The organism is Luminiphilus syltensis NOR5-1B (assembly GCF_000158175.1).
Classification (GTDB): domain Bacteria; phylum Pseudomonadota; class Gammaproteobacteria; order Pseudomonadales; family Halieaceae; genus Luminiphilus; species Luminiphilus syltensis.
Genome location: NZ_DS999411.1, coordinates 1,003,086 through 1,118,428, shown reverse-complemented (window position 1 = coordinate 1,118,428; position 115,343 = coordinate 1,003,086). Strand labels below are relative to the sequence as shown.

The 115,343-nt window shown below is 57.3% G+C and carries 108 protein-coding genes, 1 tRNA gene and 1 pseudogene (2 of these 110 cut by a window edge); 55 read left to right on the top strand and 55 right to left on the bottom strand.

The genetic code is table 11. The features are described 5' to 3' along the window. Nucleotides 1-438, top strand: the 3' portion of a protein-coding gene (locus tag NOR51B_RS05025) for a GNAT family N-acetyltransferase (RefSeq protein ID WP_040481800.1). Its footprint begins 21 nt before the window's first position; the window shows 438 of its 459 coding nt (coding positions 22-459); the start codon falls outside the window, past its left edge; its stop codon occupies nucleotides 436-438. On the opposite strand, the gene typA is transcribed toward NOR51B_RS05025, so the two are convergent. Further along, the gene (gene typA, locus NOR51B_RS05020) at nucleotides 439-2,253 is read right to left on the bottom strand and encodes a translational GTPase TypA (protein ID WP_009020601.1); all 1,815 of its coding nucleotides are present in this window, start codon (nucleotides 2,251-2,253) and stop codon (nucleotides 439-441) included. A gap of 194 nt (nucleotides 2,254-2,447) precedes the next feature. On the opposite strand from typA, the gene NOR51B_RS05015 reads away from it, so the two are divergent. Genes NOR51B_RS05015 through secB form a run of 3 tightly spaced genes read left to right on the top strand, consistent with a single transcriptional unit; the run spans nucleotide 2,448 to nucleotide 3,694 of the window. Next, a complete protein-coding gene (locus NOR51B_RS05015; RefSeq protein WP_230198405.1) occupies nucleotides 2,448-2,912 on the top strand; it encodes a rhodanese-like domain-containing protein in 465 nt (154 codons plus the stop codon). After that, nucleotides 2,909-3,178 carry a glutaredoxin 3 gene (gene grxC / locus NOR51B_RS05010; RefSeq protein WP_009019921.1) on the top strand — a complete coding sequence of 90 codons (270 nt, stop codon included), beginning with the start codon at nucleotides 2,909-2,911 and terminating at the stop codon, nucleotides 3,176-3,178. The genes NOR51B_RS05015 and grxC overlap by 4 nt, the downstream gene beginning before the upstream one ends. 27 nt (nucleotides 3,179-3,205) lie before the next feature. Then, the gene (gene secB, locus NOR51B_RS05005; RefSeq protein ID WP_009019683.1) at nucleotides 3,206-3,694 is read left to right on the top strand and encodes a protein-export chaperone SecB; all 489 of its coding nucleotides are present in this window, start codon (nucleotides 3,206-3,208) and stop codon (nucleotides 3,692-3,694) included. Between the two features lie 8 nt (nucleotides 3,695-3,702). On the opposite strand, the gene ntrC is transcribed toward secB, so the two are convergent. From ntrC to glnA, 4 genes are all read right to left on the bottom strand, one after another. After that, nucleotides 3,703-5,136, bottom strand: a complete 1,434-nt coding sequence (gene ntrC, locus NOR51B_RS05000) for a nitrogen regulation protein NR(I) (RefSeq protein ID WP_009018824.1) — start codon at nucleotides 5,134-5,136, stop codon at nucleotides 3,703-3,705. Between the two features lie 3 nt (nucleotides 5,137-5,139). Beyond that, nucleotides 5,140-6,234, bottom strand: a complete 1,095-nt coding sequence (gene glnL / locus NOR51B_RS04995) for a nitrogen regulation protein NR(II) (RefSeq protein WP_009019668.1) — start codon at nucleotides 6,232-6,234, stop codon at nucleotides 5,140-5,142. Continuing rightward, entirely contained in the window at nucleotides 6,234-6,761 is a 528-nt protein-coding gene (locus tag NOR51B_RS04990; protein ID WP_009021081.1) for a DUF4124 domain-containing protein, read from the bottom strand. Before NOR51B_RS04990 ends, glnL begins: the two co-directional genes overlap by 1 nt. Before the next feature lie 137 nt (nucleotides 6,762-6,898). Further along, nucleotides 6,899-8,305: a glutamate--ammonia ligase gene (gene glnA, locus NOR51B_RS04985; RefSeq protein WP_009019428.1), complete on the bottom strand. Its 1,407-nt coding sequence runs from the start codon at nucleotides 8,303-8,305 to the stop codon at nucleotides 6,899-6,901. A gap of 411 nt (nucleotides 8,306-8,716) precedes the next feature. Here glnA and gpmI point away from each other — a divergent pair, with 411 nt between their 5' ends. The 4 genes from gpmI (at nucleotide 8,717) to NOR51B_RS04965 (ending at nucleotide 13,623) form a co-directional block, all read left to right on the top strand. After that, a complete protein-coding gene (gene gpmI / locus NOR51B_RS04980; RefSeq protein ID WP_009020259.1) occupies nucleotides 8,717-10,258 on the top strand; it encodes a 2,3-bisphosphoglycerate-independent phosphoglycerate mutase in 1,542 nt (513 codons plus the stop codon). A gap of 21 nt (nucleotides 10,259-10,279) precedes the next feature. Next, on the top strand, nucleotides 10,280-11,446 hold the full coding sequence (locus NOR51B_RS04975; RefSeq protein WP_040481798.1) for a murein hydrolase activator EnvC family protein: 1,167 nt from the start codon (nucleotides 10,280-10,282) through the stop codon (nucleotides 11,444-11,446). Between the two features lie 63 nt (nucleotides 11,447-11,509). Then, entirely contained in the window at nucleotides 11,510-12,868 is a 1,359-nt protein-coding gene (locus NOR51B_RS04970; RefSeq protein ID WP_009019821.1) for a S41 family peptidase, read from the top strand. Continuing rightward, nucleotides 12,865-13,623, top strand: coding sequence for a divergent polysaccharide deacetylase family protein (locus tag NOR51B_RS04965; protein WP_009019973.1), 759 nt, complete (start codon nucleotides 12,865-12,867; stop codon nucleotides 13,621-13,623). Before NOR51B_RS04970 ends, NOR51B_RS04965 begins: the two co-directional genes overlap by 4 nt. On the opposite strand, the gene hisF is transcribed toward NOR51B_RS04965, so the two are convergent. Genes hisF through hisB form a run of 4 tightly spaced genes read right to left on the bottom strand, consistent with a single transcriptional unit; the run spans nucleotide 13,599 to nucleotide 16,372 of the window. After that, nucleotides 13,599-14,372 (bottom strand): imidazole glycerol phosphate synthase subunit HisF, encoded by a 774-nt coding sequence (gene hisF, locus NOR51B_RS04960; RefSeq protein ID WP_009019666.1) that lies wholly within the window; start codon nucleotides 14,370-14,372, stop codon nucleotides 13,599-13,601. The genes NOR51B_RS04965 and hisF overlap by 25 nt on opposite strands. Further along, entirely contained in the window at nucleotides 14,372-15,115 is a 744-nt protein-coding gene (hisA, locus tag NOR51B_RS04955) for a 1-(5-phosphoribosyl)-5-[(5-phosphoribosylamino)methylideneamino]imidazole-4-carboxamide isomerase (protein ID WP_040481797.1), read from the bottom strand. Before hisA ends, hisF begins: the two co-directional genes overlap by 1 nt. Then, nucleotides 15,109-15,759: an imidazole glycerol phosphate synthase subunit HisH gene (hisH, locus tag NOR51B_RS04950; RefSeq protein WP_009020483.1), complete on the bottom strand. Its 651-nt coding sequence runs from the start codon at nucleotides 15,757-15,759 to the stop codon at nucleotides 15,109-15,111. Before hisH ends, hisA begins: the two co-directional genes overlap by 7 nt. Before the next feature lie 4 nt (nucleotides 15,760-15,763). Then, a complete protein-coding gene (hisB, locus tag NOR51B_RS04945) occupies nucleotides 15,764-16,372 on the bottom strand; it encodes an imidazoleglycerol-phosphate dehydratase HisB (RefSeq protein WP_009019284.1) in 609 nt (202 codons plus the stop codon). 105 nt (nucleotides 16,373-16,477) lie between these two features. Between hisB and mutY the strand changes: the two genes are divergently transcribed. The 6 genes from mutY to NOR51B_RS04915 all read left to right on the top strand — a co-directional run bounded on the left by mutY (nucleotide 16,478) and on the right by NOR51B_RS04915 (nucleotide 22,756). Next, complete coding sequence (gene mutY, locus NOR51B_RS04940; RefSeq protein WP_009020494.1) at nucleotides 16,478-17,569, top strand: A/G-specific adenine glycosylase; 1,092 nt, start codon at nucleotides 16,478-16,480, stop codon at nucleotides 17,567-17,569. After that, complete coding sequence (locus NOR51B_RS04935) at nucleotides 17,566-17,838, top strand: oxidative damage protection protein (RefSeq protein WP_009020522.1); 273 nt, start codon at nucleotides 17,566-17,568, stop codon at nucleotides 17,836-17,838. The genes mutY and NOR51B_RS04935 overlap by 4 nt, the downstream gene beginning before the upstream one ends. 50 nt (nucleotides 17,839-17,888) lie before the next feature. Continuing rightward, nucleotides 17,889-18,980, top strand: coding sequence for an efflux RND transporter periplasmic adaptor subunit (locus tag NOR51B_RS04930; RefSeq protein WP_009019792.1), 1,092 nt, complete (start codon nucleotides 17,889-17,891; stop codon nucleotides 18,978-18,980). Beyond that, nucleotides 18,977-22,096 carry an efflux RND transporter permease subunit gene (locus NOR51B_RS04925; RefSeq protein ID WP_009020866.1) on the top strand — a complete coding sequence of 1,040 codons (3,120 nt, stop codon included), beginning with the start codon at nucleotides 18,977-18,979 and terminating at the stop codon, nucleotides 22,094-22,096. The genes NOR51B_RS04930 and NOR51B_RS04925 overlap by 4 nt, the downstream gene beginning before the upstream one ends. 43 nt (nucleotides 22,097-22,139) lie before the next feature. Continuing rightward, nucleotides 22,140-22,215 (top strand) — tRNA-Phe (locus NOR51B_RS04920). Nucleotides 22,216-22,324: 109 nt separating this feature from the next. Continuing rightward, nucleotides 22,325-22,756 (top strand): potassium channel family protein, encoded by a 432-nt coding sequence (locus NOR51B_RS04915; RefSeq protein ID WP_009019826.1) that lies wholly within the window; start codon nucleotides 22,325-22,327, stop codon nucleotides 22,754-22,756. A gap of 255 nt (nucleotides 22,757-23,011) precedes the next feature. On the opposite strand, the gene NOR51B_RS04910 is transcribed toward NOR51B_RS04915, so the two are convergent. After that, entirely contained in the window at nucleotides 23,012-23,239 is a 228-nt protein-coding gene (locus NOR51B_RS04910) for a DUF1653 domain-containing protein (RefSeq protein WP_009019415.1), read from the bottom strand. Then, nucleotides 23,236-24,138, bottom strand: a complete 903-nt coding sequence (locus NOR51B_RS04905) for a recombination-associated protein RdgC (protein WP_040481796.1) — start codon at nucleotides 24,136-24,138, stop codon at nucleotides 23,236-23,238. The genes NOR51B_RS04910 and NOR51B_RS04905 overlap by 4 nt, the downstream gene beginning before the upstream one ends. Before the next feature lie 102 nt (nucleotides 24,139-24,240). Here NOR51B_RS04905 and NOR51B_RS04900 point away from each other — a divergent pair, with 102 nt between their 5' ends. Beyond that, the gene (locus tag NOR51B_RS04900; RefSeq protein ID WP_040481793.1) at nucleotides 24,241-24,681 is read left to right on the top strand and encodes a VOC family protein; all 441 of its coding nucleotides are present in this window, start codon (nucleotides 24,241-24,243) and stop codon (nucleotides 24,679-24,681) included. On the opposite strand, the gene NOR51B_RS04895 is transcribed toward NOR51B_RS04900, so the two are convergent. Beyond that, nucleotides 24,682-25,383 (bottom strand): GMP synthase, encoded by a 702-nt coding sequence (locus NOR51B_RS04895; protein WP_009020673.1) that lies wholly within the window; start codon nucleotides 25,381-25,383, stop codon nucleotides 24,682-24,684. A 162-nt stretch (nucleotides 25,384-25,545) separates the two neighbouring features. On the opposite strand from NOR51B_RS04895, the gene NOR51B_RS04890 reads away from it, so the two are divergent. After that, nucleotides 25,546-27,798, top strand: a complete 2,253-nt coding sequence (locus NOR51B_RS04890) for a tetratricopeptide repeat protein (RefSeq protein ID WP_009019432.1) — start codon at nucleotides 25,546-25,548, stop codon at nucleotides 27,796-27,798. Here NOR51B_RS04890 and NOR51B_RS04885 read toward each other — a convergent pair whose 3' ends face one another. From NOR51B_RS04885 to NOR51B_RS04870, 4 genes are all read right to left on the bottom strand, one after another. After that, nucleotides 27,799-28,371: a YceI family protein gene (locus NOR51B_RS04885; RefSeq protein WP_040481791.1), complete on the bottom strand. Its 573-nt coding sequence runs from the start codon at nucleotides 28,369-28,371 to the stop codon at nucleotides 27,799-27,801. Between the two features lie 118 nt (nucleotides 28,372-28,489). Continuing rightward, nucleotides 28,490-30,379, bottom strand: coding sequence for a DNA topoisomerase IV subunit B (gene parE, locus NOR51B_RS04880; protein WP_009021509.1), 1,890 nt, complete (start codon nucleotides 30,377-30,379; stop codon nucleotides 28,490-28,492). Between the two features lie 72 nt (nucleotides 30,380-30,451). Continuing rightward, nucleotides 30,452-31,285 carry a 3',5'-cyclic-AMP phosphodiesterase gene (gene cpdA, locus NOR51B_RS04875; protein ID WP_009020783.1) on the bottom strand — a complete coding sequence of 278 codons (834 nt, stop codon included), beginning with the start codon at nucleotides 31,283-31,285 and terminating at the stop codon, nucleotides 30,452-30,454. Beyond that, on the bottom strand, nucleotides 31,282-31,740 hold the full coding sequence (locus NOR51B_RS04870) for a DUF1249 domain-containing protein (protein ID WP_009019548.1): 459 nt from the start codon (nucleotides 31,738-31,740) through the stop codon (nucleotides 31,282-31,284). The genes cpdA and NOR51B_RS04870 overlap by 4 nt, the downstream gene beginning before the upstream one ends. 141 nt (nucleotides 31,741-31,881) lie before the next feature. Between NOR51B_RS04870 and NOR51B_RS04865 the strand changes: the two genes are divergently transcribed. Further along, complete coding sequence (locus NOR51B_RS04865) at nucleotides 31,882-33,318, top strand: TolC family outer membrane protein (protein WP_009019975.1); 1,437 nt, start codon at nucleotides 31,882-31,884, stop codon at nucleotides 33,316-33,318. On the opposite strand, the gene waaA is transcribed toward NOR51B_RS04865, so the two are convergent. After that, nucleotides 33,306-34,583, bottom strand: coding sequence for a lipid IV(A) 3-deoxy-D-manno-octulosonic acid transferase (waaA, locus tag NOR51B_RS04860; protein WP_009020741.1), 1,278 nt, complete (start codon nucleotides 34,581-34,583; stop codon nucleotides 33,306-33,308). The genes NOR51B_RS04865 and waaA overlap by 13 nt on opposite strands. Before the next feature lie 56 nt (nucleotides 34,584-34,639). Here waaA and NOR51B_RS04855 point away from each other — a divergent pair, with 56 nt between their 5' ends. Continuing rightward, the gene (locus NOR51B_RS04855; protein ID WP_009019555.1) at nucleotides 34,640-35,245 is read left to right on the top strand and encodes a class I SAM-dependent methyltransferase; all 606 of its coding nucleotides are present in this window, start codon (nucleotides 34,640-34,642) and stop codon (nucleotides 35,243-35,245) included. Here NOR51B_RS04855 and NOR51B_RS04850 read toward each other — a convergent pair. From NOR51B_RS04850 to NOR51B_RS04840, 3 genes are read right to left on the bottom strand one after another with little or no spacing between them, the layout of a single operon-like run. Beyond that, nucleotides 35,242-36,321 carry a hypothetical protein gene (locus NOR51B_RS04850; protein WP_009019517.1) on the bottom strand — a complete coding sequence of 360 codons (1,080 nt, stop codon included), beginning with the start codon at nucleotides 36,319-36,321 and terminating at the stop codon, nucleotides 35,242-35,244. The two genes, NOR51B_RS04855 and NOR51B_RS04850, sit on opposite strands and share 4 nt — an antisense overlap. After that, a complete protein-coding gene (locus NOR51B_RS04845) occupies nucleotides 36,318-37,058 on the bottom strand; it encodes a class I SAM-dependent methyltransferase (protein ID WP_040481790.1) in 741 nt (246 codons plus the stop codon). The genes NOR51B_RS04850 and NOR51B_RS04845 overlap by 4 nt, the downstream gene beginning before the upstream one ends. Continuing rightward, a complete protein-coding gene (locus NOR51B_RS04840; RefSeq protein WP_009021726.1) occupies nucleotides 37,052-38,299 on the bottom strand; it encodes a glycosyltransferase family 4 protein in 1,248 nt (415 codons plus the stop codon). Before NOR51B_RS04840 ends, NOR51B_RS04845 begins: the two co-directional genes overlap by 7 nt. A 171-nt stretch (nucleotides 38,300-38,470) precedes the next feature. On the opposite strand from NOR51B_RS04840, the gene rfbA reads away from it, so the two are divergent. Continuing rightward, complete coding sequence (rfbA, locus tag NOR51B_RS04835; RefSeq protein WP_009020754.1) at nucleotides 38,471-39,379, top strand: glucose-1-phosphate thymidylyltransferase RfbA; 909 nt, start codon at nucleotides 38,471-38,473, stop codon at nucleotides 39,377-39,379. Next, nucleotides 39,369-39,920, top strand: a complete 552-nt coding sequence (gene rfbC, locus NOR51B_RS04830) for a dTDP-4-dehydrorhamnose 3,5-epimerase (RefSeq protein WP_009019214.1) — start codon at nucleotides 39,369-39,371, stop codon at nucleotides 39,918-39,920. The genes rfbA and rfbC overlap by 11 nt, the downstream gene beginning before the upstream one ends. 20 nt (nucleotides 39,921-39,940) lie before the next feature. Here rfbC and rfbB read toward each other — a convergent pair whose 3' ends face one another. Genes rfbB through NOR51B_RS04800 form a run of 6 tightly spaced genes read right to left on the bottom strand, consistent with a single transcriptional unit; the run spans nucleotide 39,941 to nucleotide 48,338 of the window. Beyond that, a complete protein-coding gene (gene rfbB / locus NOR51B_RS04825; RefSeq protein WP_040481789.1) occupies nucleotides 39,941-41,008 on the bottom strand; it encodes a dTDP-glucose 4,6-dehydratase in 1,068 nt (355 codons plus the stop codon). Further along, nucleotides 41,001-41,906 (bottom strand): dTDP-4-dehydrorhamnose reductase, encoded by a 906-nt coding sequence (gene rfbD, locus NOR51B_RS04820; protein WP_009021396.1) that lies wholly within the window; start codon nucleotides 41,904-41,906, stop codon nucleotides 41,001-41,003. The genes rfbB and rfbD overlap by 8 nt, the downstream gene beginning before the upstream one ends. Beyond that, nucleotides 41,903-42,721, bottom strand: a complete 819-nt coding sequence (locus NOR51B_RS04815) for an alpha/beta hydrolase (protein WP_040482355.1) — start codon at nucleotides 42,719-42,721, stop codon at nucleotides 41,903-41,905. Before NOR51B_RS04815 ends, rfbD begins: the two co-directional genes overlap by 4 nt. A gap of 5 nt (nucleotides 42,722-42,726) precedes the next feature. After that, entirely contained in the window at nucleotides 42,727-43,656 is a 930-nt protein-coding gene (locus tag NOR51B_RS04810) for a branched-chain amino acid transaminase (protein WP_009019814.1), read from the bottom strand. A 38-nt stretch (nucleotides 43,657-43,694) separates the two neighbouring features. Continuing rightward, nucleotides 43,695-46,565, bottom strand: coding sequence for a bifunctional [glutamate--ammonia ligase]-adenylyl-L-tyrosine phosphorylase/[glutamate--ammonia-ligase] adenylyltransferase (gene glnE / locus NOR51B_RS04805; RefSeq protein WP_009021270.1), 2,871 nt, complete (start codon nucleotides 46,563-46,565; stop codon nucleotides 43,695-43,697). Between the two features lie 3 nt (nucleotides 46,566-46,568). Beyond that, on the bottom strand, nucleotides 46,569-48,338 hold the full coding sequence (locus tag NOR51B_RS04800; protein ID WP_009021711.1) for a GspE/PulE family protein: 1,770 nt from the start codon (nucleotides 48,336-48,338) through the stop codon (nucleotides 46,569-46,571). A gap of 165 nt (nucleotides 48,339-48,503) precedes the next feature. On the opposite strand from NOR51B_RS04800, the gene NOR51B_RS04795 reads away from it, so the two are divergent. The 3 genes from NOR51B_RS04795 to argA all read left to right on the top strand — a co-directional run bounded on the left by NOR51B_RS04795 (nucleotide 48,504) and on the right by argA (nucleotide 52,344). Then, complete coding sequence (locus NOR51B_RS04795) at nucleotides 48,504-49,772, top strand: inorganic phosphate transporter (RefSeq protein WP_009020226.1); 1,269 nt, start codon at nucleotides 48,504-48,506, stop codon at nucleotides 49,770-49,772. Between the two features lie 28 nt (nucleotides 49,773-49,800). Then, nucleotides 49,801-50,961, top strand: a complete 1,161-nt coding sequence (argE, locus tag NOR51B_RS04790) for an acetylornithine deacetylase (protein WP_009018863.1) — start codon at nucleotides 49,801-49,803, stop codon at nucleotides 50,959-50,961. Between the two features lie 78 nt (nucleotides 50,962-51,039). After that, the gene (gene argA / locus NOR51B_RS04785) at nucleotides 51,040-52,344 is read left to right on the top strand and encodes an amino-acid N-acetyltransferase (protein ID WP_009020396.1); all 1,305 of its coding nucleotides are present in this window, start codon (nucleotides 51,040-51,042) and stop codon (nucleotides 52,342-52,344) included. A gap of 27 nt (nucleotides 52,345-52,371) precedes the next feature. Here argA and NOR51B_RS04780 read toward each other — a convergent pair whose 3' ends face one another. The 3 genes from NOR51B_RS04780 to leuA form a co-directional block, all read right to left on the bottom strand. Beyond that, nucleotides 52,372-53,172, bottom strand: a complete 801-nt coding sequence (locus tag NOR51B_RS04780) for a DUF6279 family lipoprotein (RefSeq protein ID WP_009019798.1) — start codon at nucleotides 53,170-53,172, stop codon at nucleotides 52,372-52,374. A gap of 34 nt (nucleotides 53,173-53,206) precedes the next feature. After that, on the bottom strand, nucleotides 53,207-54,343 hold the full coding sequence (locus NOR51B_RS14840) for a GGDEF domain-containing protein (RefSeq protein WP_009019988.1): 1,137 nt from the start codon (nucleotides 54,341-54,343) through the stop codon (nucleotides 53,207-53,209). Nucleotides 54,344-54,423: 80 nt separating this feature from the next. Further along, on the bottom strand, nucleotides 54,424-56,103 hold the full coding sequence (gene leuA / locus NOR51B_RS04770; RefSeq protein WP_009020729.1) for a 2-isopropylmalate synthase: 1,680 nt from the start codon (nucleotides 56,101-56,103) through the stop codon (nucleotides 54,424-54,426). Nucleotides 56,104-56,244: 141 nt separating this feature from the next. On the opposite strand from leuA, the gene NOR51B_RS04765 reads away from it, so the two are divergent. Continuing rightward, complete coding sequence (locus NOR51B_RS04765) at nucleotides 56,245-56,718, top strand: Lrp/AsnC family transcriptional regulator (RefSeq protein ID WP_009021299.1); 474 nt, start codon at nucleotides 56,245-56,247, stop codon at nucleotides 56,716-56,718. A 144-nt stretch (nucleotides 56,719-56,862) separates the two neighbouring features. On the opposite strand, the gene NOR51B_RS04760 is transcribed toward NOR51B_RS04765, so the two are convergent. The 3 genes from NOR51B_RS04760 to NOR51B_RS04750 are packed head-to-tail and all read right to left on the bottom strand — an operon-like array spanning nucleotide 56,863 to nucleotide 58,532. Further along, a complete protein-coding gene (locus tag NOR51B_RS04760; RefSeq protein WP_009020642.1) occupies nucleotides 56,863-57,504 on the bottom strand; it encodes a thiol:disulfide interchange protein DsbA/DsbL in 642 nt (213 codons plus the stop codon). Between the two features lie 31 nt (nucleotides 57,505-57,535). Then, entirely contained in the window at nucleotides 57,536-58,183 is a 648-nt protein-coding gene (locus tag NOR51B_RS04755) for a c-type cytochrome (protein ID WP_009019457.1), read from the bottom strand. Between the two features lie 25 nt (nucleotides 58,184-58,208). Next, nucleotides 58,209-58,532, bottom strand: a complete 324-nt coding sequence (locus NOR51B_RS04750) for a c-type cytochrome (protein ID WP_009019278.1) — start codon at nucleotides 58,530-58,532, stop codon at nucleotides 58,209-58,211. 113 nt (nucleotides 58,533-58,645) lie between these two features. Here NOR51B_RS04750 and yihA point away from each other — a divergent pair, with 113 nt between their 5' ends. Then, nucleotides 58,646-59,335, top strand: a complete 690-nt coding sequence (gene yihA, locus NOR51B_RS04745) for a ribosome biogenesis GTP-binding protein YihA/YsxC (RefSeq protein WP_009019515.1) — start codon at nucleotides 58,646-58,648, stop codon at nucleotides 59,333-59,335. A gap of 24 nt (nucleotides 59,336-59,359) precedes the next feature. Here the strand turns inward: yihA and polA are convergent, their stop codons facing one another. The 5 genes from polA to NOR51B_RS04720 are packed head-to-tail and all read right to left on the bottom strand — an operon-like array spanning nucleotide 59,360 to nucleotide 65,116. Further along, the gene (gene polA, locus NOR51B_RS04740) at nucleotides 59,360-62,095 is read right to left on the bottom strand and encodes a DNA polymerase I (protein ID WP_009019231.1); all 2,736 of its coding nucleotides are present in this window, start codon (nucleotides 62,093-62,095) and stop codon (nucleotides 59,360-59,362) included. Nucleotides 62,096-62,099: 4 nt separating this feature from the next. Further along, the gene (locus NOR51B_RS04735) at nucleotides 62,100-62,750 is read right to left on the bottom strand and encodes an SCO family protein (protein WP_009021210.1); all 651 of its coding nucleotides are present in this window, start codon (nucleotides 62,748-62,750) and stop codon (nucleotides 62,100-62,102) included. After that, on the bottom strand, nucleotides 62,747-63,655 hold the full coding sequence (cyoE, locus tag NOR51B_RS04730) for a heme o synthase (RefSeq protein ID WP_009021215.1): 909 nt from the start codon (nucleotides 63,653-63,655) through the stop codon (nucleotides 62,747-62,749). The genes NOR51B_RS04735 and cyoE overlap by 4 nt, the downstream gene beginning before the upstream one ends. 4 nt (nucleotides 63,656-63,659) lie before the next feature. Next, nucleotides 63,660-64,331, bottom strand: coding sequence for a hypothetical protein (locus tag NOR51B_RS04725; protein ID WP_040481785.1), 672 nt, complete (start codon nucleotides 64,329-64,331; stop codon nucleotides 63,660-63,662). Between the two features lie 8 nt (nucleotides 64,332-64,339). After that, complete coding sequence (locus tag NOR51B_RS04720) at nucleotides 64,340-65,116, bottom strand: SURF1 family protein (protein WP_230198404.1); 777 nt, start codon at nucleotides 65,114-65,116, stop codon at nucleotides 64,340-64,342. A 14-nt stretch (nucleotides 65,117-65,130) separates the two neighbouring features. On the opposite strand from NOR51B_RS04720, the gene NOR51B_RS04715 reads away from it, so the two are divergent. After that, nucleotides 65,131-65,385, top strand: a complete 255-nt coding sequence (locus NOR51B_RS04715) for a DUF2909 domain-containing protein (RefSeq protein WP_230198498.1) — start codon at nucleotides 65,131-65,133, stop codon at nucleotides 65,383-65,385. 73 nt (nucleotides 65,386-65,458) lie between these two features. Here the strand turns inward: NOR51B_RS04715 and NOR51B_RS04710 are convergent, their stop codons facing one another. From NOR51B_RS04710 to NOR51B_RS04690, 5 genes are all read right to left on the bottom strand, one after another. Continuing rightward, the gene (locus tag NOR51B_RS04710) at nucleotides 65,459-66,436 is read right to left on the bottom strand and encodes a cytochrome c oxidase subunit 3 (protein ID WP_009021227.1); all 978 of its coding nucleotides are present in this window, start codon (nucleotides 66,434-66,436) and stop codon (nucleotides 65,459-65,461) included. 41 nt (nucleotides 66,437-66,477) lie between these two features. Beyond that, on the bottom strand, nucleotides 66,478-67,038 hold the full coding sequence (locus tag NOR51B_RS04705; RefSeq protein WP_009019751.1) for a cytochrome c oxidase assembly protein: 561 nt from the start codon (nucleotides 67,036-67,038) through the stop codon (nucleotides 66,478-66,480). An 11-nt stretch (nucleotides 67,039-67,049) separates the two neighbouring features. Further along, entirely contained in the window at nucleotides 67,050-68,630 is a 1,581-nt protein-coding gene (gene ctaD / locus NOR51B_RS04700; protein ID WP_009019067.1) for a cytochrome c oxidase subunit I, read from the bottom strand. 15 nt (nucleotides 68,631-68,645) lie between these two features. Further along, complete coding sequence (coxB, locus tag NOR51B_RS04695) at nucleotides 68,646-69,776, bottom strand: cytochrome c oxidase subunit II (RefSeq protein ID WP_009020842.1); 1,131 nt, start codon at nucleotides 69,774-69,776, stop codon at nucleotides 68,646-68,648. 311 nt (nucleotides 69,777-70,087) lie between these two features. Further along, nucleotides 70,088-70,363 carry a YheV family putative metal-binding protein gene (locus tag NOR51B_RS04690; protein WP_009021593.1) on the bottom strand — a complete coding sequence of 92 codons (276 nt, stop codon included), beginning with the start codon at nucleotides 70,361-70,363 and terminating at the stop codon, nucleotides 70,088-70,090. Nucleotides 70,364-70,432: 69 nt separating this feature from the next. Here NOR51B_RS04690 and NOR51B_RS04685 point away from each other — a divergent pair, with 69 nt between their 5' ends. Then, nucleotides 70,433-70,999 carry a gamma carbonic anhydrase family protein gene (locus NOR51B_RS04685; protein WP_009019187.1) on the top strand — a complete coding sequence of 189 codons (567 nt, stop codon included), beginning with the start codon at nucleotides 70,433-70,435 and terminating at the stop codon, nucleotides 70,997-70,999. Here NOR51B_RS04685 and aroE read toward each other — a convergent pair. From aroE to NOR51B_RS04660, 5 genes are all read right to left on the bottom strand, one after another. Further along, nucleotides 70,990-71,847, bottom strand: coding sequence for a shikimate dehydrogenase (gene aroE / locus NOR51B_RS04680; RefSeq protein WP_154647602.1), 858 nt, complete (start codon nucleotides 71,845-71,847; stop codon nucleotides 70,990-70,992). The two genes, NOR51B_RS04685 and aroE, sit on opposite strands and share 10 nt — an antisense overlap. Before the next feature lie 30 nt (nucleotides 71,848-71,877). Beyond that, nucleotides 71,878-72,795 carry an oxygen-dependent coproporphyrinogen oxidase gene (gene hemF, locus NOR51B_RS04675; RefSeq protein ID WP_009018929.1) on the bottom strand — a complete coding sequence of 306 codons (918 nt, stop codon included), beginning with the start codon at nucleotides 72,793-72,795 and terminating at the stop codon, nucleotides 71,878-71,880. A gap of 30 nt (nucleotides 72,796-72,825) precedes the next feature. Further along, on the bottom strand, nucleotides 72,826-73,383 hold the full coding sequence (locus tag NOR51B_RS04670) for an L-threonylcarbamoyladenylate synthase (protein WP_009020390.1): 558 nt from the start codon (nucleotides 73,381-73,383) through the stop codon (nucleotides 72,826-72,828). Between the two features lie 125 nt (nucleotides 73,384-73,508). Next, a complete protein-coding gene (gene dprA / locus NOR51B_RS04665) occupies nucleotides 73,509-74,633 on the bottom strand; it encodes a DNA-processing protein DprA (protein ID WP_009020916.1) in 1,125 nt (374 codons plus the stop codon). 72 nt (nucleotides 74,634-74,705) lie between these two features. Further along, complete coding sequence (locus NOR51B_RS04660; protein ID WP_230198402.1) at nucleotides 74,706-75,809, bottom strand: LysM peptidoglycan-binding domain-containing protein; 1,104 nt, start codon at nucleotides 75,807-75,809, stop codon at nucleotides 74,706-74,708. 150 nt (nucleotides 75,810-75,959) lie between these two features. On the opposite strand from NOR51B_RS04660, the gene def reads away from it, so the two are divergent. The 5 genes from def (at nucleotide 75,960) to NOR51B_RS04635 (ending at nucleotide 81,642) form a co-directional block, all read left to right on the top strand. Next, entirely contained in the window at nucleotides 75,960-76,466 is a 507-nt protein-coding gene (gene def, locus NOR51B_RS04655; RefSeq protein WP_009019687.1) for a peptide deformylase, read from the top strand. 4 nt (nucleotides 76,467-76,470) lie between these two features. After that, complete coding sequence (fmt, locus tag NOR51B_RS04650) at nucleotides 76,471-77,427, top strand: methionyl-tRNA formyltransferase (RefSeq protein ID WP_009019986.1); 957 nt, start codon at nucleotides 76,471-76,473, stop codon at nucleotides 77,425-77,427. Beyond that, nucleotides 77,424-78,722, top strand: coding sequence for a 16S rRNA (cytosine(967)-C(5))-methyltransferase RsmB (gene rsmB, locus NOR51B_RS04645; RefSeq protein ID WP_040481783.1), 1,299 nt, complete (start codon nucleotides 77,424-77,426; stop codon nucleotides 78,720-78,722). The genes fmt and rsmB overlap by 4 nt, the downstream gene beginning before the upstream one ends. Before the next feature lie 98 nt (nucleotides 78,723-78,820). Further along, nucleotides 78,821-80,194 carry a Trk system potassium transporter TrkA gene (trkA, locus tag NOR51B_RS04640; protein WP_009019038.1) on the top strand — a complete coding sequence of 458 codons (1,374 nt, stop codon included), beginning with the start codon at nucleotides 78,821-78,823 and terminating at the stop codon, nucleotides 80,192-80,194. Then, nucleotides 80,194-81,642, top strand: a complete 1,449-nt coding sequence (locus NOR51B_RS04635; protein WP_009020508.1) for a TrkH family potassium uptake protein — start codon at nucleotides 80,194-80,196, stop codon at nucleotides 81,640-81,642. The genes trkA and NOR51B_RS04635 overlap by 1 nt, the downstream gene beginning before the upstream one ends. A gap of 5 nt (nucleotides 81,643-81,647) precedes the next feature. On the opposite strand, the gene djlA is transcribed toward NOR51B_RS04635, so the two are convergent. Next, nucleotides 81,648-82,448 (bottom strand): co-chaperone DjlA, encoded by an 801-nt coding sequence (gene djlA / locus NOR51B_RS04630; RefSeq protein ID WP_009021554.1) that lies wholly within the window; start codon nucleotides 82,446-82,448, stop codon nucleotides 81,648-81,650. A 21-nt stretch (nucleotides 82,449-82,469) separates the two neighbouring features. After that, nucleotides 82,470-83,426, bottom strand: a complete 957-nt coding sequence (locus NOR51B_RS04625; protein WP_009021525.1) for a lysophospholipid acyltransferase family protein — start codon at nucleotides 83,424-83,426, stop codon at nucleotides 82,470-82,472. A gap of 94 nt (nucleotides 83,427-83,520) precedes the next feature. Between NOR51B_RS04625 and glyQ the strand changes: the two genes are divergently transcribed. The 3 genes and pseudogenes from glyQ (at nucleotide 83,521) to NOR51B_RS04610 (ending at nucleotide 87,893) form a co-directional block, all read left to right on the top strand. Further along, nucleotides 83,521-84,444, top strand: a complete 924-nt coding sequence (gene glyQ / locus NOR51B_RS04620; protein ID WP_009021606.1) for a glycine--tRNA ligase subunit alpha — start codon at nucleotides 83,521-83,523, stop codon at nucleotides 84,442-84,444. Next, a pseudogene (gene glyS / locus NOR51B_RS04615) lies at nucleotides 84,441-86,504 on the top strand (glycine--tRNA ligase subunit beta). Before glyQ ends, glyS begins: the two are co-directional and overlap by 4 nt. 147 nt (nucleotides 86,505-86,651) lie before the next feature. Further along, on the top strand, nucleotides 86,652-87,893 hold the full coding sequence (locus tag NOR51B_RS04610) for a DNA recombination protein RmuC (RefSeq protein ID WP_154647601.1): 1,242 nt from the start codon (nucleotides 86,652-86,654) through the stop codon (nucleotides 87,891-87,893). Nucleotides 87,894-88,202: 309 nt separating this feature from the next. On the opposite strand, the gene NOR51B_RS04605 is transcribed toward NOR51B_RS04610, so the two are convergent. The 6 genes from NOR51B_RS04605 to NOR51B_RS04580 all read right to left on the bottom strand — a co-directional run bounded on the left by NOR51B_RS04605 (nucleotide 88,203) and on the right by NOR51B_RS04580 (nucleotide 97,408). Next, a complete protein-coding gene (locus NOR51B_RS04605) occupies nucleotides 88,203-89,981 on the bottom strand; it encodes a putative Ig domain-containing protein (RefSeq protein WP_009020952.1) in 1,779 nt (592 codons plus the stop codon). Between the two features lie 699 nt (nucleotides 89,982-90,680). Continuing rightward, nucleotides 90,681-93,113 (bottom strand): DNA topoisomerase (ATP-hydrolyzing) subunit B, encoded by a 2,433-nt coding sequence (gyrB, locus tag NOR51B_RS04600; protein ID WP_009020938.1) that lies wholly within the window; start codon nucleotides 93,111-93,113, stop codon nucleotides 90,681-90,683. 44 nt (nucleotides 93,114-93,157) lie between these two features. Beyond that, entirely contained in the window at nucleotides 93,158-94,231 is a 1,074-nt protein-coding gene (recF, locus tag NOR51B_RS04595) for a DNA replication/repair protein RecF (protein WP_009020075.1), read from the bottom strand. A 66-nt stretch (nucleotides 94,232-94,297) separates the two neighbouring features. Beyond that, nucleotides 94,298-95,395, bottom strand: a complete 1,098-nt coding sequence (gene dnaN / locus NOR51B_RS04590) for a DNA polymerase III subunit beta (protein ID WP_009019959.1) — start codon at nucleotides 95,393-95,395, stop codon at nucleotides 94,298-94,300. Between the two features lie 52 nt (nucleotides 95,396-95,447). Beyond that, nucleotides 95,448-96,926 (bottom strand): chromosomal replication initiator protein DnaA, encoded by a 1,479-nt coding sequence (gene dnaA / locus NOR51B_RS04585; RefSeq protein WP_040481780.1) that lies wholly within the window; start codon nucleotides 96,924-96,926, stop codon nucleotides 95,448-95,450. A 227-nt stretch (nucleotides 96,927-97,153) separates the two neighbouring features. After that, entirely contained in the window at nucleotides 97,154-97,408 is a 255-nt protein-coding gene (locus tag NOR51B_RS04580; protein WP_009019388.1) for a hypothetical protein, read from the bottom strand. Nucleotides 97,409-97,456: 48 nt separating this feature from the next. Here NOR51B_RS04580 and rpmH point away from each other — a divergent pair, with 48 nt between their 5' ends. The 20 genes from rpmH to glmS all read left to right on the top strand — a co-directional run. Then, on the top strand, nucleotides 97,457-97,591 hold the full coding sequence (rpmH, locus tag NOR51B_RS15150) for a 50S ribosomal protein L34 (protein WP_081443891.1): 135 nt from the start codon (nucleotides 97,457-97,459) through the stop codon (nucleotides 97,589-97,591). A 39-nt stretch (nucleotides 97,592-97,630) separates the two neighbouring features. Continuing rightward, complete coding sequence (gene rnpA, locus NOR51B_RS04575; RefSeq protein ID WP_040481778.1) at nucleotides 97,631-97,990, top strand: ribonuclease P protein component; 360 nt, start codon at nucleotides 97,631-97,633, stop codon at nucleotides 97,988-97,990. Next, complete coding sequence (gene yidD, locus NOR51B_RS15145; protein WP_407635206.1) at nucleotides 97,987-98,283, top strand: membrane protein insertion efficiency factor YidD; 297 nt, start codon at nucleotides 97,987-97,989, stop codon at nucleotides 98,281-98,283. Before rnpA ends, yidD begins: the two co-directional genes overlap by 4 nt. Before the next feature lie 3 nt (nucleotides 98,284-98,286). Beyond that, a complete protein-coding gene (yidC, locus tag NOR51B_RS04570) occupies nucleotides 98,287-100,005 on the top strand; it encodes a membrane protein insertase YidC (RefSeq protein ID WP_009019401.1) in 1,719 nt (572 codons plus the stop codon). Between the two features lie 3 nt (nucleotides 100,006-100,008). Next, entirely contained in the window at nucleotides 100,009-101,361 is a 1,353-nt protein-coding gene (gene mnmE / locus NOR51B_RS04565; RefSeq protein ID WP_009019702.1) for a tRNA uridine-5-carboxymethylaminomethyl(34) synthesis GTPase MnmE, read from the top strand. Between the two features lie 526 nt (nucleotides 101,362-101,887). Continuing rightward, nucleotides 101,888-103,786: a tRNA uridine-5-carboxymethylaminomethyl(34) synthesis enzyme MnmG gene (gene mnmG, locus NOR51B_RS04560; protein ID WP_009019549.1), complete on the top strand. Its 1,899-nt coding sequence runs from the start codon at nucleotides 101,888-101,890 to the stop codon at nucleotides 103,784-103,786. Continuing rightward, nucleotides 103,779-104,426, top strand: a complete 648-nt coding sequence (rsmG, locus tag NOR51B_RS04555; RefSeq protein ID WP_009019474.1) for a 16S rRNA (guanine(527)-N(7))-methyltransferase RsmG — start codon at nucleotides 103,779-103,781, stop codon at nucleotides 104,424-104,426. Before mnmG ends, rsmG begins: the two co-directional genes overlap by 8 nt. Further along, on the top strand, nucleotides 104,423-105,208 hold the full coding sequence (locus NOR51B_RS04550) for a ParA family protein (protein ID WP_009018913.1): 786 nt from the start codon (nucleotides 104,423-104,425) through the stop codon (nucleotides 105,206-105,208). Before rsmG ends, NOR51B_RS04550 begins: the two co-directional genes overlap by 4 nt. Further along, nucleotides 105,208-106,104 (top strand): ParB/RepB/Spo0J family partition protein, encoded by an 897-nt coding sequence (locus NOR51B_RS04545; protein WP_009021152.1) that lies wholly within the window; start codon nucleotides 105,208-105,210, stop codon nucleotides 106,102-106,104. The genes NOR51B_RS04550 and NOR51B_RS04545 overlap by 1 nt, the downstream gene beginning before the upstream one ends. A 115-nt stretch (nucleotides 106,105-106,219) precedes the next feature. Beyond that, a complete protein-coding gene (locus tag NOR51B_RS04540) occupies nucleotides 106,220-106,585 on the top strand; it encodes a hypothetical protein (protein ID WP_154647600.1) in 366 nt (121 codons plus the stop codon). An 8-nt stretch (nucleotides 106,586-106,593) separates the two neighbouring features. Further along, the gene (gene atpB / locus NOR51B_RS04535) at nucleotides 106,594-107,478 is read left to right on the top strand and encodes a F0F1 ATP synthase subunit A (RefSeq protein ID WP_009021008.1); all 885 of its coding nucleotides are present in this window, start codon (nucleotides 106,594-106,596) and stop codon (nucleotides 107,476-107,478) included. 34 nt (nucleotides 107,479-107,512) lie between these two features. Continuing rightward, a complete protein-coding gene (atpE, locus tag NOR51B_RS04530) occupies nucleotides 107,513-107,740 on the top strand; it encodes a F0F1 ATP synthase subunit C (RefSeq protein WP_009020576.1) in 228 nt (75 codons plus the stop codon). A 66-nt stretch (nucleotides 107,741-107,806) separates the two neighbouring features. After that, nucleotides 107,807-108,277 (top strand): F0F1 ATP synthase subunit B, encoded by a 471-nt coding sequence (locus tag NOR51B_RS04525; protein ID WP_009019788.1) that lies wholly within the window; start codon nucleotides 107,807-107,809, stop codon nucleotides 108,275-108,277. Nucleotides 108,278-108,280: 3 nt separating this feature from the next. After that, on the top strand, nucleotides 108,281-108,817 hold the full coding sequence (locus tag NOR51B_RS04520) for a F0F1 ATP synthase subunit delta (protein ID WP_009019011.1): 537 nt from the start codon (nucleotides 108,281-108,283) through the stop codon (nucleotides 108,815-108,817). Between the two features lie 14 nt (nucleotides 108,818-108,831). After that, nucleotides 108,832-110,376 carry a F0F1 ATP synthase subunit alpha gene (gene atpA, locus NOR51B_RS04515; protein ID WP_009021219.1) on the top strand — a complete coding sequence of 515 codons (1,545 nt, stop codon included), beginning with the start codon at nucleotides 108,832-108,834 and terminating at the stop codon, nucleotides 110,374-110,376. A gap of 13 nt (nucleotides 110,377-110,389) precedes the next feature. Then, nucleotides 110,390-111,253 carry a F0F1 ATP synthase subunit gamma gene (gene atpG / locus NOR51B_RS04510; RefSeq protein WP_009020965.1) on the top strand — a complete coding sequence of 288 codons (864 nt, stop codon included), beginning with the start codon at nucleotides 110,390-110,392 and terminating at the stop codon, nucleotides 111,251-111,253. Between the two features lie 68 nt (nucleotides 111,254-111,321). Then, the gene (gene atpD / locus NOR51B_RS04505) at nucleotides 111,322-112,722 is read left to right on the top strand and encodes a F0F1 ATP synthase subunit beta (protein ID WP_040481772.1); all 1,401 of its coding nucleotides are present in this window, start codon (nucleotides 111,322-111,324) and stop codon (nucleotides 112,720-112,722) included. Between the two features lie 24 nt (nucleotides 112,723-112,746). Next, complete coding sequence (locus NOR51B_RS04500; protein ID WP_009019863.1) at nucleotides 112,747-113,175, top strand: F0F1 ATP synthase subunit epsilon; 429 nt, start codon at nucleotides 112,747-112,749, stop codon at nucleotides 113,173-113,175. 172 nt (nucleotides 113,176-113,347) lie between these two features. Next, nucleotides 113,348-114,715 (top strand): bifunctional UDP-N-acetylglucosamine diphosphorylase/glucosamine-1-phosphate N-acetyltransferase GlmU, encoded by a 1,368-nt coding sequence (glmU, locus tag NOR51B_RS04495; protein ID WP_009021310.1) that lies wholly within the window; start codon nucleotides 113,348-113,350, stop codon nucleotides 114,713-114,715. A gap of 6 nt (nucleotides 114,716-114,721) precedes the next feature. Further along, nucleotides 114,722-115,343: the 5' end (the start) of a glutamine--fructose-6-phosphate transaminase (isomerizing) gene (glmS, locus tag NOR51B_RS04490; RefSeq protein WP_009020801.1), read on the top strand. The gene runs 1,199 nt beyond the window's last position; 622 of the gene's 1,821 nt are visible here — the first part of the coding sequence; the start codon lies at nucleotides 114,722-114,724; its stop codon lies beyond the right edge, outside the window.

Sequence of the window (115,343 nt, the reverse complement as noted above, 5' to 3'; positions counted from 1 at the left end):
AACTGGCACTGGCGGCATTTTGATACCTTCACCGCCCGGGAGTGGCACGAGGTTTTAAGACTCCGCGCCGAGGTATTCGTAGTCGAGCAGGACTGCCCCTACGTCGATCCGGACCACAAAGATGGTTCAAGCTGGCATTTGTGCGGCCACGCTGACGGTAAACTGATCGCCACACTTCGCGTGGTGGCTCCCGGGGTGAGTTATGTGGAACCGTCGATAGGCCGGGTGGTCACCGATATTAACTGGCGCGGTGAGGGATTAGGCCACATCCTCATGCAGCACGGCCTGGCTTTTTGTCGCGCAGAGTTTGGAGGCGGTGTCAGAATCAGCGCCCAGGCCCACCTGGAGGGCCTTTACCAATCACATGGCTTTCGCACGGTGCGCGGTCCCTACGATGAGGACGGTATACCCCACCTCGAGATGCTACTCACCTTCTGATCAGGCGCTGCGCGATGCGCGCTTGCGCTCATATTCGAGCAGGAGTTTTTTGCGCAGACGGATACTGTCGGGAGTAACCTCGACCAGTTCATCATCATCGATAAACTCGAGCGCCTGCTCCAGCGAGTGCGCCACCGCGGGCGTGAGAGTCAAAGCCTCGTCGGTCCCCGATGCCCTGACATTGGTCAGCTGCTTCGCCTTGGTCGGATTGACAACCAGATCATTCCCACGGGTATGCAGACCAATAATCTGTCCCTCATAAACATCAATATTGGGACCGATAAACAAGCGCCCGCGATCCTGAAGATTGAAAAGCGCATAAGCGAGGGTCTTGCCGCTGACCATGGAAACCAGCACGCCGTTGTTACGCGCTGCCAGTTCCGCCTTGGAAACCGGCCCGTAATGATCGAACACGTGGGTCAGGATGCCGCTGCCCGAAGTCAGCGTCATAAACAGGGACCGGAAACCGATCAAACCGCGTGCCGGGACAATAAATTCGAGACGTACGCGCCCGGTTCCGTCAGGTATCAGGTTGCGCAGATCCGCCCGCCGATGACCAAGCTCTTCCATAACGCTACCCTGGTGCGCGTCTTCGCAATCAACAACCAGGTTTTCGTAGGGTTCGCAAAGCTGTCCATCAATCTCTTTCTGAATGACTTCCGGACGGGAAACGCCCAGCTCAAAGCCCTCGCGACGCATACCCTCGATCAGTACTGACAAATGAAGCTCACCGCGCCCGGACACCTTGAATTTGTCGGGGCTATCGCCCTGCTCTACCCGAAGTGCCACATTGTGAATCAGCTCGCGATCGAGACGCTCGCGCAGATTACGCGAGGTGACGTACTTGCCCTCCTTCCCCGCGAACGGCGAGTCGTTGACCTGAAACGTCATACTCACCGTCGGCTCATCGACACTCAGCGGCGGCAATACTTCGACCGCGCCCGGCGTGCACAGCGTATCGGAAATATTGAGCGCCTCTATACCAGTGACGCAAACAATATCGCCGGCCTCAGCGTGATCAACGGCAACCCGCTCCAGGCCGTGATAACCCATAACCTGAAGTACACGGCCGTTGCGCTCGGCACCCTCGACATCAACAACCACGACGTTCGTGTTGGGCGCAATTACACCCCGGGTAATACGTCCAACGCCGATAACACCGACGTAACTGTTGTAATCCAGGGCGCTGATCTGCAGCTGCAGTGGCCCGTCCGCATTCACCCTGGGCGGATCGACATGCTCAATGACCGCTTCGAACAAGGGGGTCATATCATCAGCCATTGCTTCGTGGTCGTCACCGGAAACCCCGTTGATGGCGGAGGCGTAAATCACAGGAAAATCGAGCTGTTCCTCTGTAGCACCGAGTGTGTCGAACAAATCGAACACCTGATCGACAACCCAGTCCGGCCGGGCACCCGGGCGATCGACCTTGTTAACCACAACAATGGGTCGCAGGCCGCGCTCAAAAGCTTTTGAAGTGACGAAACGGGTCTGGGGCATCGGGCCATCAACGGCATCAACCAGCAGTAGTACCGAGTCAACCATGGACAGTACCCGCTCGACTTCGCCGCCGAAATCGGCGTGCCCCGGAGTATCGACGATATTGATCCGATAATCCCGCCAGCGAATCGCCGTATTCTTCGCCAGAATGGTAATTCCGCGCTCACGCTCCTGATCGTTGGAGTCCATGATGCGCTCGGCATCAGCGTTTTTGCGGTCAAGCGTACCCGATTGCTGCAACAGGCAGTCGACGAGTGTCGTTTTTCCATGGTCGACGTGCGCGATAATGGCGATGTTTCTGAGTTGGCTGATCACGGTTGGGCTCTCTCGGGAGGGGACTGGCTCGAATTGCGGCGCGGAGTGTAGCAGAGTACCGGCTGGCTATCTTGGGACTTAGTGCCATCACTGATCGCGAGTGACCATGCCGATCCTTGGCTCATGGCCCAGGCGCTGGCAGTAATACGCTGGAGCGGGACGATGGAAACCTTTATACTCGGCGCCGTTTTCGAGTGCGAGCATCCAATCGCGCCCCACCGATCGAGATATTCCCTGTGCAGTTCGACCTGTTAATACAGTTTATTACCCAAGAATGGCTGTTGGTGCTTGCGCTTGCCGCGACGCTGACGATGCTTTTTCTTCATGAAAAGCGCAAAGCCGGTCCGGCAGTAAGCTGTCAACAGGCCATTAATATGGTCAACAGCGAAGAGGGGGTGTTTCTCGATATCCGTGATGGCGCCGAATTCAAGAAGAGCCATATTGTCGATGCAGTGCACGTGCCGCTCACCAAATTGGCTGGAAGGGTTGGAGAACTGGAGAAATATCAGGAAAAGCCGGTGATCGTGGTCTGCAAGCTGGGCCAAAGTGCCGGTAGCGCTACCAAAACCCTGCGCGGCCTGGGCTTTACCCGAGCGCACAAGATGTCGGGAGGAATGATGGAGTGGCAGGCACAAAAGTTGCCGGTGGTGTCCGAATGAGTATTCAGGCCCCGGTGGTGATTTACACCACACGCTTCTGTCCATTCTGCATCCGTGCGAAACAGTTGCTGGACAAAAAAGACGTGGTCTATGAGGAGATCCCCGTGGACAACGACAATGCGCGACGCCACGAAATGACCCAGCGGGCGGGCCGCTCTACCGTGCCCCAGATCTGGGTGGGTGATACCCATATCGGTGGCTGCGACCAGCTTTATGCATCAGAACGGGACGGTATGCTCGATCAGCTTCTCAGCTCAACCGCCTGAATTTTTTACCCAAAGGAGAACTATGTAATGGCAGAAGAACAAGCCGCCGCGCAAGATCAACAAGGGCAACAACAGTTTAACCTTCAGCGAATCTACACCAAAGACGTCTCGTTTGAGTCCCCGTCGACGCCCAATATCTTTCGAACCCAGTACCAGCCTTCGGTCAATGTTGACCTCAATACCAAGAGCTCAACGGTCGACGAAGAAGGCAATCACGAGGTTGTTCTGACGCTCACAGTGACCGCCAAGATGGAAGAAGACACGGCTTTTCTGGTCGAAGTGCAGCAGGCGGGAATATTTAATGTACAAGGCATTGAAGGTGAGTCGCTACGACAGGTGCTTGCCACCGTTGCCCCCAACATCCTGTTTCCCTACGCGCGCGAGAATATAGATGCACTAGTGGTCAAGGGAGGTTTTCCGGCCCTGATGCTGGCCCCCGTCAACTTTGACGCACTTTACCGTCAGGCTGTCGCCCAGCAACAAGCCGCGCAGCAGGATCCCAGCGCCGTAAACTGAGTCTCCTGCTAGCCGGAGCTGTTATCCAACCCGTCTCCGGCTTCCAGCTCCTTCAGTTTCCGGGTCAAGGTGTTTCTGCCCCAGCCCAGTAATTCGGCGGCCTCGGCACGACGCCCCCCGGTGTACTGGAGCGCGCATTCGATCATGATCTGCTCGAAAGCAGGCAGGGCAGTTCTCAGTACCTTGGACTCCCCGGCAGACAGACGCCCGGTCACCCAGGCGGTCAAAGCCTGCCGCCAGTCATCGCCCTGAAGCGTGGGTTTTTCTTCGCTGGGACTCAGCAATTCAGGTGGTAAATCACTGAGCAGTATCTCGCTGCCCGCGGCCATTACCGTGAGCCAGCGGCAGGTATTTTCCAACTGACGGACATTGCCAGGCCATGGCAATGCGGCCAGGAACTGCTCTGCATCGCGGGACAAAATCTTACTCTCCACGTCGAGCTCGGCCGCCGCACGGCCGAGAAAGTATTTCGCCAGTTGGGGTATGTCTTCTCGTCGCTCAGCAAGGGTCGGCAAATGAATCCGTATGACGTTGAGCCGATGATAAAGGTCTTCCCTGAAGTCACCACGGGCCACCAGTGATTCGAGATTCTGGTGAGTCGCCGCAATGATTCGAACGTCGGCTCGCACCGAGGTCATACCACCGACACGATAAAACTCGCCATCCGCCAGCACCCGCAACAGACGGGTTTGAGTATCCGCCGGCATATCGCCGATCTCGTCGAGGAAAAGCGTACCGCCATCGGCCTGTTCAAAGCGCCCCTCGCGGCGGCTGGTAGCACCGGTAAAGGCACCTTTTTCATGCCCAAAGAGCTCTGATTCCATCAGCTCTTTGGGAATGGCCGCCATGTTCAGCGCGATAAACGGTGAACGCCTGCGGGGGCTGTGATCGTGCAGTGCGCGTGCAACCAACTCCTTTCCGGTGCCTGATTCGCCATTGATGAGAACGGTAATATGGCTTTGTGCCAGTCTACCAATAGCGCGGAATACCTCCTGCATCTTGGGCGCGCTACCAATGATTCCAGTGTCATCATCCTCGGCCCGCGGCTCTTCAACCGGTCGCTTTCGCTCCAGCGAGTGGACGCGAGCCCGCTCCACGGTGGCTACCATTTCATCAACATCAAACGGTTTCGGTAGGTATTCGAAGGCGCCACCCTCGTAAGACGTCACCGTACTGTCGAGGTCAGAGTGCGCAGTCGTGATAATGACGGGAAGATTGGGATGCTGCTGTTTGAGCACCGCCAGCAATTCAAATCCATCGGTACCGGGCATTCGAATATCACTGATAACCACATCGGGGCGCTCGGTGGCCATGGCGGAGAGCAGGCGATCGGCATCGCTGAAGCTGCGACAATCCAGCCCGGCCTGCGTAAGCGCGCGCTCTACAACCCAGCGAATCGAGCGATCATCGTCCACCACCCAAATCGAATTACCCGCGGTCATTGGTCATACCTCCATTGGCAGGAGTAGCGTGAAACGTGTGTCGCCCGGCTGGCTCTCGCATTGAACGAGACCACCGTGTCGGTTTGCTATCGTCTGCGCGATCGCCAGACCAATACCACTGCCGTCTGCTCGGCCGGTCACCATGGGTAGGAACAGGCGGTTGAGCATATCCGGTTCGATCCCGGTGCCGCTGTCCTGAACTTCCACCATACACACCAACTTGTGCCGCTTGCCGCCCATGGTGTACTGCCGCTGGGCACGGGTGCGGAAGGTCAGGATGCCACCGTCAGGCATTGCCTCCACCGCGTTCTTGGCGATATTCAACACCGCCTGGGTCAACTGGCCCTGGTCGGCCTCGAATTCAGGGAGGCTGGGGTCGTAGTCCCGGACCAGCCTGATGCGTCCCCCTGCTTCCGCCGTAATCAAACGACGGACGCGCTCGAGAATCTCATGAATATTCATCGGCGCCGGCGTCAGCTGCTCGCGGGGACCCAGCAAGCGGTCGACCAGGGCCTTCAACCGATCCACTTCCGACATAATCACAGTGGTGTATTCCAGCAATGCAGGATCGGGTAACTCGCGACTCAGTAGTTGCGCCGCACCACGAATGCCGCCCAAAGGGTTCTTGACCTCGTGAGCCAGGCCCCGGACCACCTCGCGCAAACTCATTTGCGCCTCCCAGAGTCCCGCACCCTCATTGATGCGATGCATGCGATCGACAGGGGTGAACTCCAGTATCAGACTGATTTCCACACCCCGCTCAATGGGCGATATGGTCAGGTCGACGGTATGCGCCTTACCACCGCGAAGGCGAAATTCTATGCCTCGACGCACTACCGGCACGATATCGTTTCGTGCCTGCATCAAGGGATCTTCCCAACCGGCGTCCCGCTCGAGTACTTCATCAAGACGCGCATTGAGTGCCCGACTCGCCGATATCTCCAACAAGGTCTCCGCGGCCTGATTAATATCGACCACCCGCCAGTCCCCATCCACCAGCACAACAGCCGTGGCCAGCAGGTCGACCGACACGCCTCCCCACCCTGCTCCGAAAGTAATCGAGTCGGCCGCTACAACCTTGAGTGATGAATCGCTCATTAGCGTATCGAGGGCCTAAGCACATAAACGGTGACCGGCTCCGAACGATCCAGCTCGCCCCCGGAAGTCAGCAGGCGTTTTACGACCAATTTATGCTCGCCGCGAAATACATTACTGAGTTGCCATGAACTACCCCGCTGGGGCTTGCCTACAGGCGCACCGTCAATCAATAGCTGAAGCCGCTCACCACTGGCAAGTGCCGGATTGGCCTGCGCCGCGACCGCAAAGTTTCCAGGACCCATGGGAATGGTGGACCCATCACTGGGCGCCGTAATGACCGTGTCGTACTCGGGGCGTGCCACCGGCGCCTTTGCCACTGGCTTGGCAATATCGGGTGGTGGTGCCGATCGGTTGGCAGGATTTAATTCCACAGGCTCGGCACTGTCGCCAGGAGCCGGTGGCTTATCACTGAACTCGACGTTGCCCTGCTCATCGACGTACTTATAAACCCGCTGATCTGCACTCACGCCAAACGCGGGAGCAGCCATAACGACCACAATTGCAAAAAGAGACAACAACTTCTGCATAACGCTTAACCTCACGATAACCAGACACCACCATGCACCATAATGGTGCAAAGCGCCAGCAGGCCTCGCCGTTACGTAGCGACCCGATGACAAAAAAGCCCGCAACCGCGGGCTTTTTTGTGGCTTATCTCAGTGGGTCAGACCGAGTAGTACATATCGAACTCAACCGGGTGAGTAGTCATGTCCAGACGCTCGACTTCTTCCGACTTCAGCGCGATGTAACCGTCGATCATATCGTCGGTGAATACGCCACCGCGGGTAAGGAATTCACGATCCGCATCGAGAGCTTCAAGCGCCATGGTCAGGCTGCTGGCTACCGTGGGAATCGCTTTACCTTCCTCTGGGGGCAAGTCGTAGAGATCCTTGTCCGCTGCTTCACCGGGGTGGATCTTGTTCTGGATACCATCAATGCCCGCCATCAGCATGGCAGCGAAGGCAAGATAGGGGTTCGCGGTTGGATCTGGGAATCGCACCTCGACACGCTTGCCTTTGGGCGAGGGCTCGTAGGGAATACGAATCGACGCCGAGCGGTTGCGCGCGGAGTAGGCGAGCATTACGGGGGCTTCGAAACCCGGAACCAGGCGCTTGTAGCTGTTGGTAGATGCATTGGTAAATGCATTCAATGCGCGGGCGTGCTTGATAATGCCGCCAATGTAGTAAAGTGCGGTCTCCGAGAGCCCCGCGTAACCTTCGCCGGCGAAGGTATTGTCACCACCGTTGGCAATGGACTGGTGGACGTGCATACCCGACCCATTATCGCCAACCAGCGGCTTGGGCATAAACGTGGCCGTCTTGCCGTAAGCGTGTGCGACGTTGTGCACGCAGTACTTCATGATCTGTACTTCGTCGGCCTTGGCCACCAGGGTGTTAAACCTGACGCCGATTTCACACTGACCAGCAGTGCCTACCTCGTGGTGATGTACCTCGATGGAAAGACCCATTTGCTCCATGGCACCACACATGGCGGCGCGGATGTCATGCAGTGAATCGACCGGTGGAACCGGGAAATAACCGCCTTTAACGCCGGGGCGGTGCCCGGTGTTACCGTCATCATAATGGTGGTTGGAAGACCAGGCCGCTTCATCAGAGGCAATAGCGTAGCCAGCACCGCTCATATCCGAGTGCCACTTGACGTCGTCAAAGACGAAGAACTCGGGCTCGGGGCCAAAGTACGCTGTATCACCGATACCGGTCGATGCCAGGTACTCTTCAGCGCGCTTGGCGACACTGCGCGGATCGCGCTCGTAGCCCTGCATGGTGGTGGGCTCAACGACATCGCACCGCACAATGATAGTAGCGTCGTCAGTAAACGGATCGAGTACCGAAGAGGTGTCGTCGGGCATGAGAATCATGTCGGACTCGTTGATACCCTTCCAGCCCGAAATTGACGACCCGTCAAACATCTTACCGTCTTCAAAGAATCCGTCGTCGACTTCGCTGGAGGGGATGCTGACGTGCTGTTCCTTACCACGTGTATCAGTAAATCGCAGGTCGACCCAGCGAACATCGTTATCTTTGATCAGAGTGAGCGTGCGCTCAGACATGGTTTCCTCCAGGGAATATCAGTGGCCGGTGAACGACCGTTGCTAGTTGCGAACGCCACACCTGGGCATTCAATTTGCACTCACAGCATAGAGCAAAGCACATGCCAAGTTGATCGTTTTTGGTGCTTTCTCACAAATGCTTGATTTATTTAATATTTTTCCAATACTTTTCTATTTAAATCCCCTATTGGTGCATTTTTTCGCACCGATACAGGTCGCTGCGCACCTTATAGGTGCACAGCGACCGCGACTAGACGGTAGGATGCCGCCGGATTTGCCGCCGTCATGATTCCGGACTTGTCGCGCAAACCGTAAAGCAGCGGCGTTCTCGATGGCATTACCGATTTCACGCTCCGACGGCACCGCGGTACACTCTGCAACCTTTCCCGAAAACCGCCCGCGAAAACACCCATGACTAACGCCGATATCAGCAAAAAGACCACCGTACTTATGATTCTCGATGGTTTTGGTCATCGCACTTCGGAAGATCACAATGCGGTCCGCGCTGCCAATACTCCCGTTCTTGATCGCCTTTGGCAGGAGGCACCACACAGCCTCGTGTCCGGCTCAGGTCTTGATGTGGGATTGCCGGAGGGGCAGATGGGAAACTCGGAAGTCGGACACATGAGTCTGGGGTCGGGTCGAATTATTTATCAATCGATTACCCGGATTGACAAAGCATTGAAAGACGGTTCTTTCGAGACCAATTCAGCTTACACCGACGCCATTGACAGCGCCGTGTCCGGGAACAAAGCGGTACATATTCTGGGGCTGCTCTCCCCAGGTGGGGTTCACAGCCATGAGAACCACCTGTTTGCAGCCCTGCGCCTGGCCGCCAGCAGGGGCGCGCGCGAGGTTTATCTGCACGCCTTCCTCGATGGCCGGGACACACCACCGCGTAGCGCCAGGGCCTCCCTGCAAGCCGCCGAGGCGGTTTTCGACGAGTTGGGCACGGGTCGAATCGCGACTATTCATGGGCGGTACTGGGCCATGGACCGCGATAACCGCTGGGATAGAATCGAGCGCAGTTATCGATTGCTCACCAGTGGCGATTCGGAAGCCAGCGCCACCGATGCACTCAGCGGGCTTGATCAGGCTTATGAGCGGGGTGAAAACGACGAATTCGTAACACCCACCGCCATCGGTGAATCCGCCGTTATTAATGATGGCGATGCCGTTTTATTTATGAATTTCCGGGCTGATCGCGCCCGCCAACTCAGCGAGGTTTTTCTCAGCGCCGACTTTTCCGGTTTCCAGCGGACTCACTGGCCTAAGTGCCATTTCGTAACCACAACCGAGTACGCGTCCTCCCTCCCGTGTCCCGTGGCCTTTCCCCCGGATAACGTCATCGACAGCCTCGGCGAAATAATTGCAAAGGAGGGTAAGACCCAATTACGTATAGCAGAGACCGAAAAGTATGCCCATGTCACCTTCTTCTTCAGCGGCGGCAGGGAGTCCGAGTTCGACGGTGAGACCCGAAAGCTCATCCCCTCCCCCGATGTTGCCACCTACGATCTGCAACCTGAAATGAGCGCCCGCGAGGTAACCGATCAGCTTGTCGAGGCGATCGAATCCCGTAGCTACGATTTTATCGTGGTTAACTTCGCCAACGGCGATATGGTCGGGCATACCGGTGTTTACCCCGCGGCCATCAAAGCGGTCGAAGTACTCGACGAGTGTATCGGGCGCGTAGAGAAAGCATTGCTGGCGACCGGTGGAGAAGGACTGGTTACCGCAGACCACGGCAATTGTGAGCAAATGCTCGATTACGACAACCAACAACCACACACCCAGCACACAACCGAGCGCGTGCCCTTTATCTATATCGGTGCGCGCGCCGCTGAACTTTCGGCGAAGCCCGGTATTCTTGCCGATATTGCTCCCACGGTGCTTGAACTTATGGGGCTACCACAACCGCTGGCAATGACGGGCGAAAGCCTGCTGCATCGCTGACAACAGCACAACGCACTCCCTGTGAAAGCCTCCCCGCCAAGCCGCTCCCTGTTTTCTTGCCTTCTCCTCGCGCTGGTGCTTGGCATCGCCCTGTCCGAGATGGTGCTGGCCGATGATGAGCAGGCCACAGCGGATCAACTCGAGCAGCTAAAGTCCGAAATCAAAAAAATCCAGCAACGAATGCAGGCACAGGAAGATCAGCGTGATGCCCTGCAGGTCAGTCTCCGGGAGACGGAGCTTGATATCAATCGCCTCGACAAACAGTTGGCGAGGGTGGCCAAATCGATCGATGCAGAGACCAGCAAACTTGAGCGTCTGGAGTCAGAACGTATACAACTGGAAGACGAAGTCACCGCCGAAAAAGAGGCGCTTAACAGCGATTTACGCAATCTCTGGTCGCTACAACAGGGCGGCGGTCTTCGTATCCTGTTCGGTGATCAGGAGCCCCAGCGCGTTGCGAGAAATCTCGCTTATTACGAACTACTGCTCGACTCCCGGGGCGAACAAATCGCGCGTCTGCGCGGACTGGCGGAAAAGCTGGCGGCCAATGCGAGTGCTATCAGGGTGACGCGGGACGCCCTCGACTCCGACCGGCGTCAACTGGCCTCCCAGCGCGACAGGTCTCAGGCACTGAGAAAGAAGCGCGAGCAAACGGTAGCTGAAATCGAGCGCCAGATCGGTCGCGATGGCGATCGCATGGCCAAACTCGAGGGAGATCGCAAGCGGCTGACCAACCTGCTCAGCCAACTGAAGAGCGCGGTCCCGGTGATGAAGGCACCGGGAGATTATCCTCCGTTCGTAAAATCCCGCAGCGCTATCAAGCGTCCCGTCGACGGTAAGCCACGTAATCGCTTCGGCGAACAGCGCAATGCCGGCAATATGCGCTGGCGCGGATGGATAATTCCCGCCCGAGGCGGCGCTGACGTCAAGGCCATTTACTTCGGACGGGTCGTTTATGCCGACTGGCTGCGGGGCCATGGCTTGCTGCTGATCATCGATCATGGGGACGGCTGGCTCAGCCTCTATGGTCAGAACCGAACATTGCAAAAGCAGGTGGGAGATTGGGTAAGTCCCGACGACACCATCGCCACGGTGGGCGCCAGCGGTGGGGCTATTTTTCCGGCGCTCTATTTTGAGATCCGCAAGGACGGCGATCCGGTTGATCCCGGGAAGTGGGTTCCGGGCTAGCAGGAACTATCGCCACAATCGGGTAACATAACGCTTCGCCTGTTCCGGGAGATAACCGTTTCAATGCAAAATCTGCGAAAAACATTCGCGTTTCTTTCTGCAGCTGCCTTTTTGGGCGGCAACGCGATACACGTCCAGGCTCAGGACGGTGACGAAATGCCGTCACCAGAGATCCGTGAACACAGCACAATGCCGCCAGAATCGGCGCTGCCGCTTCAGGAGCTGCAGATGTTTGCCGATGTGTTCAATCAGATTCGTCAGGGCTATGTCGAAGACATCGATGACAGCACGCTGTTCGAGTACGCGGTCCAGGGAATGCTCACAGGTCTTGATCCGCATTCGGTGTACCTGAATAAAGCCGACTACGACGATTTACAGACCACCACCGAGGGCGAATTTTCGGGGCTGGGCATCGAGATCGGTAAAGAAGGTGCCTATATTAAAATCGTATCGCCGATTGACGGCTCCCCCGCCGAAGAAGCCGGGCTGCAGGCCGGCGATATCATTCTCAAACTCGACGGCACCCCCGTTAAAGGCCTGACGTTAAACGAGGCCGTCGACATCATGCGCGGCCCGACCGGCAGTGACCTGACCCTTGAAATTGGTCGCCCCGGGGAACCACAGCCCTTCGACGTTACCGTTACCCGGGATGTTATCAAGGTGGCGAGCGTGCGCAGTCGGCTGCTCGCTCCGGGCTATGGCTATCTGCGTATCGCTCAATTCCAGCGCAATACGGGTGAAGATGTCGCCAACGCGCTCGCCAGGCTGCAGAGCGATTCGGCACTCGAGGGCCTGGTTCTGGATTTACGCAACAACCCCGGCGGCGTATTGGGCGCAAGTGTCGATGTCGCCGGCGCATTCCTTGACGGGGGGCTTGTGGTGTACACCGAGGGCCGCCATCGCTCTGCCAAGGAAAGGTTTGAGGCCAATTCGGGGGACGCGTTGGGAGGTGCTCCGATTGTGGTCCTGATCAATGGGGGCTCCGCCAGCGCCTCTGAAATCGTTGCTGGCGCGCTTCAGGACCGCGCCCGTGGCATTGTTATGGGTACACGCAGTTTTGGTAAAGGGTCGGTACAAACCGTGCTTCCGGTCTCGGAAAACCGGGCGGTTAAACTCACCACCGCACTCTATTACACCCCCGAGGGTCGCTCGATTCAGGCAGAGGGAATCGTGCCCGATATCGTCGTTGAGCGGGCCAAGGTGACCAGCATTGAGAGCACGCGGCGCATTAAGGAATCAGACCTGGCGGGCCGTCTCGATGGTGGCAGCGACGTTCTCGACACCGAGAGCGAATCCATCGCCGCACTCCAGGAAACCGACAATCAGCTCTACGAGGCGCTGACCATGCTGCGCGGCGTCAACCTCCTCGCTGGGCGCCAAAAGCCCGCGGAAACGCTGGCAGCGGAAGCCATTGACGAGTGAAGTACCGTGTCCTCGGGCTCGCGCTGGCGCTGTTTGCACCGATAGCTACCGCGTGTAACGAGGTCAGTCACCCGAGGCTTGCCATTATTATCGATGACCTCGGCTACTCCCTGAATCGCGGCCTCGATGCCGCTAATTTACCCGCTCCATTGACGCTATCGATTATCCCCCATACCCCGCACGCTCACTCAATCGCCACGGTCGGCGTGGAACAGGGCAAGGAAATCATGGTGCATATGCCCATGGAATCGACCAAGGTGCCACCTTCGGATCCGGTTGTCCTCACCACCGCGCTGGCCGATGACGATTTTGAGGCCACTATCGACGCCGCCCTGCTATCCGTACCCGGCGCCACCGGCGTTAACAACCATATGGGAAGCAAACTGACGACCAATCGCCCGTTAATGGAGCGATTCATGGCTCGCGTACTGGATAACTCGATGTTTTTTATCGACTCACGCACCACCGCCGAGTCAGTGGCCGCGGACGTGGCAACAGCCATGGCCGTACCCAATACGGAGCGCTCGGTTTTCCTCGATAACACCCGCGATCCGGTGCAGATAGAAAATCAACTGCTGGAGGCTGTCAGCATCGCCCTACATGCGGGTGACGCCGTCGCCATTGGTCATCCTTATCCCGAGACTCTCAAGGTGTTGGCGCAGGCATTGCCGCGCTTACCCAGTGCGGTACAACTCGTGCCCGCCTCGGCCTTGACCGGGTGCCGCCTTCCTCAGCGCCTGACTTCGATTCCCTGATTCGCCATAAAGTCCTTGGCTTCGGGAATCGTGTGATCGCCAAAGTGAAAAATGCTGGCTGCGAGTACCGCGTCAGCACCCCCTTCGGTGATCCCATCGGCGAGGTGCTGCAGCGTGCCCACGCCTCCGGAGGCAATAATAGGGATATCCACCGCGTCACTGATCATGCGGGTTATGGTCAGCTCAAACCCATCGCGGGTGCCATCGCGATCCATACTGGTTAGCAGTATCTCTCCGGCGCCCAACTCAGCCATCCTGCGCGCCCAGGACACGGCTTCAAGACCGGTCGGGTTGCGCCCACCATGGGTGAACAGCTCGTATCGGGGAGTGCCGTCAGCCTGATTGACGCGCTTCACGTCCATGGCGACCACGATACACTGGGAACCAAAGCGCGCAGCAGCGTCAGCCACCAGGGTGGGCTCGTGGATCGCCGCCGTATTGATGCTGACCTTGTCCGCCCCCGCATTAAGCATGGTACGGATATCATCGACACTTCGAATACCGCCGCCCACCGTCAGGGGAATAAACACCTCATGGGCCATTTGTTCCACCGTATGCACGGTGGTATCCCGGCCTTCATGGCTGGCGGTGATATCGAGAAAGGTCACCTCATCGGCGCCCTGCTCGTTATACCGTTTCGCGATTTCTACCGGGTCACCGGCGTCCCTGATCCCGACAAAGTTGACGCCTTTGACAACCCGTCCGCAGTCGACGTCGAGACAGGGGATGATTCGTTTTGCGAGTCCCATTATTCCGGGTCGATCATACGGTCGGCGAGAGCCTGCGCCTCGGCAAGGTCGAGGGTTCCCTCGTAAATCGCGCGACCCGTGATCGCGCCCGATATACCTTCCCGGGCATGGTTGGCGAGGGCGCGAATGTCATCGATATGGGTAATGCCACCCGAGGCGATAATCGGGATTGAAGTGGATCGCGCCAACGCCACCGTTTCCTCGACATTGACACCCTGCATCATGCCGTCTCGAGCGATATCCGTGTAGATAATGCCGCTGACACCGTGGGTCTCAAAGCGCTTCGCCAGCTCGCTTGCGCGAACATCGCTGACCTCCGCCCACCCGTCGGTCGCCACCATACCCTGCTTGGCATCGATACCGACGATAATGCGGCCTGGAAACTCGCGGCAGGCGACGCGAACAAAGGCCGGCTGCTTGACTGCCAGCGTGCCAATAATCACCGAGCTGACGCCGGCGGCGAGATACCGTTCGATCACTGCCAGATCCCGTATGCCACCACCGATCTGGATAGGAAGCTCGGGTAGCTCGGCGGCAATCGCTTCAACCGCTGCAGCATTAACCGGCTCACCCTCAAAAGCCCCGTTCAAATCCACCAGATGCAGACGCCGTGCGCCCTCAGCGGCCCAACGTCTGGCAGTGGCGACCGGGTCCTCGGAAAAAACCGTGGAATCCTCCATAAGCCCCTGTCGCAGACGCACACAGTGGCCGTCTTTCAGGTCAATCGCTGGTATTACTAGCATGATCCATCCCACGCCAAGAAGTTGGAGAGCAGTCGCAAACCGGGAGTGTGGCTTTTCTCGGGATGAAACTGAACGGCAAACAAGTTATCACGGGCCAGCGCTGCACAAGCATTTACGCCGTAGTCGAACCGGCCGCATACAACAGCGTCATCGTCCGGATCCACGTAATAGCTGTGCACAAAATAGAACCGGGTTTGATCCTCGATACCGTCCCACAGCGCATGCGGTACAACCTGGGTAACCTGGTTCCACCCCATATGGGGCACCTTGAGGCGCTCGCCATCGGCAGTTTGATGGTGGGCGCCAAAATAGCGCACCTGCCCCGGAATCAGATTCAGGGTATCGACCCCGTTATTTTCTTCGGAGTGGGTCATCAGCGCCTGCATACCGACACAGATCGCCAGCACGCGCTTGTCAGGGTCATCCAACGCGCTCTTCAGGAGCTGGTCGCAGCCCAGTCGGCGAATTTCATGCATGCAGTCGCGGATGGCACCCACACCCGGGAACACCACGTGATCCGCCGCGGCGATAGCTTTGGGATCATTGCTGACCACCACCTCATCGGCGCCAGCACAGGTCAATGCACTCGCCACCGAGTGCAGGTTCCCCATGCCGTAATCGATTACCGCCACCCGGGTCGTCACCGGCTCACAGTACTCCCTTGGTAGACGGGGTTACCCCAGCCATCCTCGGATCTTCCGCGAGCGCCATTCGCAAGGCGCGGCCAAAGGCCTTGAAGACCGTCTCGGCCTGATGGTGCGAGTTGTGTCCGCGAAGGTTGTCGATATGCAGCGTCACACCGGCGTGATTGACAAAGCCCTGGAAGAACTCCACAAACAGATCGACATCAAAAGTGCCAATCATCGCCCGCGTAAAAGGAACGTGGTAGGTCAGCCCCGGTCGGCCTGAAAAATCGATAACCACCCGTGACAACGCCTCATCGAGAGGCACATAAGCGTACCCGTAGCGAACCAGCCCCTTTTTGTCACCGACCGCCTCGGCAAAGGCCTGGCCAAGGGTGATGCCTATATCCTCGACGGTGTGGTGGGCATCAATGTGCAAATCGCCCTGGGCATTGACGGTCAGGTCCATCATGCCGTGGCGCGCAATCTGGTCGAGCATATGCTCGAGAAACGGAACCCCCGTGTCGAACTGCACCGCGCCCGTGCCGTCGAGGGTGAGATCGACCTGAATTTGGGTCTCGAGGGTATCCCGCCTGATACTCGCGCTACGTTTTGAAGATGGGTTTTCGGTCATGATTCGCTCCCAGGCGATGAAGGCACACCCATCGCGTTACACTAGGCGGCGAATTGTATAGAAAGTCGTGTCCCGAATCATCGCGAATGCGACCGGGCTTATCACGTGAATACTTTACATCCTACCGACCGTACCCTGGCGAGTCGCCTGCTCAATTGGTTTGACGACCACGGGCGAAAAGATCTGCCCTGGCAGACCGACACCACGCCCTATCGAGTCTGGATCTCGGAAATCATGCTGCAACAAACCCAGGTTGCGACCGTGATTCCCTATTACGAGCGCTTCATGGGTGAATTTCCCACCGTGGAGGCACTGAGCGCGGCGCCCGAGGACGATGTGCTCAAGCTATGGAGCGGGCTGGGCTATTACGCCCGGGCTCGGAACCTGCACCGCGGCGCGAAGATGGTCACCGGGGATCTGGGGGGCGAATTTCCCGACACCGTCGATGGATTGTGTACGCTCCCGGGGATTGGCCGGTCCACGGCGGGGGCCATTATCAGTATCGCCATGGGCGGGCGCGCACCCATTCTCGATGGGAATGTGAAGCGGGTATTGGCCCGTCATCACGCAGTGGACGGCTGGCCCGGCAAAAGCGGGGTCGCCGCAGAGCTCTGGGGCCACGCCGAGGCGCACACGCCCAACACCCGCGTTGCCGATTACACCCAGGCGATCATGGATCTTGGCGCCACACTGTGCACGCGCCGGCGGCCACAATGCCTGGTATGCCCCCTGGTTGACACCTGCCATGCGGGCAGGGCCGGTGATCCCGAGCAATATCCGGGCAAGAAGCCAAAACGTACAACGCCGACCCGGTCTGCATTTTTTGCACTGGTGGTCGACCACACCGGAGCGGTACTTTTACAAAAAAGACCACCAAGCGGGATATGGGGCGGCCTGTGGTCGCTGCCCCAGAGCCCGGACCGCGGGGAACTCGAAAACCTGGCGCAGCGGTTTGGTGTGGTGGACCCGGAGGTCGAGCAATTACCCATGATTGAGCATACCTTCAGCCATTTCCGGCTAGCGATTACACCGCTGCGAATCCGGCTCAGCACCGCCCATACATCCGTTTCCGAGCCCACCGAGTATAAATGGCACCAATTTACCCAATCACTGCCTGGGGGGATCCCCGCGCCGGTCGCCAAACTGCTGGCCGAACAGGGGCACTTGCCCAACACCTCGCAGGGAGATAAAGCGTGAGCAGAACAGTTTTTTGTCGGCGATATCAGGCGGAGCTCGAGGGTCTTGAACGGGCGCCCCTGCCCGGCCCCAAAGGCCAGGAGATCTTTGATTCGATATCGAAAAAGGCCTGGCAGGAATGGCAGGCGCATCAGACCATGCTGATCAATGAAAAGCACCTGAGCCTCATGGACCCGGAGGCCCGCCAGTATTTACAGCGGGAAATGGACAAGTTCTTCGCGGGCGAGGAATACGATAAAGCAGAGGGCTATGTGCCGCCTGCACAGTAGCGACATCACGCCATGACACCCAAGCATCAACACCTTTTTAGAGACACACAATGCGAATTCTAGCCTGGCTTATCACCCTATCCGTCTGTGTGGTCGTTACGATCGCCCTTGGCGGCATCAAGTATTTGCAGATTTCGTCGGCGATGGCTGCCGCTGCGGCGTTCCCACCCCCCTATGAGACGGTAACCGTGGCCCAGGTGGAAGAGACCGACTGGACACCCGTCAGGCGACTCACCGGCACGGTCCGAGCACCCCAGTTTGTCAATCTGGTCGCCGATGAGACCGGGCGCATCATTGAGCTGCCGCATCCTGCAGGCAGTGTGGTCGAAGCCGGCGACGTCTTGCTCAAATTGTTTGATGAAGATCTGACAGCGCAGCGTGAGGCTGTAGCCGCAGAACAAAAATTGGTCAGCACCCAGCTCAAGCGCATCGAGCAGCTGAAAAGTCAGTCACTGGCATCCCAGGATCAATTTGACACGCTAATGGCGCGATCCCAGTCACTGCAGGCGCAGGGGGCAGCCCTTGAAGCCCGGATGCGTCGCCTTGTGATAAGAGCGTCCTTCGCGGGCAGGTTGGGCATTTATACCCAGTCGGTTGGTGACATCATGCAGGACGGTGAGTTCCTGACGACACTCACGGGCTTGGAGGACGAGCGCTGGATCGATTTCAAGGTGCCGCAGGGCGTTGCCATGGTCCGCGAGGGGGATACGGTACGCATCTTCGATATCGATGATCAACTGGTTGGCGAGGCAACCGTGATGGCGGTAGCCGATGCATTGACCGCTGGTATTCGCGCCTTTGATGTTCGAGCGAAGATTACCGGGCCGGCGCTTCGCCATGGGGAGCTGGTATACGTCGAAGTTCGCAGTGGTCGGAACAGGAATGCCTTCCGCGTACCCAATAACTCGGTCCGGTGGAACATGGACGGGCCACATGTCTTCGAAATCATCGATGCCGAGCCCGACTCCTTCCAGGACCACACGGCGGTGTTAAGGAAAGTCTCTGTTCTCGGCGAGCAAAACGGTGAGATATTTCTGGTAGGCGATATTGAGGGTGGCGACAGGATCGCTGTTCAAGGTGCGTTTAAACTGTATGAAGGCGCACTGGTCGCCGTTGCAAGCCCAGCGAGGTCGGGAAAATGAGTACTAACGAAGAATTGATTGCGCCGGAAAACAAGCCGCGCTGGACCGATATATTTGTTAACCGCCCCGTGGTTGCCGTGGTGCTTTCTTTCGGGCTATTACTCGCAGGCATCAAGTCCGCCATCGATCTCCCGGTCATCGAATTTCCCGTCATTGAGAGTACTTCGCTGGAAATTCGCACCGCCTATCCCGGTGCCAGTGCGGAAACCGTTCGCGGCTTTGTCAGTGAGCCCATTGAGCGGGTTGCCGGCAGTATCCCCGGTGTTGACTATGTCGAGTCGCTCACGACCAGTGGCTCGAGTCTGGTAACCGTCTGGTTGGAACTCAATGAGAGCAGTACTGATGCCCTTGCGGAACTTTCCACCCGACTCAGCCAAATTCGATTTGAACTCCCCGATGGCACCGAAGACCCGGCGATCGAGGTAGTTCGCGCGGACAGCCCCTACGCCAGCTACTATTTGGCCATCGCCATACCCGAAAATCGTACGCCTGCAGAGGTTACCGATCTCATGCAGCGAGACGTCTTGCCGCGTCTTACCGCGGTGGAGAACGTCCAGCGAGCCCTCAATACGGGCATACCGGCCGCGATGCGAATCTGGCTCGACCCGCTACGGATGGCGGCTTTGGATGTCGACGCTTCTGACGTCCAAAATACCCTGCGACGCAATAATGTGATCGGCACCGTGGGTCGAACCAAAAACAGCGACCAGCAGATTGATTTACAGATCAATACCACTGCCCGTAATGCCGAAGACTTTGCCCGAATGCTGGTGAAGCGCGAAAACGGTGTCGAGGTGCGACTCGGCGACGTCGCACGTATCGAACCTGGATCCATGGAGATTTCACTTCTCGGGCGGTTTACTCACGACAAGGTGATCTGGGTAGGCATTTATCCGGTGCCCGGCAGTTCTGAGATCGAAGTCGCCGACGGCATTTACGAGGCGGTCGAAGATATCAATAAAACACTTCCCGATGACCTTGAAATTTTCATCGGATACGACGTTACCGACTATATGCGTAATGCCCTGAGCGAAATTGCTATCACCCTTGGTGAGACCATTATTTTGGTCGGCTTGGTCGTTGTAGCGCTGATGGGCTCGTTCAGAACCGCCCTAGTACCCTTGTTGACCATTCCCATATCCCTGTTGGGTGCCACAGCCGCCATGATGTTGCTGGGCTTTTCCCTTAATCTTTTGACCATTCTCGCTATCGTGTTGTCGGTGGGGCTGGTGGTTGATGACGCTATCGTCGTGGTCGAGAACGTGGCGCGCAACCTGCGCGAAGGTATGAGTAGAAAAGAAGCGGCAATGGCTTCATCGAGACGGCTGCTTTCACCGATTATCGCGATGACACTCACCCTTGCCGTGGTCTACGCGCCCATTGGATTCCTCTCAGGCCTGACCGGCGTGTTGTTCCGCGAGTTTGCATTCACCCTGGCAGTCGCTGTACTGATCTCCGGATTCGTCGCGATAACGCTCTCTCCCATTATGAGCGCCTGGGTCTGTCCCGATAGCGGCCACGAGTCGGCGTCGACCCGCTTCGTCAACAATCGCTTCGACAAAACCGCTGAACTCTACAGCCGGGTGGTCGACTGGGCACTACGCTACCGCAAGCAATTGATTACAGCCGGCGTATTTTTTAGTTTGCTCTGCCTGCCTCTCTATATGTTCTCGCTCAAGGAACTCGCACCCATTGAAGACCAGGACGGGTTTACCATCGTGGTCGATGCAGCACCTGAGTCAGCGATCGACAATTCACTGTTAGGGTTTGAGAGTGTGGTCGACATGATGTCGGACTACCCCGAAGCGACGAGCACATGGCAAATCATACTCCCGTCCGGCGGGTTTGGTGGTCAGGATTTTGTTCCATTTGAAGACCGCGACCGCTCCATCCAGGAGTTAATTCCGGAAATATATTCGGATATGAAATCCCTGCCGCGGGTGAATGCGTTCCCGGCGGCCGACAGCAGTCTGCCTACCGCCGGTCAGTTTGATGTTGAGATCGCCATTACCTCATCGGATAGCGCCGAAGAAATGCTTCCCCATGCCCAGGCCATGGTTAACGCCGCAAGAGAGTCCGGCATGTTTATGTTTGCTGACACTGACTTGCGAGTAGACCTCGTTCAGGGCCAGTACATTATCGACAAGCAGCGGGTGTCCGATCTTGGGATGGATCTTTCTGAAGTTGCCGGTCAACTGGGGTTGATGGCCTCTGAGGGTTACGTCACCCGTTACGATGATCGCGGACGCGCCTACCGTGTTATCCCGATGCTGGCGGAAAATCAGCGATCATCACCGGAAACGTTGCTGGATATGCCTATCCGAATTCCATCGGGTGATTTAGTGCCTTTGGGAACACTGGTCACTTTGGAACGCGCCACCGGGCCACGGGCGCTGATTCGCTTCCAGCAAAAAAACGCGTTCAAGGTTTACGGTGGGGTCATACCGGGCATCACCAAAGAACAGGCGCTCGCGCATCTCGAGAAAAAAGCCGAGGAGTTGTTGCCGCCCGGCTACATGGTCGACTACACCGGTGAATCCCGTGAAATTCGTAGCGAAGGCAACACCATGCTGAGCGTTTTAATGATCTCGACGGTGCTGGTGTTCTTTGTTCTGGCCATTCAGTTCAACAACTTTCGGGATCCGCTCATCATTTTGCTTGGCTCGGTGCCACTGGCGCTGTTCGCGGCGCTGGTCATCACCTTTGTCGGCCTGAGTACCATCAATATTTATTCGCAGGTCGGCCTGATTACCCTGGTGGGGCTGGTCGCGAAAAATGCCATTCTCATTGTTGAATTCGCCAACCAGGCGCAAATCTCGGGCCTTAATAAGTTCGACGCCATCCGCGCCGCTGCAGAAGCTCGCTTAAGGCCGGTGTTGATGACCACAGGAGCTACCGTACTCGGTCACTTCCCGCTCGTGCTGGTAACAGGCGCCGGGGCCGAAGCGCGCAACAGCATCGGCTTCATCCTGGTCGTGGGCATGTTGATCGGAACCCTGTTCACTCTCGTGATGCTACCCGCGATTTATGCCACCTTCAGTGCTGATCATGCTCCTGAGACCGCAAAAAGCGACGCCACGTGGACAGCGGGGGACGAGGTGCCCAGCGCGACTTGACGGCAGCGGCCGCCACAGGTTTAATACGCGGCCTTCAGACCTTGCCCGGGTAGCTCAGTTGGTAGAGCAGTGGATTGAAAATCCTCGTGTCGGTGGTTCGATTCCGCCCCCGGGCACCATCTTTTTTGTACCGATATCGCCCACAGTGGTTTGCTCGGTGCGCAGCGGCAAAGTCTTCTGCGTACTGCAGTCGAACCCCACTTTTCTGCCAAGAGTGCTATCCGGCCGATGACACATCTGCTTCTTGGATTGTTACTGAATGTGGTGACGGTGGTCACCACAATCGGATTGCATTACGAGGTGCTGAGTCGTCTATACCGTGGCTTACCCAGACTTCCGCTCTCAGCCCGCAGTAGAATTATTGCGGGGGTCGCCGGCGCCGTTATGGCGCATACCATCGAGGTGTTTATTTTTGCGGTTGCCTTTTCTCTATCCGCAAAATGGGGGTTTGGCGGACTGAGCGGCGCCTTCGAAGGGACCGCAAGCGATTACGTGTACTTTTCCTTCTCTGCATTTACCACGGTAGGTTTTGGCGATATCAGCCCCCACGGCCAAATCCGGTGGCTCGCCGGCGTGGAGTCACTCACCGGCTTTGTGCTGATCACCTGGACCGCATCGTTTCTCTATCTGGAAATGTCCCGCAACTGGGAACCCCGCTAGCCTGAAAATTGCACCCGTTGCCTGATAGCTCGCGCAGGGCTCGTGCGCCCTGGGCGTGCTCGGGACCGGAGGCGTAGCCGTAGCTACGCTGCAGGGAGTATGCGCGTCCAGGGCGTGCGGGAACCAGCGAGATACAGGCAAGCGGCGGCATTGGTAGCAAAGCAGTGGTTTGACGGTCACCCTGTTACAAAAGCCTGCGCTAACAATGGGCCCGCATGCTGGTGCAGTATGCGGGCTAGAACGGCGCATCCTGCTTCAGTCTGCGGGACCGATGTACGCAAAGCGAGGACGATCGACACCGTCTACCTGGACGGTTTCCATAAACATCGCCAACGGTCTTACCCACAGCGAATAATCGCCGTAGTCCAGCCGGTAGACCACGAGCTGCTCGCCGGTCTCCGAGTGAGTCGCAGTATCCAGCACAATATAGTCCTTGCCCTTGTAATGGCGATAGCGCCCCGGGCGAGGGATGGCGTCACTCATTCCGAAAGGCCGCCAAAGCTCTTGACCAGCAGCGTCTGTAACTCGCTGATGGTTTCACTCATCAGCAGAAAATCTGCATCACGGCGCACCAGTTCGTCTTCCTCGATATCGTCGTTGGCGGAGACCAGCTGTTCATCAAACTTGAGCCGTCGAATAGTGAGATCCTTATCGAGCACAAAACTGACCCGCTCATCCCACTCCAGCGCGAGGCGCTGCACCAGTTTGCCCGACTCGAGGTGAGACCGAATTTCATCGCAATCAAGGAGCATGCTGCGCGCACGAACCTCGCCGCCGCCTTCCTGGGGATCGGCGAGATCGGCATCGGCACCGAGTTGCAGCCCGGCCGGCAGGTTTCCCTGCAACAGCCATTGGCTCATGGTCTGCGCGGGGGAGTGTCGGGTATCCGGTAACTCCGCCGGCAAACTGCCCAGGGCGTCACGCAAGGCACCCAGCAGGTCTTCCGCCCTAGGCGCACTGGCGTGATTGACCCACAGCCAGCCATTGCGCTCATCCATCAAGGCCTCGATGGACTTGCGCTGGGAAAAGGCCCGCGGCATCAGGTCCATGGTGACCTCGTCTGTCAGCGTCATTTTTTCCTTGCGAAATACCTTACGTCCTTCGGCGGCCTGGATCTGGGCAATTCGGTCACCAACCTCCTCGCGTACCACCGCGGCGGGCAATAGTTTTTCCTCCCGCTGCAACCGCACCAGCCAGAATGGCCCCGCCGCGTGAACCAGTGCCGTCGCACTATCGGCCAGCGCTCCCACCCAACCCACGCTGTGGGGTTGGGTCGGCCGACAGGGAGCAAAGGGCTTGCTGGACAGCCGTTGCTCAAGTGCCTCGGTACTCAATCCAAGGCGGCTGGGAAGGCGGTAGGGGCGAAGGTTTCTGAACCACATAAAGCTACTATAGGAACCATTGATCGAAAGGGCCGCGGAGTGTAACCCACTCGTCGCCCAGGTTCTTTACCATAGGGCATCAAATTTATTGGAGGGACAGTAATGCAATACCTGCACACCATGATCAGGGCATCGGACCTCGATGCGACGCTCGATTTTTTCTGCGGCAAGCTGGGCCTGATTGAAATCAGCCGCTACGACAGCGAACAAGGCCGATTCACGCTGGTATTCCTGGCGGCACCTGACGATGAGGCGCTGGCTCGCGAGCGCAAGGGGCCTATGGTTGAAATCACCCACAACTGGGATCCGGAGGACTACGACGGAGGACGCAACTTTGGCCATCTCGCTTATCGCGTCGACAATATTTATGAGCTATGCCAGCAGCTGATGGAGAGGGGAGTGACGATCAACCGCCCCCCGAGGGATGGCCACATGGCCTTTATACGCTCGCCGGACGGAATATCGGTCGAACTGCTTCAGGCGGGCGACTCGCTGCCGCCCCAGGAGCCCTGGGCCTCCATGGAGAATACCGGCAGCTGGTAATCAGCCTCGGAAAAAGTCCAGTAGCCATCGCGCGACGCGATCACCCTGATGGCTCATCTGCTGGAGGCTGTCGCGACCTTCGGCAACCCTATCCGCGCCAATCTGATCATAGCGGTAGGACATAATTTCCTCGGAATATCCTGGGACGAATTCCGGATGTGCCTGGAATGTCATGACCTTGTCGCCCAGCTTCAGACCCGCCATCGGGCAAAAATCACTGCGCACCGTCACCGTAGCGCCCTCCGGCGCTGCCATGACCTGATCCTGGTGCGATACCAGTAACTGCAGCTGTTTGCCCTGATCATCGGTCAGTTCAGGGTCGGTGATATCGTAACGATGGCATCCTACACCCCAGCCCTTCTCCGATTTTTGTACCCGGCCGCCCAATGCCTGCGCAATCAGCTGGTGACCAAAACAGATACCGGCAACCTTGCGTTCCTCGGTGAGTAGATCTCGAACCAGCTGCTCAAGCCTGCGAATCCAGTCCTTATCCTCGTAAACACTGCTTTTACTGCCGGTAATCAAGTAGACATCGGCCTCGTCGGGCCCCTCGGGAAATTCGCCGGCCTCAACGTCCCAGACACGAAACTCCAGGGAGGGATCCTCCGCGCTCAGAAGCCGCTGAAACATATCGGGATATTCACCGAATTCGGGTACCCACTCGGGACGCACGGCATCGGTTTTCAAAATACCTATTTTCACGTAACACTCTCTCCATCGACTCGGGAAATTGTAACGCGGCGGCGGGTAATTCGGTTCATCGCCACTATCGCTTATCGCGGGTGGTGATGCACAATCGGTCGATGGGTAGGTTTAGAGCAATCGCGCTACCCTTTGATGCCTCCGTCCTTTAAGCGAAACAACATGACCGTTCGCCGAATACTCAATCGCTGCTGCCCATTACTGTCTCTGTTAAGCGCCTTGTTGCTGGCAGTAGACGTTTCCGCCAATGAATCCACAGGCTTCCTCGGCAACGCAGCCTGCGCGGGCTGTCACGACGACATTATCGAGCGCTGGACAGGATCACACCATGATCTGGCGATGCAAGAGGCAACAAGCGAAACCGTACTCGGGGATTTTGATAACGCACAGTTCACCCATGGGGAGGTAACGACAACCTTCAGCCGCGACGGTAATCGCTTTCTGGTGCGCACCGATGATGCCCGCGGTGAGATGCAGACCTACGAAGTAGCCTATGTATTCGGCGTCGAACCATTGCAGCAGCTGTTATTACCCCTTCCCGGTGGGCGTCTTCAGGCCTTGAGCATCGCCTGGGATTCACGACCGAAGGCCGGGGGTGGACAGCGCTGGTACCACATTTATGAGCGGGAAAACGAGACTATCCCAGCGGGTGACCCTCTCCACTGGACCGGCATTTACCACAACTGGAATGCACGATGCGCGGAATGCCACAGCACCAATGTGGTAAAAGGCTACGATGCCGTAAAGGATGAGTACACCACCCGGTATGATCAAATCGATGTCGGCTGCGAGGCCTGCCACGGGCCCGGGAAGACCCACGTCAGTCTCGCCCATAAGCAGGCGCTGGAGTCTGCGGAGCACGCCGGATTCGCACTATCACTGGCAGCCAGGGGTCAGTGGGTACACACTTCCAAAGAGGCTATCGCCAGTCGCAGCGAACCGCTGAACAGCAACACCCAAATCGACAACTGCGGGCGCTGTCATGCCCGGCGCGGCACCCTCGGGGATTATCACTACGGTGCTGATCTCCTGGACACCCACCGCCTCGCGACCCTCGATCAGCCCTTGTACTGGCCCGACGGCCAGATCCGCGACGAGGTTTACGTCTACGGCTCCTTCGTCCAGAGCAAGATGCACCAGGCCGGCGTGGTCTGCAGCAACTGTCATGAGCCCCATACCGCAAAGCTGCGCGCCGAAGGCAACGCCATTTGCAGTCAATGCCACAAGGCGTCGGTATACGACAACGAAAACCACCATCGGCACCCGGTCGCCAGTGCAGGGGCCCAGTGCACCAATTGCCACATGGCGCCACAGGTTTACATGGGGGTCGACTGGCGGCGGGATCACAGTATGCGCATCCCGCGGCCCGACGTGTCACTGAAAACCGGCAGCCCGAACGCCTGCACCCAATGCCATGACGATCAAACCGACTCGTGGGCCCTCGATAGTCTTCGGGGCTGGGGCGTAGAAACACAACCTGCCGCGATCAACCCGGGGCCTGCGTTTCATCAGGCGGATACCGGCGATGTGCGTGCGTTGCCAACCCTGAAAGCCCTGGTCGATGGCGAGGCAGTCCCCGACATCATCAAAGCATCAGCGGTTTCTCGCCTCACCGGTTTAGGCGCGCCGGACGCCGGCCAGACCATCGCCATGCTGTTGGGCTCGAGCTCGCCACTGATTCGGATGAATGCCGCGCAGACACTGTCATCATTGCCACCCCGACAGCGCTATCTCGCCCTGCGCACACTGGTGAACGATCCGATTCTCAGCGTGCGAATGACGGTGGCATCCTTGTTGGCCGCCACACCGGTTACCGAATTGCGGGACAAGGATCTCGCGCCATTAAAGGCGCTGTTCAGTGAATATGAGCAGGTCCAAAACCAACACCTGGATATGCCTACGGTGCGCTTGCAGTTGTCGAACTACTGGCGCGACCGCGGCGATAACTCCCTGGCCGAGCAGCAGCTGCGCAAAGCGCTGGAAATCAATCCCCATCTACAGGCCGCCAGCCTCAATCTGGCCGAATTACTGCGCCAGACGGGGCGCGCCGATGAGGCGCAGAAACTGCTCGAGGGACAGCTGGACGAATCGGCACCGGCGCCATTTCATCATGCCCTCGGCCTCATGGCAGTAAGGCAGGGCCGAACCAGCGAAGCACTGGAACATCTCGAAACCGCCGCGCGTCTTGATAGCGACGACGTTAACTATCGCTATGTCTACGCCATAGCGCTGAACGATACGGGAGAACCAGACAAGGCAATCGCCGAGCTCGAATCACTCAACCGGGATTTTCCGGGGAACCCTCAGGTGCTGTTTGCACTGATTAATTACGCGCAGCAGTCAGGGGACTACCAGCGCGAAGGGCGCTATCGGGCCCAGTGGGGGGCTATTGCCGCCGAGGCGGGTGTTAACTGATCAGTCCGACGTCAGCATAAGATCGACGGTGACAGGAATGGCGCGACTGATGCCCTGAAGACCGGCAAGCTCCTGCAGCATCGCGACGCCACCCCCGAGCCCAAAATCATCGGCGTTCAGAATAACCGGCTCCACCGTACTGACACGCACGCCGGCCTCTGCCGGCATCGCGCGCAGCGTTGCATTAACCACTGTCTGAGAGCCGTGCAGGGAAACACTCAGCGCCAGTTCACGCTCTACCATGACACCGGCATCGAGGTGCGCGATGTCCGCGGGCTCCAGTTGTGCCGTAATCACAGCCTCGGGCCAACTCGCGATCTCGAAGAACTTATCGCGCATGCGCTCATTGCGGATCGGGACACCGGTCTGCACCGATCCCAGGTCCACATTGATGCGGATCTGCCCCTCGCCATCGATGCCGCCGGTGACCGTGCTAAATCGGTTATTTTCGGCGATGGCATTATTTTTCACGGAGACATAACCAACGGTTGAACCGGGCTGCACCGACCACTCGGCGAGCGCCGACATACTGAAAGCCAGAAGTGCAGCTGCGATGAAGATAGCCTGTTGCATGGTGAATTCCTCGGTGGTGTCTGTTCGTCTCAGTGTAGTACAACTGGAGAGCCGGGCAATGGCACACCGTGGTTTGGCGATGCTTACCGGCGCCAGATCACGAATTCAGTAGCGCCGCTCAGGCGACGATTTCGGCGAGATCGCCCTTGGATTCGAGCCAGCTTTTTCGATCACCGGCACGCTTTTTCGCAAGCAGCATGTCGAAGGTGCTGTTGGTGTCGTCGTCAGACTCCAGTACCAGCTGTACCAGACGACGAGTGTCGGGATCCATAGTGGTCTCGCGAAGCTGGGGTGGATTCATCTCACCCAGGCCCTTAAAGCGTTGTACATTGGGCTTGGCCCGGGATTTCTCGGCCTGGAGCCGCTCGAGGACACCATTTTTTTCGGATTCATCGAGGGCGTAGTGAACCTCCTTACCCACATCAATCCGGTAAAGCGGTGGCATGGCAACGAACACGTGGCCTGCGCGAACCAACGGTCGAAAATGGCGCAGAAACAAGGCACAAATCAGCGTTGCAATGTGTAGTCCGTCGGAATCCGCATCCGCGAGAATACAAATCTTGTGGTAGCGAAGCCCGTCCAGATCATCACTGCCCGGATCGATTCCCAGCGCAACAGAAATATTGTGCACCTCCTGTGATGCGAGTATTTCCTGCGAATCGATCTCCCAGGTATTGAGGATCTTACCCCTCAGCGGAAGAATGGCCTGAAACTCGCGGTCTCTCGCCTGCTTGGCTGAACCCCCTGCGGAGTCACCCTCCACCAGAAACAATTCACCCCGGGCGGGGTCCTCAGTGGTGCAATCGGCGAGCTTTCCCGGTAACGCGGGGCCCGATGTAACCTTTTTTCGAACCACCTTTTTCGCGGAACGGAGGCGGGCCTGAGCCCGGTTAATACACAGCTCAGCGAGCAGTTCGGCGTCACCGGTATGCTGATTGAGCCAGAGGCTGAACGCGTCTTTCGCCACACCCGAGACGAAACCCGCCGCCTCACGGGAAGATAATCGTTCTTTGGTCTGACCGGAAAATTGGGGATCAGCGAGCTTCGAGGACAACAAATAGGCGCAACGGTCCCAAATATCTTCTGGTGTCAGTTTGACACCACGGGGCAGCAGGTTGCGCAGTTCGCAGAATTCGCGCATTGCCTCCAGTAAACCCGATCGCAGTCCATTGACGTGGGTCCCCCCCTGCGCGGTGGGGATCAGGTTGACGTAAGACTCGGCAAGCACCTCCCCGCCCTCGGGCAACCATTGGATCGCCCAGTCCACGGCGTCGGTGGGCCCGCTGAAACTCCCGGTAAACGGTTTTTCTGGGATTACCGGATAATCAATCGTGGCATCGGCCAGGTAATCGGCGATGCCGTCTTCGTAATACCACTCGGCCTTCTCGTTTTTCTTCTCATCAAACAGCGTTACGCGAAGGCCCGGACACAATACGGCCTTGGCACGAAGTACGTGATTCAGGCGCGGCAATGAAAAATGGGCAGAATCAAAGTAGCTGGGGTCGGGAAGAAAACGTAAGCCCGTTCCCGTATTGCGCTTACCACAGGTATCAATCGGCGCGAGGTCACCGGTCTTATCACCCCCCTCAAAGCGCATGCGGTGGATCTGGCCATCGCGCCGGATGGTCACCTCAAGGTAGGTCGACAAGGCATTGACTACCGAAACACCAACCCCGTGCAACCCTCCGCTGAACTGGTAGTTGGTATCCGAAAACTTACCCCCGGCATGTAGGGTCGACAGTATGACCTCGACTCCCGGCAATCCCAGCTCAGGATGCTGATCTACCGGCATACCCCGGCCGTTATCGACAACGGTAATGCTCCCGTCAGCGTGCAGGGTGACATCGATTTGATCGGCGTGGCCCGCCAACGCCTCATCAACGCTATTATCGATGACTTCCTGCGCGAGGTGATTGGGTCGGGTGGTGTCGGTATACATACCCGGGCGCTTGCGCACCGGCTCGAGCCCTGTGAGTACTTCAATGGCATCTGCGTTGTACTGGCTCATAAACGGATTACCGACCTCCTATTGCTGTAGCTCGGGAGAATACAATGCTTTGCCGAATAGCTGACGGATAATTTACAGGTAGCCATCCGAATCGAGGTCCACCGGGAAGCTCACTTCGGTGACACGCTCCACGCCGGTTGAGACAAAGCCATCCGCCTGTAAATCAAGCCAGCGATATCCCGGACCGGAGTCATCCACCTTGAAATCAGGCGAATATTTCGCGAACTGTATACAGGTCGATGGTGTGGTGAGGTAGCGAGCGCCTCGATGGATCGCGTCGCTCTCCTGATGAACATGCCCCGAGATCACCACGACTTTATTCTCTGCCATTTCAAGGCAAGCTGCGACGTCATCAGCGTTCGCGACACGCTGTGAATCCAGCCAATCACAACCCAGGGGCCACAGCGGATGATGCAATGCCACCAACAAATGCCGCCCGCTTGCATTGGATTCGCTGACCGCCGTAACCAGTGCGTCAAGTTCGGCTTGCGCCAGTATACCGCCGACTTCACCTCTGACCTGTGAATCGAGCATTAATACCTGCCAGTGAGGGAAGATGACCTGACGTTTGAAGTGCCAGCTCAACTCATCGGCGCAGGCGTGACCATCGTCATGATTACCCGGCAACCAGAAGCTCGGCGCTTGCAAAGGCGACAACGCCTCCTCGAGCCGGTAGTAGGCGTCACCAGCGCCGGCACCGGCGATGTCCCCGGTAATCAGCAGTGCATCCGCGGGTAGGGACTGAGACGCCAGTGCCACGACTGCCGATAACGATGCATCGGTATCGACATTGAGCAGACGACCTCCCCGCTGCTGCATCAGGTGGGTGTCGGTGATTTGAAGGAGCTTTAGCGTGGCGCCGGACTGCCTCGCCTCTACCCCCTGGAGTAAACCGACTCCCGTCACTCGAGTCCCTCAGGTAGCGCCACCTCTGCCGTACGTCCTTCAGCCAGACAAAACGACAGCATCTCGGCAACAAACCGATTTTGTTGCGCCTGCTCGTCCCGGCTATACATATAATCGTTCGGATACTGATAACGACCCCGCACCAATCGATGACGCTGGAAACCGATGACTTCCGCCATACGGGCATCGTGGTAAGCTCGGAGGTCCACGGTGACGGCGCCAAAGGGTGCCGCCAAGGGTCCGAGTTTCAACAGTCTGAACGTGGTGGTGTAGCGGCTACGTTCGGTGACGTCGATGCGAACTTTCGCGTCACCCGCGATGAACCCGCGCTCGTTGCTCGCCTCATAATCTGGAAATACCCTCAGCAGACGCACATAATTGGTCTCACACAGGCTATGCAGGTCGACCAGATCGACTGCATATCGGCGTTTTCGCTGTGTCGGCACCGGGGGCATTACTGTTTTCCTGACGCTTGTCCTGGGGATAGTTTAGCAACACCCGAGCGGGCTGCGCACAGGTGACATTAATCACGATCTATTGTACAGATCTAGTGATAGAATCCGGCCACCACAGCGCAAGGAGAAAGGGAGTTCCCAATGACGCGTTATTTTCGACCCGATTCATTTCGGAGACTAAGCCCGGCACTGTTGCTGGTTTGTGCTCAGCTCACGTCCGCCGAATCGTTGCTCGATATCTATGAACGGGCCCTTAACAACGATGCCCAACTGCGCTCGCAGGCCGCTCAGTATCGGGCCAATATCGAGCAGGAAAACCTGACTCTGGCACCATTATTACCCCAGGTAACCGCGGGCTACGAATTCAGTAACAATGACACCGATAGCACCCGACAATCGTTCATCGGCGATGGCAACGGCGGAATCGTTCTAGGGGAAATCAGTCAGCAGGTCGATGTCGATACCGATGGCTACGACGTGCGGCTGTCGCAAACGCTGTTCGACCTTTCGGCCTGGTATAACTACCAGGCGGGCAAGGAATTTACCCTTCAGGCCGAGGCCACTTTTGCTGCCAATACGCAGAATCTGATTGTTCGAGTGGTCGAAGCCTATGTCGGCGTCCTGCGCGCGCAGGACAATCTCGCTGCCGCCGAGTCACAGGAACGGGCCTTTCAGCGTCAGCTGGAACAGACTCAGCAGCGTTTTGACGTGGGCCTCATCGCCATCACCGATGTCTATGAAGCCGAGGCCGCCCGGGACCTTTCCGAGGTTACACGCATCGTCGAAGAAAATAATGTGGCCGTCGCCAAAGAGCGGTTATCGGTGCTGACCGGCGAGTATCATGAACGACTCAACGTACTGACACCCGATTTTACGGCACGAACCCCCGAGCCCGCTGATCGGGCAAGCTGGGTTGATTTTGCGCTGGAAAACAATTTTGAACTGGCCGCGGCGCGATTTGCCGAAGAGTCCGCACGCCAGACGGCGAAAGCCAACAAAATGGAACACGCGCCAAAGGTGACGGCGGGTTACACCTATGCCGATAACGAAACCGAAGGATCACTGGCCACGGATCCACCCGCGCTGGTACCGCAACCGCAACAGGAGCAAACCGCCAAAACATGGCAGGTTCGGGTCGACATGCCGTTGTTCACCGGCGGCTCAATCTCCGCCAACCGTCGTCGCGCGGCTGAACAGTTCAATGCCGCACGGGAGGATCGAATCAATCTCACGCGCACCACGGTGACCGAGGCGCGATCATTGCACATGACCGTGATGTCAGACGTCGCCAGGGTCAAAGCCCGCAAACAGTCCATAAAATCGGCCCAGAGTGCCCTCGACGCCACGGAGGCGGGCTATGAAGTCGGGACGCGCAATATCGTCGATGTGCTCAATGCGCAAAATATTCTGTTCGAAGCCCGACGCGATTACGCCAATACCCGCTACGACTACATCATCAACTCGCTACGGCTAAAGGAAACGGCAGGCACGCTCGCGCGGCAGGACCTCGAGCGTCTCGACAGCTTTCTGGTTGAACCCGCAGCACCCACCGCTAGCGGCAGCACTCAGTCAGAGTAGTAGCTCTGAATCAGAGCGCACTGAAGATCCAGTGCGCCACGTTTCTCCGCTACCCATCGCTGCCCCGCCACGCCCATTGATTGCAGGCGCTCCTCATCTGCCGCAAGCCTCACTAAACAGGTCCCAAGGTTCTCCTTTGGCTGCAGAACAAGAGCGCCACCGGTGCGCGTCAAATCCCGATAAATCGTCGCAAAGTTGTCGACCGATGCGCCACTGATAACGGGCACACCCCAGGCGGCGGCCTCCAGAGGGTTGTGTCCGCCGCGGGACACCAGACTGCCGCCAATAAAGGCAAGTCTGGCCGTACCCTGAGCCAACGCCAATTCACCGAGGGTATCCAGAAGCAAAACGTCGTCGTAGCTAGCCACCGGTCTGGACTCGGTTCGTCGCATCAAGCGGAGGCCTGCGCTCTGCACTAATTTTGCCACTGCGTTGGAACGCTCCGGGTGCCGTGGAGCGAGCACCAACAGTGCGTCGGGGCGTTGTTCTTTCAAGTCTTTGAAGGCGTTCACAACGATCTCTTCCTCACCCGGGTGGGTGCTGGCCGCTACCAGGATCCAACGCCGGTTACCCGGACTGATGATAGCCATCAACGCATCACGGCCGTCCTTAAGCTGCGCTATATCGATATCGTATTTAATGCTGCCCACCACCGAAATCTGCTCCGATGCACCACCCAGCATTTTAAAACGGCGCGCGTCGGCCCGGCTCTGGCAGGCGATATGGCGCAGCCCGCCTATCGCCTCCCGTGACAAATCGCCGAGCCTGGCGTAGCCCCGCGCCGAGCGCGCGGACAATCGTGCGTTCACCAAAAGCACCGGGCAATCGCGCAAACCACAGCCGTGAATCAGATTGGGCCAGATCTCAGTTTCCACCAGCACCACAACACCGGGTTGCCAGTGATCGAGGTGTCGACGGACGGCACCGGGGGTGTCGATGGGAAACCAGGTGCGCAATACCCGATCGCCAAATAAGCGTTGTACCTGCGCCGCACCGGTAGGGGTCGTCGAGGTAACCAGCAATCGCCGCTCACCGAGACTGCTCAACAATGACTCTATGAGTGGCGCCACCGCCAGTGTTTCACCGACGGATACGGCGTGAATCCATACCATGGGTCCCGAGCTACCGGTAACGGGAAGATCAAAACCCAGCCGCTGGCGGAGTTGCGCGCGGTAACCGGGATTTCGCCGCGAACGCCACAACAAGCGCGCCAGCACTATCGGCACACTCAGACGCATCAAAATAGAATACAAAAACCGTGTCATCGCTCGCGCCGCCAGGCTGGGGCTTATACTCTCGCCGTCGTTGATCGGAGATTATCATGGCCACCCCACCGAACGATCTCGTGCGTGGATTTATGGACAATGTCGAAGGCGCCGCGCTGCACGACGCCGCGCTCGAAGCAACCCGAATCGGGCCGGCGCTGGAAATCGGCAGCTATTGCGGCCGGTCTACACTGTGGCTGGCGCAGGCGGCGCAGCGCAATAACACCGTCGTTTTTGCCGTGGATCACCACAGAGGTTCTGAAGAGCATCAGCCGGGAGAGTTTTTCCACGACCCCGCGCTGACCGACGCGGACGGGGATCTCGACTCCTTCCCGGAATTTCGCCGTAATCTCAAAAAAAGCGGACTTGAGGCCTTTGTTATTCCGGTCGTGGCGGACTCAGCGGTTCTGGGGAGACACTGGCACAGCCCCCTCGGTATGGTTTTTATCGACGGCGGCCACAGTCTTGATTCCGCGCTCTCGGACTACCGCACTTGGGCTCCCCGTATTGTTCAGGGCGGTTGTTTGGCGATTCACGATGTGTTCCCCGATCCGGCGCTCGGTGGCCAGGCTCCCTTCGCAATCTGGCAACTGGCTCAACAATCGGGACTCTTTCAAAGCAACGGCCAAACGGGCAGTCTGCGCCTGCTGAGAAAGCTTTAGGGCTGTGCCGACGTTCTCGCCAAATGCCCTGCAGGTGCCGCCCCGAAGGGAACCACATCCAGAAACAAGCGGGAGGCACCCGAAAAGCCAGTCAACGCATCCGCGGCGAGCAGTACGGCTCCTGCCGTCCAGGTTGGTTTTTCATCGGGCCAGAGGACCTTGTCGGCAAATTGGTAGCCCGTCCACCAGGCGCCGTCATCCGCTCGCCATTGCAGTAACCAACTAAACACCAGAGCCGCGCGCCGTTGATCACCGACGGCCATTAGCGCCAGCACCAGCTCGCAGGACTCCGCCACGGTTACCCAGGGCTCCTGCACTTCGCAACGACAACCCAGGCCCGGCTGCACAAATTCGTGCCAGCGGTCATTGATTCGTGCAACCGCTGCATCACCCTCGATCACTCCTGTGAGCACCGGATAAAACCAATCCATGGCGTAGCGGGATTTACTGGCCCAGGTACGATCGAAACGGTCGGGGCGAGCGCGCAGTGCGTCACCCAGCAGCGCCCGTCCTGCCTGCCAGTGCGGGCGCGGTGTATCGAGTACCGCAGCTATGTGGAGAGCACATTCCATGCTCTTGTAAATCGAGCTGCAGCCGGTGACCAGCGCATCCCCTTTGGGAGATCCATCGGCATCGACCGCCCAATCAATATCACCGTGTTCGCTCTGCAGCGAGAGCACAAAGGCCATCGCCCGATCGATGGTGGGAAACAGCTCCTGAAGGAATTCGCGATCCGCCGTGAGTAAATAGTAGTGCCAGACACCGGTAGCCATATAGGCGACGTAATTGCTCTCGCGCCGATCAGGCTCGTGGGGTTTACCTTCGCGGTAACAGCGCCACCAGCTTCCATCTTCCAGCTGGGTGTTCGCCAACCAACGATACGCGCGTCTGGCGGCGCTGAGCTCCCCCGCCAGCGCCAGGCCCATAGCGGCCTCGGTATGATCCCAGGGATCAGAATGACCACCCTCAAACCAGGGTATTTCCCCCTCTTGGGTTTGCGATAACAGCAGGAATTCCACGGTGGGTCGGAGAAACTCCTGAGGAAAATTCCCGGGGGTCAGGAAGATGCTGTTCATTGCGCGACATCCATTTTCTCGCCAGACGAAGTACCCACCTTTTTAAAATACATCACCACGCTTTTGCCCATAAACGGATTCAGAAACCTATCAATCCAGCGCATGAAACGCGGCCCCGTTGTCAGCTCCCAGACCAACAGGCGGTGATACTGATTTACCAGCCAGTGCTCGGCGCCCTGCCGCCAAAAAAGACATCGCAGCCACCAATAAGGTACGTGTAACGCATGGGCTCCATGACCATGGTAGTAACGAAAACCCTGTCGCTCTACCTCGCGGCACAAGTCTGATCGACGAAAGATACGAATATGCCCCCCGGGGGTCGTTCGATACTCCCGGCTCAACCACCAGCAAATCTGCTCCGGCCACGCCCTGGGAACACTGATACACAGTCGCCCACCGGGTTTCAGCAGACGGTCAATCTCCTCGATAACCGACAAGTAGTTGGGAATATGCTCGAGGACTTCGCTGCAAATAATGCGATCGAAACTGGCGTCTGGAAACGGGAGTCTGAGCGCATCGGCGCGGAAAAAAACGACCTGGCCTTGAGGATGGTACCCGGCCATGTCGCCAATGCGGGATCGTGCCGTCAGCAAGTCGGCCGAAGCGAGATCAACCCCGACCATATCCACATCCGCCCTCAGGTATCCCGCCAGAGTATGACGCCCCTCTCCACAACCCAGATCGAGGCAGCGTTGACCACCCCCGAGCGCCAACCAGCCAAAATCCACGGTCAACACGACGCAATGACCCGTCGATAATGGTCAACCATTTTGGCGGCACACACGTTCCAGCAGAAACGCTGCTCGGCTCGGGCACGCGCTCTTTTTGCCAGTTGCTGGCGCTTTTCCGGGTTGCTCAGTAAACCGGCCACGGCCCCAGCCAGGGCGCCGGCATTGCCGGCGGGCACCAGAACCCCGCCGTCGCCGACAACTTCTGCAAGCGCGCCGCCATCGGAGGACACCAGCGGCACCCCACAGGCCATGGCCTCTACCGCCGGTAGACCAAAGCCCTCGTACAGCGATGGCACCACCGCCAGCGTCGATTCGGCGTAGTGGCGCACCAGCTCCTCATCGCTGATATCACTGACAAAGCGCACGCGCGCGCTGAGATCCAGAGCGTCAATGAGCCGCTCAGTCTCGCCGCCCGGTCGGGGCTTCGCGACCAGCAGCAGCTGCAGGTCGGGAAAGTGCGCTAACAGCTCGCTCGCAGCACGGAGCAACACCGACAAACCCTTCATGGGGACGTCAGCCGAGGCGATCGCCATGATCTGGCAGTGATGACGACGAACACCCGGTAGTGGCCTGTACAAGGCCGTATCCACCCCATTGGGCAGCACACTCAAGCGCGATGAATCGACGCCAAAGTCCGAGACGATATCGTCTCTGGACGGCGTCGAAACCGTTACCAGATGATTGAGCTTTCGCGCAACGCGAGACTGCATACGCAGAAACAAGTGCCAGCGCCTGAGAAATAAACGCCGATGGAGTTGCGGCTCCTGCTGCAATGCATGACGTAAATCCCGAGAGATGGGGTGATGGATGGTCGTAATCAGCGGTATACCCGCCTTTTGGATATCGAAAATGCCATCCGCAAGGGTCTGGTTATCGTGCACCACGTCGAACTGATCGCGGTGGGCAAGCAACCACTCCCGGGCACGCTCACCGAACGTCCAGGGCTCAGCAAAACCGCCGCTTAATTTACTCAACCATTCGATGATGGCAAGGCGATCACTCAGGTGGTGGGTACGCAGGGAACGTAAACCATTTTGATAGAGATCCAGGCTCGGTAGTTTTACCAGCGCGACACCCTCATCGAGCTCGGGATAGGGCGGCCCGGAGATGACAGAAACTTCATGCCCCAGGTGTTTCAGCCCGCGACTCAGGTACTTCAGGTAAACGCCCTGCCCTCCCGAATAGGGTGATGAGCGATAACCCAGCAGTGCTATTCGCAGCGGTATTCCTGTCGCTACTGGCGGCAATGCACGGGCGCCGGCGGGCCGGGAGGGATGTGTGATCGGGGCGTTAATGGGAAGACTCTCGGTGTGGCTAGTCGGAATCAGTGTAACACCCGACCACTCGCAATCGCAGGGGACAAGCGGGTTACGGCAACGGTAAACTGGGGCGTTGCAGAAACTGTTTGGAGCGACCCTTTGGCACATTCCTCACCCTACAAGGGCATCATTCTCGCCGGTGGATCAGGCACCCGATTGCATCCGCTGACGACGACCGTGAGCAAGCAGCTGATGCCCGTGTATGACAAGCCAATGATCTACTACCCGCTGGCGACGCTGATGCTGGCAGGTATTCGCGACATCCTGATCATCACGACACCCCGGGACCAACAGGCGTTCAGTGATCTTTTGGGAGACGGCGAACAGTGGGGTCTCACACTGAGCTATACGGTGCAGGACAGCCCCGACGGCCTGGCGCAGGCGTTCCTGCTCGGTGAATCCTTTATCGGCAGCTCTCCGGTGGCACTGGTTCTGGGGGATAACATTTTTTATGGGGGCGGGTTCACCGCCAAGCTGCGCAGCGCTGCCAACCGCGAGGCGGGCGCATCGGTATTTGCCTACTATGTGCAGGATCCAGAGCGCTATGGGGTCGTTGACTTCGATGCTGCGGGCAAGGCCATCGCTATCGAGGAAAAGCCCGTCAAACCGCGATCGCACTACGCAGTGACGGGGCTTTATTTTTATGACAACCAGGTCATCGATTTTGCCAAGAAGATCACACCCTCACACCGGGGGGAACTCGAAATTACCGATATCAACAGCCTTTATCTGGAACGTGGCGAACTGCAGGTCGAAGTCATGTCCCGCGGCACTGCGTGGCTGGATACGGGAACACACAACTCGCTACTGGATGCGGGAAGCTTCATCCGGGTAGTCGAAGAACGACAGGGACTGAAAATTGCCTGTCCTGAAGAGATTGCCTATCGGATGGGCTATATCTCCGCTGAGCAACTGCTGGCGCTGGCCGCGCCTCTGGTAAAAAGCGGTTACGGTGAGTACCTGCAGGCGCTCGTTGAAGAGCAGGGGGTTTACTTCGATGGAATGTGAAACCACACCGCTTTCAGGGGTCATGTTGCTCAAACCCAGGGTGTTCGGAGACGAGCGCGGGTTTTTTCTGGAGGCCTGGAACCAGCGTACCTACGCTGACGCCGGTATCGATGTTCACTTTGTCCAGGATAACCACAGTCGCTCGCGACAGGGCATTCTTCGGGGGCTCCACTTCCAGACCGAGCAAACCCAGGGCAAGCTTGTCCGGGTGACCAGCGGGTCCGTGTTTGACGTGGTGGTCGATTTGCGGGCCGATTCACCCACCTGTGGCCAGTGGTACGGGGCGACGCTATCGGCAAGCAACCATGAGCAACTGTGGATTCCACCCGGGTTCGCACACGGTTTCTATGTGCTCAGTGAGAGCGCGGACTTTCTCTACAAATGCAGCGACTACTACCATCCCGAGAGCGAGCTGACCCTCGCCTGGAATGATCCGTCCGTAGGCATAGAGTGGCCGCTGGTGAACGATCAACCACCACAATTATCGGCCAAAGACGCAACAGGACTGCCCATCGATCAAGTCCCTCTGTTCCGCTTTTAATCGCGCATTGCCCGGGGCTGCTAGCGGCGAATCAGCAGCGGTCGCCACCAGGGTTCGTTTTCGACGTACCAGTGCAGGGTCTTTTTAAGTCCGGTTGCAAAGGTTTCTTCGGGGACGAATCCCAGCTCGCGACCGATCTTTCCCGCATCAATCGCATAGCGCCAGTCATGGCCCGCCCGATCCTCAACAAAAGTAATCAACGACGCAGCGGACTCTCCCCGGCTACAGGGTGAATGGGGAAACCGTCGCGCAAGCTCCGGACGTTCGCTAAACAACTGATCCATTTGTTCGCAGAGCAGTTCAACAATATCGATATTGCGCCATTCATTGATCCCACCGATGTTATAGGTCTCACCCACCTCGCCACTCGATAGCACAGCGTCGACTCCCCGCGCATGATCGACCACGTAGAGCCAGTCCCTGATATTGCTGCCATCGCCATAAACGGGCAGCGGTTTGCCATCCAGGATATTGGTCAGACACAGGGGTATCAGCTTTTCGGGAAAGTGGTAGGGCCCGTAATTATTGGAACAATTGCTGGTGGTGACCTCCAATCCATAGGTGTGGTGGTAAGCGCGTACCAGGTGGTCACTGCCGGCCTTGGAGGCTGAATAGGGTGAATTCGGCTCATATCGCAGGTCTTCGCGGAAAGCAGGTGCTTCGGCTGTCAGTGAACCAAAGACTTCATCGGTGGATACGTGGTGAAAGCGGTGGGGCAGGCCCGACCCGCTTAACCAGAACTCCCGGGCCGCTGCGAGCAGGGTATGGGTACCGACAAGATTGGTGCGAATAAAAGCGTCCGGGCCGGTGATGGAGCGGTCGACGTGGCTCTCGGCGGCAAAATGCACGAGGGTATCAACCGAATGGTCGCGCAGGGTTTGCGAAACACAGTCGGGGTCACAAATATCACCCTGCACGAATACCAGTTTACCGGCGTCCTCCAGTTCGGTCAGACTGTTACGGTTGCCGGCATAGGTCAGCGCGTCATAGGCAATCAAGGTATCGCCGGGGTACTTCTCTGCCCAGTAATGAACAAAGTTGGCGCCGATGAACCCCGCGGCCCCAGTTACCATCAATGCCTTAGCCATGACCGGACTCCTGACCGTTACTACTGTGAGGCACTTCGAGCAGCATTGACCGCAATGCCTCGCGCCAATGAACGCCCGGGTAATTCAAACGCTCGCGGGTGCCGGTTTTGTCAAGAACACTGTAGGCAGGACGCCGCGCCGGCGTGGGGTAGTCGCTGCTGGGTATTGGAACGATGGCGGGGGCGCGATCCAGGAGGCCGATGCGGCTCGCCTCGTCGGCAATGGCCACCGCAAAATCGTACCAACTGCAGGCCCCGGCATCGCTCCAGTGGTAACAGCCATATGCCCCGGGGTCAGCCAGCAGTGTCCAGCAAACGTTTGCCAGCCCCCTCGCCCAGGTCGGAGTGCCCACCTGGTCCTCTACCACAGACAATCGGTCGCGCTCGGCCATGAGTCGCAGCATGGTACGAACAAAATTACTGCCCTGGGCGGAATACACCCATCCGGTCCGAACCACCAGCGCGTCGGCTCCACTACCCAGTACCGCTCGCTCGCCTGCCAACTTGGTAACGCCGTAGTGACCCAGTGGATTGGGGGTGTCATCAATCCGATACGGTGACCCTTTCATGCCATCGAAAATAAAATCGGTAGAAATGTGAAGCAGGCGCACCCCGTGTGCTGCACAAAGATCCGCCAATCGGGCCGGCCCTTTGGTATTCACCGCGTGCGCTGCTTCACGCTCCGTCTCTGCGGCATCCACCGCGGTATAGGCGGACGCGTTGATAACACTCTGAAATCGATAACGGGTGAAAGCCCGCTGCAAGGCATCGGTATCGGCAATATCCAGATCCGTGCGCGCGCAGGCAATCAGCTCAGTATCACCGGGTTTTGTGAACTGCAGCTCGCTGCCGAGCTGGCCGTTTGCACCCAGTAAAAGGACCGTGGGTACCGTACTCACAATCGTGCCATTACCCAGTCGATATACTGATCGATGACCGATGGTCCCTCGGGTTCATTGAAGATCTCATGGTAAAGACCGGGAAGAATGTCGAGGGTCTTGTCTGCGGAAGACAGGCGATCAAAAAAGTCCCTGGACCCGCCGGGCGTGGCCAGGGTATCCGCACCACCATGCATAATCAGCGTGGGTAACGTCAGATCCGCAGCGCCGGCCATGACACGATCCATGGCGTCAAACAATGCCACACCCAGACCTGCGGTGATTTTGCCATGATGAACCAGTGGATCTGCCTCATAAGCGGCCACCACGTCAGGATCGCGGCTAACCCCAGAGGCATCGAGCGCCATCAATCCAGTGCCCGGGAACACTTTCGCCAGTGACCGAGCGATTCCCATCAGCAGTGGCGACGGTGGCTCGGCGGCGGCGAACGCAGGACCGGAATACATCACGCCCTGATAGTCACTCTGGTCTTCGAGCAGTAAGCGCGCTGCCATCAACCCACCCATGCTATGCCCCAGCAAAAAACAGGGCAGTTCGGGGTACTGATTATTGATGACGCGACGCAGCGCCCGCGCATCCGGGAGGTAGTCATCAAAATGACGCACATTAACCCTGGGGCCTGGCGACTGACCGTGACCCCGATGGTCCAGTGCAAAAACGGCGATGCCACGCTGCGCGAACCGCTCGCCCAGCGCTTGATAGCGACCGGAATGCTCACCCAGCCCGTGAAGCAGCAGCAGGGTTGCCACGGGCGTGTGAGCGGGAAGCCACTGCCGATAAACCGCGCCGCTGTCGAGTCTTGGGAGCGCTGCCACCACGATCAGCCGCTTACCGGCGCCAGCCAGTTGGCGTAATCAGGCTGGCCACCGCGGACCGACTCGAAGTAAATGCCTTGTAATTGCTCGGTAATCGGACCTCGAGAGCCGCTGCCGATCGTACGCCCATCAAGCTCCCGAATCGGCACGACCTCGGCGGCGGTGCCGGTGAAGAAAGCTTCATCGGCGACATAAAATTCGTCGCGGGTGATGCGCCGCTCTCGAATGGTATAGCCCTCGCGGGCCGCAATCTGGAAGATACTGTCGCGGGTAATACCCTCGAGGCAGGAGGTCAGCTCAGGCGTATAAATGGTTCCGTTTCTGACCATAAAGACATTTTCACCACTGCCTTCTGCAACGTAACCCTCGTTATCGAGTAGCAGGGCCTCTTCGCAGCCGGAGTCAATCGCTTCGCGCAGGGCGAGAATGGAATTGATGTAATTTCCATTGGCCTTCGCCTTGCACATGGTGATATTGACGTGATGGCGGGTATAGCTCGATGTTCGTACTTTGATACCCCGGTTGCGAGCCTCGGGATCCATGTACGAGGGCCAGGGCCACGCCGCGATCATCACATGCGTCTTGAGATTATCCGCGCGCAGGCCCATACCTTCAGAACCCAGAAAACACATCGGGCGCAGGTAGCCTTCGGTCAGACCGTTGACTCTCACGACTTCACGCTGGGCCGCATTGAGCGTGTCCTGGTCCCAGGGCATGTCCATCTGCAGGATTTTGGCGGACCGAAAAAGACGCTCGGTATGCTCCTTGAGGCGGAATATGCAAGGACCAAGATCCGGCGTATCGTACGCGCGCACACCCTCAAAACAGCCTAGACCGTAGTGAAAGGTATGCGTCAGCACGTGCACGCGCGCCTCTTCCCAGGGTACCAGCTCTCCATCGAGCCAAATTTTCCCACTCAGTTTGGAAAGATCCATTACCGTTCCTCTGTAATCGTTAATTCGTACGCTGCGGGTCAATCAAGCCGCAGGTCCGCCAATTGGGGCAAATACTGGTCGCGCACACGAGCAACCCCCTGCAAATGACCCTGGCAGGCGCTGATCTGGCCGATCGAAGGCCGTCCCACCAGTGCCGCATGGTGCATCTCGGAACGATAGGCCAAATACGCCGCGCGGAGTGTGGCTGCGTCGTCACCACTTAGCAATCCCTCGGCTTCCAGCGTCTCAAGCAAGCGGACAACATCAGACCACTGGGTCACCGACGGGTATTGGCAGGCATGGATCAGCGTCAGGTATTGCACCACAAATTCGATATCCACAATACCGCCGATATCATGCTTTAAATCGAATTCTCCCACCGCGGTGCGCACCCTGCCAGAACCGGACACCAGCATTTTACGTCGCATCTCTGCCACTTCCTCCGCCATCGCCTGGGGATCCCGCGGTTGCTGCAACACTTCGCAACGCAGGTCTTCGAGCTTGGCGATGAGTTCAGGTGTTCCCGCGACTGCCCGCGCCCGGACCAGTGCCTGATGCTCCCAGGTCCATGCCGATTCGAGCTGATATCGGCGCAATGCCTCATCGGAGACAACCAGCAAGCCCGAGTCACCGTTGGGCCGTAGGCGAAGATCGATTTCATACAAACGACCCGCCGTCAGTTGGGTGGAAAGCACGTGAACAACCCGCTGCGCGAGTCGTGTATAAAACCGTATGTTGTCGATTACCTTGGGACCCGCGGTCTCGCCGTGGCCACCGCTGTAAACAAAAACAATATCGAGATCCGAGCCATAACTGAGTTCAATTCCACCCAGTTTTCCGTAGCCCAATACCGCAAATCCCGTATTCTCACCGCCGGGCTCTCCATGCCGACTCACCAGCTCCGCTCTCGCCACATTGATCGCCTGGGACAGCATCTCCTCAGCCAAAAAAGTCAGGTAATCGCTGACCTTCATCACCGGCAGCTGACCCGAAAGCTCGCTCGCCGCAACGCGCAACACCACGCCGTCCTTGATTCGGCTCAGGGTATACATCTGCTGCTCAAGGTCATCCTCGGGGACTCGCAGCAGCTGTTGTCGAACCAGCGATTGCAGATCCTCGCGGGTTGGCGCGTGATAAAGCCGTTCTGGTGAGAGCAATTCATCGAGGAGTTCGGGTCGATCGGTGAGTTTGGCGGCGATCCAGGGACTCGCACTGGTCAGGTAGGCCAGCGACGCCAGGACGTCGGGGTTTTCCTCGAGTAAAACCAGATAAGCACTACGGCGACACACCGAGGCGGTAAAGGCCAGCAAACGGTCGAGGGTGCCCGCGGGATCGTTGGTGACACCCGCGGCCTGGCACAGCCGCGGCAGGAAGCGCTCCACCCGGTCCTTCCCGGCGGCCTGCAGATAACGGATCCTGGATTGATTCAGGAACCCGGCAATCGCATCCCAGGCGGCCTTGCCGTCGGCAAATCCCAGCGCCTGCATCATATCGGGGTTGAGCTCGGATAACTTCAGGGCTCCCTCATCGCTGCGCTCCTCGTCCTCCGGGGGCGCGATCAGAATCTCGAATTGCCGGGCAACGACGCTGCGCGCCTGATCGACCGCCGAGATCAAAGAGGGCCAATCCTGTAATCCCATGATGAGCGCAAGTTGGCTTCGAGCCGGTTCATCGGCGGGCAGGGTTTGAGTCTGCTTGTCTGCCATGCCCTGCAGGCCATGCTCGCAAATCCGCAGAAAGTCGTAAGCACCCAGCAATTCCTGCACCGCCTGCAGGGGGAGAAGGTCGAATTCGCCCAATAATTTCAGCGCCTCACGGGTACTACGAACCTGCAATTCGACCTGCTTGCCACCATGGATAAGTTGCAGGCATTGCGCGATGAATTCGATTTCGCGAATACCACCGCGCCCTTTCTTGATGTTATTCTGCAGGTTATTGCGCAGCGCCTCGGCGGCAATCATGTCTTTCATCTGGCGCAGCGATTCAAGCACACCAAAATCCGTGTAACGTCGGTACACAAAGGACCGGATCATGGTCTCCAGTGGCTCAAGCGCTTCAGGGGTGCCCGTGACGGCGCGCGCCTTCATAAGAGCGTATCGCTCCCACTCGCGCCCCTGCTCCTGATAATAGGTCTCGAGGGCATCGTAGCTACCCACCAGCGCTCCGCTTTCACCGTAAGGACGCAGCCGCATATCGACGCGAAAAACGAAGCCATCGACGGTCGGAGCGTCGAGGTATCGGATCACCGCCTGCCCGACCTTGATGAAAAACTCCTGATTACTCAGTTCATCGCGACCACCGCTCGTACTGCCGGAATCAGGGTAGGCAAAAATCAGATCAATATCGGAGGAAAGATTAAGCTCACCGCCGCCCTGCTTCCCCATCGCGAGGACAATCAGCTGCTGTTCCTCACCGGTACGCCGAGAAATGGGGGTGCCGTAGCGCTTTTGAACATGGCGAGTGGCCTGGTTCACGGCGCAGCGGACACAGGCATCCCCCAGGCCTGTGATATCAGCGAGACTATCGTCCAACGTGGCCCGCCGGCTAAAATCCCGCCAGACGATACGAAGCATCTCCCGCTGGCGAAAGCGACGCAAACCGGCCATAAACCCGGCCTCGGTTGACGCCTCACCGACAAATTCATCCAGTGCGGCATCCCATTGGCTTTCGCTCCGCGGTCTGGAGGAAAGCAATGACCCCGAAGCAAGTTCACCCAGAACCCAGTCCAGTTGTCTCGCCACCTGCTCGGTGAAAAAAGTACTACTGACAAGAAGGTGCTCAAATTCCGGGAGAATATCCCTCTCTTCAAGCAATGCGCGCAGTGTATCGAGCTGCTCGTCGTGACAAAAATGACCCAGCCGGTCCCATGCGGTATCCAGAATCTGCTGTAACCCCGCCGACAGAGCCATGAATCAGAACTCCACTGCGGGAGCCACGCGGAGTACCTCCTCCACGGTGGTTTCTCCACGCAACACTTTCTGAGCACCTGCCAGCCGGAGCGGCACCATGCCTCCCTTTATTGCCGCATGGCGAATCTCAGCGGTCGAGTGTCCCTCAGTGATTCGGCTCTGCAGTTCATCATCGGAGACCAGGACCTCGTAAATGCCCTCGCGGCCAAAGTAACCCGTATCGCGGCAGCGCTTGCAGCCCGTGGGACGAAAAAGACGCTCGGGAGCCGGAAGCGCGTCAGCCACCAGCTCTTTCCATCCTTCAATCTCGACAGGCTGCTCCTGTTTGCAGTGCGCGCACAACTTTCTGACTAGGCGCTGGGACATGACTCCGCGCACCGTCGCCCGCAGGAGGAACGCCGGGACGCCGAGCTCATTGAGGCGCGAGATGGCCCCGGGGGAATCATTGGTGTGCAGCGTAGTCAGCACCAGGTGGCCCGTTAAAGCGGCCTGGACAGCCATGTGAGCCGTCTCCAGGTCACGAATCTCTCCGACCATGATGATATCCGGGTCCTGTCGCATCAGTGCTCGCACACCCGACGCAAAGTCGAGGTCAATCTGGTGGTTCACCTGCATCTGATTAAACGTGGGCTCCACCATTTCAATCGGGTCCTCAATCGTACAAACGTTGACCTCGGGAACAGCCAGACGCCGCAGGGTCGAGTACAACGTCGTCGTCTTGCCCGAACCCGTGGGTCCCGTGACCAAAACAATGCCCGTACCGGTGCTTATCATGTGTTCCCATCGCGCCAGGTCGCTATCGCAGAGGCCCAGGGCGGAAAAACTTTTCAGCAGAACATCGGGATCAAATATCCGCATGACCAGCTTCTCACCGAATGCGGTGGGTAAGGTAGACAGGCGGAGTTCGACTTCGCTCCGATCGGGCGTTCGGGTCTTGATCCGTCCATCCTGGGGCCGGCGTTTTTCCGCCACATCGAGTCGCGCCAGAATTTTGAAACGGCTGGTTACCGCAGCACCCACCGCCGCGGGCAGTTCGTAGACTTTGTGCAAGACACCATCGATACGAAGCCGCACATTACTTACGGCCCGACGCGGCTCAATATGAATATCACTCGCGCGCTGCTCGAACGCATACTGAAGCAACCAGTCAACAACGCTGACGATGTGCTGGTCATTGGCGTCGGGCTCACCCTTACCACCAATATCGAGCATGGCCTCCAGGTTGGTAACATCACCGTCGGATTCGAGGCCGGTGATCCCACGGGCACCCCGCACAGAGCCAGCCATGCTGTAAAACTCAGCCGTCAGCCGGTGGATTTCCCTCGGGTCGGCCAGCACCCGGCGAATCGAGCGGCGAACCACATGCTCGAGATCGCGCTCCCAAGCTTGCACAAAAGGCTCGGCGCTGGCTACGACGAGCTCATCAGCATCCACGGCGACGGCCAGAATCTGGTGGCGCTTCGCAAAGGCTTCCGACATCACCTCAGACACCGCAGCGACATCCACTTTTAGCGGGTCAATCTCAACGACCTCCTGGCCGGTATCCTCCCCCACAAACTCGAGAAGCGCGTCCATATCGAGCACCTGCCCCGGATTCGCCACATCGGGGAGCTTTTGCTCGGCGAGCCAAACCAGGGGGTGCAGCGCCAGGCCCACCCGGCCGCGCAAATGCGCCAGATGCTTTGCCGAAAGTCGGCCCGCTCGGGTTAGCCCTTCCGCCAGGGAAAAGACATCAAGCTTGCTCTCAGGGGGTAGCGTTATAAAACCGGTCATACCCGTAGTGTAAAGCCTACGCCCGCCAGCGTCCCCAATGTCGCAATAGCGCTGTCACATTCATAACCTACCCTTTGTGTGCCGCAGTACTTTTCGGTATAAACCGGCTTCACGGTTCTGCCAAGGTAATAAACGCACCGGCCGAGTCCCCGATCCGGAGATCCGATGGACATTATTGCAAACCACGGCACGCTACTGCTGATTCTCGTCGGTGTTTTCGGCCTGTATATGGCGTGGGGTATCGGTGCCAACGATGTAGCCAACGCCATGGGTACTTCGGTGGGAGCCCGCGCGCTGACGCTGAAGCAGGCCATTCTCGTGGCGGCCATCTTCGAGTTCGCCGGTGCCTTTCTCGCCGGAGGTGAGGTGACCTCTACCATTCGCAAAGGGATTATTGACCCCGAGCTCTTTGCCGAAGCCCCCCAACAATTCGTTTACGGGATGATTTCGGCACTGCTGGCGGCCGCCACCTGGCTATTGATCGCCAGCTTTAAAGGCTGGCCGGTTTCGACGACACATTCCATCGTCGGCGCTATTGTCGGTTTTGCCTGTGTCGCGGTGTCGGTGGATGCCGTCAACTGGGGTCAGGTAGGCACCATCGCCGCGAGTTGGGTAGTTTCACCGCTTATCGCGGGGACATTGGCGTTTTTGCTGTTTACCAGTGTTCGTCTACTCATTCTGAATCACGATGACGCCGCTGCCCGGGCTCTGCGCCTCATTCCCGCCTATATGTGGATGGTTGGCTTTATGATCTCGATGGTCACACTGGTCAAGGGCCTGAAGCACGTGGGTATCGATGTCGACCTCGGCACCGGCTCCCGTTACGGGGATGCGCTAATCCTGTCATCACTGGCCGGTGTAGTGGTGGCACTGATAGGGGCGCTGCTGCTGCGCGCGGTCGCCGCCAGAAGTTCGGGTGAAGTGGGTATTGAAAAGGTGTTCGGCACACTGATGATCTTTACGGCCTGCTCCATGGCGTTTGCCCACGGATCCAATGATGTCGCCAATGCGGTCGGCCCGCTGGCCGCCGTGGTACAAACCATTGAGTCCGGCGGGCAAATTGGTGCCACATCCGCTATGCCGTGGTGGGTGTTGCTGGTGGGGTCAGTGGGAATCGTGACGGGACTCGCGACCTATGGCTGGCGGGTGATGAAAACCATTGGTGAAAAAATCACCGAACTCACCCCGAGTCGCGGCTTTGCCGCCGAGCTCGGTGCTGCCGCTACGGTGGTCTTTGCCTCGGGCACGGGATTGCCCATTTCCACCACGCATACCCTCGTAGGCGCCGTGCTCGGTGTCGGGTTCGCACGGGGTATCGCCGCCGTGGATCTGCGCATCATTCGATCGATTTTTGCCTCCTGGATCATCACCTTACCCATCGCGGCGCTACTCGCCATTGTGTTTTTCTACCTGCTCCAGGGCATTTTCGGCTAGGCGCCGCTGCGGCCTGCTGACCCCACCTATGCCTACCTCTGAACAATCCGTAGTCAGCGCCATCAAGGGGCTCGTGGAAGCGTATTCCGTCAGCTCTACCGACCCGGCATGGGATAGCAGCAACAGCGCTGTCATTGCGCAGCTCTCGAAACTTTGCGAGACGGCGGGCTTTACGGTCGATGTGCTACCTCTCCCCGGAGACGACAATAAAGCCAATCTGGTCGCCCGGCTCGGCCCCAGGACACGCGGTGGTCTTGTGCTTTCGGGTCACACCGACACGGTTCCCTTTGATGAGGGTCGCTGGCACAGCAATCCGTTGCAGCTTACCGAGCGCGATGGCGCCCTGTATGGTCTCGGTAGCGCCGATATGAAAAGCTTTTTTGCACTGGCGCTGGCCGCCAGCGAGGGTCTCGATCCCAACGCAATGACCGCACCGCTCTACATTCTGGGCACCGCCGACGAGGAAAGCACCATGGGAGGCGCCAGAAACCTGGCCCTTGAAGACATCGCGGGCGCCGAGGCCGCCGTCATTGGCGAACCGACCGGCCTGAAACCGATTCGATTGAATAAAGGCATTATGATGCAGGCGATTGAGCTCCAGGGCCGCAGCGGGCACTCGTCCAATCCAGCACTCGGGCATAATGTTATCGATGCCTTGCCCGCCGTGCTGAAACTGCTGGATGAGTACCGCATCGAGATCGCGCAACGCTATCACTGCGCGTTGTTACACGTGCCCAAGCCGACCCTGAATTTCGGCTGCCTGCACGGGGGTGACAGCCCCAACCGAATCTGTGGCTCTATGGCCTTGCACTTCGATGTCAGGCTGGTGCCCGGGCTCGACTTCAGCACGGTGGAATCCGAGCTGCAGCAACGTATCCAGAATCTGTCGCTCGAACGGGGCATCAAGGTCAACATGCGCCGACTGATTGAGCCGGTGGACGCTTTCGAAGAACCCGAGGACTCCCGCCTGTCAAAAATCGCAACGCAAGTCACGGGCTGTGGGGCGGAGGGCGTCAATTTCGCCACCGAAGCACCCTTTTTGCAGCGGCTGGGTCTGCAGACACTGGTGCTGGGCCCCGGCTCTATCGATGTGGCCCACCAGCCGGATGAGCGCCTCGAACTTTCTCAGATACAACCCTGCATCGATGTTCTCAAAAATCTGATTCAACGCTACTGCCTGAGTCATTGAGGTTAGAATAGCGCGTTACGCCGGCAGTGGCTTTGTATTACCCTGCTGTTTACCGATAAACGCATCCGGATTTCCCACGTGAGCTTGAATCGCCCCACCATCGACTGGTTCAGACATACCGTGCCCTATATGAAGGCTCATCGGGGTCGGACTTTTGTCGTCTATCTGGGCAATGGCGCTCTGGCTGAGCCTCACCTCACGCACCTGATCCATGATTTCACACTGCTGCATACACTGGGAATTAGACTGGTTCTGGTTCCGGCCACCCGCGCGGCTATCGAGTCCAAGCTTGAATCCCGGGGTATCGAGAGTCACCTTCACAGCGGTATTCGGATAACGGACTCCTCTATTCTTGATGTCGTTACCGAAGTGACCGCCACCCAGCGTCTGCAGTTGGAGACGCGGTTATCTATGGGGCTACCCGATTCTCCGATGCGCGGATCCCGGCTTCGGGTGATCAGCGGCAACTTCGTGACAGCCCGGCCACTCGGCGTGGTTGACGGCATCGACTTTCAATACACCGGTGCAGTCCGCAGAATCGACGCCGCCGGGGTTATTAGCGCCCTTGATCAGGAAGGCATTGTGTTGCTGTCGCCAATGGGGTTTTCCCCCACGGGGGAAATCTTCAATCTCAGCTCGGACGAATTAGCCACTGCAGCAGCGATCAGTATTCGCGCGGATAAGTTGATCCTCCTCGATAGCCATCGCGGACTGTTGTCCGAGAGCGGCGACCTCATTGCACAATGCACGGTTTCCGAGGCGAGATCGCACAATCCCGTTGACCCCCATCAGGCGGTGCTTCGAGACGCCGCCTGCCTGGCCTGCGAGCAGGGTGTTCCGAGGGCGCATATCCTCAATCACAATGAAGACGGAGTACTGATTGAAGAGTTATTCACCCACGATGGTGCGGGCACGCTTATCAGCGAGGAGGCGTTTGAGCGCTGTCGCCCGGCAACCGCCGACGATATCGCGGGCGTTCTCGAGCTGGTGAGGCCCCTGGAGGACAAGGGTGTACTGGTGCGTCGCTCAAGAGAACGACTCGAGCAGGAAATTCCCCGTTTTCGCGTGCTGGAACGGGACGGCCGCATTATTGCCTGCGCGGCGCTCTACACCTTCCCGGATACCGGTCAGGGGGAGATTGCCTGCATTGCGATTGATCCCGGGTATCGCGGTGGTCAACGGGGTCAACGTTTGCTTGAGACCCTCGAGGCCGAAGCCAAAGCCCAGCAGTTGACCGAGCTCTTTGTGCTGACAACACAAACCACACACTGGTTTGTTGAACAGGGCTTTGCGCCTGCGTCACTATCGCTGTTACCGGATAAAAAACAGACGCTCTACAACCTGCAACGCAACTCAAAGGTGTTGGTAAAAGCGCTAAATTGAGGCCGATCTCAGGCAAATCGACTTCGTCTAGATCTCGCGCTCAACCAGTACGGTAATATCCTCACGAAAATCCGTAATCTTCTTTTTTAGCCGCCGGTCCTGTCGCTCGCTGCGCAGATTAACCACCTGCCGCACCGCCTCCCAGCCGACCAGGGTATTGGCCTCTATCGCGGCGGCGTACGCGGGCTGCCGCTCATCGAAGCGGGCCGCGATCAGTGAGCGCACCGGCGCTTGCCAGGCGCTTTCACGCGCCCTGAGGATGTCATCCATCTCCTCGATCCAGCGACGTCGATCCACAAGCCAGGGCTCATCGATTCTAACGAGCTGCTCAACCGCCGATGCTATGAGGCGGCTCTGGGCCTCAGACAATGGTCCGAGGTAATCGTTGAGATTGTCTTCGAACCGCTCATGGGCCTCATCGCGGTACTCTTCGATAGTCCGCGATAATAACTCCTCCTCCAGCTCAACCTGCCGCTCGAGCAGATGTGCGACAAATTCGAGTCGCTGTTGCTGGCTGACTTCAGTGCCAAAGCCCACCATGAAATCGACCGATCGCTGTCGAAAGCGAACCAGAGCATCACTGAGACCATCATAGATATCGGCCCCGGTGCGCACATCAATCGCCCCATCAAGAAGCGCGTCATCAAGCCTGCTGAGCAGGGCATCATAACGGGGTAACTCCTCCCGCCGGTGCCACAGCAACAGCGTGTCGAGCTGATCGTCAAACACCTGCTGCTGATCTCGATCAAGATCGATGTAATCGTCGACTGACCACCGAATCAGCGTATCGAGACGGTTATAAATAAACTGCGTACTGCTGCACCCCACCCCAAGAGCGAGGATTAGCAGTAAAGCAAGCCGGCTAGCGCCAGACCGGAATACGCTCGGCAATCTGCGTTTGTTGCGGCATAGCGCTGGGAACCACCTCAACACAGTTCCGTCCCCTGTCTTTGGCGCGATAAAGCGCCTCATCAAGCTGTCTCAGCCAGTCTTCAGCCGATGTCGCCACCGTTACGTCACACACCCCCATACTGACAGTGAACCGTTTGGACGGCTCATCACTGCTCATTTCAGAGATCCTGACACGAAGCTCTTCGGCAACGCGGGTCGCCGATGAGGTTCCCGTCTCCGCCAACATGATGACAAACTCCTCCCCACCAAGGCGGTATAGCATATCTACCCCGCGAATTCGTTTCTCCACGAGGGTAACCAGGTTCTGTAATGCGCGATCCCCCTCACTGTGTCCAAGGGTATCGTTAATGGCCTTAAAATGATCGATATCAATCATCACAAGGGTGGATAAACGGGAATATCGCCGATAATCAGCGATATTGCGTTCGGTTTGGGGTTTCAGGTACCGGCGATTCAGAGCCCCGGTCAGTGGGTCGGTGAGTGCCAGGTCCGCGAGTTCATCGGTTTGTTGCGCTATCAATCGCATGAGGCCAAGAGATAACACCCAGGTCGCCACCAGGGTTGCCATTATGGACAGCTCCATTACATCGGAATTCGGCTGTCGGATCCACATCAGCGAAGCGAGAATACCCAGCCCCATCAGCCACGCCAGCATCGTGGGCAGCAGCCCGGCGAGAGCAATCATCATCGGAAACAGCAGGAAGGTGTTGTGTGATCGACCTATACCGATCGCGGCCAGTACCACGAAGAAGGTAATAGATAGTGTTATTACCGGCGGCAGGAGGATCCTCCCGGTCAGCCGCAGATGGATGCCGGTCACCGAAATGGCAACAACCGCGAGGACGCCTGGTCCAGATATCCAGGGCTGCGGACCGATAAGCAGATCTTCCACAACCACGGCGACCACTGAAAACAGCATTAGCAGCAGCATCAAGCCGTAAATGACAGATCGCCTCGTGCCGCGGGAAAAATCGAGATCGTCGGGCGCGCCAAACAAGTCGCTGTAGACCAGCAGCCGCACGATATCGCGCCAACCGCGAATGCGGCTGGAGTTGTATAGCGATTTTTCTTGGTTATCTAGGGCCATGGCACCGGGCTGGCCTGTCGGCAGTAGAAGTCAGTCTATTGTTACACAGGTTCCCGGTACGGGCACCGTTTGGAGAGCCCTCAGGCTGCTTTTGTCATGGCTATACCGCTGCCATCGAGTGCTGAGAGAATAGCCGCCAGCGATGCATGAACAATATCGTTGCTCCGACCGACGCCACAGGGGCGTTCGCCGTCAATATTCAGCTGGATATAGCACACCGCCTCTGCGTCGGCGCTTTGTCCCAATGTATGCTCGCTGTATTCGACCAGAACCACCCGGGTATTGATGACGGACTCCATCGCGTCGACAAAAGCATCGACAACGCCGTTACCACGACCGGTGGCCGTGAGCTCCTTACCTCCGTGGTGGAGCGTCACTGTCAACGCATCGACCTCGCCCTCGCGCTGCAACTGATAGTTGCCCAGGGACCATCCATTACGGCTGTTCAGATAAGTATCCGTGAACAGCTGGTAAATAGCCTCAGAGCCCACCTCCGACTCGCTGGACTCGGCGAGTCCCTGAACGGCAGCACTGAAATCAACCTGCAGCCACCGTGGTAATTCGAGGCCATAGTCACGCTGAAGCACATAGGCAACGCCGCCTTTCCCCGACTGGCTGTTGATGCGAATGACCTCCTGATAGTTTCTACCAATATCAGCGGGGTCGATCGGCAGATAAGCAACGTCCCAGGGCTCGTCGGGCGATCGCCGCGCGAGGCATTTATTGATGGCATCCTGATGGCTGCCGGAGAACGCGGTAAAGACCAGTTCACCCGCATAGGGGTGGCGGGGGTGTACCGGTAACTGGGTACACTCCCGCGTCACGGCGATCACTTCGTCCATCCGTCCGAAGTCGAGTTTGGGGTCCACACCCTGGCTGTACAGGTTCATCGCCATGGTGATGATGTCCATGTTGCCTGTCCGCTCTCCATTGCCCATGAGCGTGCCTTCAATACGATCGGCACCCGCCATAACGCCTAACTCAGCGGCCGCTACGGCACAGCCACGGTCATTGTGGGTATGCAGCGAAATCTTGATCGCCTCGCGATGGGTAACGTGATCGCAGAACCATTCGATCTGATCCGCATAGACATTGGGTGTGCTCATCTCTACGGTAGCGGGTAGATTGATGATTACGGGGTTCTCCGGGGTCGGCTCCAGCACACTGTTGACGGCATCGCAGACCTCAACCGCAAAATCCAGTTCGGTGCCGGTAAAACTCTCGGGACTATATTCAAACACCCATTCGGTCTCTGGATGTTGAGCCGCCTCGGCTTTTACCAATCGCGCCCCCTCGACGGCGATGCGCTTGATGCCTTCACGGTCAAGCTTAAACACATCTCGGCGCTGGACCGTCGACGTGGAATTGTAAAAGTGCACCACAGCGCGCCGGACACCTTTGAGGGCCTCAAAAGTACGCCCTATCAAATCCGCACGAGCCTGCGTCAGTACCTGAACCGTGACATCTTCAGGAATCCGATCTTCCTCGATCAATTGTCGCAGAAAGGCGAAGTCGTGGCTGGACGCCGAGGGGAAACCCACCTCGATTTGCTTAAAACCCACCGACAGTAACAAATCCCAAAGACGCAGTTTCTGCTGGGCATTCATGGGCTCGACCAGGGCCTGGTTGCCATCGCGCAGATCGACACTACACCAGTCAGGTGCGGTGGTGATGGCCTGATCCGGCCACCGTCGATCCGGCTTCGATACCGGCGTGAAGGGGCGATATTTGTTGTGATTAAACGTCACTGCGTGGCTCATAACACGTTCCATACGTCATTTTGCATCGGTAATAGGCCGCTATGATAGAGCACTTCGACGAGTGGAATAAACCAAATATTATTGCCAATGGCTTATTAGTTGCTATATTTAACTAATTATTGTTCATATATTAGGGAAATAATGCTACCTGATCTCGATCGAACTGATATTCGCCTATTGAAGCTGCTTCAGGAAGACGCTTCGCTGAGCAACCTGGAACTGGCAGAAAAGGTGGGGCTATCCGCAACACCGTGTGCGCGGCGTATAAAACGCCTTGAAAACGAGGGTATTGTTACCGGACGGGTGGCGCTGCTGGACCAAAAAAAGCTGGGCTTGTCGTTGACCGCCCACCTTGGTGTGACGATGGATCGACACACACCCGATCGATTTGATCAGTTTGAAACGACGGTCGCAGGGTTTCCGGAGATCATTGAGTGCAGCGTTGTCACCGGGCAAAGCGCCGACTACCTGCTGAAAGCCGTGGTCAGGGATATGGAACACTACGAGCGTTTCTTACTTGGAAAGCTCACTCGGATTTCCGGCGTCACCGGGGTGCATTCGAGTTTTGAGCTTCGTCGCGTCATCCATCGCACAGCGCTGCCATTGCACGACTAACGCGCTTTTATCATACGGACAGTTCATCACAGGTTCGCGGGAACAAGGCCTGCGCGGGGAGATGGACGACTCCTGAAAATCTGCAATGAGCCACAAAAAAGCCCGCACACGGCGGGCTTCGGCCTGAGCTGACCCGTTAGTCAATCACTCAATCTGGCCTTGCTCCATGGCAATCAGGTGATCCGCCAACTTCAGCATATTGGCCTGACTGCCCGCTTTGCGGGCGGACACCCGGTATTTGCCGTTAACCACTATCGACGGAGTGCCACTAATTTGGGAGGCGCGCACCCGGGCGTCCGACTGCCGGACCTGGCTCGACACACCGAAAGAGTCGATAACGTTATCGAATTCCTCACCGTCGACACCATTGGCGACAAAAATGCCCCTGATCTCGTCCTTACTGGCCAACCGCTGGCGCTGCACATGTATCGCTTTAAACAGCGCGGGGTGCACCGTGTCGACGACACCCAGCACTTCAGCCGCGTAAAAAGCCTTGGCGTGCAACTGCATCGAAGCATTGAAAATCACTGGCGAGGGCTGTAGTTCGACGCCTTCCGGCAGGGTTTTGCTCCAGGCCGTTAGCATGGGCTCAAAGGTAAAGCAGTGCGGACAGCCATAGGAGAAGAATTCAGTCACGACTATGGTATCTGAAGCACCGGCACGAAATCCCGGCTTCAATACATCGTAGTGCTCACCCTCTTTCCATTCCGCTGCCGAAACACCGAAAGAAAAGCTGATTAGCGTAAGCATCGCTGCTACTGAAAACGCCTTAAACACCTGTCCCATTACTACTCTCCCTGTCCGCGCCCGAAATGCCTTATTGCAGACCCGAGGCGTAACTGGCAACAGCTTCGATCTCAAGATCGCTCAGCTCGAACGCCGTGGTGCGCATAATCTTGCTGTCGCCATCGTTAACGCGACCGCTGTCATCTTCATAGCCTTTACGGAACATCTTCAATTGTGCCGCCAGATAATCGGCGTGCTGCCCCGCAAGCCCGGGGAAACCACCGGGACCATTGCCCTTTCCTGTGGGGCTGTGACATCCGGAACAAGCCGCCACTTTGCGGTCAGCGATACCGGCCATGTAAATTGAGCGTCCCAGATCAACCAGGTCGGGGTCGGCCATCTCGCGGGTGCGCTCCTGGCTGTCATAAAACGCAGCGATATCAGCCAATTGCTGGTCACTCAGATTGTCGACCTGCCCTGCCATCGCCGCCACGGGGCGCAGACCGCTCCGTATATCCTTCATTTGCTTGAGCAGATACTTTTCTCCGAGACCCGCCAGCTTGGGAAAATTGGGCACAGCGCTATTACCATCGGCGCCGTGACAGGCGGCACAGGTTGCCACCATCTTCGAACCTGACTCGGGGTCACCTTTAACGCCTGTCGCGGCACTGGCGACCGTGACCAGCGCAAAAGACAAAGAAATAGCCGCAAAACAGCGGCCCACGATTCGTTGGAACATCAAAAAGTCCTCGTATCCGGCGGCGTTACTGGGCCGTCGACATATAGGTGATTAACGCTTTGTAATCCTCATCGGAGCAATCGGCGCACAGGCCGCCCGGAGGCATTGCATTAAGTCCGTTTTTCACAGAAAGAACAAGCGCGTCCATCCCTTTCTCAAGACGGGGCGCCCACGCAGCTGCATCGCCGGTTTTGGGTGCGCCAGCAACGCCCACTGCGTGACACGCTGCACAGGAAGCACTGTACTTAGCCATGTCGACATCGTCAGCCATGGCCGGAGTGACAAATGCACAAGCCAGTGCAAAGGTAGCGGGTGCAGACATCCGACGCAAAATACGACCTGAATTCATAAATTCCTCTCAAATGGCGGTTTTTTGCCAAGCCAATCTAATAGCGCAAACCCCCTCTGGGCTTGCGCTTGGCGTGTATTATAGTCGACACCGTTCTATCGACAAAGCCAGTTATGCACACCCCGGCCCCAGAAACGACTCAGACACCGCGAATCGACTTTCGTTCGGCGGTTTTTCTTCAGAGCGCCAGCCAACTGGAAAACTCACCGGACGATAGTGGATCAGAAGTCGCTTTTGCAGGGCGATCGAATTCAGGCAAGTCCAGCGCCATCAATACCTTAACAGGCAACAAAAAGCTGGCACGCACATCCCGTACCCCTGGGCGTACACAACTCATCAACTACTTTGACGTCGGCCCGGATAGACGACTGGTTGACCTGCCCGGATACGGCTATGCCAAGGTTCCGCTGGCGATGAAAGAAAAGTGGAATCGGGAGCTCGAGCGGTATCTGCAACACAGGCAAAGCCTGAGGGGGCTGGTTCTACTGATGGATATTCGCCACCCGATGCGCGATCAGGATGACCAAATGATCAACTGGGCGGCGACGGCGAGTATGCCGGTACACATCCTGCTCACCAAGGCCGACAAGCTCAAGCGCGGCCCCGCCCAAAATACTTTGTTGAAGCTGCAGGGGCAGCTCGCCAGTTTTGGCGGTCTCATCAGCGTGCAGCTTTTCTCCGCCCTCAAAAAGCAGGGGCTCGATTCTCTGGAGAAGACATTGAATCGCTGGCTGGGCGACGACAGCGTTTTCGATGAAGAGGGCCCAATACCACTGGACGAAGACCCTTCAGCAGGAGATTGAACCAGAATCCCCGCTAACGGCCTTTCAGTGGGCCTCGTCCCAATTCGCGCCAACGCCGGCTTCCACCAACAGCGGTACCTCCAGCGCGGCCACATCCGCCATTAACGAGGGCAGCGCTTCCGATAGCTGGGCAACCGCGGTCTCGGCCACCTCGAAAACCAGCTCATCGTGGACCTGCATTATCAGTAAGGCATCGAGGCTCGAATCCTGCAGCCAGGCATCGACGGCAATCATTGCTTTTTTAATGATATCGGCGGCAGTTCCCTGCATTGGTGCGTTGATGGCCGTACGCTCCGCGGCGAGCTGTCGCTGTTTGTTTTTGGCGTTGATCTCCGGTAGTTGCAACCGCCGGCCGAAGTGGGTTTCAACATAACCGCGTTCATGGGCCTCAGCCCGGGTTCGAGCCATGTAATCCGCAACGCCTGGGTAACGGGAGAAATACCGCTCGATATACTCCTGCGCTTCACCGCGACCAATGTGCAACTGCCGCGCCAGACCAAAGGCCGACATGCCATAAATCAAACCAAAATTGATGGCCTTGGCTTTGCGCCGCTGATCCACAGTGACGTCATTGAGCTCAACACCAAAAACCTCGGCGGCGGTTGCGCTGTGCACGTCCAGCCCTTCGGAGAAGGCGCGCAACAAACCCGCATCGCGAGACAGGTGCGCCATGATCCGCAATTCAATCTGCGAGTAATCCGCAGCGAGAATTCGCCGGCCCTCAGGCGCGACAAAGGCCTGCCGGATACGGCGGCCCTCCTCGGTTCGAATCGGTATGTTCTGTAGATTGGGGTCGGAAGACGAGAGTCGACCGGTAGCGGTCACCGCCTGATGATAAGAGGTATGTACCCGACCGGTGTCGGGGTCGATCACTTCGGGTAAGCGGTCCGTATACGTCGATTTCAACTTGCTGAGGCTGCGATACTCCATCAATACCGAGGGCAGCGGATAATCCTCCGCCAGCTCCAGAAGCACCTCCTCGGCGGTAGACGGCGCACCCTTTGGGGTCTTCTTGATCACCGGCAGGCCGAGCTTGTCGAAGAGAATTTCTCCCAACTGCTTGGGCGAGCCCAAATTGAAGGCCTGCCCGGCGAGTTCTTGGGCGCGCGCTTCGAGTGACTCCAGTCGCCCCGCAAGCTCATGGCTGTGATCCGCCAGGCTCTGGCGACTAATATAGGCGCCGTTGCGCTCAATTCGAGACAATACCGCGACCAGCGGCACCTCCAGCTCGGCATAAAGTTGGTGCAGCCGGGGCACCGCCTTCAACTTGGGGCTCAGCACCTCGTGCAAACGAAGGGTCACATCGGCATCTTCAGCCGCATAGGGCGCGGCCTGCTCCAATGCGATTTGATTGAAGGTCAGCTGCTTCGCGCCCTTCCCTGCAATATCCTGAAACTTGGTAGTACCCCTCCCCAAATACTTTAGTGCAAGGCTGTCCATGTCATGGCGGGTGCCCACGGAATCGAGGACATAAGACTCAAGCATGGTGTCCTCCGTGATCCCGCGAAGGGTGATGCCGTGATTGCAGAGAATATTGCTGTCGTACTTTAAATTCTGGCCGAGTTTGAGAATATCCGCGTTCTCGAGAATGGGCTTTAGCTTAGCCAGCACCTGCTCGAAATCGAGCTGGTCAGGGGCTCCCGGGTAGTCGTGTCCCAGCGGCACATAAGCTGCCGTGCCGGGCCGAATCGCCATGGAAAAACCTACCAGTCGCGCCTGCATGTAATTAAGACTCGTGGTCTCGGTATCGAAAGCGAAAAATCCGCGGGCTTTGATGTCGTCGAACCATTGGTCGAGTACTGACATCTCGTCAATCACGATCACTTCCAGCGTATCGCCATCGTGGTCACTATCGGCGTCCGCTTCCAGGTGATCCTCGGGAGCGTCGTCGGACAACTGCTCATCGAGCCAGGCCTTGAACTCCATGTCCTGGTAGTAACCAATCAATGCATCGCGATCAGGGGCGGCAGAGACCAGGTCTTCCTCGCTCAGCGGTAAATCACAGTCAGTTTCAATGGTCGCCAGCCGATAAGACAACTCGGCCTCATCACGATGCTTCTCGAGTTTGGCGGCGAGGGTTTTGGCGCCGCGCACAGAAAGGTCGGCCACTTGATCGAGCGCACCATAAATGGCGTCCACACCACCGATCCCCTGTAACAGAGCCAGTGCCGTCTTTTCACCAACACCGGCGACGCCGGGTATGTTGTCGACCTTATCCCCCATCAGTGCAAGCAGATCGATGATGAGTTCGGGAGGCACGCCGAATTTTTCCACAACACCATCGCGGTTGAGCACGGTATTGGTCATTGTATTGACCAGGGTGACATGGTCGTTAACCAGCTGCGCCATGTCTTTATCGCCGGTAGACACGAGTACCGGCCGGTCCGCGTCGGCTGCTCGGGCGGCCAGCGTGCCAATAACGTCGTCGGCCTCCACTCCAGGAACACAAAGCAGGGGTAATCCCATGGCATGGATAATGCCGTGGATCGGCTCTATTTGTTCGCGCAACTCATCGGGCATTGGCGGTCGGTTGGCTTTATATTCGCTATAGATTTCGTTGCGAAACGTGGGACCTTTGGCATCAAAAACAACCACAACCTGATCGTCGGGATAATCAGCGAGCAGCTTGCGAATCATGCCGATAACGCCCTTGACCGCACCGGTATTCAGGCCTTTTGAGTTGGTCAGTGGTGGTAAGGCGTGATACGCACGAAATAAATAAGAAGAACCATCGACCAGTATCAGCCGTTTATCGGTCATGGTCTCATCGCTCCCAAAGTGCGCGTGCGGACCGGTAGGTCACTTTCATTTTTGCGAGATCGAGAGGCGCTCGAAAAAAGCCATGGAAATCCCCTCTGGGATTGACCAGAACCACATTGGCGCTATGATCAATTTGGTAACTGCCATCTTCGAGGGTCACCTTGCGGAAGGGGGCATTAAAGCTTCGGGAAAATCCCAGAACATCGATAAACTCACCAGTCACACCGATAAAGTCCGGATCAAAATAAGGTACATAACTCGCCAGGCGTTCCGGTGTGTCACGGGCGGGATCCACCGATAACATAACGACCTGTGTGTCTTTCGCCTCGGTTGACGCGAGTTGCTCGTGAAGATCGGCGAGAAAAGACAGGGTCGTTGGGCAAATGTCGGGGCAGTGCGTGAAGCCAAAAAACAGTAGCGTCCAAACGCCCTCAAGGCGCTCCGGAATAAACGCGATCTCGTTGTGATCGATCAGCGAAAAATCACCTGGATCCCTAGGCGTTTCAAACAGGAATAAACCATTGGCTCGCATCTCGGTTGCCGACATGATTCGCGGCTGCTGAATTCGATTAACAAAACTTACCAACACCACAGCGATGAACAGTAAAACCAGTGCAACCGTGAGCCAGACATTGCGTCTCGTTTGGCTGGTCATAGTACGCCGCCCCCCAACATCCAGTGATCCACAAGCATGATAATGAACAACACCATTAAATAGGTGATCGAGTATTTGAAGGTGGCCATAGGTGCCGCAGGATTTTTGTCACGAATGATTTCCACCGACCAATACATAAAGACAGCCCCGAGCACGAGCGCGCCCGCCAAATAGAGCCAACTGCTAAGCCCTGTGGCAAAAGGCAGCAGGGAGATCAGCACCATCAGAATGGTGTAGAGCAATATTTGCAATGCGGTAAAACGAACACCATGGGTTACCGGCAGCATGGGAACACCCACCGCCGCATATTCCTCGCGCCGGTGAATAGCCAGCGCCCAGAAATGCGGGGGCGTCCAGGCAAAAATGATCAGCACCAGCAACAGCGCATGGCCATGGATTTCACCGGTGACGGCGGTCCACCCCAACAAGGGAGGCGCTGCACCGGCCAACCCGCCAATAACAATGTTCTGGGGTGTCGCACGCTTCAAAAACATGGTGTAAACCACCGCGTAGCCAACAAGACTCGCCACCGTCAGCACCGCCGTTATCACGTTGACCCATACCACCAGGATGACGACCCCAACGGCGGTGAGTAACGCCGAGAAAAGGACCGCATTCCGGGTGCTGACTCGACCCTGGGCCACAGGTCGGTTTCGAGTTCGGGCCATGCGCTGATCAATCGCCTCATCGACAATATGATTGATCGCCGCCGCGGCGCCGGCGCAGAGGGCAATACCGAGATTACCCATAACCAAGGGCTGCCAGGGCACCCATCCGGGAACCGCCATACACATGCCAATCAGCGCCGTGATGATCATAAGCGCCACCACTCGAGGTTTGGTGAGCTCGAGATAATCATGCCAGGTGGCCTGACCGGCGGGGTGGGTTTGCACGGACGCTGTCATCGGGTCAGTCACCAGAATTCTTGAGCAGAAATTTGAGATCGGAAATCACCGCTTTGTAATCAAGCTGGTCATCAAAGCGCATCATTATCCAACCCGCAGGGTCCACGAGATACCACTGTGCCGCATTGTCGTCGAGCTCGGGAAAAAGTTCAGCAAACGTCTCCTCGGAGGTCGACAGGGGAACCAGGCCCTGGTGAGCAGCCGCCATATAAGTGAGCAATGGGCCATCGCTGACCTCGGCCCGACGGCCGGAAACCCCCTGATCAATCGCAACCTGAATCGTCGCAAGCTCGGTGGCGCCGACGAATACCCGGCGAACGCGGTTGAAGTTTTTGCCCAACGCTATGTGAATCTGGCGGACCGTGTAAAGCCGTTTCTCGCAACGGGCATCACAGGTTTGCGGTCCATTGGCCACCAGCAGCGTCCAGCGCGGCTCCAGATCCGTCCAGACAAACGCGCCTCCCGCATCATCGCGGAATGTCACCGTATTTATCTGCCGCGGCGGTTCAACAAGGGTACCGTTGTTCGATGTTCCCAGTGAGCCCACCAGATCCAGATTGCCTTCAACCACGAAATACCACAGCCATGATGCGGACAGCACCATAATCACGGGTATACCGGCGATCAGCAGTAACACCATTCGCCCGGAACTGTTGGTTTTTCGTGGTTCAGACATAAACTTCCTTAAGCTCGGCTGGCAAATACACGTGCGATCAGATTCCCGCAGTTTGAACTGCGCCAGAGAAACGCCAACCCAAGCACCACCGCCATGGTAAACCATTGCACCGCATATCCCGTGTGCTTTTCGGGACTCACGTTAACGACTTGCCAGTCGGCACGAAACGCCAGCGGATGATCGCTGCTCACACGCACCTCGAATGGAGCAACGGTGCTATCCAGGAGTGTTGAGAGGGGCTCCGCCAAACGTGCAGCATCAAAGCTTTGTATCAGGGCAGGCAAAGCCTGGGGGGCGGCGTCCTGCTCAAGAACATAAGCCTCACCGGCGGGTAGATAGACCCTGCCCTGAAGCTCGTTGGGATACTCCGGCAGTTCGATATCGGGTCGAGTACGGCGCGCAGGGTCACCCGCGACCCAACCCAAATTAATCGGAACAAGTTGATCCGGTGTTTCAAGCAAAGCTATTACCTCGTAACCAAACCGGCCGTCCCGCAAGCGATTATCCAGCAGTAAATAACGAGATTCGGCAAAGCGCCCGCGCACACTGACCTGGCGGTCTGCCCACTCAACCCGTGGCAACTCCCGCACCAACCGACTGACCGATATCGGGGGAAGTGCCGTCCGCTGCGCGTAACGTTCCGCCAACACACGTTTTTCTTCAGCGCGATCGAGCTGCCAAAAACCGAGAAACACCAGAAACGGCAACAACAAAAGAGTGAACAAAGTCAGACGCCACTCCAAATCGAAGCGTAGCGGACCTAACTGTGCGCTAAACTGAGGCACTCATTCTCCCGGTGGTGGTTGTTTTGCTCAAAGTGTTAATCATTGGCTTTATGGTGGCGCTGGTTGCGAGTCTGGGCAGCGGTCTCTATTTCCTGATGGCCGATCAGGGCAATAAGGAAAAGCGACGCCTGGTCACGTCGCTGGGTATACGCCTCGCTCTCGCCTCGGGGCTGATACTGGTCATCATTTATGGCGTCGCTACGGGCCAGTTGGGGCATAAAAACCCCTGGGATGCCGGGCCCGAAGGGACGGTCTTCCAACAACCCTGAGCACTTTCGAACACTGACACCCCGTTAAAAAAAACGGGCGCACTCGCGCCCGTTTCGTCGTCGGGTTCCGCCGCTACAAAATATAGACGAAGAGGAAAAGGAAAACCCAGACCACGTCGACGAAATGCCAATACCAGCTCGACGCTTCGAAGCCAAAATGATCGGATGCCGTGAAATGCTTGGCTTTGAGGCTGCGAATCAGCTGAATGAGCAACATGGTCATGCCCATGAACACATGGAAGCCATGGAAACCCGTCAACATAAAGAAGGTTGATCCGTAAATACCCGAGTTAAGTGTCAGGCCAAAGTGGGCGTACGCCTCGTAGTACTCAAGCGCCTGCAGCGCAACGAAGATCATGCCCAGTGCCACAGAGATACCCAACCACAGGTTGAATTTTGATCGATTGCCCGCCAGCAGGCCTGTGTGCGCCACATGAACCGTGAAACTCGAGGACAGCAGGATCAGGGTATTCCAGAGCGGCAGCCAGGCGTACCAGGCGCTCGCTTCTGCAAACGACATGGATTGGCCCTGCGTGGTAAAGGTCCCGTTATTGGCAATGGGCTGGACATCGGTCCCGCCGACCGCTTCCTGGGGAGTGATCATCGGCGGCCAGGTAAACTCAAACCCGGGCCACAACAGCTCGTTCATACGCCCTGCTTCGCCCTCACCCGCAAGCCAGGGGCCCGCAAGTGTGCGCACGTAAAACAGCGCCCCGAAAAAGGCGGCGAAGAACATAACTTCGGAGAAAATAAACCAGAACATGCCCAACACATAGCTGTGCTTGAGCTGGCCGCTGTTGATTCCCTGCAAATTCTCCCGAATCGTGGTACGAAACCAGCTGGCGAGAGTAGCGACGAAAATAATGAGTCCAATGGTCAACACCCATTTGGCAGCACCCGCGTCGCCCGAGCCAAAGGTCATATTGTTGAGTACGAGCCCGCCGCCGAATACCGAACCAACCAAACCAATGGTGGCGCGAATCGCAAGGCTCGAACTCTCAGGGACGTGATACTTCTCGTAGCCCGCTGGCTGGGTCTGACTAGTGGACATTTTTTCTCTCCATGGTTTTTTCCGCGCCCCCCAGGCCCGGATTAGCGCGAGGCAAGGGCCTCGCCCGCACGCTCGGTAACATCAAAGATAGTGTACGAGAGCGTGATTGTCTTTATATCCTCAGGAAGCTCCTGATCGACGATGAACTGCAGCGGCATCTCCGCGCTAGTCTTCGCATCCAGCGGCTGCTGGTTAAAACAAAAGCATTCGGTTTTCAAAAAATATTCCGCTGCGCGCGAGGGTGAAACACTGGGTATCGCCTGCGCCACCATCGCATGGTTCGTCACGTTTTCAGCAAAAAAAACCGTGTCTGTCGCCGCACCGGGATGAACCTTGAGTGCGGTAACCGACGGTGCAAACTCCCAGGGCATGTCCGCTGCATTATTTGTGATGAACTGAACCGTAATCGTCCGACTTTCATCGACGACGGCAGGAACGGCGGAATACGCCTCTCCAGAGGTTTTGCCGTTGATTCCGAGGGCATCACACAGCACGTCGTAAAGCGGCACCATAACCACAAAAACGAAGGCAAACATAGCGCACGACACCGCCACCAATTTGATGACGGTGTCCAGGGCTGGATTGGCAGCGATTCGGATCACGGCTTCTCGGCTTAAGAGTGCGCGTGAGCCGGATCAATCTTCGGTGGCACTTCGAAGGTGTGGTAAGGCGCGGGGGTTGCCACGGTCCACTCCAGTCCCTCGGCACCATCCCAAACCTTTTCGTCACTGACCGTCTTGCCGCCAACAATGGTGGCCACAACGTTGTACAGGAACAGGATTTGCGACGCGCCATAAATGAACGCACCGATCGATGACATCATATTGAAGTCGGCGAACTGTAGCGCGTAGTCCGGTATGCGACGGGGCATTCCCGCAAGGCCGACGAAATGCTGGGGGAAGAAGGCGATGTTGAAGCCGACGAAGGAAATCCAGAAATGGATTTTACCCATCGACTCGTTGTACATCTTACCCGTCCACTTCGGCAGCCAATAGTACACCGCTGCCGTCATGCTGAAGACCGCTCCCGCCACCATCACGTAGTGGAAATGCGCCACAACAAAGTATGTATCGTGGTACTGGAAGTCCGCCGGTGCGATTGACAGCATCAGGCCGGTAAAACCGCCGATGGTAAACAGCACCAAAAAGCCGATTGAAAAGAGCATGGGTGTCTCAAACGACAACGCGCCCTGCCACATGGTAGTGACCCAGTTGAACACCTTCACACCGGTAGGTACGGCAATCAACATGGTCGCATACATGAAGAACAACTCACCTGCGACCGGCATACCCACCGTGTACATGTGGTGCGCCCACACAATAAATGACAGGAAAGCGATTGCCGCGGTGGCATACACCATTGATGCGTAGCCGAACAGCGGCTTGCGGGAAAACGCCGGGATAATCTGTGAAACAACGCCAAAGGCGGGGAGGATAATAATGTAGACCTCGGGGTGACCGAAGAACCAGAAAATGTGCTGGAACAATACGGGGTCGCCGCCGCCCGCCGCGGAAAAGAAGCTGGTGCCAAAGTGGATATCCATCAGCATCATGGTCACAGCACCGGCGAGAACCGGCATTACCGCAACCAAAAGGAATGCCGTGATCAACCAGGTCCACACAAACAGGGGCATCTTCATGTACGTCATGCCCGGAGCGCGCATGTTCATTACGGTGGCGATGATATTAATCGACCCCATAATCGACGAGATCCCCAGGGCGTGGATCGCAAAGATGAAAAAGGTTACCGAAGGCGCCGCGTAAGTGGTCGATAGTGGCGCATAGAAGGTCCAGCCAAACGCGGGGGCACCACCTTCCATAAACAGGGTGGAGGCGAGCATCAGGAACCCGGGCGGCAGAATCCAGAAACTCCAGTTATTCATCCGCGGGAGCGCCATATCCGGCGCACCAATCATCATGGGGATCATCCAATTGGCGAGCCCCACGAAAGACGGCATGATCGCGCCAAATACCATCACTAACCCATGCAGGGTGGTCATCTGATTGAAGAAGCCCGGCTCGACCAGCTGCATACCGGGCTGGAACAGCTCGGCGCGGATAATCATGGCGAACGCACCGCCGAGTATGAACATCGCAAACGAAAACCACAGGTACATGGTTCCAATGTCTTTATGGTTGGTCGTAAATAACCAACGTGACAAGCCCTTGGCGGGGCCGTGAGAATGGTCGCCCATCGCTATCTCCTTCGATTAACCGTTCTTGTAGCTGACAACATCGGACGGCTGAACAATGTCGCCCGTGTTGTTGCCAAATGCGTTTCGCTGATAGGTCACGACTGCCGCGATATCAACATCACTCAACTGACTGCCAAAAGCCTGCATCGCCGTACCCGGCACGCCCTTGGTGGTAACGCCAAGGTGCTTCGTAAGGTCGCCGAGGACGATGGCACTGCCCGCTATAGGCTTGCCCACACCCCCCTCGCCGTTGGCGCCGTGGCAGGCCACACACTGACCGCTGTAGATGGATTCACCTTTGCTCATCAGATCGTCAAGGCTGAGATCCATAGAGGCCATCGCCACCTGGGCTTCGGCATCGGCGCGCTTTGCTGACAGCCACTCGTCGTATTCCGCCTGGCTCACCGCATGAACCACCACCGGCATAAAGCCGTGGTAAGCACCACAAAGCTCGGTGCACTGGCCCCGGTAGACGCCCTCTTGCGGCACAATCGTCCACGCTTCATTGATAAACCCGGGAATTGCGTCTTTTTTAACGCCCAGCTCCGGCATCCACCAGGAGTGAATAACATCATTCGCCGTAAGGAGAAAACGCACCTTGGTATTCACTGGAATAACCACCGGCTCATCAACCTCGAGCAGGTAGTTGGGGTTCTTCTCCTGAGTATTGTAGATCTCTGACTGTGGAGTGCTCAGATTGGAGAAGAACGAAATATTTTCACCGTCTTCATCGAGGTATTCGTATTTCCACTTCCACTGATAACCGGTCACGAGAATATCGATCTCAGCGTCGTCGCTGTTGTACACCTCGAGAAGGGTTGAAGTGGCCGGCACGGCCATGCCAATCAGGATTAGAAAGGGCACCACCGTCCAGGCGATTTCAACCTTGGTGCTCTCGTGAAAGTTGGCAGGCTTGTAACCTTTGGACTTCCGGTGAAAAATAATTGAATAAAACATCACACCGAAAACAACGAGGCCGATCACGACGCAAATCCACAGGATTAGCATGTGCAGGTCATAAATTTCGCTGCCGAGCTCGGTCACGCCACGAGCCATATTCAGTTGGTTTTCCTGCGCCGCTGTGAAGTTCGACGCCAGAGCCAGCGTCGCGCTGGCTACGGCCTGCACTATCTTTTTGAATGACATCTAGTCTCTCCAGTGATGCGCACGGGAGGGATTTGCGCTCAACCGCCACGCTATGGAATTGACTTCCTGACAACGTCGCGGGCTACTTTCCGGTTTACTTCCCCCCAAATGTCGCGCCGCCAGAGGCGTGCGCTGTGCAGCCCATGCTCGCCCGCAAGAGGCCAGCCGGTGCTGCGGCCGCGATTATAACGAAAACCCTTGAAAATCACAGCTTTAGGCGTCAAATATGCCCGCCGGCAGAGAATCGGGCGATCCTGTCCGCGCCTACCCCAGATATAGTGTCAGAAGAAAATCGGCATACTACATATAGGTTAGTTCGTCGGCTTTTTGGGTTTTGGGCCGCCTTCGACCAACATTCGGATGGGCTCGGCCTGCGTTTCCGTGCGTCGCGATGCCGCCCGAGTCACCCGAGTAGGCACCGCATTGGGCGCCGCATCCTGGGGCCGGCCATCCTCAAAGCCACAATCAATACAAGAGCGGGTCTCGCCATCGGCGCTCACCACTATCCTGTCCATGGCGGCACAGCGCGGGCATACCGCGCCCGCTATGAAGCGGCGGGTAGCTTTGCTTCCTGTTAACTCTTCCATCGTCGACCTTTCCTCCTGATACAGGCAGGATATTAGCAAGCTTACAGGCCATTCCCTTGAGGACACACTATGAACGATGCCAACTACACCCCTTCAGATAATATACGGCGCTTTGGTGACTGGGTGCCCACCATCGGCTCTGGGGTAATGATCGACCCCTCTGCCGTTGTCCTGGGAGACATCACCCTCGGCGACGACGTCAGCATTTGGCCCCATTGTTCCGTGCGCGCTGACATGCATCGAATCACCATTGGAAACCGAACCAATATCCAGGACAACTCAGTACTGCATATTACCCACGCGGGCAATTTCAACCCGGACGGATTCCCGCTCACCATCGGCAGTGAAGTCACCGTTGGCCATCGTGCCCTGCTCCACGGCTGCACCATTGGCAACCGGGTGCTCATTGGGATGGGCGCCATCGTCATGGACGGGGCTGTGGTGGAAGACGAAGTAATGATCGCGGCAGGGGCCCTGGTAACCCCGGGAAAACACCTGCCCAGTGGCTACGTCTACGGGGGAAGCCCAGCGCGACAAATGCGCGAGATGACCGATAAGGAGCGGGAGTTTCTCAGCTACAGCGCCGGGAATTACGTCAATCTGAAAAATACTTATCTCAATAGGGATCAGAGCTGATTGCGCAGATCCTTGATGACCGGACCGGTGGCGGGACGAAGACCGCGCCATAAATAAAAGCTCTCGGCCGCCTGTTCTACCAACATGCCGAGGCCGTCGCAGATCGCCCATGCGGCGTGGGCCGCCGACCAACGCATAAAGGGAGTGGGCTCGCTGCCATACACCATGTCGTAGCAACAGCACTTCTCTGAGACGCGCAGGTTCGCGGGCAACGGCGGGAGGTCGCCCTGCAAGCCGGCGCTGGTACCGTTAATGATGAGATCAAAGGTCTGGCCTTCCAGCTCCGTATAGCCCCCTCCGGTAATCGGAACCTCCATGTCAGCAAAATCCTTTGCCAATACTTCAGCTTTTGTACTGGTCCGATTGGCGATGACCACCGAGTGGGGTCGCTCCCCCAGTAGCGGTTGCAAAACACCCCGAACAGCCCCTCCAGCACCCAGGATGAGTACGCGCCGCCCCGTCACATTCCAGCCGTTGTTGGCGACCATATCGCGCACCAGACCCAGGCCGTCCGTGTTGTCGCAACGAAGTATGCCGTCACCGAGTGGCAACAGCACGTTCGCGGCACCCGCGCGCGCGGCCCGCGGGCTGGCCTCGTCGGCGAGGGCAAACGCCCGCTCCTTGAAGGGCACGGTCACGTTGAGACCCGAACCCCCCCCATCAAAAAAACGCTCGACGGCCGCCTCAAAATCATCAAGTCCCACCCGCACCGCGCGGTAAGACAATTCATGCTCGAACTGTTCCGAGAACGCACGATGTATCACCGGTGATTTACTGTGCTTGATGGGATTACCAAACACCGCATAGGATGCTGGCGAGACAACTTTCTCGACCCGGGTTTGACTCACTGCAGCATCCACAAATATAGGCCTGTCACGTCAGCGTGCTGGTTGACCGGCCAGCCAGTCTTTGGCCGGAAGGAAATCAGTGAGCAGGGACGCTTCAGGCGTACCCGGCTCCGGCTGATAGCTGTAGTCCCACCTCACGAGCGGCGGGAGGGACATCAAAATAGCCTCGGTGCGTCCGTTGGATTGAAGTCCGAATAAGGTTCCGCGGTCATATACCAGATTGAATTCCACATAACGCCCGCGACGATACAGCTGCCACTGACGCTCGCGCTCGCCGTAGGCATCGTCCTTGTGTTTACGAACAATAGGGGCGTAAGCCTCCAGATAGGCGTCGCCAACACTGCGCATAAAGGCAAAGGTACGGTCAAAACCCCACTCATTGAGGTCGTCATAAAAGAGACCACCAACACCCCGCGCCTCCTGCCGATGCTTGAGGTAAAAGTAATCATCGCACCATTTTTTGAACCGCGGGTACACATCATCCCCAAACGGCTCGCAAGCTTCCTGTGCAGTCCGATGCCAGGACACCGCGTCATCCGCGTCGCCATAATAGGGGGTCAAATCGAAGCCGCCGCCCATCCACCACACGGGCTCTTCGCCTGGTTTTTCGGCAACAAACATTCGTACATTCGCATGTGAGGTGGGCACGTAGGGGTTTTTCGGATGTATGACCAGGGAAACACCCATGGCGCGAAAACTGCGTCCCGCCAGTTCGGGGCGCGATTCGGTAGCCGAAGGCGGAAGGTTGGTACCGGTGACATGGGAAAAATTGACGCCACCTTTTTCAAACACGTTACCGTCGGCAATGACACGAGTAGTGCCGCCGCCGCCCTCAGGACGATCCCAGCTTTCCTCGGTGAATGTCTTGGCGCCATCAATCTCGGCAAGCCCATCACAAATCCGACCCTGAAGGTCTCTCAAATAGTGTTCTACTGCTTTAGCGTCCACGCGTCCCCCTAAGGCCTCGTAATAACTTGATTATGCTCTGATGACTTCGCCGGTTTTTGCCCGTCGTATCGTTGACGGACCAGCATTCCTGTTGACCGCGCTCGCTGCACGAGGCAAATCAGGGCCAAAATACCTGACGACCTGGAAGGCAGATTTTGCGGGATCTGCGCCGGCGGGGTTGGCGGATGTCGATACCAGCGGGCCGCCAACGGCCCGGCATAATGCCGCCAGCGCCGGGGCCGCTGTGACCCTGACCGCCACCTCGTTCGAATCCCCTGTTATCCAACGAGGAAAAACCCCATGATTATCCACCAGCCAGGTATTGGCTCCGGGCCACGACAGGGAAAGCTCCTGTCGTAAACTGCGATCCAAATGCCCGAGCACGGGGGCGAGCTGCCATTCGTCCGCAGCCACTACAATAAGCCCCTTGCTGACCGACCGCCCCTTCAATGCCAGAACCTGCTCCACGGCATCGCCATCGAAAGGATCACAGCTCAGCCCCCAAACCCCTTCCGCCGCACAGGCGACAACATCCCCGAGCAGTATGCGCTCTGCGATCAGCAGCGAATTGAACGTCTGAGCTGGCATAGGGTCGCCTCCAGCAATCCCTGTATGGCCGAATGCCTGTTGAACACCATGGCCCGATATCGTCGAGCGCGAGAGTGTAGCAGCGCCCATCAACGATACAAGCTCTGGGTCCGGCGCGATTGCCATCAGGGACTTCCACGTCGGATGCCCATCGTGTCCCGCTCGATCAATCCGGCAATTTCGAGCTCGGTAATCCGCCGCTGGAACTCATGAATCCGAAGGCCTGAGGCCCGCTGCAGCACCTGCGGTATATGACATCCATCGCCGATTAAAGCGAGGAGCGGATCCTCACCATCAGCGGAACACCGGGAGCGATCGCCAGCGCGGGCTTCCACGCCTGGCAGAAGTTGCTGCCCCGCGTACCCCGGCGCCAGATCATGCACTACCTGGGCGGGAGAGTGTGCCAATGTTGCCCCATCCGAAAGCAGTGCGAGACACCCTTCGCCACCACGGTGGTAGCGGGACCAGGGCACGGCAAAGACCTCGCGCCCCTGCTGAGCTGCGGCCGTCGCCGTTATCAGGGTGCCGCTCGGTCTGCCCGCCTCAACCACCAGCGTACCGGGCGTCAACCCCGATATGGTGCGGTTTCGTCGTGGAAAGTTTCCCGGATGGGGGACCGTGCCGGGAACAAATTCGGAAATAAGCGCGCCTTTTTCCGTGATAGCTTCGGCCAACGCCCGATGGCGGGCTGGATAAACCCTGTCCACCCCTGTCGGCAGCACCGCGATCGTACTGCCGCCATTGTCAATCGCACCACGGTGGGCGGCAGCATCAATGCCCAATGCCAGTCCACTGACCACAACAATATTGCGACTGGCCATAAAGGCGGCGAACTCTGTCCCCGTCCGAAGCCCGTGCAATGACGCATTGCGGGTACCGACTATCGAAACACCGGGGTCGCCGAGAGCAGCCAGTCGACCCACTGCGAAAAGTGCGGGCGGGGCATCGCTGCATTCGCGCAGCAGTTTGGGATACAGACTATCGCCGAGGGCGATCAAGTGGACCTGGGCGTCGGGGGCAGCTGCGCATTTCAGGCCGGCGGCTACCGGTCGCTCAATGGCACCTAAAATGGTGGACCTCAGGGCCGTGAGACCACCTGGCCAATCGCCAGGCGGCAGTGCCAGAAGTTCCGCCGGGGTCAAGCTGGCGGAAAACAGCACGCGTCGCTGCAATGGCGACAGTAGGTCGGGATCCAGTAAGCGTAGCCAACGCGCATCGTCGATGGCGTCGCAACCAAAAGTGTGGGGCATCGGCGCTTCCTTGCGCGGTCTTACGTCTCATTTTCCATTCGCGCACGTCCTGTGCGCGGCCGTTCACCTATCTCAGGGGTTCTTAACCTTGTCGCCCACGGCGAGCGGCCGACTGGCTTTCAACACCAGACCGTAGCTCGCCTTGTCGTAAACACTAAAGACCATTACGAGGCCTGATCGAACGTCCGGTAAAGTGACCATCTCTTCAGTAACAGGATCCAGTACCACTTCCCCCGCCTGGTAGATAGCCATCACATCGCCGACCACGACGCCTTCTCTTGTGCCGAGATTAAGGGTCACGATATCCAGCGCACCTATCTGGGTGACGCCACCGTCAACCGCCACCATGAATCCGTTCTCAATCTGAAAGTCGGGTGCCTTGGGCTGATAGAAGGCGTCAACGATACCCTCCATCTGCGGCAACAGCCGATCAGCGATTCGCACCTCCTCGTTCATGCTGGTGACTTCGAGCTCCTTGACATCAGCATCGGTGAACACGGTTGCCGCGGCGGCAAGCAACTCAGCGGTGCCGATCTCAGAGGCCGCAAGGCCCAATACCTCCTGGGTGATCGGGTCAACAATCAACTCGCCCCGGCGAAGAATGCTGTAGGTTCTGTCAGTGGCATCCACCGGTCCGCGGCCGTAAACGCGATCGCCAACACCGCTGATCAGTCGCTTGGCATCACCGGCGATAATGTACGCGGAACGATCAAAAATCACCGCATCTACCACACGATTGGCGCGTAAAAACGGATCGATCTCATCCCGGGGAATGGGCGGTATCGCCGAGGACAAAGACGTGCTTCGAACTTTCGGAGACAGCTTTACGGGGCCCCGCTGCGCGAAGCCAAGAACGGGTCGGCCATCTTCCCAGCGCAGTTCGAGCACATCGCCGGGATAAATCAGGTGGGGGTTGTCGATCTGCGGGTTACTGTCCCAGAGTTCGGTCCATCGCCAGGGCTCGCGCAAATAAATTTCGCTAATGCCCCACAGCGTATCACCTGATTTGACGGTGTACGTCATCGGCACATTGTCGTTGAGCTGGACGGTATCGGGCCGCGACTGTTGTGCCGTTAATGAAACCGATACCGCCAACAACGCCGTCGCCAATACCCACAACAGGCGGTGAGTCGGGCGAGCGCATGCTCGGGCTGGAACTTGAGATGGGGATTTCACGCTACCACTCCCTTGGTTGTTACCGGACGATAGGTCAAAGTCCGCGCTATACTTGCAGTTTGCGTCGCGCCGCGCTGCGAGGCAAGAGCAAATCCAACAGCTTTCGGTCATTAGGCGTGACCAATCGCTACAGCTTCCAAAAGGCAGAGTATGGCAATCCTACCCATTCTTGAGTTTCCGGACCCCCGACTTCGCACCCGGGCAAAACCGGTCACCGAGGTCGACCAGCGCATTCGCCGCCTCATCGACGACATGCTGGAAACCATGTATGACGCGCCGGGAATCGGCCTGGCCGCGTCCCAGGTCGATGTCCACGAGCGCGTCATTGTTATTGATGTCTCTGAGAATCGCGATGAGCCCCGGGTATTCATCAACCCGGAAGTCACGGTTATCGACAAGACTCTGGGCAGCTACGATGAGGGCTGCCTGTCGGTTCCCGGGTTTTTTGAAACGGTGAATCGGCCCAGCAGCATTGAGGTCACAGCACTGGATCGTGAAGGTGATACGTTTGCCGAGGAGCTCGATGGCCTGCTCGCCATTTGCCTGCAACACGAAATAGATCACCTCGAAGGCAAACTGTTTGTCGATTACCTCTCACCCCTGAAACGTCAGCGGATAAGAAGCAAGCTCGAGAAGGAACACAAGCGAAGGGCCTGATCCGATGACCCCGCCTTTAAGGCTTCTCTTTGCGGGCACCCCCGATTTTGCTGCCAGCCATCTAGCGCAGCTGGTGGGCAGCCAACACTCGGTTGTGGCCGTCCTGACCCAGCCGGACAGACCCAGCGGGCGCGGCAAGAAGGTCAAAGCGACGCCGGTAAAGCAGTGCGCTCTTGATGCCGGTCTAACCGTGCTTCAGCCGGCGACACTGAAGTCCAAGGAGGTTCAGGCCACAATCGCCGCCTACGGTGCCGACGCCATGATCGTCGTTGCCTATGGACTGATTCTGCCCCAGGCGGTGCTGGATTTGCCGCGCTATGGCTGCATCAATGTCCACGGATCGCTGTTGCCCCGGTGGCGAGGCGCGGCGCCCATACAGCGGGCCATCGAGGCGGGGGATACGGAAACGGGCATCACCATCATGCAGATGGAGGCAGGTCTTGATACCGGACCCATGCTGGCGACGGCCACGACACCGATATCTGAGGACGACACCACGATCGAGCTCTACAGCCGGCTCGCCGCGATGGGCCCCAAACTACTGACCGGGGTGCTCGATGATCTTCCAGCCCATTTGAGCAGTGCAACGGTGCAAAATGACGACCTCGCTACCTATGCGTCCAAGATCAGCAAAGCCGAGGGGCACATAAGCTGGCAGCAACCGGCCCGCACGATCGCACGTCGCATCCATGCGTTTCTGCCCGCGCCCGGTTGCTACTCGGAACTGCTCGGCCATCGGGTCAAGTTCTGGCGGGCCACCGCGCTGTCGGCGACCCCTACGGCAACGCCGGGGACCATAGTGGCAATTGACAATAAAACCTTCGATATCGCCTGCGGCGACGGTCTGCTGCGGGTGGAGCAGGCGCAGTTGCCTGGAGGCAAGCCGTTAGCAGTCACCGACTTGCTGAACGCCCGGTCGGATATTTTCCATGCCGGCGTCGTCTTTGGTGATAATCGTTGAGCAAGGTATCCCCGCGGGGTGCCGCCGTTCACTCTATTTCCGATGTGCTCAACGGCCGATCGCTGGCCGCCGTACTGCCCTCACATCTGGCATCCGTAGACAGCGGACAACGGCCACTGGTCATGGAGCTGGTCTACAGCACACTGCGCGAATGGCCGTTACTCGAAGGGATCTCAAGGCAGTTGCTGCGCAAGCCCCTGCGCAAGAAAGATGCCGATGTTCACGCGCTGGTTCTTCTTGGCCTTCAGCAGCTGCGGGGTACTCGAATCGCCCATCATGCCGCGGTATCAGAGACCGTGGCAGTTTGTCGTGAGCTACGAAAAAACTGGGCCACGGGACTGGTGAACGGCGTACTTCGGACCTACCAGCGTCAAACCGCCGAGCTGATCGACAACCTCTCCCCCGCCGAAAAAGCCGCCCTTCCCGAGTGGATGTATCAGCAGCTGGCCAAAGAATGGCCCCATCACCTCACCAAGATTGCGGCGGCAAGCTCCAGTCGTCCTCCCATGTCCCTGCGCATCAATACTCGCCTGTGCAGTCCGGAAGAATACAAACAGCGTCTGCACGCCGAAGGCATAGCATTCAGCGCCGATGGCCTTAGCAATACCGCTGTCACTCTGGCGCGGCCCATCGATGTCGAGTCGGTACCGGGCTTCACCGCGGGCCAGATATCGGTACAGGACGTCTCCGCACAGCTGGCCGCCATTCTTCTCGATGCAAAACCGGGTGAAACCGTGCTCGACGCCTGTGCCGCGCCGGGTGGAAAAAGCTGTCACATCGCCGAACGCCAACCTGAACTCAAAACGCTCATCGCCGCTGATATTGATGCCAAACGGCTCGAAAAAGTCATCGCCAACCGCGATCGGCTGGGTCTCGGCTTTGACTGTATTGCAATGGACGCAGCCCATCCGGGCGATGAACTCGGGGTGGGTCGATTCGACGCTATTGTGGCCGATGTGCCCTGCTCGGCAACGGGCGTCCTGCGGCGTAATCCCGATATCAAGATACACCGTGGAAAAACCGATATCCGCCATTTTGCACAGCAACAAACCGATATAACCCACGGCTTGTGGCCACTGCTCAAACCCGGGGGTCGACTGCTTTACGTGACCTGCTCAATCCTGCGCGCGGAAAACGATGCGCAGGTCGAGGCCTTCCTCGAACACCACGAGGACGCCGCGGTGGAGCCGTTCGACACCGAGGTGGGTATCGCCACCGAATACGGACAGCAGGTGCTGCCAGCGGCTGAGGGTGGTGATGGCCTCTATTTCAGCCTGATACGGCGCGCCTTGTAGAGCAAAGGTATCCGCAAGCTTTCGGTCGTTTTTCACTTACCAAGCAGGCCGGCTTTGTTTATGGTGTCGGCTGTCGCTCTCAGGAGATCTCTAGTCCAGTGAAAATCATCATCCTTGGAGCGGGGCAGGTCGGTGGCACCCTCGCCGAACATCTGGCCGATGAACAAAACGACATCACGGTTGTGGACAATCAGCCGAGCACCTTGCGCGCGCTGCAGGAGCGGCTGGATATCCGCACCGTACAGGGGGATGCCGCCCACCCGACCACGCTACTCAACGCGGGAGCGGAGGACGCCGATCTTCTGGTGGCCGTCACCAACAGCGACGAAATCAACATGATGGCCTGCCAGGTCGCGTTTACGCTGTACCGAACCCCACTCAAGATCTCCCGAATCCGATCGGGTGATTACTTGCAAAAAGGGGATCGCCTGTTCCGGCCTGACGCCATACCGGTCGATGTGATTATCGGTCCCGAGCAGCTGGTCACCAACAACATCGAACAACTCATCGCCAACCCGGGCTCGCTGCAAGTCGTCGATTTTGCCGAGGGCAGAATCCGCCTGGTCGCGGCGCGAGCTATTAGAGGTGGGCCCATTGTCGGCATGGAGCTTTCCGAATTGCGCAAGCACATGCCCCACATCGATACCCGCGTTGCCGCCATTTTCAGAGACTCCAAGCCCATCACCCCCGAGGGCAATACTATTGTTGAACCCGGCGACGAAGTGTTTTTCATCGCCGCTCGGGAGAATATCCGCGCGGTCACGGCAGAACTCCGAACCATTGATGAGCCCTACAAGCGCGTAATGATCGCCGGCGGTGGCAACATCGGCGCGACGCTGGCATCGAGACTGGAGCGCGACTACCAGGTTAAGGTGCTTGAAGTGTCCTACGACCGCTGCCGTGCACTGTCAGAGATTCTCGAAGAGACCATTGTGCTCAACGGCAGTGCCAACGAGCCCCAGCTTCTGGTGCAGGAAAACATCGAAAATACCGACGTGTTCTGCGCACTGACCAACAACGATGAATCCAACATCATGATGTCGATGCTCGCCAAGCGACTCGGCGCGAAAAAGGTGATCACGCTGATCACCAATTCGGCCTACGCTGACCTGGTCGGTAAAGAAATCGACATCGCCATATCGCCGCAACAGATTACCATCGGCAGCCTACTCACCCATGTCCGCCGCGGAGATATTGGCAACGTGCACTCGTTACGGCGCGGTGCCGCCGAGGCTATTGAGCTTACAGCCCACGGTGACGCGCGGTCATCGAAGGTGATCGGCAGACGTCTCGACGAACTGAAATTGCCCAACGGTGTCGGCGTAGGTGCCATTTTACGCGGCGAAGAAGTGGTGATCGCCCACAGCGATGTGGTGGTCGAACCCGATGATCATGTGATTCTATTCCTGACTGATCGCAGCCAGATTTCCGCGGTGGAGAAGCTCTTTGCCGTGGGCTTCGGCTTCCTCTAATGCATATCAGCGTCTCCCTGCGAATCATGGGCGTGCTGTTGGTGATGTTCAGCACCGCCATGCTGCCCTCGCTGGTCTTGGGCCTGGTTGAGCGGGACGGCTCAGCCAACGCTTTTGCAGCTGCGTTTGCCATCAATATTTTCGCGGGTGCCGCGCTTTGGTTACCGACGCGGCGCAGTCGTTCTGACCTTCGGATTCGTGACGGCTTTCTGGTCACCGCGCTGTTTTGGATTGTTCTGGGCGTCTTTGGCTCCTTGCCGTTTATATTGAGTGACGCTATCCACATGTCGGCAATCGACGCGATCTTTGAATCCATCTCCGGATTAACGACGACCGGGGCAACGGTCATCGTAGGCCTCGACGACTTGCCACGCTCAATACTGCTCTATCGCCAGTTACTCCAGTGGTTGGGGGGCATCGGTATTATTGTGCTCGCCGTCGCGATTCTGCCCATGCTGGGCATCGGGGGCATGCAGCTTTTTCGCGCAGAAAGTTCGGGACATGCCAAGGAGCGGAAACTCACTCCCCGAGTGACGGGAACGGCAAAAGCGCTATTCAGTATTTACGTCGGTCTCACTTCACTGTGTGCCGCCGCCTACTATGCGGCAGGTATGTCGGGTTTTGACGCCATCTGCCATGCATTTTCCACCGTGGCCATCGGCGGCTTCTCGACCCATGACGCCAGTATGGGCTTTTTTGATAACGATAAAATCCTGCTGATCTGCACCTTTTTCATGGTGATATCAGCGATCAACTTTGGCCTGCACTTCATTGCCTTTCAGCGCCGATCACTGAATGTTTATAACCATGATTCGGAAACCAAGTTTTTTAGTGCCGTGGTGGTTATCGCCATTGTCGTCACCTGCAGTACATTGATCGTGACCGATACCCTCGACGTGAAGGAGGGACTCGTCCATGGGCTATTTCAAACCGTCTCGATCGCCACCACAACCGGATTTGCAACCCGGGACTTTTCGGTGTGGCCCATATTCCTCCCGGTATTTTTGTTGATGCTGTCTTTCATGGGGGGCTGCGCGGGGTCAACCGGTGGCGGTATGAAAGCCATGCGCCTGCTGCTCATCTTTCGTCAGGGTATGCGCGAGCTCAGGCAGTTGCTTCACCCCAACGCCGTCATTCCACTTAAGCTGGATGCGCGGCGCGTGCAACCGAGCACGGTAAGCGCCGTATGGAGCTTCTTCGCGGTCTACATGTTCTGCTTCGTTACCTTTATGTTGCTAATGCTCGCCACCGGCCTCGATTTCACCTCGGCATTTTCTGCAGTCGCCGCATCGATGAACAACCTGGGCCCGGGCCTGGGGCTGGTAGCGCCCAATTACAGTGCCGTATCTGAGATTGGCAAGTGCTTACTATGTGTTGCCATGCTGCTGGGTCGACTGGAAGTATTTACGCTGCTGGTACTGTTCACTCCCGCCTTCTGGCGACCCTGATCGTCTCATCCGAGCCCGCGGGCATTGCGGATCACCTCGTACGCGGTTGAGATTTCCTGGGATCGCTCGGTCGCCAGTCTAATCAAGTCGTCGGGCACGCCTTTGGCGATTAACTTGTCCGGATGATTTTCACTCATCAGCTTACGGTAGGCTTTCTTCACTTCGCTATCGGTCGCCTCAGACGGTACGCCCAGAGCCCGATACGCATCCGCAACGCTATCCTTCGAGCGAGCTCGGTGCCCGCTGGGACCACTGTGAAACCGCGACTGCGCCGACAGCATCTCGACCAATCGATCAACCTCGGCAGCGGGCATGCCGAGCAGTTCGGCGATGTGGTGCAGGGCCTCGCGCTCGGCAGCCTGTAATTCGCCGTCGGCGAGGGCCATGCTGGCCAAGAACGCGAACAGCGTCTGTTGAAGCTGCCGTCGCTGACCCACTTTCGTAGCGAAGGCACGAACGGTGGGCTGGGGGTCAAAACCGCTCGCGGCGCCGATTTTGAAGCGCTGAATGGCCGCCTGGCGCTGGGAGGGGCTCAACCTGACCTGGCGAAAAAGATTCTCCGCCTGGGCGATCTCGGCTTCAGATACCCGACCATCAGCCTTGGCAACATACCCAAGTAACGTAAAGGTGGTTTCAAAAAACTGCCGTTGTAAATGAGCCAGCGCTTCAGGGCTGGCCGCCTGCAACGCCTGCCAAAGCCCTCGATCAAAGGCGTGGCCAATGGCCAGGCCGAACAAAAGACCCACCGGCCCCAGGGTCAGAAAGCCAATCAAACCGGCAATGATTTTGCCTGCGTACTGCTGCATATCCTCTGCTGCTCCAGCGACTCAGCGTCGCATCAGGTGCAAGTAATGGTCGGTACCCTCATGGGGGCGAGTTCTGAACCGCTTGTATTGCCACTGGTACTGGGCATCCCAGCCCCGAAGCAGTTTTTCCACTTCGCGATTCATGGTTGTCAGGGAGACGGCGAGGTCCTCACTGTAAATTGACGGGTCCGGCTTAACGTAGCGGATTTTAAAGCCCCCCGGAACCCGCAACGCGACACCCATCAGCGCTACCGCGCCGGATCGCCGTATGAGGCTACACCCCAGCGAAGTGGTCGCACAGGTAACGCCCATAAAAGGCACGTTCAAACCACCGCTGGGGTCGGTCGGCACCTGGTCCGGGAGAATACCCGAAATTGCGCCCCGCTTAACGCTCCGTGTAATCGCCGCGATACCCCGGGGCGTGGTCGGTACCAACTGACTGCCACTGCGCTCGCGTGCCTCGCGGATCAGGGTACCCAGTGCAGCAATTTGGGGTGGCTCATAGAGAGCAACGGTTTCCCCCACCGTCGCGAGATGCAAACCGAGTACCTCCCAGTTCCCCAGATGGGGCCCGAGAATAATCACGCCCCGCTTCTGCTCTTGAGCCTCCTGCAAATACTCGAGGCCCTCTACTGAGCGAATCAATGACTCGGTAAACGCCCAGGGGCGAACCCAAACGTGACCCATCTCACTGACGAGCGCACCGGTTTCCATCATGGCACTCTTGACCAGCGCCGCCCGCGCCGACGCATCGAGTTCGGGATAGGCGAGCCGGATGTTACGCTCAGCGACTCGACGTGGACGACCGTCCAGCCAGTGATTGAACTGCCCCAGGCGTCGCCCGAGCCCCCGCGCCGTCTCCAGCGGCAGGCGGGCCAATAGATGCAGTGCCCACTTGGTGAGCAGCAGCGCCGCACGATCCCGTAGGGGAGCTGACGGAGATTCCGATTCCGATTCCGATTCCGATTGCGATGTCACGCTCAAAACGAGTCCAGCCTGCAAATGAGGCCGTATTATGCCGCGCTTATCACCGGTATACTAAGCCGTTAAACCACTCTTCCGGATCAATTTCGTGACTCCCAAGACCTTTCAAGCATTGATTCTGCGGCTGCAGGATTTCTGGGGCAGCCATGGCTGCGTCTTATTGCAGCCCCTGGACCTCGAAGTCGGGGCCGGTACGTTCCATCCCGCGACCTTTCTGCGCGCAGTGGGTCCCGAAAACTGGAATGCCGCCTACGTGCAACCGAGCCGACGCCCCACCGACGGCCGTTACGGAGAAAACCCCAATCGTCTGCAACATTATTATCAGTTTCAGGTGGTTATGAAGCCATCGCCGGATGACTTCCAGGGGCTTTATCTCGATAGCCTTCGTGAATTGGGTATCGATCCGCTCGAGCACGATATCCGCTTTGTCGAGGATAACTGGGAATCCCCCACCCTCGGGGCCTGGGGCCTTGGCTGGGAAGTCTGGTTGAACGGCATGGAGGTGACTCAATTCACCTACTTCCAACAGGCGGGCGGTATCGAGTGCTTTCCGGTGACGGGAGAAATTACCTACGGTATCGAGCGTATAGCGATGTACCTGCAGGGCGTTGACTCGGTCTATGATCTGGTTTGGGCGGAGACGCCACAAGGCGTGGTGACCTACGGCGATGTCTTCCACCAGAACGAAGTCGAGCAATCGACGTACAATTTTCAGTACGCCGATGTCGATCAACTGCTCGCAACGTTTGACTTCTGCGAGACCGAAACCCTGCGTCTGGTGGAAGCCGGGCTTCCGCTCCCTGCCTACGAGCAGGTCATCAAAGCATCCCATGCCTTCAACCTCCTCGATGCCCGACACGCGATCGGCGTCACCGAACGCCAGCGCTACATACTGCGCGTAAGAACACTGGCCAAAGCGGTGGCTCGCGCCTATTTCGATGCCCGCGCGGCGTTGGGTTTTCCCCAGGCCGATGCTGATCTCCGGGCGCAGGCGTTGGAGAACATCGCATGACCCGGGGCACACTACTGTTCGAGCTCGGTACCGAAGAATTACCCGCAACTGCCCAGGGGGCAATGAGCGAGTCGCTTCATAACCATTTAATCGCTGCGCTTAATAGTTGCGGTCTCGATTTTGAAGACAGCCGGTTTTTTGCCACCCCGCGTCGTCTGGCCGTGCAGATCGACGGCCTTTTGCTCGAGGCGCCCGATGTTGAGCGTGAAGTACTGGGCCCTCCCATCGCGGCGAGCCGGGACGCCGACGGGAACTGGACCCCCGCTGCAGAGGGTTTTGCGCGCAAGCAAGGTGTTCCCCTCGATCTGCTCGAAGCTGTGGCGACCCCCAAGGGCGAACGCCTTGGCCTGAAAGTGACGGAAGCCGGTGTGCTGGCGCGTGAAGTGGTGCCGAACCTGGTGGCGGAAGCCGTTGCTGCCATCCCGGTGGCGAAGTATATGCGCTGGGGACGCAAACGCTGCGAGTTTTTGCGACCCGTCCAATGGCTGGTGCTATTGCTCGACGATACGGTTCTGCCCCTGTCGCTGTTTGAACTCGAAGCCGACCGCACCAGCCGGGGTCACCGCTTCCATCACCCGAATAATGTCGCTATCAATCACGCCAAAGACTACGAGAAATTGCTGTTTCAGGCGAAAGTGATTGCTGACTTCGATACGCGCCGAAACGTGGTGGCCAATCAGGTGGAAACCGTCGCTGAAGTGGGGACACCGGTTATCGCCGAGGACCTGCTCGATGAAGTCACAGGGCTTGTAGAGTGGCCCATTGCTCTGGCCGGCACCTTTGATGAAGCCTTTCTCCAGGTACCCCAGGAAGCCTTGATTTCCTCCATGAAGACTCACCAGAAATACTTTCACCTGGTGGACGATTCCGGAGCACTGCTCCCCCGCTTTATTACCGTGGCCAATATCGAGTCGAAGGATCCGGCCAAAGTGATCGCCGGCAATGAGAAGGTGATTCGCCCGCGGCTGAGTGACGCGGCCTTTTTATTCGATAGAGACAAGAAAACGCCTCTCGTACATTGAACCGATCGCCTTCAGAGTGTGGTGTTCCAGCAGAAACTGGGCACACTCGCTGACAAAACCACACGGCTTGCCGCCGTGACCGAAGCCCTCGCCAACACTCTGGGAGCCGACCCACAGCAGGCGGCGCGGGCAGCACAGCTGTGCAAGTGCGATCTCGTCTCTGAAATGGTGCTGGAATTCCCTGAACTCCAGGGCATTGCCGGGTCCCACTATGCACGCCATGACGGCGAAACAGACGAAGTCGCGCAAGCGATTGAAGAACACTACTGGCCGCGGTTCGCCGGCGATAAGCTACCGCAAACCCGGGAAGCGGCCGCAGTCGCCCTGGCCGATCGCGCCGATACTCTGGTGGGTATTTTTGGTATCGGGCAGCACCCCACCGGCTCGCGGGATCCTTTTGCGCTGCGCCGCGCGGCATTATCGGTGATTCGAATCATTATCGACCTGCAGAGTCCGCTATCGCTTCGGCAGCTGTTCGATCTGGCGGCAAGCCAGTTTGCGGACGGGGTGATTGCTTCCGACAGTGCAGAAGTAACCACTCACTATGTGCTTGAGCGCCTGAGGGCCTATTACGGCGACCAGGGAATATCGATCGAAGCACTGCGCGCGGTTACCGCGGTTGGCGTCGATGCACCCTTGACCATCGATGCGCGAGTGCGGGCACTCGATGCCATCGCCGGTAGCCCGGATGCCGTGGCGCTGGCGGCCGCCAACAAGCGCGTTGCCAATTTATTGGCCAAGGCCGACTCCGGAGAAGCGACCACCACCGACCCCGGGCTGTTGTCACAGGAGGAGGAAAAAAAGCTTTACCACGCGCTGGAACAGGCGGAGGCCGCGGTTAAGCCATTGCTGGAATCTGCAGACTATGCCGGGGCCCTTAAGGTCATGGCCACCTTGCGTGAACCCGTTGACCAATTTTTCGACGCCGTCATGGTGAACGCCGATGACCCGGCGTTGAAGCGCAATCGCCTTGCGCTCTTGGCGCAACTACGGTCGCTGTTTTTACAAGTGGCGGATATCGCCGAACTCGCCAGCTGATTGGTTTTGACGGAAACCCTCCCCATTATTGGCGCGCTGCTGGTCGGGCTGACCGCCGGTAGTGTGGCCACCTATCTGCTACTGCGTGGAACGCTTACCCGCCACACGCAGGACGCGGCAAGATTGCAGCAGGAACGCGCCATTGCCGTGGATGCGGAGCAGCGGGCGCGCAAGGAAATTAGCGAGCTGGGGGCGGCTCTTTCCACCAAAACGAAGGAGGCGGCCGATGCCATGGCCGAACTGCGCGCCGCACAGGCAAGACAGGAAGAGCGCGATCGCAACCATCAGGAACAGCTCGCGCAGTTTGAGGCCAGCCGGGCCCTGCTCAAGCAGGAGTTTGAGGTGTTAAGCCAGACCATCCTCAAGAACAAGGAACAGGAGCTAAAAGCCGGGAATCGAGAAAGCATCGGCGCCCTGCTCAACCCCCTGGAAAAACAAATCCAGAATTTCCAGCAAAATGTCAACGAGCTGCGCGGCGAGTTCCTCAAGAGTAATACCTCGCTGTCTGAGCAGCTGAAAGCGCTGGAGGGTGTGAGCCTGTCGATGTCGGCAGAAGCCAATAGCCTTACCCGGGCGCTCAAGGGTGACAACAAGATCGCCGGCAACTGGGGCGAAACCCAGCTCGAAAAAACCCTGCAGCTCGCGGGGCTCAACCCCGGCGAGCACTTCGAAACCCAGGCGGCGTTTAAGGATGTCGAGGGCCGCAAGCTTATTCCCGACTTCGTGGTGCGGCTGCCCAAGGACAAAAACCTCGTCATCGACGCCAAGGTCTCGCTGGTTGATTACGAGCGCGCCATCTCCGCCGAAACCGATGTGGAGCGGGAGGCCGCACTCGCAGCCCACGGCCGCTCAATGCGCAACCATATCGATGGCCTGTCGTCGAAGGACTACGCCAACTTGCCGGGTATGGCGAGCCCTGATTTTGTACTGATGTTCGTCTCGGTGGAGCCCGCGTACATCGAGGCGATGCGGCAAAACCGGGATCTGTTCAACTACGGGTATCAGAAGAACGTGATTATGGTCTCCCACACCACGCTGATGCCGATTCTTCGCACCGTCGCGAACCTATGGATGATCGAGCGCAGCAATGCGGAAGCGCAGGAAATCAGCGATCGCGCCGGTGAGATTTTTAATGCGGTGTGTACGGTGGCTGAGCGGCTCGAGGGCCTTGGCGGATCACTGCAGGCGGCGAGCAATCACTACAACAAGACGGTGACCGCGCTGATCGGCCGCCAGGGCCTGCACGGCAAAGTCGACCGGTTTCAGTCGCTGTCGGCGAAGGCCAACAAGACCTTTCCCGAATCGCTGCAGCCGATTGGTACCGAGAATGATGCGCCTCGGTTGGGGGCGACGTTTGACGCACCGCCCAAGCCACCTGAAGAGCCCTAACTCGATCCATCAATGGAAGCTGATATTTTCAACCTCCTAATCCATGAAAACGAGTTGAATGGGCGCTCGGGTAAGTGGCTGGCATGGCAAGGGGCACGGTCATAAGAACTTAACGCCAGCATGGACTGTGCGGGGCTATTCGTCGCAATGGAAAACGGCGTTAGCAAATTTACGGCTTTGGCCAGCCGTCAAAGCCTTCATGTGGTGTGGCGTAGTAAACCGCACCCAAGATTAAAAGCGACGAACTGTCACCAAGCCGACACATGTGTCGGCTTGGTGACAAATAAAGCGGTGACTGCGGTTTAGGCCTTACGGGGCGGCCACCGTTAGGGTGAAGACCCGGACAGCAGCAGAATTTTCGGCAACCACCTCAATAGTTATGTCGTAAGGCCCGCCTGAAGGTGTATCCCATTCCAAAACCCCCGAGTCCGCGCCTATAGCTAGAGTCCCTGGGGGAACAGGAGACACGCCAACAATACGGAAGGCGTAAGGTGGCGATGCGCCTGCATCACCTGATGCTCTTATCACCGTCGCGTACAAAGTTCCCGTCGTGGCGGAAGGCAAGGCTGCATCTGTCGTGAATTCGACAGCAGGAACTGCACCCCCATCACGAGTCACCGCGTAAGATTTCGTAACCACCGTTCCCGCTGAGTCAGTCACTTGAACTGACACCGGGTAAATCCCTGGGGGCGGATCGGTGGCTAGAGTAACGGCCCCATCAGTGGACACGGCAAAACCAGCGGGGGTGTCCGGTCCAGGAACAAGCGCCCAGGTATAAGGCGGTGTTCCTCCCTCTGCGTCTAGAATAGCGGCATAAATTGAAGTGGTGATGTTGGGAAGCGTTTCAGTGGCAATTGACAGGAATGTCGAGCCTGCGTCGCCCCCACCGCCACCATCTGTCGCCTGAAGGGCAAAAGTTACCACCAACGACGTGACTACTGTCGAATCGCCGTCGCTGACCGAGACGGTAACACCGTAAGCGCCGTTTGAAGCGGGCACGCCCGAGAGAACACCACTCGAGGTGAGTCCCAGACCCGATCCGCCACCACTCACTAGACTCCAGGTATAAGACCCACTTCCGCCCACCGCGTTAAATGCTGCCGCGTACGGAACCCCTACAACACCACTTGGCAACGTCGTGGTCTCTATAGCCAGCGGAGTTTGCGGGCCGGCAACGGTAAGCGTCAACGACTTGGTAGCGGTATCAGTCCCATCCGAAACTCTCACGGTCAGGCCGTAGCTACCTTCATCTGGCCCCTGGCCAGACAACACACCGTTGCTGCTCAGGGTAAGACCGGAACCACCGGCAGAAACGAGTTGCCAGGAGTAACTGTCGTTGTCACCACCCGACGCGGATACAACCGCCGCATAGGTGGCATTCTCCCGCGCGCTGGGTAGTGCGACAGTGTCAATACCGAGCGGGGGAATCGCCTCACCAGTCACTGTGAGCAGTAATGACCGTTGCGACGTGACGCCCGTATCGTCGGTAACTTTAATCGTTAAACCGTAAGTCCCCGGGGTTCCAATCGTGCCACTAAGAATGCCGGTGGCATCCAAGGACAGCCCGGTATCACCATCTTCAATGAGCTCCCACGCATAGGGCTCAGCCCCACCCGTGACTTCAACAATCGCAGAATACGGGATGTCGCGCTCAGCGGGAGGGAGCGCCGTGCTGGTGATAGCGAGTATCGGAACCAGAAACTCGATGGTGAACGATCGCTCGGCTTCGTTGCCGTCGTTGTCTCTGACGGAAACCGTAATACCGTAAGTGCCTTCCTCTATGGGTGCTGCTGCGCGCAACACACCGGAGTCATCGAGCGTAACGCCCGTGCCATCGTCGTTGACCAGTGACCAGGAATAAGGCGCTGTGCCGCCCGTCGCTTCAAGTACCTCGGCATAGGGTAGTTGGACTACGTCAGGAAGCAGGATCGCCGTAATCGCAAGGTCAGACTGACCATCAGCGGGCAGGAAACTGCTGCCACCGCCGCCACCGCCACCGCAGGCGGCCAGGGTCAGGATAGCGAGTACCGCCATTGAGCGGGAAACAAACGCTCTGGGAGCGAATAGTGAGCGAAAGCGGTTGGTCATTAGCGTCCCCTAAGAGGATGGGTCACCGGCTCTTACTGGCGATGCTTGCCCATCTCACTCGTTAATGATGTCAATATCCAGTGCTGAGCGTACTCTAGCCTGAAATCAACAACGAATCGATAAAAGGCTACCACAATAATTACAGGGATAGCGCGGCTTGTCACAAAGAGGCGCGAAGAAGCACGTGTTCAAGTGCGGTCCGCGGCCCACGATCAAAAGTGCAACCCGAAAAGCCTTCCCACTTCGAATCGAATTTCGCACCTTATTCGAGGAAAAAACCGGTGAACAAAGCGAGTTTCATCGCGAACTTCAGGGTTCGTCACTCTCCCCGCAGAGACCTAGCGTGTGACGTCGCACCTGGTGCGGTCGAAATAATCCTGAAGATGGCACCGCCGCAAGGTGAGGTGGGCGGGAGTCCTTTGAGCGTCGACGAGTGACTTTGACAGGGTGCTGACCTTGCTGGAGCTACGCGAGCAGCTCAAAGGACTACCGGCTGCCTCGCCGAGTTCAAACCTTAGGGGGTGGTCGTCAGCGGCTGCCTTACTGAGCAATGAACTAGGTGCCGCTTGCTACGCTGGTTTTGACCAGCACGTCAGCAGGCAACCGGAGTCAGCTCAATCCCGGGCCAGTCCTGTAATGCAACGCGACCAAGAGGAGAACTCGGGCAGCGTAACGCAGCAACGGATTCAAGCCCCGGTATTACACATCCAAGTTCTCGACCGCCAGCGCATTGGCTTCAATAAATTCGCGGCGGGGTTCGACATCGTCCCCCATCAGCGTTGTAAACATCTGGTCGGCGAGGATGGCGTCCTCGATTTTCACCCGCAGCATGCGCCGATGTTCGGGATCCATCGTCGTCTCCCACAACTGATCGGGGTTCATCTCACCGAGGCCTTTATAACGCTGGATCGAATAGCCCTTCCGCGCCTCGCTAAGAAGCCACGTCAGGCCTTCGGTAAAGTCGGTCGTCTCGAGGACTTTTTCGCCTCGCTTGAAATACCCACCGGGCTCAATCAAGCCATCCAGGGTCTGCCCCAAAGCGACCAGCGACGCGTACTCCTTGGACACGAAAAAGCCGTGTGTCAGCGGGATTTCTGTGACGTTGCTGTGGGATAGCTGGCGGATAACCGGGTATTCGATACCCCGCTCCGAATCCACCCTAACGCTGTAAGTATACTGATTGCGGCTGGCCCTATCGGTGTGTAAGCGCTCACTTAGTTCTTTGGCAAACGCCTCGACTCGAGCGGTATCGGTAAGATCGGACACCTCGAGACCCGCGGTCATATAGGGTATTTGCCAGAGCAGCTCGGGAGGGTAAACCCGCGACAGTCGGTCGATGGTCGCCGCCACCGACTGATACTGTGCAACCAGTTCGGCCAGTGCGCCACCCGTGATGGCGGGGGCATCGGCGTTGACGTGAAGCCCTGCACCATCGAGCGCCCCCTCGGTCAGGTAGCGTTCCAGAGCCGGCTCATCCTTCAGGTACTGGCTACTTTTACCGCGACTGATTTTATACAGCGGTGGCTGTGCAATAAAGACGTGGCCTCGCTCGATAAGTTCGCGCATCTGGCGGAAGAAAAAGGTCAGGAGCAGCGTGCGAATATGCGACCCGTCCACATCCGCATCGGTCATGATGATAATGCTGTGATAGCGCAGCTTATCCGGGTCAAATTCGCTCTTGCCAATACCGCAACCGAGGGCCGTCACCATGGTACCGACCTCCTGGGAAGACAGCATCTTATCAAAGCGCGCCTTCTCCACGTTGAGGATTTTGCCCTTGAGCGGCAGGATGGCCTGAAACTTTCGGTTTCGCCCCTGTTTCGCGGACCCTCCCGCGGAATCACCCTCCACCAGGTAGAGCTCGCACAGAGCGGGATCCCGCTCCTGGCAGTCCGCCAGCTTGCCCGGGAGCCCTGCAATATCAAGCGCACCTTTGCGCCGGGTCATATCCCGGGCTTTCCGTGCCGCTTCCCGCGCTCGCGCGGCGTCCAGCATCTTGCCGACGACCAGCTTGGCTTCCGCCGGATTTTCAAGCAGGAAATCGGCGAAGGCGGCGCCCATAGTCTGTTCCACGGCCGTCTTCACTTCGCTGGAGACCAGTTTGTCCTTGGTTTGCGAAGAGAACTTGGGATCGGGCACCTTCACCGAGATAATCGCCGTCAGGCCCTCGCGGGCATCATCACCCGTCGTGTTGACTTTGGCCTTCTTCGCCAGGCCCTCGCGCTCTATATAGTTATTCAGGGTTCGCGTCAGCGCGGATCGGAAGCCCGCCAGGTGGGTTCCCCCATCACGCTGGGGAATATTGTTGGTGTAGCAAAAGATATTCTCCTGGAAGCTGTCGTTCCATTGCAGCGCCACTTCGACGCCCACACCACCATCGACCTCGGTCATAAAGTGGAAAACCCCGTTAATCGGCGTTTTATTGCTGTTCAGGAACTGTACGAAGGCGTGTAAACCGCCATCGTAAGCGTAGGTCTCGGACTTACCGGAACGCTCGTCTTTTAAAACAATCTTCACGCCACTGTTAAGAAAGGCAAGCTCTCGCAAGCGTTTGCCCAGGACATCAAAGTGAAATTCAATATTGGTAAAGGTTTCCGGCGACGGTTTAAACCGAACCGCCGTGCCCGTCTCCGTGGTTTCGCCTACCACCGCCAGCGGTGAATCGGGCACCCCGTGACGGTAAATCTGCTCGTAGAGCTTGTTTTGCCGACGAATCGTCAGTTGAAGGTGCTCAGACAGCGCATTGACCACCGAAACACCCACCCCGTGCAAACCGCCGGACACCTTGTAGGTGTTGTCATCAAACTTTCCGCCGGCGTGTAGCACGGTCATGATGACTTCAGCCGCCGAAACCCCCTCTTCATGGGTTTCCGTGGGGATTCCACGCCCATCATCGGCCACCGTCACCGACTCGTCCGGGTGAATGATGACGTCGATCTGTGAACAGTGGCCGGCCAGGGCCTCGTCGATGGAGTTATCAACGAGCTCAAACACCATGTGATGCAAGCCCGTGCCGTCGTCGGTATCGCCGATATACATGCCCGGTCGTTTTCGAACGGCGTCGAGACCCTTTAAAACCTTAATGCTCGACGAATCATACTCATTCATGGAATCACCGGTTGTTTCGCTCATTGCTACTCCGCTTTGTCGCGTCGGCGCCACCTTTGACGCACTTTCTAAACGCTTACCACACTGCCCTGTTCCACGTGGAACAGGGTTAATTCACTACCCGACCAGAAAGCGGGCACCTCATCGCGATCGACCGCGGTGAAGACTACCTGCCCACCTGCGGCCACCAATTGATCACAGACCGCCCGGGAGTGGCCGCTATCGAGCTCTGCCAGCAAATCGTCCACCAAATATACCGGCGTCGATCGGGATTGCTGCGCGATTAACCCGCCCTGCGCCAGCTTCAGCGCCGTGGCCGCCAATTTAAGCTGCCCGCGAGACATCACTTCTGCCGCGGGCCGGCCGTCAATCAACAGCTTGATGTCAGCGCGGTGGGGCCCCACATGTGTGAACCCCTGTAACCGATCCGACTCGAGACTTCGTTCTAACGCCTCAAGGAGACCCACCGTCTTGTCCCAGCCGGCACGAAAAACCAGCGCCATACCCGCAATATCATCAGACAAGGCTTCTGCGCTGGCAACAAACCGGGCCTGCAAGGCATCGAGCGCCACACTGCGCATTTCGGTGAGCTTTTGGCCCGCGCTGGCCACCTCCCTCCGCCATGCTTCATCGCCCTCCAGTGTACCACGACGCAACCCCGCATTACGCTGCCGCAACGCCCGTTGGAAGCGACGCCAGGCCGGCAAGAATGACTGTTCCACGTGGAACACGCTGGCGTCGATAAACCGACGGCGCCCCTCGGGCTGCCCGTCAATCAATGACACAATGCCGCTATCCATGACCACCACCGGCAACACTTCGGCCAGCATCGCAAGCGAGGTAACCGCTTCGCCGTTAATCCGCGCAATCACCGATCCATCTTTGCTTCTCTGAATTCCCAGCTGCTGATTGCGATTGCCCTCTGTCACTGTCGCGGTTACCAGGCAGTGGTCCCGATCAAAGCCAATAACTGGCTTAGCGGAATTGGCTCGGAAGGATCGACCCACCGCCAAAAGATGAATCGCCTCAAGAACGCTGGTCTTACCCGAACCGTTGCGGCCGTACAGTAAGTTGGCGGAAGAACCCAAAGACACCGACGCATCGAGGTTACGCACACCCTCAATAGCGAGCTGTTTAATCACTGCCTGGTGTGTCCATGATTGACTGAGCTAACCGACCGCTGTCGGTTTCACGCGACGGTGGCTGGCTCAGAGCCGCATCGGCATGACCACGTAGAGCGAATCGCCCCCGTCGGCTTCTTCGAGCAAGGCGCTGCTGGCCGCGTCGGCAAGGGACAAACGCACCTTTTCGTCGCCGAGCACCGATAGAACATCGAGTAAGTAGCTGACATTGAAGCCAACTTCGAGGGGATCTCCCTGAAACTCAACCGAAACAACCTCTTCCGCCTGTTCCTGCTCCGGGTTGTTAGCCGTTATTTCCAGGGTATCGTCGGCAATCTTGAGTCGAACGCCGCGGTATTTTTCGTTGGACAGGATTGCAGTTCGGGTGAACGCCTGCCGCAGGGTTTGTCGATCACCCACAACAGATTTGTCCGGCGACTTCGGTAACACCCGCTCGTATTCCGGGAACTTGCCGTCTACCAACTTGGAGGTAAAGGTAAATTGCAGGTTGGCGGCTCGCACATGGTTACTGCCAATCACCAGCGTGACCGGGCCATCGCCCTCGAGCAACCGCGCCAACTCCAGCACGCCTTTGCGGGGAATAATGACCGAGGCATCACCGGCCTCAACGGGCTCCTGCGCCGTACAAAGCGCCAGCCGATGTCCGTCCGTTGCCACCATACGCAGGCGTCCGCCCAGGATTTCAAGCAACATTCCATTCAGGTAATAGCGCACGTCCTGCTGCGCCATGGCAAAACCCGTCCGATCAATCAACCGCTTCAGCACGGACTGGGGCAACGACACCGACACCTCGCCCTCACTGCTTTCAACCGTCGGAAAGTCAGCCGCCGGAAGCGTGGACAGCGTGAATCGGCTGCGACCGGCTTTGACCGTTGCCTTACCACTGTCAACGCTGAAATTGATTTCTGAGCCCTCAGGCAGGCTCTTGCAGATATCAACCAGTTTCCGCGCGGGAACAGTGATCTCCCCCGCTTCGCCAGGCTCCGCGAGATCCACGCGACCCAGCAGCTCGACCTCCAGATCAGTGCCGGTGAGCTCCAGGCGATTACCCTCTACCCGCAACAGGACATTGGACAGAATGGGCAGGGTTTGCCGACGCTCGACCACGCCAGCCACAAGGTTAAGGGGCTTAATCAACGCATCCCGGGGAATCGTAAAATTCATGCGGTGGCACACTCCAGGCCGAATAATCAACAACGAGGTGAGGCGGGTATGACTAGGTGGTCAATGATCGCATCAAGTTTTTGAAATCTTCTCGAATATCTGACGTTGTTTCGCGAAGATCCCGTATCTTACGACATGCGTGGAGAACTGTCGTGTGGTCTCTGCCGCCAAAGGCGTCGCCGATCTCAGGCAGGCTGTGATTGGTTAATTCCTTGGCCAACGCCATTGCCATCTGACGAGGTCGGGCCACCGAACGACTGCGCCGCCGCGATAACAAGTCCGCGAGCTTAATCTTGTAATACTCGGCAACGGTTCGCTTGATATTATCAAGACTGATTTGCCGATCCTGCAAGGCCAGCAGGTCTTTCAGGCTGTCCTTGATAAGCTCTATATCGTAGGGCCTTCCTGTGAAGTTAGCACTCGCTATCACTCTTTTTAGGGCGCCCTCTAGCTCTCTAACATTGGAGCGGATCCGTTGAGCGATAAAGAATGCTGCTTCCGGAACGAGATCAATGTCGGCCTCCGCGGCTTTTTTCATCAAAATGGCCACCCGCGTTTCGAGCTCCGGGGGCTCCACAGCGACGGTTAGGCCCCAACCAAACCGGCTCTTCAGGCGCTCTTCGAGGCCGTCTATCTCCTTGGGATAACGATCGCAGGTCAGAATCATTTGCTGGCCGCCCTCCAACAAGGCATTAAAAGTGTGGAAAAACTCCTCCTGGGAGCGATCCTTGTTGGCGAAAAACTGAATATCGTCGATCAGTAATGCATCTACCGTACGGTAATAGCGCTTGAAATCGTTAATGGCATTCAATTGAAGCGCCTTCACCATATCGGCCACAAAACGCTCTGAGTGCAAATACACGATTTTGGCGTCAGGCTTTCTGGCACGGAGCGCGTTGCCTACCGCGTGCATCAAGTGGGTTTTGCCAAGCCCCACCCCGCCATAAAGAAACAGCGGATTGTAGGAATTACCCGGGTTTTCAGCCACTTGCTGCGCCGCCGCCAAAGCGAGCTGGTTGCTTTTACCCTCAACAAAACTGTCGAAGGTATAGCCCGACACCAGATTGCGTTGATTGGCCGCCAGAGCCGCCGCTGGCGTCGCTCTGGGTAGGGCGATAACGTTGCCCGGATCGACGGCCGCAGCGTCGATATCTGAGTTGAACCCCCTTTTGTCTGAGTCCGGAGTCGTCGACGTGCCTCCGGGCTCCTCATCTGCCGGGGTATCAGTGACTCCCGCAGTCGGCGACGACGAAGTGCTGCTGCGAAAGCAGGCCCGTTCTGCGACGACAAAACTCACTGCGCCCAGGCCAGAAGGCAGCTGCTGGGCAAAATATCGGGTGATGTCGTCCCCATACTTGTTTTCGACGAAGTCGCGGATAAATCGATTCGGAGCGCTAATGGTAATGCCCGCCTCATCGGCGCGGCCTTCAAGGGGCCGAATCCAGGTGTTGAATTGTTGTTGTGGCAACGCGCCCTTGAGGTAGTTCAAGCACTGCTGCCATGGATCTGAAGCGTGAGGATGCGCGGTCAAGATTCGCTCCGTCGTATTAGCGGTAAAAATCACGGGCTTCGCTCGACTCGACGAGGCCCTATTATTGTTGCGACCCGGCACCGGGCCTTTTTGCTAAGAGATCGGGTTGTCAGCACGCGGCGCACGCACAGACTGCGTTTTTATCCCCGGCGACGCGCCGTGCATCCCAAACTCTAGTGAGTCGGTCTAGGTTATCCACAAGGCGGGGTGCTTAGCAACTACTTTTTTTACTGTTTTATCAATAAGTTAAAAACCACCGATACGGTCGGCCCAAAATCGAGCGCTCCCGATCCGCAGATTTTTTTCTGTGGATAAGCTGTTATTAACTTGGTGTAAAAATGTGCTTTCACCGCCTTACTGGTGTCACCAATCCTGCCAACGGTATATTTTGCCGCCAGTGACAGGTGAGTGCTGACCAACTTAGCAAAGAGTGTGGGCGTCCGTGACGCCAACCCAAACCCCTTGTCAGATGCCGCCAGCATCAATATACTCCGCGCCCCTTAACTATTGTCTGCACAGGGCGTACCGTCATGAAGCGTACATTCCAACCCAGCGTTATAAAGCGCAAGCGAACGCACGGATTTAGAGCACGAATGTCTACCAAAGGTGGTCGTAAAGTCATTGCCCGCCGACGTGCGCGCGGCCGTAAAGTCCTATCTGCTTAATATAAGCACGGCCTGATTCAGTGATGACTGGGGCCGTAAATGCCTACTCCGTCTCTCCACTTCCCGAAAAGCGCTCGGCTGTTAACCGCATCCCAATTCACCCGGGTATTTGAGCGCAATAGCCATCGTGCGGGCGCAAAGCACGCGCTGGTACTCGGTAGCACCAACGATTTGACGCAATCTCGCCTCGGTTTGGTCGTAGCGAAGAAGCACGTTCGCCTCGCCCATGAACGCAACAGAGTCAAGCGGCTGGTGCGCGAACACTTCAGACAACACCCGCTGCAGACGCCGCTGGATGTTATCTTCCTCGCCAGAAAAGGGCTTGCAGAACTCAGCAATAGGGAAATTGAAACGCTACTTGCTGACCTTTGGAACACGCTGGTGAGTGTACGTCAGTGAGAACCGCCCTGTTTTTTCTGCTGGGTTTACCGAGACGGTTAGCGCTTGCGCTCATCGATGGTTATCGCTACTTCATCAGTCCTTTTTTCGCGCCCTCCTGCCGCTTCAGTCCTACCTGCTCCTCATACGCGAGAACGGCTATCCTTGAATTTGGCCTTGTCAGGGGCCTATCTCTGACAATTAAGAGGCTCGGCCGCTGTCACCCCTGGTGCGATGGCGGTTATGATCCGGTGCCGAAAAACCCCAGGCAAAACACCATCGACCCCAACGCAACTCCCGGAAGCAAAACATAGATTATGGATATTCAGCGCTACCTATTAATTGCCGCGAGCGCGGCTCTCGCCGTCATGTTGCTAGGCGAGTGGACGGTGTTCAAGGCCGAACAGACCGAGAGCGTGAACGACACCCGCCAGCGCATTGATACCGGGATGGCCCCGACGGGCGGTAACGAAGCACAGACCCCAGCAGCCAATTCTGGCCCGGTGCCGGAAACGCCGACGCCCGCGGTCACTGTCGAAGACCTACCCACACTGACCGATGCGGTCCCTGCCCCAAGCCAAGACATTGCCGCGGACAGCACACTGATTGCCGTGAAAACCGAAACACTGGAATTGGTAATCGACCTCAACGGCGGCGATATCATTGAAGTGGCGCTACCCAGGTTCCCCGAGCAGATCGATGATCCCAATCAGCCCTTCATGCTGCTGGAGCAGAACGATCGGCGCACCTATATTGCGCAAAGCGGTCTGGTGGGTAGCGACGGCATCGATCATCCGCAGCGGGCACACTACGTTTCCGCGCAAAGCGAATACACGGCAACTCCCGGTCAACCCCTGAGCATAGAGCTCGCCTGGGCGGGAAATTCATCCGAACTCGCCATCACAAAACGGTTCACCCTCGATCCTGAAAGCTATGTAGTCGACGTCGAGTACAGCGTCACCAACAACCGTGGCAGCCGCTGGCAAGCGGTCCCCTTCGCACAATTAAAGCGCGATAACACGCCGCCACCCAACGCCGATACCAGCGGACTGGGTATGAAGCCCTTTCTTGGCGCTGCCCTGACGCAACCCGACGATCGCTTTACCAAGTTCGATTTTGGCGATATTGCTGACGAACCCTTCCGCAAAACGCTGCCCGGCGGATGGATTGCTTTGATGCAGCATTACTTTGTCAGCGCCTGGATCGCCAACCCCAACCAGTCCCATAACTACAGCACCCGACAGACCACGAGTGGGTTTAATATTGTCGGCTTCACCAGCCCTGCCCTCGCTGTTGACAGCGGTAATACAGGATCCGCGGGATACCGACTGTACGTTGGTCCCAAGGACCAGTACCAACTGGCCGAACTCTCTGACCATCTGGACCTCACCGTCGATTACGGCTGGTTGTGGTGGATCGCCCAGCCCCTGTTCTGGCTTCTGACGAAAATCCAGTCCGTTGTTGGGAACTGGGGTGTCGCTATCATCCTGCTGACTGTTTTGGTGAAAGGCGCTTTCTTCAAGCTGTCCGCCACCAGTTATCGATCCATGGCTCGCATGCGCAAACTGCAGCCGAAAATGGTCGATATCCGCGAACAGTATGCCGACGACAAATCAAAGCAATCCCAAATGATGATGGAGCTGTACCGCAAAGAAAAAGTGAATCCCATGGGCGGCTGCTTACCAATCCTGATTCAGATGCCGGTATTTATTGCCCTGTATTGGGTGTTGATGGAATCCGTAGAGTTGCGGCACGCCCCCTTCGTGCTGTGGATTAAAGACCTGTCAGTAATGGATCCTTACTTTGTACTGCCGCTTATGATGGGCGCCAGTATGTTCTTTATGCAGAAATTGAACCCACCACCACCGGATCCCATGCAGGCGAAAATAATGCAATGGCTTCCTGTTATCTTCACGTTCTTCTTCCTGTGGTTCCCGGCTGGGCTGGTGCTCTATTGGGTGGTCAACAACTTGTTGTCGATGACTCAGCAATATGTGATCACACGGGCTATCGAGCGGGAAGGCGTCAAGGCCTGACCCATGGCGGGCCTTGTTCTCGACAAGGACACGATCGCCGCGATCGCCACGCCTCCGGGACGCGGTGGTGTCGGCATTATCCGATTATCCGGACCCCGCGCCCTACCGATCGCCGAGGCTATATGTGGGGGGCCGTTGGCACCGCGCACGGCTCACTTTCGATCCTTTTCTGATCAACAGAATGACGCGATTGATAACGGCATCGCACTCAGCTTTCCAGCACCCCACTCGTTCACCGGGGAGGATGTGGTCGAGCTGCAGGGCCACGGCGGACCGGTCATACAGTCTCTGCTTCTGGAACGATGCCTCGAACTGGGTGCCAGAATGGCGCGTCCTGGCGAGTTTTCGGAGCGGGCGTTCCTCAACGACAAGATTGACCTGGTCCAGGCCGAGGCCATCGCTGACCTGATAGACGCGCAGACTCGATCAGCCGCAAAACAGGCCAAAGCGTCATTGTCCGGACGATTCTCAGACCAACTGACGGCATTGGCAGGAACAATTCTGGACTTACGCAAATATGTTGAGGCCGCCATCGATTTTCCAGACGAAGATATCGACTTCCTCGCCGAGGGAAAGGTGGCCGGCCAGCTTACCGCTCTCGCCAATAATGCGAAAGAACTGCTGGCTGGAGCGCGACGCGGTGCCATTGTTAGAGCCGGGGCACAAGTCGTTTTGGCCGGAAAGCCGAATGCCGGCAAGAGCAGTCTGATGAACCGCCTGGCGGGCGATGCCGTCGCGATTGTCACCGATGTGCCAGGAACCACCCGGGATCTGCTACGCCAACCCATAGAACTGGGCGGTGTAGCGCTGCACCTGACAGACACCGCCGGCCTTCGGGACAGTGAAGACACCGTCGAACAGGAGGGCGTAAAGCGGGCGCGATCGGCAATAGAAATGGCCGATGTCATCCTCCACGTCATCGATGATACCCAAACCGATTCAGCGCCCTCCAACTCAACAGAGACCATCGATGGCAAGACACTACTGGTCTATAACAAAATTGACCTCTCAGGCAGAAAACCCGGACATATTGAAGGGGAATCTACCGCGGCCGTCGCTATTTCAACCAAGACCGGTGCAGGAATGGCGAGCTTCGAAGAGGTGCTTCTGGGCATACTCGGCGTCAGTACCGACACAGAAGACCCCTTTTCAGCACGAGAACGTCATATCCGGATACTGGAAACCGTCAATAACAGCCTGGCCACAGCCCTGGAACAGTTTTTACTCAGTGGAGCAGGAGAATTGCTCGCTGAGGACTTGCGACTCACCCATGATCAGTTGGGTGAAATCACCGGACGGGTGACCACCGAAGATTTATTGGGAGAAATATTCAGTAATTTTTGCATCGGTAAATGAATTTCCCCCGTGGTTCTACCCACAAGTTTTACGCTGTAATTGCGAAAAGGCTCACGCTTGATTCCTGGAGTAGACGCAGTAATCCACAGACCAGGAGTGCCATAAACAGCTTTCCCACAGGTCATTGAGCTCTGATCCGCATTATTCAAAACACGTCGATTTGATAGGGACAAGTACCCGTACAACCCGGGTAGGGGTCTGTTGATAACTTGAACGTTCGAAACTGAAGGGCTTTTCCCCAATCTGTCCCCGTCAAAAACAAGCTGGGCTGACAGGTGCTACACACGCATATACGTTCAGTAAGCGTTTGTTTTTATTGGAAAAATAAGGTTTATAAACCTAAAATAGCGACCTTAATAACTACAGTATTAATGTAACTCTCTCTCTAAATAAAAAACTATAAAATCATAGCTTACTAACAATGGGCTTGTATTCGACAAGCGCCTTGCTTGTGGCAAAAGCCCCATTTTGTGTTGCCCAAACAACCCGTATACTCGCCGTTCATTTAATCAGGCTAAGTGCGTTGTTGGATCATCCTCAACAATTTGACGTTATTGTCATCGGCGGTGGTCACGCCGGTACCGAAGCGGCTTTGGCGAGCGCCCGCTCGGGGGCGAGTACCCTGTTGCTTACCCACTCGGTGGATACACTGGGCCAAATGTCCTGTAATCCGGCGATCGGTGGGATTGGCAAAAGTCATCTGGTTCGCGAAGTCGACGCCCTCGGTGGTGCCATGGCGAAAGCTACCGATGCTGCCGGGATCCAATTCAGGGTGCTGAATGCTCGAAAGGGCCCGGCAGTACGAGCCACCCGTGCCCAGGCGGACCGTGTGCTTTATCGCAACGCCATTCGAGAGCAGCTGCTTAACCAGCAAAATCTTCTTGTTTTTCAAGATTCTGTTGAGGACGTCATCATCGAGGGGACCCGGGTCGCCGGTGCGGTGACGCGAACGGGCCTGAGATTTCTGTCACGCGCCGTAGTGCTGACGGCGGGAACCTTTTTGCGTGGCAAAATCCATGTGGGTCTAGAGAACAGTGAAGGTGGGCGAATGGGCGATCCGGCCTCTGTCGGCCTCGCCGATCGCCTGCGTGAATTATGCCCAAGAACCGATCGACTGAAGACCGGAACGCCTCCCCGCATCGATGCCAGAAGCGTGGATTTTTCGGTGATGGAAACGCAATGGGGCGATGAGCCCCGTCCGGTAATGTCGGTGTTGGGTCATCGGGACCAGCATCCGGAACAGCGCTGTTGCTGGATTACCAAGACCAACGAACGCACCCATGACATCATTCGGGGGGCACTCGATCGATCGCCTTTGTTCAGCGGCGTCATCGAGGGGACAGGTCCGCGCTACTGCCCCAGCATTGAGGACAAAATACACCGGTTTTCCGATAAATCGTCGCATCAGCTGTTCGTCGAACCCGAAGGCTTAACAACGACCGAGTTGTACCCCAATGGGATTTCCACCAGTTTGCCGTTCGACACCCAATTGGCACTGGTCCAATCCATCGCGGGTTTCGAGCGCGCCCATATTACTCGTCCAGGTTATGCGATTGAGTACGATTATTTTGATCCGAGAGATTTAAAGCACTCGCTGGAGACACGCGGTGTCCAGGGATTGTTCTTTGCGGGGCAAATCAACGGCACTACCGGGTACGAGGAGGCCGCGGCCCAGGGGCTGCTCGCCGGTCTCAATGCTGCTCGCCAGACCCGGGATCAGGTCGCCTGGGAGCCCCGTCGAGATGAAGCGTATATCGGCGTTTTGGTCGATGACCTGGTCACTCACGGTACTCTGGAGCCCTATCGAATGTTTACGTCCCGCGCGGAATATCGTTTGTTGCTGCGCGAAGACAATGCAGATTTACGCCTGACACCCGCAGGTCGGTCAATGGGGCTGGTCCTCGATCCCCAATGGCAGCACTTCAGTCAGAAGCGGGAAGCGATCGAACAGGAAACAGAGCGGTTTAACACGACATTCATCCAGCCGAACTCGCCGGCAGCCCTAACGCTGCAATCCAAAATTGATAAGCCGCTGTCGCGTGAGTATTCGCTGTCGGACTTGTTGCGACGCCCAGAGCTAGGGTATGGCGATGTAGCCGCGCTGGCCGGGAACGCTGTCGATGACGAGCAAGTCGCTCTTCAGGTAGCTACACAGATCAAGTACGCGGGTTATATCACCCGGCAGCAGGAAGAAATCGATCGTTTGCAGCGCCTTGAGTCAACTCCGATACCTGAAGATATGGACTATGCCACTGTCTCCGGACTATCCAATGAGATTAAACAAAAACTCGAGGCTGCCCGCCCCACCAGTATCGCCAGGGCTTCGCGTATCGCTGGAATAACGCCGGCGGCACTTTCTTTATTGGCGATCCACATTAAAAAGCATCGAAGCGAGTACTCACTTCCGAATGTAGCGCATGGCTGATGAGGCCTTGCGTCGACTCCAATCCGGGGTGGAGGAAATAAACTTAAACCTGGTCCAAAGCCAATTTGATCAGCTCCTGGACTACGTTGACTTGATGCTGCGGTGGAATCGCGCTTACAACCTGACGGCGGTCAGGGAAAAAGGATCGATGGTTGTTCGCCATTTACTCGATGCGCTGGTTATTTCCCCGCTACTCCAGGGCAAGCGTTTGATTGATGTAGGCACCGGTCCTGGCATTCCTGGTGTACCGTTGGCGATCGTGCAGCCGGAACGACACTTCACCCTCTTGGACGGCAATGGTAAGAAAACACGCTTTCTTTTTCAGGTGAAAAGCCAGCTCGGTTTGTCTAACATCGAGATTGTTGAGCAACGCGTGGAAAACTTTCGACCCCACGATAGCTTCGATGCAGTCATTACTCGAGCCTTCGCCGACTTGGCGACCGGTTGTCGGGTATGTGGCCATCTGATGGATGCCGATACGGTTTTTTATGCTATGAAGTCCTCATGTTCCCGAGAGGAATTGGAGGCGGTTGGACCCGGCTATCGAGTGCTCCAGGAGTACCCGCTGGAGGTACCTTTTTTAAAGGAAAACAGAACTCTGGTGGTTTTAAAGCGGGCGTCCAAGGATAGTCAACCATGAAAATTCTAGCTGTAGCGAATCAAAAAGGTGGTGTCGGCAAAACCACGACCAGTGTGAATTTGGCGGCGTCGCTGGCGGCTATGGGGCGGGATATCCTGTTGGTGGATCTCGATCCCCAGGGCAACGCAACAATGTCCGCGGGAATCGATAAACATGATATCGAGCGCAGCAGTTACGATCTTCTGGTCGATCGCGTTCCGCTCAACAAGGTGGTCGTGCACGCGGACACATCAGGCATTGATGTGGTCCCAGCAAACAGCGATTTAACGGCAGCAGAGGTTCAACTCATTACCGTGGAAGGTAAGGAACGTCGCTTGCGTGAAGCGTTGGCGACCTGTTCAAAACCCTACGACATTGTGATTATTGACTGCCCTCCTTCGCTAAACATGCTCACACTGAATGCGTTGGTAGCGGCCGATTCGGTCTTGATTACCATGCAATGCGAATATTTCGCGCTTGAGGGCTTGTCAGCCCTCCTCGATACCGTCCATCAGGTCAGTGAAAGCGTTAATCCGCGTCTTCGCGTCGAAGGGCTGGTTCGCACGATGTACGACCCGCGTAATTCACTGACCAATGAGGTGTCTGCGCAGCTCCATGAGCATTTTGGCGATTTGGTTTACCGCACGGTAATACCCCGGAACGTTCGCCTGGCTGAGGCCCCCAGTCACGGCCTTCCTGCCATGCATTATGATCGGTACTCCCGTGGGTCCCGCGCTTATATGGCGCTAGCGGGGGAGTTCACCAAGCGTCAGCAAATCGGCGTGCAGCCGCAGGAAAATTAATGTCTGTAAAAAAGAAAAAACTGAACCGCGGTCTCGATGCCCTGCTGGGTGCCGGTTCCCGATCGGTCACCACTCCTGGTACGTCGGATCACGACGCAGTGTCGACGAGTGGCGATGATCAGTTGAAAAACCTGCCGCTTGATACGCTACAGCGAGGAAAGTACCAGCCGCGCCGGGATTTTGACGACGCTGCACTGGCAGAACTCGCCGACAGCATCCGGGCGCAAGGGGTCATGCAGCCGATAGTGGCCCGAGCGTTAGAACCAGGGCGCTTTGAGATTATTGCCGGTGAACGGCGCTGGCGAGCGGCACAGCTGGCTGGCATAGAGACCATCCCCGCCGTAATACGGGATGTCAGCGATGAGGCGGCCATTGCCATGGCGCTAATCGAAAACATCCAGCGCGAAAATTTAAACCCTATTGAAGAGGCGTCGGCTCTGAAGCGCCTGCAGAATGAGTTTGAACTCAGCCAGGAAGAAGTTGCGAAGGCCGTGGGAAAATCACGTTCGGCGGTTGCGAACTTAATGCGATTGCTCAGTTTGGAGCCTGAAACCCGCGAATTGCTGGCCAGCAAAGGCATCGACACGGGCCACGCCAAAGTGTTGCTCGCGCTCGAGGGGCAATCGCAGGTGTCCATGGCTAAGGAAGTTGCGAAAAAAGCGCTTTCTGTTCGCCAAACCGAAACACGGGTTAAACAGGCGCTGGCGGCGTCCGAGCCCGCGGTAGCTGAGCCAAAGTCGGGAGTCGACCCCGACATACAACGGCTGGAGCAAGACCTGGGTGAACGACTCGGCGCAGCGGTGGCTATCGATCACCTGCATCATGGCGCCGGTAAATTGACCATTAATTATTCCAGCCTCGATCATCTCGATGGCATATTGAACAAAATTCACTAACGCCCGCCGTTTACGCGGTATTGAAAGCGGTGCCTATTTAACCTAAACTCTCGCGCGGTCAATCAGGGGTCAAAAAGACGTGCCTATTCACCGGCAGTCGTCGGCAGACCCGTTCATGAAGACGAGAAGTCGTCTACTTGCGGCAGTGTGTATTACCTGGGCTGCCGCTACAGTGATTTCCGGCGTCATTGTGTTTCTCAGCGACCGATACAATGCCCTCGGTTTTTGGGTGGGTTCTGCGATTGTGCTTGCACCCCAGGCTTGGTTGGCACTGAAGGTCGGGCGACATCTTCACGGCAATCAGCTGGTGTGGATGGCGCTACAGAAGTACACGATGACCGGGGTCGGGTTTGCGTTGTGGTTTGCTTTCAGCACACGCCCGGCCCCAGGGTACGTTTTGGCAAGTGCGGGTTTGGCCCTTGTGGGAACGCCAATGGTGCTGGCGGCCATGAATGGGCTGGAAATTAACAGAAAAGGTTGAGCGAGAGTATGGCCGGTAACGGGCAAGAGCAGACAGTCTCGGAATACATTGTTCATCACCTGACCAACTTAACCCTCGGTAAGTTGCCGGGTGGGTTTGAGCGGGCGGATGGGTCGATAGTCGCCGAGGGTGGCGAGTGGACCTTTGCCCATGGTGGTCAGGAAATTGCGGCCATGGGTTTCAATGCTATCCATGTTGACTCCATGATTTGGTCGATTGGCCTGGGCGTTATCTTTTGCTGGTTGTTCGCGCGCGTGGCAAAAAACGCGTCTGCTGATACCCCATCGGGGCTGATCAATGCGGTGGAAATGGTCGTGGAATTCGTCGATGGCACGGTAAAAGATACCTTCCATGGGCGGAACCCGCTTATTGCGCCATTGGCACTGACTGTTTTTGTCTGGGTGTTCCTGATGAATTTGATGGATCTGATACCGGTCGATCTTATTCCACACACGTTGATGCTTGCCGGGGTTGATTACCAGAAAATCGTACCCTCCACCGACCCGAACATCACCATGGGTATGGCACTCGGCGTCTTTATTCTCATGGTTTATTACTCAATCAAGGTGAAAGGCTTCGGGTTTGTCAAAGAATTGACCCTGAACCCGTTTAATCACCCCGTTTTTATCCCAATCAACCTGTTCATGGAGGTTGTCGGTTTACTCGCCAAGCCTTTCTCTCTAGGGTTGCGGCTGTTCGGCAATATGTACGCCGGCGAGATGATATTTATACTGATTGCCGCGCTCTTTGGCGCCGGGGTGATGTGGCTGCTACCCGCAGGCCTACTGCAGGTGGGCTGGGCTATTTTCCATATTCTTGTTATCACACTGCAAGCTTTCATATTCATGGTGCTCACGATTGTGTATCTGAGCATGGCACATGAAGACCACTGATTTTTTTACTGCTCTAACTAACTAGGAGAAAACCATGGAACTGATTTACGTTGCTGCGGCCATTATGATGGGTCTGGGCGGACTGGGCGCTGCTATCGGCGTTGGCTTACTGGGTGGAAAGTTGATCGAAGGGTCCGCTCGTCAACCAGAGCTCGCACCAAAGCTACAGGTCACCTTCTTTCTCGGTGCCGGCCTGGTCGACGCGATCCCCATTATCGGTGTCGGTATCGCGATGTACCTGATCTTCGTGGTCGCGGGCTGATAAAGCAGCAAATTTGAAGCGCCAGGCCCACTTGGGCTGGCTTTCAGGTGACCATAGGAGCAAACCGTGAATATCAATTTAACGCTTATCGGCCAGATGGTGGCGTTTGTGGCATTTGTCGCATTCTGTATGCGCTACGTTTGGCCGCCCATCGTAGCCGCCATGGCAGAGCGTCAGCAGAAGATCAGTGAGGGTTTGGCTGCCGCAGACCGGGCCAGTCATGATCTGGACCTGGCGAAGCAGGAAGCAGCCAAAAAATTGAGCGAGGCCAAGAAAGAGGCCGCGGCGATTGTTGAGTCTGCAAACAAGCGAGCGTCACAAATCGTCGATGAGTCAAAGCAGGCGGCGATTGTCGAGGCTGATCGTGTCAAAGCGGCAGCAACGGCGGAAATCGAGCAGGAACGCGCGCGGACCCAGGAACAACTCATGGCGAAGGTCAGCGAGTTGGCCGTGGCCGGCGCAGAAAAGATACTTGCCCAGGAAATCGATGCCGGAAAGCACGAGCAATTGCTGAAGCAATTGATTTCGGAGGCCTGAGCGATGATCGAGCCGATGACATTGGCCCGGCCCTACGCGAGAGCGATCTTCGATTTTGCTCGCAGTGACGACTCGTTGATGCCATGGCAATCCACTCTCGATACCCTGGCGCTGGCGGTTGAGGATTCCAGAGTCGCCGCCGCATTGGCTAATCCGTCGCAGACCAGCGCCGAGCGGGCGCAGGTTCTCAGTGGCTTGCTGGGTGATGACATCTCAGAAAGCACCTCATACCTGCTGGAAGTTATGGCAGAGAACGACCGATTGTCGTTGTTACCCGAAGTCGCACAGCTCTACTCCGACTTGCGTACCCAGCTTGAGGCAATGGCACGGGTTGAGGTCACCTCGGCCTTCGACGTTACCGATGAACAAACCCAAAGTCTGTCAGCGTACATGCAGGACGTTTTGCAATGCGCTGTGACGATAAGCACAGAAACCGATCCCGCTTTGATTGGCGGGGCAGTAATTAGAGCCGGTGATCAGGTGATCGACGGCTCTGTGCGAGGCCGGCTGAATAAGCTTAGCGCCGCACTGACACCCTGACAAAGGAATAGGTCATGCAACAACTGAACCCTTCTGAAATCAGCGATATCATCAAACAGCGAATCGCTAATCTTGATGTCTCATCGCAAGCGAGCAACGAAGGTACGGTCGTATCCGTAAGCGACGGTATCATCCGCATTCACGGCCTGACTGATGCCATGTATGGGGAAATGATCGAATTTGACGGCGGTGTCTTTGGAATGGCACTGAACCTCGAACGAGACTCCGTCGGCGCGGTAGTGCTCGGTGATTACAAACAACTGGCCGAGGGTCAAACCTGCCGCTGTACTGGCCGAATTCTGGAAGTGCCCGTGGGTCCTGCGCTTCAGGGCCGGGTTGTTGATGCTCTGGGTAATCCTATCGACGGAAAAGGTGCCGTGGATGCCAAAGAGACCGACGCGCTCGAGAAGATTGCGCCGGGTGTTATTGCGCGCCAGTCCGTTGATCAGCCGGTACAGATCGGTCTCAAAGCCATCGATTCAATGGTCCCTATTGGTCGTGGACAGCGGGAGCTGATTATTGGCGATCGCCAGATCGGTAAAACCGCAATCGCCATCGATGCCATCATCAACCAGAAGAACACGGGGATTAAGTGTATCTATGTGGCGGTAGGCCAGAAGGCCTCTTCGGTTGCCGCGGTGGTAAGGAAGCTGGAAGAAAACGGCGCCATGGACCATACCATTGTGGTTGCCGCCAACGCATCAGATCCGGCAGCGATGCAGTTCCTTGCTCCGTTTGCGGGTTGCACCATGGGTGAGTACTACCGCGATCGCGGTGAGGACGCCCTGATTATTTATGATGACTTGTCCAAGCAGGCCGTCGCCTACCGTCAGATTTCGCTGCTTCTGCGCCGTCCGCCGGGCCGCGAAGCGTACCCTGGAGACGTTTTCTATCTTCACTCTCGCCTGCTGGAACGTGCGGCCCGAGTGAATGCGGACTACGTTGAGGCTTTCACCAACGGTGAAGTCAAAGGCAAGACGGGGTCACTGACGGCGCTACCGGTTATCGAAACCCAGGCCGGTGATGTCTCCGCGTTCGTTCCCACCAATGTGATCTCGATTACTGACGGTCAGATCTTCCTTGAGGCGGATATGTTCAACGCCGGTGTTCGACCAGCGATGAATGCGGGTATTTCGGTATCGCGGGTGGGTGGTGCTGCCCAGACCAAGATTATGAAAAAGCTTTCGGGCGGCGTTCGTACCGCGTTGGCGCAGTATCGTGAACTCGCAGCCTTCTCACAGTTCGCTTCTGATCTGGACGAGGCGACCAAGGCGCAGTTGAATCACGGTGAACGCGTTACCGAATTGATGAAACAGAAGCAGTACTCGCCCATGAGCGTCGCAGAAATGGGCCTGATGCTCTACGCCGCCAACGAGGGGCATCTCGACGACGTCGAGGTCGAGAAAATCGGTGATTTTGAGTCGGCGCTGCTTTCCTTTGTACACGGGGAGCACGGTGAATTGATGGCCGAGATTGCCGGGGACGGTGGCTGGAACGATGATCGCGAGGCTGCATTCAAGGCGGCTATCGAGAAGTTCAAAGCAACCCAAACCTGGTAAGTGAGGACTCACTGTGGCCGCTGGTAAGGAAATTCGAACAAAAATAGGCAGTATCAAGAGTACTCAGAAGATTACGAGTGCCATGGAGATGGTGGCTGCCAGTAAAATGCGTCGCGCCCAGGACCGTATGGAAGTGGGTAAGCCCTATGCCCGTCGCATGCGTGCGGTCGTGGGCCATATTGCTAACTCCTCCCCCGAGTACCAGCACGCCTACATGGAAGCCCGCGAAGCGACACGGGTCGGTTACATCATTATTTCCACGGATCGCGGTTTGTGTGGCGGCCTGAACATCAATCTGTTCAAAGCGGCCATTCAGTCAATGCGCCAGTTTGACGATCAGTCTATTGATGTGGATCTGTGTCTTGTTGGCGCCAAAGCCGGCGCCTTTTTCGCGAGCGTCGGTGGAAACGTGGTCGCTACGGTTCGAGATCTTGGCGAGGATCCGACCATTGACCAGCTGATTGGGGGCGTTAAGCACATGCTCGATGCCTATGCTGAGGGGTCAATCGATCGTCTGTTTCTGGTCTCCAACGAGTTCGTCAATACCATGACGCAGTCACCGACGGTGGAGCAACTTCTGCCCCTGGAAGCGGCCGACGACGACGATATGGCACACCATTGGGACTATATTTACGAGCCCGATGCCCGCGAATTGCTGGATATCCTGCTGGCGCGATATGTCGAATCACAGGTTTATCAGGCGGTGGTGGAAAACGGCGCCTGTGAGCAGGCGGCGAGAATGCTGGCGATGAAAAATGCCACCGATAACGCTGGCGATATTATTGAAGAGCTGGAGTTGGTCTACAACAAGGCGCGTCAGGCTGCGATCACCCAGGAATTGTCAGAAATAGTAGGTGGTGCAGCAGCCATTAGCTGAGCGCCCGTAACGACATTTTTTATTGTGGCCCCCGGGCCACTGGAACGATTTGATGAGAGGATCCGGAAATGAGTAGCGGACGAGTGGTACAGATTATCGGTGCGGTTATCGACGTGGAGTTTCCACGGGAGAGCGTGCCGCAGGTCTATGATGCGCTGACCATCAGTGGCAAAGACCTGACGCTGGAAGTCCAGCAGCAGCTCGGTGACGGTATTGTCCGAACGATTGCAATGGGTTCTTCCGAGGGCATCTCGCGAGGTCTTGAGGTTGAAAATACCGGTGCTCCGGTCTCAGTGCCGGTCGGTGTTGAAACTCTGGGTCGAATTATGGACGTGCTGGGCCGGCCCATCGACGAACGCGGTGATATCGGTGAGAAAGAGCGCGCATCAATCCATCGCGACGCGCCCGCGTATGACGAGCTGGCGGCATCAGAAGAGTTGCTTGAGACCGGCATCAAGGTGATTGATCTGGTGTGCCCCTTTGCCAAGGGCGGTAAAGTCGGCCTGTTCGGTGGTGCCGGTGTGGGTAAGACCGTGAACATGATGGAGTTGATTAACAACATCGCGACCGAGCACTCGGGTCTCTCGGTATTCGCGGGTGTTGGCGAGCGTACCCGGGAAGGAAATGACTTCTACTATGAGATGCAGGAGTCGGGGGTTGTCGATATCGAGAACCCCTCGAATTCTAAAGTTGCGATGGTGTACGGCCAGATGAACGAGCCCCCCGGCAACCGCCTGCGTGTAGCACTGACTGGCCTGACCATGGCCGAGAAGTTCCGCGATGAAGGGCGCGACGTTCTGCTCTTTGTCGACAACATCTACCGATACACGCTGGCGGGTACCGAAGTATCGGCACTGCTCGGTCGTATGCCGTCAGCGGTGGGTTATCAGCCCACACTGGCGGAAGAAATGGGCGTGTTGCAGGAGCGTATTACGTCGACCAAGACAGGATCGATTACGTCTATTCAGGCGGTATACGTGCCGGCCGACGACTTGACTGACCCCTCCCCGGCGACCACTTTTGCTCACCTTGATTCAACCGTTGTACTGAGTCGTGATATTGCGGCGAAGGGTATTTACCCTGCGGTCGACCCGCTGGACTCTACCTCACGTCAGTTGGACCCACTGGTGATTGGCAATGAGCATTACGAAGTCGCCCGCGGTGTTCAGTCGGTGCTTCAGCGCTACAAAGAGCTCAAAGATATCATTGCGATTCTCGGTATGGACGAACTGTCCGAGGAAGACAAGATGACGGTGGCCCGGGCGCGAAAAATAGAACGATTCCTTTCGCAGCCGTTCCATGTTGCCGAGGTATTCACCGGTTCTCCAGGAATTTACGTGTCGCTGAAAGACACTATTGCCGGATTCAAGGGGCTGCTCAACGGGGATTACGATCATTTGCCAGAGCAGGCTTTTTATATGGTCGGCAGCATCGATCAAGCGGTTGAGAGAGCTGAAAAGCTTAAGTAACCCAATCGAGGCGAGGACTTAGCCATGGCAATGACCATCCACTGCGATATCGTTAGTGCTGAAGCCCAGATTTTTTCTGGCATGGTAGAAATGCTGGTGGCCACGGGTGCCGAGGGCGAACTCGGTATCCACTATGGTCACACGCCGCTTCTGACTCGATTGATACCGGGCCCTGTCCGGGTGGTTGACCAGACCGGCGAAGAGCATATCTATTACGCTTCGGGTGGTTTTCTTGAAGTGCAGGGAAACGTGGTCACTGTGTTGGCGGATACCGCTGTTCGTGCCGACGATGTCGACGAAGCCGCGGCCGAAGAAGCCCGACAGGCGGCGGAAGATGCGCTTGCGAACCAGAACAGCGAACTCGATTACGGTCGGGCATCGGCACAACTGGCCGAGGCTGCTGCGCAGCTGGCGACACTGCGTAAGCTGAAGAATCGAGCGGGCCGGGGTTAACCGGTCCACTGGTCAAGAGAAGCCGCCGCTTGGCGGCTTTTTTATGCACAAAAACCCGCGATGAACCTTTTTTTGCCTGGTTGGTGTCTAGTGAACTTGTTCACCGCTTGGTGGCTTGCATCTGATCCGGATCGTGAAATGATTCGACCCCATATAAGCAAAGAGAAAGGACATGCTGGAAGTTATTATTCTTGCCGCCGGCCGGGGTAGCCGCATGCATTCGGATCTGCCCAAGGTGCTGCATACCCTTGCTGGCAAGCCCATGTTGGCCCACGTTATGGAAACCGCGACTGCACTGTCTGCGGACCGGGTACACCTGGTCGTTGGGCACGGTGCTGATCAGGTAAAAGCCGTGTTTGCGGATCAGGCGGACTGCCATTTGCAGGAACAGCAACTGGGAACCGGTCATGCGGTGCAGCAGGCGCTGCCCCATTGCGATCCTGCCAGCACGGTATTGGTACTGTATGGCGATGTTCCGCTGATGAGTGCCACCACTTTGTCCTCGTTAATTGCGGAAGCCAAAACCAGCCCCGCATTATTGACGGCGAGGCTCGATGACCCCACCGGTTATGGTCGGGTGATCCGTGATCAGCAGGGTGAGCTGGTGTGCGTGGTGGAACAAAAGGATGCATCGGCCGAGCAAAAACGCATCAATGAGGTCAATACGGGTGTATTGGCCGCGCCGGCTGATTTACTCGCGGATTTGCTGGCCGGCGTGGATAATTCCAATGCGCAGGGTGAATACTATTTGCCCGATATTCTTGCCCTGAGTCGCGGCCGGGGCTTGCCGGTTCCAATTATTGTCACCGACGATGTGATTGAAACCCAGGGGGTTAACGACCGTGCCCAGCTCGAGCAGTTGGAGCGCGCCTTCCAGGGCCGACTGGCCGAAGATTTGATGCGCGATGGCGTAACCCTGTTGGATCGTTGCCGAATTGACGTGCGTGGCGACCTGCAATGCGGTCGCGATGTCACTATCGACGCCAATGTGCTGTTCGAAGGCCGGGTGTCGTTGGCCGATGGCGTGTCTATTGGTGCGAACTGTGTGATCAAAGATGCGAACCTCGGATCCGGCACCGTGATCCGACCCTTTAGCCATATTGACGGCGCGGTGATCGGCGCCAACTGCACCATAGGGCCGTATGCACGCCTGCGCCCCGATACCCGCCTCGGTGATGCGGTTCGGATCGGTAATTTTGTTGAGACGAAGAAGACTACCCTCGGTGCCGGCAGCAAAGCGAACCATCTCGCTTACCTTGGTGACAGCACGCTGGGTGAGTCATGTAATGTCGGTGCGGGAACCATTACCTGCAATTACGATGGGGCGAACAAACACCCGACCATTCTGGGTGACGACGTCTTTATTGGCTCCAACAGCACCTTGGTGGCTCCACTCACCCTTGCGGGCGGGACCTTCGTAGCAGCGGGCTCGACGGTTACGCGAGCTACGGACGCCGACCAGCTCGCGGTGGCAAGAGCGCGCCAGCGAAACATAGATGGCTGGAAAAAGCCCTCAAAATCGCCAAAAGTCGAGGAATAGCAGCAAATGTGCGGAATTGTGGCGGCAACGACAAAACGCGAAATATCCGAAGTTTTGCTCGAGGGTCTGCGACGGCTGGAGTACCGGGGTTACGACTCCGCGGGAATGGCTTTAATCGACAACGAGCAGCGGCTGGCCATTCACAAATCGACGGGCAAGGTTTCAGAGTTGGAAAAAGCCCAGGCGATTGAAGCTATTGTAGGCTGCACGGGGATTGCCCACACCCGCTGGGCGACCCACGGTGTTCCCTCGACGGTTAACGCCCATCCACACGTGGCCGGCGAGCGCGTCGCTGTGGTCCATAACGGGATCATCGAAAATCACGGCGAACTGCGCCAGGGCTTGGTCGAATCGGGCGCTGAAATTGTGTCGCAGACCGATACCGAGGTCATTGTTCACCTGATCCACCAACACCTGTCCTCAGGCGCGAGCCTCTTCAGTGCTGTTCAGCAGACTATCGACGTACTTGAGGGTGCGTTTGCACTCGCGGTGATTGATGTCGAGTCGCCAGATACGCTGATCGTTGCGCGGGAAGGGAGCCCACTCGTTCTGGGCGTTGGTATTGGCGAAACTTTCGCGGGTTCTGATCGATTGGCGCTGCAACAGGTCACCGATACATTTATTTACC

Coding starts and splice junctions, on each gene's coding strand:
- grxC (WP_009019921.1), top strand. CDS start 2,909: ATGAGTATTCAGGCCCCGGTGGTGATTTACACCACACGCTTCTGTCCA.
- secB (WP_009019683.1), top strand. CDS start 3,206: ATGGCAGAAGAACAAGCCGCCGCGCAAGATCAACAAGGGCAACAACAG.
- ntrC (WP_009018824.1), bottom strand. CDS start 5,136: ATGACCGCGGGTAATTCGATTTGGGTGGTGGACGATGATCGCTCGATT.
- glnL (WP_009019668.1), bottom strand. CDS start 6,234: ATGAGCGATTCATCACTCAAGGTTGTAGCGGCCGACTCGATTACTTTC.
- NOR51B_RS04990 (WP_009021081.1), bottom strand. CDS start 6,761: ATGCAGAAGTTGTTGTCTCTTTTTGCAATTGTGGTCGTTATGGCTGCT.
- glnA (WP_009019428.1), bottom strand. CDS start 8,305: ATGTCTGAGCGCACGCTCACTCTGATCAAAGATAACGATGTTCGCTGG.
- gpmI (WP_009020259.1), top strand. CDS start 8,717: ATGACTAACGCCGATATCAGCAAAAAGACCACCGTACTTATGATTCTC.
- NOR51B_RS04970 (WP_009019821.1), top strand. CDS start 11,510: ATGCAAAATCTGCGAAAAACATTCGCGTTTCTTTCTGCAGCTGCCTTT.
- hisF (WP_009019666.1), bottom strand. CDS start 14,372: ATGGGACTCGCAAAACGAATCATCCCCTGTCTCGACGTCGACTGCGGA.
- hisA (WP_040481797.1), bottom strand. CDS start 15,115: ATGCTAGTAATACCAGCGATTGACCTGAAAGACGGCCACTGTGTGCGT.
- hisB (WP_009019284.1), bottom strand. CDS start 16,372: ATGACCGAAAACCCATCTTCAAAACGTAGCGCGAGTATCAGGCGGGAT.
- NOR51B_RS04930 (WP_009019792.1), top strand. CDS start 17,889: ATGCGAATTCTAGCCTGGCTTATCACCCTATCCGTCTGTGTGGTCGTT.
- NOR51B_RS04925 (WP_009020866.1), top strand. CDS start 18,977: ATGAGTACTAACGAAGAATTGATTGCGCCGGAAAACAAGCCGCGCTGG.
- NOR51B_RS04915 (WP_009019826.1), top strand. CDS start 22,325: ATGACACATCTGCTTCTTGGATTGTTACTGAATGTGGTGACGGTGGTC.
- NOR51B_RS04910 (WP_009019415.1), bottom strand. CDS start 23,239: ATGAGTGACGCCATCCCTCGCCCGGGGCGCTATCGCCATTACAAGGGC.
- NOR51B_RS04905 (WP_040481796.1), bottom strand. CDS start 24,138: ATGTGGTTCAGAAACCTTCGCCCCTACCGCCTTCCCAGCCGCCTTGGA.
- NOR51B_RS04900 (WP_040481793.1), top strand. CDS start 24,241: ATGCAATACCTGCACACCATGATCAGGGCATCGGACCTCGATGCGACG.
- NOR51B_RS04890 (WP_009019432.1), top strand. CDS start 25,546: ATGACCGTTCGCCGAATACTCAATCGCTGCTGCCCATTACTGTCTCTG.
- NOR51B_RS04885 (WP_040481791.1), bottom strand. CDS start 28,371: ATGCAACAGGCTATCTTCATCGCAGCTGCACTTCTGGCTTTCAGTATG.
- parE (WP_009021509.1), bottom strand. CDS start 30,379: ATGAGCCAGTACAACGCAGATGCCATTGAAGTACTCACAGGGCTCGAG.
- NOR51B_RS04870 (WP_009019548.1), bottom strand. CDS start 31,740: ATGCCCCCGGTGCCGACACAGCGAAAACGCCGATATGCAGTCGATCTG.
- NOR51B_RS04865 (WP_009019975.1), top strand. CDS start 31,882: ATGACGCGTTATTTTCGACCCGATTCATTTCGGAGACTAAGCCCGGCA.
- waaA (WP_009020741.1), bottom strand. CDS start 34,583: ATGACACGGTTTTTGTATTCTATTTTGATGCGTCTGAGTGTGCCGATA.
- NOR51B_RS04855 (WP_009019555.1), top strand. CDS start 34,640: ATGGCCACCCCACCGAACGATCTCGTGCGTGGATTTATGGACAATGTC.
- NOR51B_RS04850 (WP_009019517.1), bottom strand. CDS start 36,321: ATGAACAGCATCTTCCTGACCCCCGGGAATTTTCCTCAGGAGTTTCTC.
- rfbC (WP_009019214.1), top strand. CDS start 39,369: ATGGAATGTGAAACCACACCGCTTTCAGGGGTCATGTTGCTCAAACCC.
- rfbB (WP_040481789.1), bottom strand. CDS start 41,008: ATGGCTAAGGCATTGATGGTAACTGGGGCCGCGGGGTTCATCGGCGCC.
- NOR51B_RS04810 (WP_009019814.1), bottom strand. CDS start 43,656: ATGGATCTTTCCAAACTGAGTGGGAAAATTTGGCTCGATGGAGAGCTG.
- glnE (WP_009021270.1), bottom strand. CDS start 46,565: ATGGCTCTGTCGGCGGGGTTACAGCAGATTCTGGATACCGCATGGGAC.
- NOR51B_RS04800 (WP_009021711.1), bottom strand. CDS start 48,338: ATGACCGGTTTTATAACGCTACCCCCTGAGAGCAAGCTTGATGTCTTT.
- NOR51B_RS04795 (WP_009020226.1), top strand. CDS start 48,504: ATGGACATTATTGCAAACCACGGCACGCTACTGCTGATTCTCGTCGGT.
- argE (WP_009018863.1), top strand. CDS start 49,801: ATGCCTACCTCTGAACAATCCGTAGTCAGCGCCATCAAGGGGCTCGTG.
- NOR51B_RS14840 (WP_009019988.1), bottom strand. CDS start 54,343: ATGGCCCTAGATAACCAAGAAAAATCGCTATACAACTCCAGCCGCATT.
- leuA (WP_009020729.1), bottom strand. CDS start 56,103: ATGAGCCACGCAGTGACGTTTAATCACAACAAATATCGCCCCTTCACG.
- NOR51B_RS04765 (WP_009021299.1), top strand. CDS start 56,245: ATGCTACCTGATCTCGATCGAACTGATATTCGCCTATTGAAGCTGCTT.
- NOR51B_RS04760 (WP_009020642.1), bottom strand. CDS start 57,504: ATGGGACAGGTGTTTAAGGCGTTTTCAGTAGCAGCGATGCTTACGCTA.
- NOR51B_RS04755 (WP_009019457.1), bottom strand. CDS start 58,183: ATGTTCCAACGAATCGTGGGCCGCTGTTTTGCGGCTATTTCTTTGTCT.
- NOR51B_RS04750 (WP_009019278.1), bottom strand. CDS start 58,532: ATGAATTCAGGTCGTATTTTGCGTCGGATGTCTGCACCCGCTACCTTT.
- yihA (WP_009019515.1), top strand. CDS start 58,646: ATGCACACCCCGGCCCCAGAAACGACTCAGACACCGCGAATCGACTTT.
- polA (WP_009019231.1), bottom strand. CDS start 62,095: ATGACCGATAAACGGCTGATACTGGTCGATGGTTCTTCTTATTTATTT.
- NOR51B_RS04735 (WP_009021210.1), bottom strand. CDS start 62,750: ATGACCAGCCAAACGAGACGCAATGTCTGGCTCACGGTTGCACTGGTT.
- cyoE (WP_009021215.1), bottom strand. CDS start 63,655: ATGACAGCGTCCGTGCAAACCCACCCCGCCGGTCAGGCCACCTGGCAT.
- NOR51B_RS04725 (WP_040481785.1), bottom strand. CDS start 64,331: ATGTCTGAACCACGAAAAACCAACAGTTCCGGGCGAATGGTGTTACTG.
- NOR51B_RS04710 (WP_009021227.1), bottom strand. CDS start 66,436: ATGTCCACTAGTCAGACCCAGCCAGCGGGCTACGAGAAGTATCACGTC.
- ctaD (WP_009019067.1), bottom strand. CDS start 68,630: ATGGGCGACCATTCTCACGGCCCCGCCAAGGGCTTGTCACGTTGGTTA.
- coxB (WP_009020842.1), bottom strand. CDS start 69,776: ATGTCATTCAAAAAGATAGTGCAGGCCGTAGCCAGCGCGACGCTGGCT.
- NOR51B_RS04690 (WP_009021593.1), bottom strand. CDS start 70,363: ATGGAAGAGTTAACAGGAAGCAAAGCTACCCGCCGCTTCATAGCGGGC.
- NOR51B_RS04685 (WP_009019187.1), top strand. CDS start 70,433: ATGAACGATGCCAACTACACCCCTTCAGATAATATACGGCGCTTTGGT.
- NOR51B_RS04670 (WP_009020390.1), bottom strand. CDS start 73,383: ATGCCAGCTCAGACGTTCAATTCGCTGCTGATCGCAGAGCGCATACTG.
- dprA (WP_009020916.1), bottom strand. CDS start 74,633: ATGCCCCACACTTTTGGTTGCGACGCCATCGACGATGCGCGTTGGCTA.
- def (WP_009019687.1), top strand. CDS start 75,960: ATGGCAATCCTACCCATTCTTGAGTTTCCGGACCCCCGACTTCGCACC.
- fmt (WP_009019986.1), top strand. CDS start 76,471: ATGACCCCGCCTTTAAGGCTTCTCTTTGCGGGCACCCCCGATTTTGCT.
- NOR51B_RS04635 (WP_009020508.1), top strand. CDS start 80,194: ATGCATATCAGCGTCTCCCTGCGAATCATGGGCGTGCTGTTGGTGATG.
- djlA (WP_009021554.1), bottom strand. CDS start 82,448: ATGCAGCAGTACGCAGGCAAAATCATTGCCGGTTTGATTGGCTTTCTG.
- NOR51B_RS04605 (WP_009020952.1), bottom strand. CDS start 89,981: ATGACCAACCGCTTTCGCTCACTATTCGCTCCCAGAGCGTTTGTTTCC.
- gyrB (WP_009020938.1), bottom strand. CDS start 93,113: ATGAGCGAAACAACCGGTGATTCCATGAATGAGTATGATTCGTCGAGC.
- dnaN (WP_009019959.1), bottom strand. CDS start 95,395: ATGAATTTTACGATTCCCCGGGATGCGTTGATTAAGCCCCTTAACCTT.
- NOR51B_RS04580 (WP_009019388.1), bottom strand. CDS start 97,408: ATGCTGGCGGCATCTGACAAGGGGTTTGGGTTGGCGTCACGGACGCCC.
- rpmH (WP_081443891.1), top strand. CDS start 97,457: ATGAAGCGTACATTCCAACCCAGCGTTATAAAGCGCAAGCGAACGCAC.
- rnpA (WP_040481778.1), top strand. CDS start 97,631: ATGCCTACTCCGTCTCTCCACTTCCCGAAAAGCGCTCGGCTGTTAACC.
- yidC (WP_009019401.1), top strand. CDS start 98,287: ATGGATATTCAGCGCTACCTATTAATTGCCGCGAGCGCGGCTCTCGCC.
- mnmE (WP_009019702.1), top strand. CDS start 100,009: ATGGCGGGCCTTGTTCTCGACAAGGACACGATCGCCGCGATCGCCACG.
- rsmG (WP_009019474.1), top strand. CDS start 103,779: ATGGCTGATGAGGCCTTGCGTCGACTCCAATCCGGGGTGGAGGAAATA.
- NOR51B_RS04550 (WP_009018913.1), top strand. CDS start 104,423: ATGAAAATTCTAGCTGTAGCGAATCAAAAAGGTGGTGTCGGCAAAACC.
- NOR51B_RS04545 (WP_009021152.1), top strand. CDS start 105,208: ATGTCTGTAAAAAAGAAAAAACTGAACCGCGGTCTCGATGCCCTGCTG.
- NOR51B_RS04540 (WP_154647600.1), top strand. CDS start 106,220: ATGAAGACGAGAAGTCGTCTACTTGCGGCAGTGTGTATTACCTGGGCT.
- atpB (WP_009021008.1), top strand. CDS start 106,594: ATGGCCGGTAACGGGCAAGAGCAGACAGTCTCGGAATACATTGTTCAT.
- atpE (WP_009020576.1), top strand. CDS start 107,513: ATGGAACTGATTTACGTTGCTGCGGCCATTATGATGGGTCTGGGCGGA.
- NOR51B_RS04520 (WP_009019011.1), top strand. CDS start 108,281: ATGATCGAGCCGATGACATTGGCCCGGCCCTACGCGAGAGCGATCTTC.
- atpA (WP_009021219.1), top strand. CDS start 108,832: ATGCAACAACTGAACCCTTCTGAAATCAGCGATATCATCAAACAGCGA.
- atpD (WP_040481772.1), top strand. CDS start 111,322: ATGAGTAGCGGACGAGTGGTACAGATTATCGGTGCGGTTATCGACGTG.
- NOR51B_RS04500 (WP_009019863.1), top strand. CDS start 112,747: ATGGCAATGACCATCCACTGCGATATCGTTAGTGCTGAAGCCCAGATT.
- glmU (WP_009021310.1), top strand. CDS start 113,348: ATGCTGGAAGTTATTATTCTTGCCGCCGGCCGGGGTAGCCGCATGCAT.